75 protein-coding genes, 1 CRISPR repeat array and 1 riboswitch are annotated in these 99743 nt (G+C 70.6%); of the genes, 34 read left to right on the forward strand and 41 right to left on the reverse strand.

Features of this window, described 5'->3' with window-relative positions:
- Nucleotides 1-153: 153 nt before the first annotated feature.
- Nucleotides 154-468: a CRISPR direct-repeat array (repeat unit 37 nt; unit sequence GTTTCTATCCGCGTCCCCCTCCGAGGAGAGGGACGAC).
- 185 nt (nucleotides 469-653) lie between these two features.
- The 8 genes from cas2 to IT371_07720 form a co-directional block, all read right to left on the reverse strand.
- A complete protein-coding gene (cas2, locus tag IT371_07685) occupies nucleotides 654-944 on the reverse strand; it encodes a CRISPR-associated endonuclease Cas2 (GenBank protein MCC6747520.1) in 291 nt (96 codons plus the stop codon).
- A 2-nt stretch (nucleotides 945-946) separates the two neighbouring features.
- Nucleotides 947-1975: a type I-C CRISPR-associated endonuclease Cas1 gene (gene cas1c / locus IT371_07690; GenBank protein ID MCC6747521.1), complete on the reverse strand. Its 1029-nt coding sequence runs from the start codon at nucleotides 1973-1975 to the stop codon at nucleotides 947-949.
- Complete coding sequence (gene cas4 / locus IT371_07695) at nucleotides 1972-2580, reverse strand: CRISPR-associated protein Cas4 (protein ID MCC6747522.1); 609 nt, start codon at nucleotides 2578-2580, stop codon at nucleotides 1972-1974. The genes cas1c and cas4 overlap by 4 nt, the downstream gene beginning before the upstream one ends.
- A gap of 17 nt (nucleotides 2581-2597) precedes the next feature.
- On the reverse strand, nucleotides 2598-3677 hold the full coding sequence (gene cas7c / locus IT371_07700; protein MCC6747523.1) for a type I-C CRISPR-associated protein Cas7/Csd2: 1080 nt from the start codon (nucleotides 3675-3677) through the stop codon (nucleotides 2598-2600).
- 20 nt (nucleotides 3678-3697) lie between these two features.
- Nucleotides 3698-5566: a type I-C CRISPR-associated protein Cas8c/Csd1 gene (gene cas8c / locus IT371_07705; protein MCC6747524.1), complete on the reverse strand. Its 1869-nt coding sequence runs from the start codon at nucleotides 5564-5566 to the stop codon at nucleotides 3698-3700.
- Nucleotides 5563-6264, reverse strand: a complete 702-nt coding sequence (cas5c, locus tag IT371_07710; GenBank protein MCC6747525.1) for a type I-C CRISPR-associated protein Cas5 — start codon at nucleotides 6262-6264, stop codon at nucleotides 5563-5565. The genes cas8c and cas5c overlap by 4 nt, the downstream gene beginning before the upstream one ends.
- A gap of 48 nt (nucleotides 6265-6312) precedes the next feature.
- The gene (gene cas3 / locus IT371_07715) at nucleotides 6313-8529 is read right to left on the reverse strand and encodes a CRISPR-associated helicase Cas3' (protein ID MCC6747526.1); all 2217 of its coding nucleotides are present in this window, start codon (nucleotides 8527-8529) and stop codon (nucleotides 6313-6315) included.
- Nucleotides 8530-8747: 218 nt separating this feature from the next.
- On the reverse strand, nucleotides 8748-9389 hold the full coding sequence (locus IT371_07720; GenBank protein MCC6747527.1) for a hypothetical protein: 642 nt from the start codon (nucleotides 9387-9389) through the stop codon (nucleotides 8748-8750).
- Nucleotides 9390-9778: 389 nt separating this feature from the next.
- On the opposite strand from IT371_07720, the gene IT371_07725 reads away from it, so the two are divergent.
- Nucleotides 9779-10720 (forward strand): hypothetical protein, encoded by a 942-nt coding sequence (locus tag IT371_07725; protein ID MCC6747528.1) that lies wholly within the window; start codon nucleotides 9779-9781, stop codon nucleotides 10718-10720.
- A 27-nt stretch (nucleotides 10721-10747) separates the two neighbouring features.
- On the opposite strand, the gene IT371_07730 is transcribed toward IT371_07725, so the two are convergent.
- On the reverse strand, nucleotides 10748-11944 hold the full coding sequence (locus IT371_07730) for an acetyl-CoA C-acetyltransferase (protein MCC6747529.1): 1197 nt from the start codon (nucleotides 11942-11944) through the stop codon (nucleotides 10748-10750).
- 195 nt (nucleotides 11945-12139) lie between these two features.
- On the opposite strand from IT371_07730, the gene IT371_07735 reads away from it, so the two are divergent.
- Entirely contained in the window at nucleotides 12140-13114 is a 975-nt protein-coding gene (locus IT371_07735; protein ID MCC6747530.1) for a hypothetical protein, read from the forward strand.
- 94 nt (nucleotides 13115-13208) lie between these two features.
- Here the strand turns inward: IT371_07735 and IT371_07740 are convergent, their stop codons facing one another.
- A complete protein-coding gene (locus tag IT371_07740) occupies nucleotides 13209-13751 on the reverse strand; it encodes a hypothetical protein (protein ID MCC6747531.1) in 543 nt (180 codons plus the stop codon).
- Between the two features lie 479 nt (nucleotides 13752-14230).
- Here IT371_07740 and IT371_07745 point away from each other — a divergent pair, with 479 nt between their 5' ends.
- From IT371_07745 to IT371_07760, 4 genes are all read left to right on the forward strand, one after another.
- Nucleotides 14231-15373 carry a transposase gene (locus IT371_07745; GenBank protein MCC6747532.1) on the forward strand — a complete coding sequence of 381 codons (1143 nt, stop codon included), beginning with the start codon at nucleotides 14231-14233 and terminating at the stop codon, nucleotides 15371-15373.
- A gap of 229 nt (nucleotides 15374-15602) precedes the next feature.
- On the forward strand, nucleotides 15603-16526 hold the full coding sequence (locus IT371_07750) for a DNRLRE domain-containing protein (protein MCC6747533.1): 924 nt from the start codon (nucleotides 15603-15605) through the stop codon (nucleotides 16524-16526).
- On the forward strand, nucleotides 16523-18892 hold the full coding sequence (locus IT371_07755) for a class I SAM-dependent methyltransferase (protein ID MCC6747534.1): 2370 nt from the start codon (nucleotides 16523-16525) through the stop codon (nucleotides 18890-18892). The genes IT371_07750 and IT371_07755 overlap by 4 nt, the downstream gene beginning before the upstream one ends.
- Before the next feature lie 398 nt (nucleotides 18893-19290).
- A complete protein-coding gene (locus IT371_07760) occupies nucleotides 19291-20619 on the forward strand; it encodes an iron-containing alcohol dehydrogenase (protein ID MCC6747535.1) in 1329 nt (442 codons plus the stop codon).
- A 41-nt stretch (nucleotides 20620-20660) separates the two neighbouring features.
- On the opposite strand, the gene IT371_07765 is transcribed toward IT371_07760, so the two are convergent.
- The gene (locus IT371_07765) at nucleotides 20661-21323 is read right to left on the reverse strand and encodes a hypothetical protein (GenBank protein MCC6747536.1); all 663 of its coding nucleotides are present in this window, start codon (nucleotides 21321-21323) and stop codon (nucleotides 20661-20663) included.
- A gap of 295 nt (nucleotides 21324-21618) precedes the next feature.
- Here IT371_07765 and IT371_07770 point away from each other — a divergent pair, with 295 nt between their 5' ends.
- Both IT371_07770 and IT371_07775 read left to right on the forward strand, forming a co-directional pair.
- Entirely contained in the window at nucleotides 21619-22536 is a 918-nt protein-coding gene (locus IT371_07770; GenBank protein MCC6747537.1) for a serine/threonine protein kinase, read from the forward strand.
- Between the two features lie 200 nt (nucleotides 22537-22736).
- Complete coding sequence (locus tag IT371_07775; protein MCC6747538.1) at nucleotides 22737-23558, forward strand: lamin tail domain-containing protein; 822 nt, start codon at nucleotides 22737-22739, stop codon at nucleotides 23556-23558.
- A gap of 19 nt (nucleotides 23559-23577) precedes the next feature.
- Here the strand turns inward: IT371_07775 and IT371_07780 are convergent, their stop codons facing one another.
- Nucleotides 23578-24516 carry a 2-oxo acid dehydrogenase subunit E2 gene (locus IT371_07780; GenBank protein MCC6747539.1) on the reverse strand — a complete coding sequence of 313 codons (939 nt, stop codon included), beginning with the start codon at nucleotides 24514-24516 and terminating at the stop codon, nucleotides 23578-23580.
- Between the two features lie 122 nt (nucleotides 24517-24638).
- Here IT371_07780 and IT371_07785 point away from each other — a divergent pair, with 122 nt between their 5' ends.
- From IT371_07785 to IT371_07805, 5 genes are read left to right on the forward strand one after another with little or no spacing between them, the layout of a single operon-like run.
- Nucleotides 24639-25133, forward strand: coding sequence for an anti-sigma factor antagonist (locus IT371_07785; protein ID MCC6747540.1), 495 nt, complete (start codon nucleotides 24639-24641; stop codon nucleotides 25131-25133).
- Nucleotides 25130-27880, forward strand: coding sequence for a diguanylate cyclase (locus tag IT371_07790; protein ID MCC6747541.1), 2751 nt, complete (start codon nucleotides 25130-25132; stop codon nucleotides 27878-27880). The genes IT371_07785 and IT371_07790 overlap by 4 nt, the downstream gene beginning before the upstream one ends.
- Before the next feature lie 51 nt (nucleotides 27881-27931).
- Nucleotides 27932-29203, forward strand: coding sequence for a serine/threonine protein kinase (locus IT371_07795; protein ID MCC6747542.1), 1272 nt, complete (start codon nucleotides 27932-27934; stop codon nucleotides 29201-29203).
- Nucleotides 29204-29262: 59 nt separating this feature from the next.
- Nucleotides 29263-30351, forward strand: coding sequence for a flippase-like domain-containing protein (locus IT371_07800; GenBank protein MCC6747543.1), 1089 nt, complete (start codon nucleotides 29263-29265; stop codon nucleotides 30349-30351).
- Between the two features lie 27 nt (nucleotides 30352-30378).
- Complete coding sequence (locus IT371_07805) at nucleotides 30379-30993, forward strand: inorganic pyrophosphatase (protein MCC6747544.1); 615 nt, start codon at nucleotides 30379-30381, stop codon at nucleotides 30991-30993.
- Between the two features lie 13 nt (nucleotides 30994-31006).
- On the opposite strand, the gene IT371_07810 is transcribed toward IT371_07805, so the two are convergent.
- From IT371_07810 to IT371_07820, 3 genes are all read right to left on the reverse strand, one after another.
- The gene (locus IT371_07810; protein MCC6747545.1) at nucleotides 31007-32530 is read right to left on the reverse strand and encodes a hypothetical protein; all 1524 of its coding nucleotides are present in this window, start codon (nucleotides 32528-32530) and stop codon (nucleotides 31007-31009) included.
- Nucleotides 32531-32669: 139 nt separating this feature from the next.
- Nucleotides 32670-33011 (reverse strand): MoaD/ThiS family protein, encoded by a 342-nt coding sequence (locus IT371_07815; GenBank protein MCC6747546.1) that lies wholly within the window; start codon nucleotides 33009-33011, stop codon nucleotides 32670-32672.
- Nucleotides 33008-35113 carry an aldehyde ferredoxin oxidoreductase family protein gene (locus IT371_07820; protein ID MCC6747547.1) on the reverse strand — a complete coding sequence of 702 codons (2106 nt, stop codon included), beginning with the start codon at nucleotides 35111-35113 and terminating at the stop codon, nucleotides 33008-33010. The genes IT371_07815 and IT371_07820 overlap by 4 nt, the downstream gene beginning before the upstream one ends.
- Before the next feature lie 136 nt (nucleotides 35114-35249).
- Between IT371_07820 and IT371_07825 the strand changes: the two genes are divergently transcribed.
- On the forward strand, nucleotides 35250-36386 hold the full coding sequence (locus tag IT371_07825) for a hypothetical protein (GenBank protein ID MCC6747548.1): 1137 nt from the start codon (nucleotides 35250-35252) through the stop codon (nucleotides 36384-36386).
- Here IT371_07825 and IT371_07830 read toward each other — a convergent pair.
- Nucleotides 36368-37837, reverse strand: coding sequence for a hypothetical protein (locus IT371_07830; protein ID MCC6747549.1), 1470 nt, complete (start codon nucleotides 37835-37837; stop codon nucleotides 36368-36370). The genes IT371_07825 and IT371_07830 overlap by 19 nt on opposite strands.
- A gap of 291 nt (nucleotides 37838-38128) precedes the next feature.
- Here IT371_07830 and IT371_07835 point away from each other — a divergent pair, with 291 nt between their 5' ends.
- The 5 genes from IT371_07835 to IT371_07855 all read left to right on the forward strand — a co-directional run bounded on the left by IT371_07835 (nucleotide 38129) and on the right by IT371_07855 (nucleotide 48520).
- On the forward strand, nucleotides 38129-39142 hold the full coding sequence (locus tag IT371_07835; protein MCC6747550.1) for a hypothetical protein: 1014 nt from the start codon (nucleotides 38129-38131) through the stop codon (nucleotides 39140-39142).
- Nucleotides 39143-39200: 58 nt separating this feature from the next.
- Complete coding sequence (locus tag IT371_07840) at nucleotides 39201-43193, forward strand: zinc-dependent metalloprotease (GenBank protein MCC6747551.1); 3993 nt, start codon at nucleotides 39201-39203, stop codon at nucleotides 43191-43193.
- Nucleotides 43194-43296: 103 nt separating this feature from the next.
- Nucleotides 43297-44688: an amino acid permease gene (locus tag IT371_07845; protein MCC6747552.1), complete on the forward strand. Its 1392-nt coding sequence runs from the start codon at nucleotides 43297-43299 to the stop codon at nucleotides 44686-44688.
- An 8-nt stretch (nucleotides 44689-44696) separates the two neighbouring features.
- Nucleotides 44697-47072, forward strand: coding sequence for a hypothetical protein (locus IT371_07850; GenBank protein ID MCC6747553.1), 2376 nt, complete (start codon nucleotides 44697-44699; stop codon nucleotides 47070-47072).
- A 230-nt stretch (nucleotides 47073-47302) separates the two neighbouring features.
- Complete coding sequence (locus IT371_07855; protein ID MCC6747554.1) at nucleotides 47303-48520, forward strand: hypothetical protein; 1218 nt, start codon at nucleotides 47303-47305, stop codon at nucleotides 48518-48520.
- Nucleotides 48521-48528: 8 nt separating this feature from the next.
- Here the strand turns inward: IT371_07855 and IT371_07860 are convergent, their stop codons facing one another.
- The gene (locus tag IT371_07860) at nucleotides 48529-49680 is read right to left on the reverse strand and encodes a carbon-nitrogen hydrolase family protein (protein MCC6747555.1); all 1152 of its coding nucleotides are present in this window, start codon (nucleotides 49678-49680) and stop codon (nucleotides 48529-48531) included.
- A 163-nt stretch (nucleotides 49681-49843) separates the two neighbouring features.
- Here IT371_07860 and IT371_07865 point away from each other — a divergent pair, with 163 nt between their 5' ends.
- Nucleotides 49844-52231, forward strand: a complete 2388-nt coding sequence (locus IT371_07865; protein ID MCC6747556.1) for a glycoside hydrolase family 31 protein — start codon at nucleotides 49844-49846, stop codon at nucleotides 52229-52231.
- 5 nt (nucleotides 52232-52236) lie between these two features.
- Here IT371_07865 and IT371_07870 read toward each other — a convergent pair whose 3' ends face one another.
- Entirely contained in the window at nucleotides 52237-53349 is a 1113-nt protein-coding gene (locus IT371_07870; protein MCC6747557.1) for a Gfo/Idh/MocA family oxidoreductase, read from the reverse strand.
- A 60-nt stretch (nucleotides 53350-53409) separates the two neighbouring features.
- Nucleotides 53410-55062 (reverse strand): NAD(P)/FAD-dependent oxidoreductase, encoded by a 1653-nt coding sequence (locus tag IT371_07875; GenBank protein MCC6747558.1) that lies wholly within the window; start codon nucleotides 55060-55062, stop codon nucleotides 53410-53412.
- 72 nt (nucleotides 55063-55134) lie between these two features.
- On the opposite strand from IT371_07875, the gene IT371_07880 reads away from it, so the two are divergent.
- The 3 genes from IT371_07880 to IT371_07890 all read left to right on the forward strand — a co-directional run bounded on the left by IT371_07880 (nucleotide 55135) and on the right by IT371_07890 (nucleotide 57656).
- The gene (locus IT371_07880; GenBank protein MCC6747559.1) at nucleotides 55135-55554 is read left to right on the forward strand and encodes a DUF2752 domain-containing protein; all 420 of its coding nucleotides are present in this window, start codon (nucleotides 55135-55137) and stop codon (nucleotides 55552-55554) included.
- On the forward strand, nucleotides 55551-55913 hold the full coding sequence (locus tag IT371_07885; GenBank protein MCC6747560.1) for a DUF4190 domain-containing protein: 363 nt from the start codon (nucleotides 55551-55553) through the stop codon (nucleotides 55911-55913). The genes IT371_07880 and IT371_07885 overlap by 4 nt, the downstream gene beginning before the upstream one ends.
- A 105-nt stretch (nucleotides 55914-56018) precedes the next feature.
- Nucleotides 56019-57656 (forward strand): hypothetical protein, encoded by a 1638-nt coding sequence (locus tag IT371_07890; GenBank protein MCC6747561.1) that lies wholly within the window; start codon nucleotides 56019-56021, stop codon nucleotides 57654-57656.
- Nucleotides 57657-57734: 78 nt separating this feature from the next.
- Here IT371_07890 and IT371_07895 read toward each other — a convergent pair whose 3' ends face one another.
- Complete coding sequence (locus tag IT371_07895) at nucleotides 57735-58391, reverse strand: hypothetical protein (protein ID MCC6747562.1); 657 nt, start codon at nucleotides 58389-58391, stop codon at nucleotides 57735-57737.
- Between the two features lie 438 nt (nucleotides 58392-58829).
- On the opposite strand from IT371_07895, the gene IT371_07900 reads away from it, so the two are divergent.
- Together IT371_07900 and IT371_07905 are read left to right on the forward strand one after the other, a co-directional pair.
- Nucleotides 58830-59531: a hypothetical protein gene (locus IT371_07900; protein ID MCC6747563.1), complete on the forward strand. Its 702-nt coding sequence runs from the start codon at nucleotides 58830-58832 to the stop codon at nucleotides 59529-59531.
- Between the two features lie 8 nt (nucleotides 59532-59539).
- The gene (locus tag IT371_07905) at nucleotides 59540-60412 is read left to right on the forward strand and encodes an MBL fold metallo-hydrolase (GenBank protein ID MCC6747564.1); all 873 of its coding nucleotides are present in this window, start codon (nucleotides 59540-59542) and stop codon (nucleotides 60410-60412) included.
- A 17-nt stretch (nucleotides 60413-60429) separates the two neighbouring features.
- Here the strand turns inward: IT371_07905 and IT371_07910 are convergent, their stop codons facing one another.
- The 7 genes from IT371_07910 to IT371_07940 form a co-directional block, all read right to left on the reverse strand.
- A complete protein-coding gene (locus IT371_07910) occupies nucleotides 60430-60915 on the reverse strand; it encodes a hypothetical protein (protein ID MCC6747565.1) in 486 nt (161 codons plus the stop codon).
- The gene (locus tag IT371_07915; GenBank protein ID MCC6747566.1) at nucleotides 60912-62399 is read right to left on the reverse strand and encodes an SH3 domain-containing protein; all 1488 of its coding nucleotides are present in this window, start codon (nucleotides 62397-62399) and stop codon (nucleotides 60912-60914) included. The genes IT371_07910 and IT371_07915 overlap by 4 nt, the downstream gene beginning before the upstream one ends.
- Nucleotides 62396-67903: a tetratricopeptide repeat protein gene (locus IT371_07920; protein MCC6747567.1), complete on the reverse strand. Its 5508-nt coding sequence runs from the start codon at nucleotides 67901-67903 to the stop codon at nucleotides 62396-62398. The genes IT371_07915 and IT371_07920 overlap by 4 nt, the downstream gene beginning before the upstream one ends.
- 100 nt (nucleotides 67904-68003) lie before the next feature.
- Nucleotides 68004-68954: a J domain-containing protein gene (locus IT371_07925; GenBank protein ID MCC6747568.1), complete on the reverse strand. Its 951-nt coding sequence runs from the start codon at nucleotides 68952-68954 to the stop codon at nucleotides 68004-68006.
- Nucleotides 68955-68982: 28 nt separating this feature from the next.
- Nucleotides 68983-71574 carry an ATP-dependent chaperone ClpB gene (clpB, locus tag IT371_07930; GenBank protein MCC6747569.1) on the reverse strand — a complete coding sequence of 864 codons (2592 nt, stop codon included), beginning with the start codon at nucleotides 71572-71574 and terminating at the stop codon, nucleotides 68983-68985.
- Between the two features lie 93 nt (nucleotides 71575-71667).
- Nucleotides 71668-73371 (reverse strand): DUF4388 domain-containing protein, encoded by a 1704-nt coding sequence (locus IT371_07935; protein MCC6747570.1) that lies wholly within the window; start codon nucleotides 73369-73371, stop codon nucleotides 71668-71670.
- A 100-nt stretch (nucleotides 73372-73471) separates the two neighbouring features.
- On the reverse strand, nucleotides 73472-75739 hold the full coding sequence (locus IT371_07940; protein MCC6747571.1) for a C39 family peptidase: 2268 nt from the start codon (nucleotides 75737-75739) through the stop codon (nucleotides 73472-73474).
- 138 nt (nucleotides 75740-75877) lie between these two features.
- Here IT371_07940 and IT371_07945 point away from each other — a divergent pair, with 138 nt between their 5' ends.
- From IT371_07945 to IT371_07955, 3 genes are all read left to right on the forward strand, one after another.
- A complete protein-coding gene (locus IT371_07945; protein MCC6747572.1) occupies nucleotides 75878-76732 on the forward strand; it encodes a hypothetical protein in 855 nt (284 codons plus the stop codon).
- A gap of 157 nt (nucleotides 76733-76889) precedes the next feature.
- On the forward strand, nucleotides 76890-77528 hold the full coding sequence (locus tag IT371_07950) for a hypothetical protein (GenBank protein ID MCC6747573.1): 639 nt from the start codon (nucleotides 76890-76892) through the stop codon (nucleotides 77526-77528).
- Nucleotides 77529-77779: 251 nt separating this feature from the next.
- On the forward strand, nucleotides 77780-78397 hold the full coding sequence (locus IT371_07955) for a hypothetical protein (protein MCC6747574.1): 618 nt from the start codon (nucleotides 77780-77782) through the stop codon (nucleotides 78395-78397).
- Between the two features lie 10 nt (nucleotides 78398-78407).
- Here the strand turns inward: IT371_07955 and IT371_07960 are convergent, their stop codons facing one another.
- Nucleotides 78408-78791: an enoyl-CoA hydratase gene (locus tag IT371_07960; protein ID MCC6747575.1), complete on the reverse strand. Its 384-nt coding sequence runs from the start codon at nucleotides 78789-78791 to the stop codon at nucleotides 78408-78410.
- A 78-nt stretch (nucleotides 78792-78869) separates the two neighbouring features.
- Here IT371_07960 and IT371_07965 point away from each other — a divergent pair, with 78 nt between their 5' ends.
- Entirely contained in the window at nucleotides 78870-79694 is an 825-nt protein-coding gene (locus IT371_07965) for an NAD(P)-dependent oxidoreductase (GenBank protein ID MCC6747576.1), read from the forward strand.
- On the opposite strand, the gene IT371_07970 is transcribed toward IT371_07965, so the two are convergent.
- From IT371_07970 to IT371_08000, 7 genes are all read right to left on the reverse strand, one after another.
- Nucleotides 79684-80610, reverse strand: coding sequence for an SDR family NAD(P)-dependent oxidoreductase (locus IT371_07970; GenBank protein ID MCC6747577.1), 927 nt, complete (start codon nucleotides 80608-80610; stop codon nucleotides 79684-79686). The genes IT371_07965 and IT371_07970 overlap by 11 nt on opposite strands.
- The gene (locus IT371_07975; protein ID MCC6747578.1) at nucleotides 80607-81806 is read right to left on the reverse strand and encodes an acyl-CoA dehydrogenase family protein; all 1200 of its coding nucleotides are present in this window, start codon (nucleotides 81804-81806) and stop codon (nucleotides 80607-80609) included. The genes IT371_07970 and IT371_07975 overlap by 4 nt, the downstream gene beginning before the upstream one ends.
- A gap of 19 nt (nucleotides 81807-81825) precedes the next feature.
- On the reverse strand, nucleotides 81826-82248 hold the full coding sequence (locus tag IT371_07980; GenBank protein ID MCC6747579.1) for a hypothetical protein: 423 nt from the start codon (nucleotides 82246-82248) through the stop codon (nucleotides 81826-81828).
- Nucleotides 82241-83317 carry a phosphotransferase family protein gene (locus tag IT371_07985; GenBank protein ID MCC6747580.1) on the reverse strand — a complete coding sequence of 359 codons (1077 nt, stop codon included), beginning with the start codon at nucleotides 83315-83317 and terminating at the stop codon, nucleotides 82241-82243. Before IT371_07985 ends, IT371_07980 begins: the two co-directional genes overlap by 8 nt.
- Nucleotides 83314-83796, reverse strand: a complete 483-nt coding sequence (locus tag IT371_07990) for a hypothetical protein (protein ID MCC6747581.1) — start codon at nucleotides 83794-83796, stop codon at nucleotides 83314-83316. Before IT371_07990 ends, IT371_07985 begins: the two co-directional genes overlap by 4 nt.
- 125 nt (nucleotides 83797-83921) lie before the next feature.
- On the reverse strand, nucleotides 83922-85499 hold the full coding sequence (locus IT371_07995) for a hypothetical protein (GenBank protein MCC6747582.1): 1578 nt from the start codon (nucleotides 85497-85499) through the stop codon (nucleotides 83922-83924).
- Nucleotides 85500-85615: 116 nt separating this feature from the next.
- Complete coding sequence (locus IT371_08000; GenBank protein MCC6747583.1) at nucleotides 85616-85924, reverse strand: DUF493 domain-containing protein; 309 nt, start codon at nucleotides 85922-85924, stop codon at nucleotides 85616-85618.
- A 243-nt stretch (nucleotides 85925-86167) separates the two neighbouring features.
- Between IT371_08000 and IT371_08005 the strand changes: the two genes are divergently transcribed.
- From IT371_08005 to IT371_08015, 3 genes are all read left to right on the forward strand, one after another.
- Complete coding sequence (locus IT371_08005) at nucleotides 86168-87961, forward strand: beta-propeller domain-containing protein (protein ID MCC6747584.1); 1794 nt, start codon at nucleotides 86168-86170, stop codon at nucleotides 87959-87961.
- A gap of 200 nt (nucleotides 87962-88161) precedes the next feature.
- Nucleotides 88162-89970 (forward strand): DUF885 domain-containing protein, encoded by a 1809-nt coding sequence (locus tag IT371_08010; GenBank protein ID MCC6747585.1) that lies wholly within the window; start codon nucleotides 88162-88164, stop codon nucleotides 89968-89970.
- 262 nt (nucleotides 89971-90232) lie between these two features.
- Nucleotides 90233-91405 (forward strand): hypothetical protein, encoded by a 1173-nt coding sequence (locus IT371_08015; GenBank protein ID MCC6747586.1) that lies wholly within the window; start codon nucleotides 90233-90235, stop codon nucleotides 91403-91405.
- A gap of 3 nt (nucleotides 91406-91408) precedes the next feature.
- Here the strand turns inward: IT371_08015 and IT371_08020 are convergent, their stop codons facing one another.
- Nucleotides 91409-92383, reverse strand: coding sequence for a hypothetical protein (locus IT371_08020; GenBank protein MCC6747587.1), 975 nt, complete (start codon nucleotides 92381-92383; stop codon nucleotides 91409-91411).
- A 248-nt stretch (nucleotides 92384-92631) separates the two neighbouring features.
- Entirely contained in the window at nucleotides 92632-93351 is a 720-nt protein-coding gene (locus tag IT371_08025) for a hypothetical protein (protein ID MCC6747588.1), read from the reverse strand.
- Nucleotides 93345-93443, reverse strand: a riboswitch (SAM riboswitch). It overlaps the preceding gene by 7 nt.
- A 73-nt stretch (nucleotides 93444-93516) precedes the next feature.
- On the opposite strand from IT371_08025, the gene IT371_08030 reads away from it, so the two are divergent.
- Nucleotides 93517-94365: an EamA family transporter gene (locus IT371_08030; GenBank protein MCC6747589.1), complete on the forward strand. Its 849-nt coding sequence runs from the start codon at nucleotides 93517-93519 to the stop codon at nucleotides 94363-94365.
- Between the two features lie 38 nt (nucleotides 94366-94403).
- On the opposite strand, the gene IT371_08035 is transcribed toward IT371_08030, so the two are convergent.
- From IT371_08035 to dusB, 4 genes are all read right to left on the reverse strand, one after another.
- On the reverse strand, nucleotides 94404-95123 hold the full coding sequence (locus IT371_08035; GenBank protein ID MCC6747590.1) for a hypothetical protein: 720 nt from the start codon (nucleotides 95121-95123) through the stop codon (nucleotides 94404-94406).
- A gap of 150 nt (nucleotides 95124-95273) precedes the next feature.
- Nucleotides 95274-96878 carry a response regulator gene (locus tag IT371_08040; GenBank protein MCC6747591.1) on the reverse strand — a complete coding sequence of 535 codons (1605 nt, stop codon included), beginning with the start codon at nucleotides 96876-96878 and terminating at the stop codon, nucleotides 95274-95276.
- 78 nt (nucleotides 96879-96956) lie between these two features.
- A complete protein-coding gene (locus IT371_08045) occupies nucleotides 96957-97970 on the reverse strand; it encodes an AraC family transcriptional regulator (GenBank protein ID MCC6747592.1) in 1014 nt (337 codons plus the stop codon).
- A gap of 337 nt (nucleotides 97971-98307) precedes the next feature.
- Nucleotides 98308-99405, reverse strand: coding sequence for a tRNA dihydrouridine synthase DusB (gene dusB, locus IT371_08050; protein ID MCC6747593.1), 1098 nt, complete (start codon nucleotides 99403-99405; stop codon nucleotides 98308-98310).
- 171 nt (nucleotides 99406-99576) lie between these two features.
- On the opposite strand from dusB, the gene IT371_08055 reads away from it, so the two are divergent.
- The coding region (locus tag IT371_08055; protein ID MCC6747594.1) for a hypothetical protein at nucleotides 99577-99743 on the forward strand (167 nt) is incomplete at its 3' end.

The raw sequence follows: 99743 nt of genomic DNA on the forward strand, positions 1-99743 counted from the left end.
CTCGAGCCGATCGGATGGACATCCCCAGCGGAGTATGAGAAGGCCTACTACCTGAGTCACAGCACCTCCGAGAAGGCCGCGTGACTCACGCAACCGAGCCTCCGGAGAACCCGGGGCGGTTCACTTGTCCGTTGCGTAGTCATAGTCAATCTTGTTTCTATCCGCGTCCCCCTCCGAGGAGAGGGACGACTCGCCGTTGGTCCCGGCCTCGGTGCTATCGCGGTTTCTATCCGCGTCCCCCTCCGAGGAGAGGGACGACGCGTCGTCCACCATGTCCTCGAGGTCCTGCGTGTTTCTATCCGCGTCCCCCTCCGAGGAGAGGGACGACCCGCGTCAGCGTCCTCAGGCCTCTTCCATCCGAGTTTCTATCCGCGTCCCCCTCCGAGGAGAGGGACGACTTCGGCCGCCTCGACCATCCGCCCCTTGATCTTGTTTCTATCCGCGTCCCCCTCCGAGGAGAGGGACGACACCGCCCATCTTATCACGCTGATTACAAAGGTCTTCTATTGGCCTAATCGCGAACCCATCCGGCTCAGCTGACCTGAGCCGAGACAAGGCCACGCCTCGGACAACTAGCCGTTCAAGATGTCGCGAGCCTAGCGCTGTCCGCGAACCACAGAGGGAGCCCTCGATCAATGGGGGTTCGCGGTTGGTCACAGGATGAGGGGGCCTTCCATGTCGCGAGATTGGTCGCGGCCGTGATGTTCGATTCGCCGTGGGCCGTCCTCACCGAGGAAGTAGAAACGCAAGCTGTCCTGGCTCACGTCGTACTCGCGGAGCAGACGCCCTCGAAACTCCGCCCACGTCCCATCGTCGACCTGCGCCTCGAATACCGATTTTTGCACGCGTTGTCCATAGGACTCGCAGGTCTTCGCGACGCGCCGAAGGCGGCGACGCCCATCCGAGGACTCGGTGTTCACGTCATAGGTGATGAGCACCCACACGGTCAGCTCAGCAGAAACGGGGGGTAGGCGTCCAGATCGCCGCGGAGATGGCGCGCAAGCAGCCGCGCCTGCAGATGGCAGAGAATGCCGTACGTGGTTGTCTCCTGGGTGAACGGGTGGACGATCTCCTCGCGCTTGCGTTCCTGATACTCGGTGAGTACCACGCGGCGTCCCTCGGCCGTCAGCAGCACCGCGCCGCTGGCCTGGCGCTCGACATGCTTTGCTTGGAGTTGTCGACGATTCACCAGCGCGAAGAGAACCCGATCGGCCAGCACGGGGCGCATCTCCTCCATGAGGTCGAGCGCGAGTGCAGGTCGCCCGGGCTTCTCCGCATGCAAAAACCCGACCTGGGGGTCGAGACCTGCGGCCTGGGCCGCGCTTCCGCAGTCGACCGCCAGCACGGAATAGAGAAAGCTCAATACTGCATTCGCGCCGTCCATCGGAGGGCGACTCGAGCGCGACGTCCAGCCGAAGGCCTCCTCGCCGCGGAGCAGCGCTGGAAAGCAGCCGAAGTAGGTGGCAGCAGCTGCACCCTCGAAGCCGCGCAGTTCGTCGAGCTCCATCGCCCTGCGAATCGACCCGAGCAGCGCGGTCAGATGGTCTGCCGCGCGCGCGAAGGACTTCGCGCGGTCGGGTTCCGCGCCGTCCCTCGCCGCACGGCGAAGGTGTGACCGGCAGTTGCACACCTTCCCCAGCACGAAGGTTCTTGCGAGCTCCAGCGTCTCGAGCACGTTGTCAGCGATGCGATACTGCGCCCGTCGCAGGAGGACGTTCCCGTTCTGAGGCCCGACCACGCGCGCTAGGTAGCGGCCTTCCTCCGTCAGAAACACCAGGCCGATGTCCTCTTCGGCGCAGGCATGCATGAGCCATGGGCTCACCGACATGGGACCAAAGCAGACAATGGACTGCAGGTGGTGTCGCGGGATCCGGACAGGTTCGTGCCCCTCGCGCACGACCTCCACCGCGGCGTCTCGTTTGTGCACGTATGCGCCGGCGGTGGTGAGGTAGAGGACGTTGTGGTGTTGCCTCATAGGAGGCCCTCATCAAGGTAGCGCCGCGCAGAGAACCCCGTGCACGTGACGTGGGGCTGGCACACCGCCGCCAGACTGCACGATCGGCAATGCGGCTTCTCGATCGCGGCGGGTGCTCGCGGGTTCGCGAGGGCGTTCCGCGCCTCAGAGACAAGGGCTTCGACACTCGCTCGCAGCCGGGCGTCGATCGTGATGGCCTCGCGACGCCGGCTCTCCTGGTGATACACGTAGCCGAGGGGAATCTGCAGGTTCAGCATCTCCTCGAGGCAGAGCGCCTGCAGACACATCTGGGCATGCTCGCACGCCCGCTTGGTGCGTCGACCGCGCTTGTACTCCACCGGGCTCACCCCGCCCGGGGATAGCTCCACTACGTCGGCCACGCCGTAGACGCCCAAGCGATGCGAGACCAGCTTTAACCCGCGGGCGAGCTGCGTCTCCCCTCGCCACTCGTCGTCGGCTTCGTGCACACGCTGGTGCCCGAGTTGCCCTTCGATGGTGAAGCGGTTCTCGACGAAAACGCGCTCCACGTGTACGAGATAGGCCTGTCGCGGGCAGAACTGGAACTTCTCCAGGATCGCGATGGGCAGGTAGTCGGCTTCGTCCATCCCGTTTGGCTCCCGCGCTAGTCGAACAGGCGGCAGTAGTCTTCTGGCTGGCAGAGATCGAACATCCTCACGCCGTCGGGCAATCCGTCGCGCCGCACCTCGACCGCGTAGTCGTTGAAGGACCTCGGCGGCTTCATCACATCGATGCGTCGAAGGTTGAGGCGTTCGAAGAGTTGATGCGCGCGCGCGTTCCCGAGAGCACTCGCGTGCTCAAAGACGATCAGACTTCGCGTCGCCATCAGGCCGCGGGCGGCGGAGCGGTCGAGCTCCCACATCTGCAGGAGCGCATCGCAGAGCACCTTGAAGTCTTCTGCGGAGAAACCAGTCTGGTTGGCGAGCATAGGGCTGACGAACCACTGACTACGGTACACACCGTACGGGAGGATGTTCTTGCGGCCCATCTCACGGTCTTTCTTCGCCCGGTCCTCATCCTTGGTAACCATGCCACGGGTGATCGACAGATCGAGGGTGAGCACGGGGTCCACGCTGCGCGCAAAAGTGCACTGCACCGGGCCACGGACCTGACCCGCGTTCAGCCCCGTGCTCAGCACAGCGCCGAATGTGCGGACGTCGAAGCGTGAGGCGCAGAGCAGCTTCTGTGCGGGGGCGCCATAGGTCTTCGTGAAATCCTTGAAGAGTTTCTTCAGGGCGTCGCTGTTCTTTGCCTTCGGCGCGCGCTTGCCTGTCGCCTTCTCGGTGCCGTCTCCCGTTTCTGCCGGATCCGCGTCGTCACCCTCGTCGGCGGCCTGGACGACAGCGGGCATTCCCCCTAGAGCGTCGAGTTTCGCTCGGTCCTCGGCACTCAAGCTCAAATGGAAGGCTTGGGCGATCTGGCTGTTGATCGTGGCGTGGCCGTACATGGGGAGGCCCGTGTGTCCGAGCAGCAGGTCGAAGCCGGGCGCGGCCGAGCCATCGCTGGCGCGGCTCAGATAGACCCAGTCTCGAACCTTTCGCTTCTGACAAACGTCGCTGACGAGCCCGTGCAGCGTCTCGGGATCAACGCGCGGCATGTTGCCGGCGTCTGGGTCGCCATTCGGGTTGCCGTCCTGGCAATCGAAGACGAGTTGCATATCGTAGCGGTGCGTCAGGGGTGCCATGGTCGGTCTCCTGGAATGGGCTAGGGATGGGCCGAGGCGGCCAGGGTGGCGGTGTCGCTCGCGGGCTGGGGCTTGGACCAGAGTTCCGCGCGTTGGTGGTGATACCCGAGGATGAAGGTCCCCTGGTCTACAAGGGACAGCGTGCGAGGCAGCGGAGCCGAGACGCGTAGCAAAATACTGTCGATGAGCTTCTCGAGGTTCACCTGGCGCCCACGGTTCACTCCTCCGATCTTCTCGCGATGGTGGTGACTCAGCTTGAACAGCCGCGGCAGAACAAGGGCCGGAGCCGCCATGGCGGTGCCCAGGAAGCGGTCGGCGATGCCGGCCTTGGCGTTTGTCGCCTCCTGCTGAGTCTTCTCCAGCACGGCGAAGGCGCGGCCGAGTTGGTATGCGGGTGACGGGTGGTCGATGTCGAGCGCCATGCTGATCTCCTTCATGCATCGAGGGTCGTTTCGGAAAGTGCGGTTGATCACGGCCTTGATCAGCGCCACGCGTCGGGTGGAGACGGCGGTATCCCCTCGGCTAGGGTCGTGATCGTGGGTGCGAATGCGACGGAGCAGGCTTGCCAGTAGCTCTGGCGGCAGCGGGCGACGCTGGTCAAGCGCCGCGAGATACAGTCGTGCCGCGAGGTCGGGGGCCGGGCTCGAAGCTGTAGACTTCTGCGAGAGGGTTCCGTCGAGGAGATGGCGCAGACCTCGCGGTGGCCGCTCGCCTTCGCGGGCTGGGGCGATATTGAGATCGTCGAAGAATTGACGAACGCTGTTCGCGACGGATCCCACCGTGTGCAGCTCAGCTGTGCGGAGCACTACGCGGCTTTTCTCGCGCGTCAGGACGAGCGTGAAGAGGGGGGTGGCATCGTCCAGAATGGCTGCCCGCCCCACGAACGGGGCGGCATAGGTCCCGCGGACGGCGTCCGGGGCGATGTCGTTTCTCGTCTCGAAGAAGGTGGCAAGGAAGGGGTCGTCCAGGGGATCGGGTGCGCCCTGGGCCGTGACGGACCAGAAGAGGACGGTGGTGTTCTCTGTGAGTAGGAGACTGCGGCGGGCACGAGCCCCTTTTCGGTCCAGCAGCCGCTGCAAGGCGGCCACGTAGGCGTTTGCGGCGTGCGCGGACATGGGGGCGATCTCGGCCTTGGTGCGACGTTGATGCAGAAATGCCGGGTTGTTGAAGCTGAGCAGCGGGACGGGACCCGTGTCGCCCGCAAGGGTCACCCCCTTGTGAAGTGCGACTGGCTTGCACCAGCGACCTGTCACGAGGCACATCTCTGTCGGTTCGTCATCGTCGGCAGCCGATTGTGCTAGGCATTTCCGGACCAGCGGCCGCTCGCTCACGAGCGCGGGCTGACCAGTCTCCTGGTGTGTGAAGGCGAAGAGGTGGTTCGATTTCCACCGCCTCGGCACACGGACCGTGCGAGTCTGCGCGTGCGGCACCGCTGCTGGGAGAACGTCGCCTCCGCTGGCGAATATGGCTTCGAGTGCCCCGGGGTCCGCGAGGATCCGTCGTTGCGCGCGCTCCTGCGCAAGTGCACCCGCGTCACCTGTCGCCGTCGCTATTCTCGCCGTCTGCTCGATGGACGCCCGGGCGCACAGCTCTAGCTTCGCCCTTTGCGACGGGCCGTCAGCCTCGCCGAGGGCGAACAGATACCTGGCGTTGTCTACGAGAAGATCGGCCTTGACGCCGGATGTTCGGCCGGGCTGCCGCTTCGGGATGGAAAAGCGCGGAAAGGACTCCCTAGGTTCGCCAGGTATCTTCGTCCCAGTGTATGTCACGGACAGGATGGTCCCCTCCCGGTCAATATCGATCAGCCACTGGACCTCCTTCTCCTCATAGGCGGGATCGTCGGTGAGTCCTTCTTGCTCAGCCAGGGCGACGAGGCTCTGCAGGATCATCTATAGGCCTCCGGAATCGTCGTGAGCACGTCGGCACGGCTTGGGACCTTCACGATGCCGTCGACGAGGCGCGCGTCGAAGTAGAGAGGGCGCGGGACCTTGCCCTTCTCCCACTCCCTGTGGCGCGCCGGCGTCGTCGGATAGCGGAAGTCGTAGAGCATCAGGCCGTGGGCCATGCTGATGGGAATGGGCCGCTCGGTGCCGTCCGGTAGTCGTACGTCGGCGGCGAACTCACGACACCCGAGGTACGGTTGGTGGAATTGCTGTCCGCGTTCCAGTCGGCGTGTGAAACAGGCCAGGTACTTGCCGTGGTTGTCGTCGGAGCCGTCTGCGGGGATGTCGTGGTTCAGGTAGAGCTCCGCGGTGATCTGGTAATCCACGTCGACGAGCGCAAGGGTGTTGCGCTGCTGGCGCTCCTTGTCGGCCTGGATTCGACGGACCTGGCCGAAGGGACCGACGGAGGCGGTGATACCGACCTCGTTGCGGCGGAAGCTGGTAAAGCGGATGGGGGCGAGGAGGCAGATCTCGCGGACCTCGTAGCGGATGCGCGGCTTCCAGAAGACAGCCTCGAAGATTGCCCGTGCTGCGGACGGCGTGATCCACGGATAGCTCGCGCGTTCGACGGAGAACTCGGGTCGACTGAAGCATGCGAGAGGCCCCGAGGCACGCAGCGTCACGAGTGGTGGTCGCTCAGCCATGGCCAGCTCCTTGTGGGTAGTGGTCCTGCGGGTCGGGGGCCAATGCCTTCATAGGACGAGATCCTCCGGTTTGAGGCTGGGCGTATCGAGATAGTCGAGACCGAGGCGGTCGTCGTAGAGGGTTGGGAAGGTCTCGAGGGCCAGGATGGGGAGTGCGAAGTCCTTCGGCATGGCTACGATGCCCTCACCGAGCCATTCCCCGACGAGGCGTCGTTCGACGTTCACAGTTGCGCGCCGGATGCGCCTCAGCGCATCTCCATCGGTGTATCCATGACGCAGGCGATCGATGTCGCGCCGCACCCTTTCGGGTAGTCCCAGCCATGGGACGATCACCGGGATCTGCCAGCCGCTCTCGATCAGTCGATAGCGGGCGGCGATTTCTGGGAAATCGCTGTGCGCGCCGGAACGGAGGCCGGTGAGCCCACGCGCATCCGTGTCCGAGAGGTCGTAGAGCGCCTCGTAGAAGCGCCGATAGAGCGCCGGATCGTCGAGGTTTGGAACGCCGGCGCTCGCCAGCTTCCGCGTGACGGCGAGGGCTAGTTCGAGCACACCGCGCGGAGGTGGAGTCGGGGCGACGAAGATGCGGAATTCACCCTTGGCCCGGAGCCGGCCCTCGCGGTTGCACCGTCCAGCCGCCTGCGCGAGCGAGTCCACCCCGGCGAGAGCCCGGTAGACGACGGGAAAGTCCAGGTCCACACCCGCCTCGACGACCTGGGTTGCGACGACGCGACATGGTTCGGCGCGACTCAGGCGGCCCTTGATATCGGCAATGACCCGCGAGCGATGGGCGGGGAGCATCGAGGCCGAGAGGTGGAGGGCATCGTTACCGAGCAATCGAGCCAGGTCACGCGCATCTCTTCGGCGGTGGGTCACGATCAAGACCTGTCGCTCCCCACCAGCCTCGCTGGCGAGGCTTTCGTAAGAGGTGGGAACCGCCAGGTCGGTCGGCCATCGCACGCGCACGCGAGAGAGCCGCGTGAAGCTCTGAGCAGCGTCGGGGACGATGGAGCGGATGTTGCCCAACCTCTCGTGAGTCAGCCTCCCAGTGAGCGCGCTTTCACATCGCCCGAGCGCGGGTTGGGTGGCCGTACAGGCCACCACGGAACAGCCGAAACCGGCGACGAGGGTGCGGAGCGTGTCGAGCGTCGCGTCGAGGAGGTGCGGGGGAAGGGTCTGCACCTCGTCCAGGATGATCACGCTCTGTGCGATGTTGTGGAGCTTCCGGCAGCGCATGGCCCTGTTGGCGTGAAGGGACTCGAGGAGCTGGACGCTGGTGGTGATGATGACGGGGCTATTCCAGTTCTCGGTCAGCAACTTCTGGCGGCGCAGGCTCGCGCTGGGCATCGATTGTCCCGGCCGTGATAGGTTGTCGTCCTCCTCCCAGGCACTGTGGTGCTCGAGCACGTTCTCCGGACCCAGGACGTCGGCGTAGACGGCGGCGTTCTGTTCGATGATCGACGTGTAGGGCAGCGTGACGATCACGCGCCTTAGGCGATGTTCGCGCGCGTGGGCCAGGGCGAAGAGCATGGCGGAGAGCGTCTTGCCACCGCCAGTCGGCACGCAGAGGTCGAAGACCCCGGGGGGCTGCGTTGCACCACGGCGGCACGCGCCTAGTACGACTCGGCGCTCGCGGTTGACGGCCGTATCGGGCGCCCGCGCGGAGAGCACGGCCATGTGGTTGTCGAGTCGGGCGAGCAGCACGGGGATGCTGGCTTGCTGGTTTACGAGGTTGCGTCGCTGCGCTGGTTCAGCAGGGGCGTAGTAGGCGCTCGTGTCCGCATAGTCGCCGTCCACGAGGGCGCTGAACAGGAAACGCGCGAGCAACTCCATGTAGAGTTGGCGGTCCGTGGCATTCATCCGCCTGAGGATCGTGGTGGCCTCCGGGGGGACCCCGATGGACGGTGGGGCCAGAAGATCGGGAGGGACCTTCCCCGAAAGAGCTTCGTCGAGCTCCTGCTGGGCCTCGGAAAGGTGAGACGTTGCCGGTCGATCCCCGGACGCCCAGGCCGGGAGGCCACCGTGATGTCCGGCAATGCAGAGTGCGATGAGCTGCGCCGCGGCCTTGTGCGGGAGCGAGACCGCGTGCGCTGCCCCGGCCCACTTGTGGCTCGCCGAGGGGAGCTCGCCCCTCAGATAACGCTGGAACGCGTTACGGTACTTGCCCAGATCGTGCCAGAGGCCGGCGAGCCGCCCCCACTCCTCGAAGCCGAAGGCGGATGCGGCCTGGCCAGCGAGGCGAGCGACCTCCTCAAGGTGCTCGCCCAACGGGTGGGCCTGGTCCCAGCTCTCGTCGGGACGGGGACTGTGCGCCCAAGGACCGCTGTCGCTGGCCTGTCGAGAAGGACGATGCACCACGCTGCACTCCCCCTGAGGTCTGCGGCGGGGGTCCATTGTAGGACCAGACGCACGGCGGGGGAGAAATCTGACGCCCTTTTCTTTGGAAAAGTGCTCCTCGGATCAGGAGCGGCCCTTCCTGGCCGGTCTTACCGCTCGAGCGAAACCTGGAGCGGGATCCATTCCGGCAGGGCGGCGGGGAAGCCGGACGCGCTGTAGAGGATGCCTGCGCCGGTCTCCGAGGCGTGTAGCTCGTGGCCGCCGATGCGCACGCTCGCGCTCTCGAGATCGCCCGCGCTGAAGTCGGGCTCGCCGAACAGGGTCTGGCGCGCCTCGCGGAACCAGAGCTCGGCCGGCCAGGAGGCGGCACGCTCGGTGGAGCCGGTCAGGTCGCGCGGCGAGATGGCCAGCCCCAGACGGCTCCCCTGGACGCAGTACTTGAAGGTGTGCGTCTCGAGGAGCCCTGCCAGCGCGTCGAAGGCCCCGGAGGGACCGCTCGGGGCGCTGATCGTGCAGCGCCGCGTGTCGCGATTGATCGATAGCGCGCAGCGTCCCGTCGCGAACAGGTTGCCCACCTGCGAACGCGGGGTCAGGTCGATCACGATCTGGTCGAACTTGAAGGCCCCGGCGCGGCACTCCGCCAGGATCTTGCCGACGGGATTCTCGGCGCGGAACCGCTGGCCGTGCAGCCAGGCCTCTCCTTCGCCGGCGCCACGCGCGTGGGCAGCGCCGCTCAGGCCGAGCAACAGGCCGCACACGAGGCCCAGGTGTCCTGTCCGTTGCCGATACATGGGAGCTTCTCCTTTGCGCCGCGGCGGCGTGCCGGGCTGACGGAGGCGTGAGAGTGCACCGCATGTGCCATTGCGTGCGCACGTGCTTCCGTGAGCTTGGAGGACGGCGGGTAGAGAGCTGGGGACGGCGCGTTGCAGCGCCCGACGCCGGTGCCGGCGCCTCGCGTTGCGATGGGGCGGGTACGCCTCCTGGAGGGCGTGGCGAAGCCGCGCGGGTGGCCGCGGGCGCTGTCACCTGGCCACTCCAACCCCGCTCCCCGGGGAGGGAAGGCGCGGGGCACCCCGCCGCGACACGACAGGGGATTAGGGCCGTCGGCGTGCCCGATCCACCCGGCGGGAGTTGGCCTGCTCCGTGCAACCGGGCCGTCCGTTCAGCTCAGGAGCGTCTCATGGCCTCGCGTCGTCGCGTTGCAGGCTCTGCCGTCGTCGTGCTCGTCTCGGTCGTGGCCACGAGTGGCGCGTGGGCGAAGAGCGCCGACGCGCCCCCTGCCGGCCAGAAGCCCGCCCGCGGTCCCGGCCTCGTCGCGCGTATCCAGCAGACGCGACAGGCGATCCAGAAGGTTCGCGCGAACCTCGATCAGGCCGACCCGGAGACCTCCACCTCGCTCGGCATCTTTCGCCTCTTCACCACGCATGCCTTTCGCGTGGAGAAGGTGAACTACGGACTCCTCGGGTCCTCCCCCATCCCGCGCGATCTGCCGCTCGCCGTCGGGATCTACGCCGAGGCCTCGCGTCAGGGGCTTGCGGCGTGGAAGGCGGCCCATCAAGCCAAGGCCGACCTCGCGATGCTCGAGACGGCCGGCGGTCCGCTCGCGGCCTTCATGATCAACTGGTCCGGGCAGCGCGACCGCGTCGGCCAGGTGCAGAAGCGCATCACGGAGAGCATGTGGAAGGCTACGGGCGCGAGCTGGCTCGGGACGCTCATGAACTACGTGCACTGGGCGAGGAAGCTCAACTCCCAGGTCACGGAGCGGGAGGCGCTGGCGTACTTCCTCTACGACGTCATGTCGGTGCCCACGCCGCAGGACGTGGCCGTGCTCACCCGGCGCGCCGTCGAGACCGAGCTGGTCGCCGCCGTGCAGAACTGGGTCAGCCCGATGAAGGAGATCCATCCGCCCATGAACGTGTACGTGGATCGCGGCTACGTCGACGCCCTCCCCAGGGTGACGACCCCGTTCGAAGCGCACGTCTTCACCGACCCCGTGACGCACGCGGAGAACAGCTACACCGCGCGCTGGGGCCGGGCCGTGGAAAAGGCGGCTGCAGTGCAGGAGGCCGACGATCGGGCGACCCTTCAGCGGCTGGCCCAGGAGCGGGCCGCGCGCCGGTAGTGTCAGGGGAAGGACTCGATCCTCTAGCTACACCGCGCCGAGGACCACTGCGATCCCCTGACCGCCGCCGATGCAGGCCGAGCCCACGGCGTAGCGGCCGTTGCGGCGGGCGAGCTCGTAGCAGAGGTGCGTGGTGATGCGGGCGCCCGAGGCGCCGAGCGGATGGCCGAGCGCGATGGCCCCGCCGTTCACGTTCGTCTTCTCGCGCGGCAGGCCGAGCTCCTTCTCCACCGCGAGGTATTGCGGCGCGAAGGCCTCGTTCACCTCGAAGAGGTCGATCCCGCCGAGCTCGAGGCCCGCGCGGTCGAGCGCGATGCGGATCGCCGGCGCCGGACCGATGCCCATGATCGAGGGGTCCACGCCCGCCACGCCCCACTGCACGAGGCGCGCGAGGGGCTTCAGGCCGTGCTTCTTCACCGCGTCCCCGGAGGCGACGATCAGCGCCGCGGCGCCGTCGCAGATCCCCGAGGCGTTGCCGGCCGTCACGCGGCCGTCCTTCTTGAAGACCGGCCGCAGCTTGGCCATGCTCTCGAGGCTGGCGTCGGGGCGCGGGTGCTCGTCCACGGCGAAGGTCACCGGGCCCTTCTTGCCGGCCAGCTCGAGCGGCGCGATCTCGTCCTTGAACCGGCCCGCCTCGTTCGCTGCGGCCCAGCCCTTCTGCGAGCGGAGAGCGAGCTCGTCGCAGGCCTCGCGGCTGATGCCGTACTTGTCGGCCAGGTTCTCGGCGGTGATGGCCATCGGCGCGTTGCAGTAGCTGTCGGTGAGCGCGGCCCAGAGGGAGTCCTGCAGCTCGGGGCTCTTGCCGAAGGGCAGGCCCCAGCGCACCCCCTGCACCACGTGCGGCGCCTGGGACATGTTCTCCGCGCCGCCCACGAGGCAGAGCTCCGCGTCGCCGAGGAGGATCTGCTCGGCGCCCGAGATGACGGCCTGGAAGCCCGAGCCGCAGAGGCGATTCACGGTGAGGGCCGGCGCCTTGTCCGGAACGCCGGCGCGCAGCCCCACGTGGCGCGCGTGATAGATCGCGTCCGGGGAGGTCTGCTGCACGTTGCCGAAGACGACCTGGTCGATCGCGTCGGGCTTCACGCCGGCTTGCGCGAGCGCAGCCTTCGCAGCCTCGACGCCGAGCGCGGTGGCGGATAGGTCCTTCAGCGCGCCGCCGAAGGTGCCGAAGGCGGTGCGCTTCGCAGCGACGATGAACAGCTCGCGGGGCAGAGTCTTCTTCATGGAACGCGCTCCTTTGTGCAGGTCCGGCAGGGTCTATCCCACGCGGCGCGGCGCCCGGCAACGCGAAATGGGCGGTGGCTCGCGGGCCAGCCAGAGGCGGCCGTCGGAGGGGGGGCCAGGGGGCCCCACGGGTGGCACCGCGTGGATCGCAAGCAGCGTGATTCCAGCCTCTTGCACAAGGGAACGGACGTTGCAGTGCCCCGGCCTCCGATGCACCTCGCGCGGCGCCGACCTGCGATCACGCTGGCCCTCCTCGGGGCACTCCTGCTCGTCAGCTCGTCGGCGCTGGCCCGCGGTTCCGTCGAGGCGAAGTCCTCGGGATGGCTCGGCTGGGCGCGCGCGAAGGTCACTCGGCTGCAGGAGGCGTGGAGGATGGCGGGCAAGATCCGCGCGGCCGAGGCCGGCCTCGCGTGGCTCCCCGAACCCCCCGCGCTGCGCATCCAGACGGTCAACGAGCGTCTGGCGCCGCTGCCCGTCGAGGCGGCGGGCCTGCCCAACGTGCCGCTCTTCCGCAGCTGGTTCCGTCGGGGCGAACCGCGCACCCTGAAGGCGGCGGCCACGCGCCTCGAGGCTCGACGCCAGGAGGTCATCGAGGGCGCGTTCCTCGCACTCGAGAAGCAGCTCGGGCGGGACCTGATTCCGATGCATGGGCCGGAGAAGCTCGGGCGACTGGGCGCGCTCGTCTTCGGCGACGGCGAGCGTCTGGCCGGCGGGGGGCTTGGGCCCGATGCGCTGGAGAGGGTGCAGCGCCTGCGTTCGCGAGCCTTGCCGCCGCTGCTGTCGGCGCAGCGTTACCAGCTCCAGACCACCGTCGCGGAGCTCGCGGCCTGGCGTCCGCTGCTCGAGGAGGCGGCGAAGCTTCCCGAGGGGGCGCCGATCCCGCAAGGTCTGCTGGCGCGCCTGCAGCGCCAGCGGATCGGCCACGAGGCCGCCTCCGCTCTGGCCTTCGGCCTCAAGCCAGCCGAGCTCCTCGGCGGCTACTGCGCAGTGCTCGTGGACCTCGCGCACCGCGAAAAGGCCGCCTATGCGGAGCTCGTCACGCACGCGCGGTCGCGGGGGCTCTGGTCCGTCGAGGCGGCGCAGGTCCACGGTGGCACCCTGAAGCTCCTCGGGCAGCTCGCCGCGGAGCGACGGGCCATCGCGCGCCTGGAGGCTCACTGGGGACCCTAGAGCGCCAAGCCGTGTTCTACACAGAAACACGTTGTTGCGTGATCAAACATGGTCGCATTGGCCGCGAGGCGCCCGGCGGGCAAGGTGACCATGTTTAACTGCCAGGTACCCTGCTCGTAGGAATCAGTCCCCGCACCTTCCACCCGGTCTTCAACAGCCAGGTTCGCGGTTCGCGCACCGGCGGGTCTCCGTCGGGGGGGAGCGGGGTGAGGTCCTTCCACCCATCGAAGTAGCGCGCCGAGCTGCACGCGTCCAGGTCGCGCCGCGGGACCCACTTGCCTCGCGCGCGTTCGTGCTTGCGTCGATTTTGAAGCACGTACGAGAGTGCCGCCTTCACCTCGCTCGGTGTCCTCAGGATGTGCTGATGGTACCGGTCCCGAAAGACCTGCCCCTTGCGGCCCACCGTGCGGTTCAGCGCGTGCGCCAGCCGGATCGCCAGCGCGCGCAGGCCTCGCATCAGCACCTCCCGGTCCTTGGCCTCCGTCACGAGGTGCAGGTGGTTCTTCTGGATCGAGTAGTGCGCGAGATTCATCCCGAAGCGCCCCGCCGACTTCACGAAGGCGTTTTCGATCGCCCGTAGCTGCTGCTTGCTCCGCAGGTTCGGTAGCCCCTCCACCACCTTCATCGTGACGTGCACAGGGAACCGGCTGGCCAAAAGCGGTCGCGCCCGATGCGGAAGCCCGCGCCCCGGCTGTTTCTTGCGCCCCGCACCCGTGCGCTTCCCACCCCAACGCGTCGCCTCCCGCATAGGCAACGGAAGCTGCTTCGCAGAACCCGCCGGCGAACGTGTGCCCGGAGACCGGTCACCTCCCGAGGAAGATTTGCATTTGTATGCCAACATGAATAAGGCCAATACTAGCATAACGCTGGTTTGACGTCAACTGATGTCCTTGCACGAACAACCGGGTATGGCCCTGATACATCCTTGACACTTCAGCCTCCAGAGATCCCTGACACTGGAGGCGAGTTGCCCACGGACATCCTTGACACTCCCATCGAGGGGCCTGCGACCGTTGTCGTATGCCCTGGAAAGCGACAGATGCGATGAAGGAGCGTACGAAGTTTGTTCTGGAATGGGAGCGGCGCTGGAATGAGGCCGAGGGAGGGCCGGTGAACATGGCTGAGCTCTGCCGCATGTTCGGCGTGAGCCGGCAGACGGGCTACGCCTGGGTCGAACGCTACCGCGAGGGGGGCAGTGACCTGCGTGCCATCGCCGAGCGGTCGCGGCGACCGAAGACCTCGCCGACCGCGCTCGCCGCTGAGCTCGAGGACCTCATCGTCGAGGCCAGGAAGCTTCGACCAAAGTGGGGCCCGCGGAAGCTCCACCGGATGCTTGTCGAGGCGAACCCCGGCAAGGCTGTCCCGAGTGCCAGCGTGATGGCGAAGGTCCTCAAGCGCCGAGGGATGACCGTCCCTAGGCGCCGACGGCGACGCACCGCCTCGGCAGTGGGCGTGCTGTCGCCCTTCAGCGGCTGCGACGCGCCGAACGCGGTCTGGTGCATGGACTTCAAGGGCTGGTTCCTCACTGGCGACGGCGTGCGATGCTACCCGTTCACGCTCATTGATGCCTTCAGCCGCTATCTGCTGCGCTGCGAGGCGCTCGTAGATCCCGACGGCAATCAGGTGCGCCGCGTGCTCGATTCGGCGTTCCTAGAGTTCGGGCTGCCGATCGCGCTCCGCTCGGACGGCGGTCCTCCATTCGCATCCACGGGTCCAGCTCGCCTCACCGAGCTCTCGGTGTGGTTGCTTCACCTCGGGATCCGCGTCGAGATCATCGCGCCGGGCAAGCCGCAGCAGAACGGCCGGCTCGAGCGGCTACACCGCACGCTGAAGGGTGAAACGGCCTCGCCGCCGCAGAAGGACCGTCGTGCCCAGCAGCGCCTCTTCGACGTCTGGCGCCGCGACTATAACCAGGAGCGTCCGCACGACGCGCTGGCGCTTCGCCGACCGGCCGCCGTCTACGAGGTCTCCTCGCGGAGATACCCCCGTCCGCTCGTACAGCCGACGTTCGACGCCTTCGCTCGCGTGGCCCGCGTCGACAAGCACGGCCTCGTGCAGCTACATCAGCGAACCGTCTTCATCAGCCGTGCCCTGCGCCATGAGTACGTCGAGTTCGATGCCCTGGATAGCGGCCGCTGGAAGGTACGCTGGGGATCGATCCCGCTCGGGACGCTCGACGAGCACCGCCTCGACAGAGGCCTCATCGTTGCCAGACGCCGACGAGGCGCAGGAGGAGTGTCAGGGATGTCCTTGGGCTGAGTGTCAAGAATGTCCGTGGGCAGAAGTGTCAAGGATGTCTGTGGTTGCACACAACACGAACCTCCCCGCCGCACCGATCCACCCCAACCGCCCGCGTGCGCCCACGACCGCCCGCCGCCCGCGCCCTCGTCCACCCCCCCCACCACCGCCCGCGCGTCCGCCAGGATCGCGGGTTACAATGGGCCGACTTCGAACCAGGGCCTCGGGTCCTCGACCGGGAGTGCGCACGGTGAAGTGGTCGTCTCTCCTGCTCCTGGGCTGTCTCCAGCTCGGTTCTTTTCAGCTTGGGTGCCACTGGGTCGTGCCCTATGTCGCGGAGGACGGCGGCAGAGCGCCGCAGGAGGCGAGTGCTTCGCGAGACGAGGGGGCGCAACTTCGTGACGGCCCCCCGCCACCGGCGGACAGCGGCCGCGCGCGGGACGCCTCGACGGGGGAGGGCGGGCCCTGCCGTCTCCCGCACGCCACGAGCAGTCCGAGCTGCGGCATCGCGGCGTGCGAAGCCGGTTGGGGCGACTGCGACGGTCTTGCGGCCAACGGCTGCGAGACGCAGCTCGCCTGGAGCCTGCCACCCACGGACGATACGCACCTTTCTCACGACAACCCGTCGCTCAACTTCGGCGCGTCGCCTGCGCTCCAGTCCACGCTCACCTACAGGGCCCTGCTGCGCTTCGATTCGCGGGCCCTGCCACCGCGGGCGTCCGTGGCACGCGCCGCTCTGACCCTGACGCTCCGGAGTCACGAGGCGGTGGAAGGGGCGTCCTACGCCTTCAGCGTGCACGAAGTGACCGAGGCGAATGCGGCCTGGGTCGAAGGGACGGGGGTGGGGCGAACGGCCGGGGCGGGTGAGCCCTGTTTCGACTACCTGGACTGCGGCCGGCGCGTGCCCTGGGCGGGCGCGGCGGGGCTCGAGAAGGAGGGAGTGGACTATATCGAGGGGCCGTTCGCGACCGTCATCCTCGTGGCGCGGACCGGCCTGACCCATCGCTGGGACGTGTTTCCGGCCCTCGTCGAGCGCTGGCGCCTGCCGGGGGGGAAGAACGCCGGGGTGGTGCTCTTTCCGCGGACCGGCTTTCACTTCTGGTTCCACTCCAAGGAGGCGGCCCCGGGCTCGCAGCCTCCTCGCCTCGAGGTGACGCTGGAGTGCCGGCCGTGACCACCGCCCGGGGACTCGCGCGGCTGCTCGCGGCGCTAGAGGCTCAGCCCATGGCCTCGCTCGCGCTGCTCGCCCGCGTGCGCGCCGCGTGCCGCGCCGCAGAGGCTTCCGTCCATCGTCGAGGCCGGGAGCGCGACGGCGAAGACCCGCTCGCCTTCCGCGAGCGCCGCGGAGACTACGCGACCTATTTCTCGCGCATGGATCGCACGATCCCGATGAAGGTGGGGCAGCTGTTGCCCGTCTTTCCGACGACGGCGGGGAGCCGTCTCTGCGAGATGGGGGCCGGCACCGGGACGCAGGCCGCCGCGTACGCGGCCTTTCACCCGCAGCTGCTGGTCGTGGCCACGGACCTCGATCCGACGGCGGTGGAGCACGCGCGCGCCGGCTTCGACCTGCCGAACGTGGCCTTCCTCCAGGCCGACGCGCTCGCCTCGACCTGGCCCGACGGATTCTTCGACGCGGTCGTGGACTCCTCGATGGGACACCACCTCGTGAGCTTCGGCGGCCGAGGGTTCGACGAGCGAAACATCGAACGCTATCGGGCACTGGTCTTCGCCGCGCTGAAGCCGGGCGGCAAGTACGGCATGCGGGATTTCGTCTCGCCCAGGTGGCCGGTGCGAGTGGAGCTCGCTCTGCCCACGGCCCCCGGAAGCCGCCCGGGGCCGATCGGGACGCTCTCTCGCGCCGCGCTCTTCGAGGCCTTCGCGCGGGCTTTCCGTAGCCACGATTTCCCGTCGGGGGTGCCCTTCCGTCGGCGGCCGGTCCGCGAGGCGGGGTGGGCGCGCTACGAGGTCTCGGGCGAGGGCGCCGCAAACTTCCTTCTGCGAGTGGACTACACCCAGAGCTGGAAGGAGGAGCTCGCCGAGCAATACACCTACCAGACGCTCGCCGAGCACGTGACGAGTCTGCGCGGCGCGGGCTTTCGCGTGGACTACGCGGCCGAGGTGCACAACCCGTGGATCCTGGCCCACTGGTGGGAAGGGCGAGCCCGCGTGGCGACGCTCGGAGGGCGCGCGCTCGGGTTTCCTCCGACGAACTTCGTGGTCTACGCCACGCGTCCGGGCCCCGAGACGCCACGTCTCCTCGAGGTTGCGGACGGCGGGGTGGAGGCGCTCCAGTCGCCGAGCTTCATGCAGCTCGCGGCGCACCGCCACCGTCGCACGGGGCAGGTCTTCGATCTCGTCGAGGTGCCCGGAGTGACGCACGCCTACTTCCCCTACGAGCGCGACGAGGATCGCGTGTTCCTGTACGTGCTGCACGAAGCGGAGCGTCCGGCCCTGGTCTACTACCAGCGCGAGTCGCGGCTCAATCAGAGCTACTACGGCGGCTACGCGGCGGAAGGGCTCGCGCAGGTCAGCCCCGAGCAGTCGGACCCGCGCGGTGGCTTCGATCGGACGTTGCAGCGGAAGGCTCAGGTGCGCCTGGAGGAACGCGTGCTGGAGCGTCTCGCCGTCGAGCGGCGCGCCCCCTTTCTTCCGTCGCCGGGAGCCTCGGACGAGCTCATCGTGCCGTGCTACGTGGAGCTCGGAGGTGCGGGCGGGCACCTCTTTTCGCGCGGTCGCATGAAGCGCGTCGAGCTCTCGCAGCTCCTCGCCAGTGCGCAGGTGGGTGCGCTCCCCGACCCACGCCTCGAGCTCGCCGCGTACACCGTCGGGCGCGCGCTCGGGGTGGCCTGGTCTCCGTGGCTCGGTGCGGAGCTCCCCCTGGTGCCGGCGGGCGCCCTTCGCGCGCGGGTCGCGGGCTACGCCGCGGCGGCCGGTCCGCGCGCTGCCTCGTTCGTGCCGGCGGGGCGTCCGTCCGGGTTCGCGCGGCTCGAGCGGGTGGCCTTCGCGCGCCGGCGAGGCGATGCAAGGGAAGCGGAGTCGTCGGAGAGAGTGACCCTCGAGCTTCTCTCGCCCGCGCCGACCCGGGCCTCGGTAGATACCTACGCGGTCGTGCCGTACGCGCTGGTGCGCGAGGCGCTCCTCGTCGGCCTCGAGCGCCGGGAGCTGCCGGCCTTCCAGCAGCGCGGGCTCAGCTCGCGCGTCGCGGTGGTGCCGGCCTGGCGCGTGCCCCGTCGCTTCACCGACGGGGCGTCGGCGCGGCGCTGGGCCTCGCGGCGCCTCGAGGCCGAGTTCGGCGTGCGGGTTCGTGCGCTTCGACCGCTGGGAGAGGGCTACTTCCCCTCCCCGGGGCAGACGCCCGAGCGGGTCACCCCCTTCGCTGCGGCGGTCGAGCTCGCGGGCGACAGGCCTCGGGGACTGCGCTTCGTGGCGCTCGAGACCCTGCTCGCGGAGCTCGAGGCGATCCCCGACCTGCACAGCCGCGTGCTCCTCCTGCGCCTGGCCCATGCCACCGGACGGCTCGCGGGTCGCGCTCCGGCGTAGGAGGTGGGGACTGGAGTCCTCGGCTCCCGCCAGGGGGCGGCTGGCGGCCTCGCCCCCCCAGGCCGCTGTCGCGACAATAATTGTCTTGAAAAATAAGGCTGTTATGCGCGCGGCAGCCGCGAGCGGTTGGCACGTCCCTTGGATATTGTCCGGCCCAGATGCTCCGCCCACGCGCTACGTCCAGAGAGGGGCTCGGGTTCACAGGGGCGGGTAGGGGATGGGCCCAAATCGTACTGCTGTCGGTCGCCCTCCTCGCGAGCGGCCGTCCTGCCTCGGCGTACGAGGGGCAAGGAAAGAGGAAGCGGACTAGTCCCGGCGCCTCGGCGACGGGCTGGATCGACGGACACCTTCAGGGCGGGGCGAAGGGAAACGGCTCCCTCGAGGCGCGCAACGCGCTCATGCTCGCCGCGCACGCCTCGATCCTGAGCCGGCAGCGGCCCGACCCGGCGGAGGTCACGCCTCCTCGCCTGCAGCACAGCCGACGCGGCCTCAAGGCCATCCTGGGCCAGCTCGTGGACGAGCGCACCCTGATCGTCACCGACGACTACAACTTCAAGGCGGCCAAGGCCCTGGGCAAAGGGCACGTGCACCTCGTGCAGAGCGATCGCCTCGCGCCGCTCACGCGCGTGCTGGCCGAGGTCGAATTCGACAACGTCGTGGCCGTCGGGGGGTGCACGGCTCTCGACGCGGGTCGGGCGCTGGCGGGGGAGTCGAAGAAGCTGGTGATGGTGCCGCTGCTCTCTACCGCGTGCATCAGCGCCAACAAGGCGATCCTCCGCGACGACCGCAAGATCGTGAAGACCTACACGCGCGCTCCGGACGCTACGGTAGTGAGCTACCCCTATCTGATGGACGGCTCCCCGGAGACCCGCGCTCGGTGGGCGCAGTCCGGCTTCGGCGACCTCTTCGCCAACCTCGGCGCGGCGCTCGACCTGGCCTACGAGCAGCAGCGCTACAGCCTTCGGGGGGTGCGCGAGAAGGCGGCTCCGACGCTGACCGCGCTGAGCTGGGTCAACACGCGCTTCACCTCCTACGACGAGCGAGCGCTGCGGCACCTCGCCGAGTACGTGCACGAGTCCAACGTGCGGGTGATGACGAGCAACGAGCCGCGCCTCGCCGGCGGGGGCGAGCACCACGTCTACTACTACCTCAAGCGCCGCTTCGGGACGCGTTACAGCAAGGGAGGCGCGACGCACGGGCAGATCGTCGCGGCCGGGACGCTGATCGCCGCCAAGATCTTCGCCGACGAGACCGGCGACCGCCGGCTCTACGAGTCGCTTCGTGCGGCCTACACCAAGCTCGGTCTCCCCGTGGATCGGCCCGCGCTCGAGGCGTCGGGGATCCGGCACGCCGACCTGCTCGTGGCCCTGCAGGCCGTGAGCAAGTCGCATCCCACGACGGTGCTGGGCCATCACTTCGCCAAGGGCGACTTCTCGGTGGTGGACGCCGTCTTCACCCCCGAGGTTCAGCCCGTGCGCTCCAAGCGCCAGGTGGTGGCGCGAACTCGGCACCCGCGGAGCCTGCCGCCGATGGAAGCGGGCCACCGCTCGGGGAAGAAGGGGGACCGCACGCCGCAGACCGAGGCCCAGCTCGATCAGCTCGAGCGTGTCCTCGCCAGGTACCGACGCGGCGGTGTCGCCGTCCGCACCTTCATGGGAGTCATCAGCTCGGCGCTCGGCGGCGGCGGGGTCATCGGCAACGGACTGGTCGACGATCCGATGCGCTGAACCCGGTCACCTCGGCTGCGCGCCTCGCGACGCGGTAGCCGCTATCGCGCCTGCGGCGCGACCTTCGGATAGCCAATCGGACGATTGAGGTGGCGCGCCAGGTCGGCGACGAGCTGCGGCGACGCGAGGTCCGCGAGCTCACCGCGCCGCGCGGCGACGCGCAGGGCCTCGCGCACGGCCATGGCCTTGGCGGTGCGTTCGAAGAGATCGTCGACCCGCGAGAGACAGAGGCCCGTCCCGATCAACGCGAGCCCGCTCAGGCTCGCCACCTTGGAGAGCGGCGACTCCGACAGCGAGGACATGAGGCTGATCGCCAGGCCGAGCCACGAGGCGTTGAGGACGCGCACGTCCCACGAGATGTGCGGGCGCCGCATGGCGTACCGCTCGTGGACCTCGGGATAGGCGTGGATCAGGCGGTCGAGCTCGGCCACGAGGGACTCGCGCTGCACGCGCCTCTCGACGCGCGCGCGTACCCAGCGCTCCTTCAGCAGCAGGAGCTTCTTCTGCGAGGCGTACGAGAGGCGGCCCCACGTCCGGATGCCGGTGGCGAACGGCCCGCGGCGTGGGCGCGTGGTGCGTGCCGTGCCGCTGGGCCGGAGCTGGGAGCCGTCGTCGGCGGCCCAGGCCGTGCGTGGTGGCGCGAGGCCCAGCGCGAGGCCAGCGAGGAGGATGAGACACGTTCCCTGTCGCGAAGAGAGATGCATGGTCGGCTCCGCGGCGCCCGAGAGCAAGGGGCGCGCCACGCGGTCCGCACGGCGCGGGACGTCGAGGCGGCCGCGAGTTGTCGCCCTCGCTTGACGGGCGCGGCTCTGCGGATCTCGGCCAGCCGGTGGATCGAGGCGCCACCGCGCGGCGGAGTGCGACGGGCGTGGGGCGAGCGCGAACCGCGACGTCTCGGATGGACGAAAGGCGCGCAGTAGCGCGAGCTCGGTCGCGCACCGCGCAGTGAAGTCTCGCCGCGACGCGAGGCGGGCCCGACCGTTGCTATGCGCCCTTCGCATGATGAACGCGACCTCTCTCGTCTCACGGTCTCTCTGCGCTGGACTACTGCTGGAGCTACTCTCGACGGTGGCGCACGCGCGTCCGCCCCAGGTGCCACCGCGCGTGGGGCCGTATCAGCTCGCGGCGCAGCCGCTCGGAGCTGGCGGCGTGAGCACGGTCTACCCCGCGGTCGACACGCGCAACGGACAGCAGGTCGCCGTGAAGGTGACGGGGTTCGTCGAGCACGCGCGGTCCGAGGCGGAGGTGCTGCGTCGCGTGGGCGCGCCCCCGGGGCAGCGCGCGCTCTTCCCGCGTTACGTCGACTACCTCGAGGAGCCGGGACGCGCCTACGTGGTGATGGAGGCGCTCCCCGGGCGGTCGCTGCACGACGCGGTTCGTGGCCCGATGCCGGAGGACGCTGTCGTGCCCATCGTCATGCACGTGCTCCGCGCCCTTCGCACGCTCCACGCGCACGGCTTCGTGCACGGCGACGTGAAGCCGGCCAACGTGATGCTGGACGAGGCGCTCCGACCGAGCTCCGTGCGGCTCATCGACTTCAACACCACGCGCCCCGTCGGCTGGCGCGGGCCCGAGGGTCCCGGCTACACGCGGGGCTATGCCGCGCCGGAGCAGTTCGTCTGGCCGCGGGGGATCGACCCGCGCACCGACCTGTACCTCACGGGCGCGACGGCCTTCGCGCTCGTGACCGGCGAGGCGCCCTTCGAAACGTCGGTGGGCGCCAGGAACGTGCTGCCGTGGGCGCGGCAGCGGCGCGGCGCACCGCTTCGTCGCAGCGACCACCCGCTCTGGACGGTGATCGAACGGGCGATGGAGCCCGACCCCGCACGGCGCTACGCCTCAGCGCAGGAGATGCTCGACGCCCTCCGCCCGCTCGCAGGTCTGCCCCCGCCTCGCCCCACCTCGCTCCCCAAGTAGCCGAGATTCCATCGCCCACGCCGTCGACCTGGCCAAACCGGCCACTTGCCTGGCCGGAGCAGTCAACCGCCACCTCGAAAAAAGACGGAGCAACTGTGGGAGCCGCGGTGCGTCGGCGAGGCGAGTTCGACAGGTTAGGTGCAAACGACAGGTGGCACGTGCGCTGCACAAGCCGCGTGAAACCCGTTCGGAGGAGAGCGATGAAGACGCTACGGCGAGGAGTGTATGCGCTGGCAACCATCGGCGTGCTGGTTGGGTGCGGCGGTGGAACGACGCAGCCGACCCAGGGGGCGCGGGCCGACGGTGGCGCCGCCGGTTCCGACGGGGGTGGCGGTGTGTGGACCGACGATGCCGGGGGAGATCCGGGGACGACCGGTCCCGGCGAAGAGACCCCGGGGCCGGGCCCGGCCGCCGACGGTGGCACCGTCGCGAAGGGAGACAGCGGTGGCACCGTCACGAAACGTGACGGGAGCACGGGGGGCAACACGAACACGCCGCCCCCGCCCTTTCCGGCCGCGCAGTGCGGCGCGACGGCTACCGTCGTGCTGCAGGAGATGGCGACCGGACAGCCGGACTACGTGGTGCTCAAGAACACCGGCGGCGCCCCGGTGGACCTGAACGGCTTTCAGCTCCACTTCGCGGGGATCACCAACAAGCCCACCTCCTACACCTTCAAGGCGAGCAAGATGCTCGATGCCGGCAAGACGCTCTACGTGGTCGAGTACCAGACCACCAAGCCCGATGAGATCGGCACGGCGGCGAACATCCCCTTCTTCGACGGGCCGCCGAATGCCGCCAGGCAGAATGCGGTGGCGCTCTACGACACGAGCGGAAAGCTGCTCGACTACCTCGCGATCGGCGCCCCGGCGGTGAGCCTGCCGCAGGGGGCGACCTTCACGGCGGTGGCCTGGCCGAGCGGCTTTTTGGCCAAGACGCACTCTTTTCAGCGCACGGGGCAGAAGGGGAGCTGTCCGGGCTTCGACGCGTCGGACTGGGGCGCGGCGCCGATCACGCGCAAGTAAGTTAGGGCCCTCCGTGTCGTCAGGCGGCGGCCTGGACGTCGGCGAGAATCGGCTTCGCGTCGGTGCCGTCCCCCTTCACGCAGCCGAGGTAGGTGAAGGGGTCCTCGAGGACGCGCACGGCAGAGTTGATGCCGTGCCCCGCGGTGAGGCCGTCATCGGCGCGCTCGTCGTAGGTGAAACGGATCGGCAGGCACTTCTGGATCACGATCTGCCCGTCCTTCACGACCGCCCGCTCCTCGATCCGTCCCACCATCATGAACAGCGACGCAGTCCCCCACTCGTAGAGGTGGTGGTAGCCCGGGGCCATCCCCACGCTCCCGAGGTTGGCGATGAAGATCGAGCAGTACATGGGGTCGAAGCGAATGAAGGAACCGGGGAGGATGTTGTAGTAGTCCATCCAGCGGAAGAGGCGCACGCCGAGCTTGAGCAGGGGACGGGGGAGGCTGGTCAGGAGGTTGTATTCCTTGTCCGCCGAGGTCACCTTGTCCGAGCGCTCCTCCTTGATACTGCCGTTGATGCGGGCGCAGAGCTGCTCGAAGTTCTCCTCGTCGCGCGCCTCCATCTTGACCGCTACCAGCTTGGCCGCCTTGTTCAGCTTCTGCCGCTTCATGCTGAAGCTGATCCAGGTGCCCTTGCGCTGGTAGATGCGCTCGCCCTTGGTGAAGCGGTTCATGCTCGGGTTGTGCTTCATGCCGAACATGCAGGCCGCGACCAGGCAGTGGGTCACGTCGCAGTGGAACTTCGCCTTCGTGGCTTCGAGGTAGGCCAGAAGCTTCTCCGCGTCGACTACCGTGTCGAAGTACACCACCGACTCGTTCCGCGTGGGCATGATGTGGAACATCATGGTCCGGTAGGGATGGATCCGCGGAATGAGCGTGGCGTCCGGGCGCGACGTCTTGAGGTTCAGCAGCACCCACAGCACGAACAGCACCCCGACGACGATGAGGGCAATCAGCATCTTCACCACCTCCCGCCGGGAACAAACGACACAACGCGCGCTGCCGTCAACTCCGAATCGCCGGCCGGGGCTCGCTGGCCTTGCCCTCCCCAGGACGGGCCCGACCGCCTATAATGCCGAGAATGAGCCCATTGATCGCACGCACCTGGTTCGCCCAGGATGGATCGCTGCACCTGGCGCTCGCGGGCGCCATCGACGAGACCTGTGACCTCGAGGCCGCGCTGGCGTCGATCGATCGCGACGTGGTGATCGACGTGTCGGCGGTGGACCGCATGAACTCCGTCGGCGTCCACCGCTGGATCACCACCCTCGACCCGCTTTCGCGGCGGCACGCCGTGACGATCGAGGCCTGTCCGTATCCCATGGTGCTCCAGGCGAACGTGGTCGCGAACTTCTTCGGCGCGGCGAAGGTGGCCTCGTGTCTGGCGCCGTACTTCTGCACCGCCTGCCAGCAGACGCCCATGCTGCAGCTCTCCGCCGAGGAGGTTGGGGAGGCGGGAGGCGGTCCTCCCGAGAAGCCCTGCCCGAGCTGCGGCGGCGCGCTCACCTTCGACGAGCTGGAGAGCTACTTCGCGTTCCTCGACTCCGCGCGCGGGGCCACGCGGCGGCCGCGGTGAAGGCGACACGGTCGCAGGAGCCGGCGCGCGCCGTGCTGGTGCTGGACGCGGAGGGGGCGGAGGGGCGTCCGCTCGCGGATAGCGTCGAGGTGGCGGGCTTCCGCTCGCAGGTGGTGCCGGCGTTCGATGAGCTGCAGCGCGCCTTTCGCGACGGGGCGGCTCCCCTCGCGGTCGTGGCCTACGAGGCGCTCTGGCCCGCACCGCAGCGCGCCCTGCGGACGCTCCGCGAGGTCTGTCCGGCCGCGCGGCTGGTCGTGGCCTACGCCGACGGCTCGCCGAGGATTGGCCTCGGCAAGCGCCTCTGGTCCGAGGGTCTCATCGACTACTGGGTGTCGCGGTCGGCCGGTCCGCGCGAGTTCGCCAAGCTGCTCACCCAGGCCGCGGCCGACCTGGCGGCGGACGACTCGGGGGCCACCTCGGAGCGACCGTCGCCCCCCGCAGCCGCCGGCTGGGGCGGAGCGCTGCGAGAGCTGGACCGGCTGGGCCGAGCCCTGAACAACACGCGGCGGCTCGACGAGCTCCTGCGCGAGGTCCGGCGGCGGACGCGTTCGCTCGTCGAGGCCTACGTGGTGCAGGTGCTCCTCCACGACGAGACGGCCCCCAAGCTCTTCAGCTTCCCCTCGGCACCCGTCCAGCACGAGGTGTCGTGGCGGCTCGTCGAGTCGGCCTGCGCGGCCCTGAGCGGCCATCTCGTCCGGCCCCTCGACCCGCTCGAGGTGGCGGCGTTCCAGAGCCCGCCGCTCGACGCCGCGAGCTCCGAGGCGGTCTCCGACGCGCTCTCCGCCCCGCCGCTGCACGTACCGCTCTTCGCGCAGGGGGTGCTCGTGGGCTGCCTGAGCGTCCTGCCCTTCCCGGGCCGGCCCTGGCAACCCGAGCACGAGGCGCTGATCCGGCTTCTGGCCCATCAGCTTGCGGCGGCGCTCCGCGGCGTCGAGCTGCTCGCGGCCACGGAGGCCTCGGCCGAGGTGGACGAGCTGACGGGGCTGCGAAATCGTCGCGCGCTCTCCGCGCTCCTGCCGCAGGAGTGGCGGCGCGCCGAGCGTTTCGGCCTCGACCTCACGCTGCTAGTGATCGACGTCGACCGCTTCGCGGAGCTCAACGAACGGCTGGGCTATGCGACGGGCGACGAGATCCTGCGGCAGATCGCGACGCTCATCGCGAACCAGCTGCGCACGACCGATCACCTGATACACCTCGGGGCCGACCGCTTTCTCTGCGTGCTGACGGGCGAGGGACCGTCGGAGGCGGCGGTGGCTGCGGAGCGCGTCCTCCTGACCTTCAAGCAGCATCCGGTGCTGACCGATTCGCCGCTCGGGCCGGTGCACGTCGCCTGCAGCGCGGCCGTGGCCTCGCGTGCCGTGTCCGCGGCCAGCCAGCCCGAGGAGCTGCTCGAGCTGGCGGAAGCGGCGCTGCGGCGGGCCAAGGACGCGGGCGGAGGACGAACCGCGATCAGCCCTGCGCCGGCACGTCGGGAGGCCCGGGACACCGAGGAGATCCAGATCGACGAGAAGCGCCGCGCCGCTCGCCTCGCCGCGGACCTGCCGGTGCGCTACCTCGAAATACCGGACCTCGAAGGCCACCTGACCGAGGCCCGCTCGATCAATATCAACGCGAGCGGCATCGCGCTTCTCGACCCGCAGGCGCGCTTGCGTCAGCACCACTACGCCCTGCTCTACGTCGAAGGCGCGCAGTCGCCGATCCTCGCCCGCGTGGTGTGGACCGCGGACAGCGGCGACGGGCCGAGGTCCGCGGGCCTCACCTTCCTGACCCCGGAGGAGCTCGTTTCGCGCGTGAGGGCCGTGGAGCGCGTGAGGTCCGCGCCCGTGGCGCTGGTGGTCACGGACAACCCGCGAACCTGGGAGCAGGTCGAGCGGGTGCTCATCGCCGCGCGCTACCAGATGCTCGTGCTCAAGAGCGGGATGCCGTTGCCGAGCACCGAGGAGCTCTCGGAGTTCTCCCTGGTCGTGGTGGGGGAGAACGCGCTGCACTCCTGGTTCGGCGAGCGCCTGGCGGCGGTGCGCCTCCGGCTGCGTGGTCGCGCGCGCATCGTGGTGATCAACGAATCCGAAGACCGCGGGGAAGCGCTCCGGACGATCGCTTCACACGAGATTCAGCACTTCGTGGCCCACAGCGACCGCTCCGACGAGGCGCTCTTCGCCACCCTGAACAAGTTGCTCGTGGGCGAGTACTTCGGCATGCAGAAGTACCTGCTCTGGGGGACGAGCCCGAAGTCCTGGACCATCCGCAAGCGCGAGGACAAGGAGCAGGTGCTCGACGGGATCCGGCAGGTGGCGCGCGAGGTCTATTGTCATCCGCGCCTCTCCGACCTGCTCATCGCCGCGCTGGACGAGATGCTGATCAACGCCATGTACGGGGGAGGCGCCCCCGGACGGGACGCCCCGGACCGGGTGACCGTGGAGTGCGGCACCGACGGACGCCTGCTGGCCGTCTCGGTGGTCGACGACCGCGGCAACTTCGCCTTCGAAGACCTCTACCGGGCCCTCGACCAGGGGCTGTCGCGAGCCGCCGAGGGGATTCCGGGCGGCGCCGCGAGCGCGCGCATCGGTTTCCGGACCATGCTCGACTGTCTGAGCCAGCTGGCGATCAACGTCGAGCTCGGCCGCCGCACCGAGGTCATCGGCATCGTGGACCTGCGGAAGCCCTTCCGCGAGTACCGGCGGTCGATCCCCACGCTCGGTCTCTTCACCACGGCCGACAGCAAGAGTGACCCCCCGCAAGAGGGGTGATAGGCTCGCGCCAGGATGCAGTTCGAGGGGCGCGAGGTTTTCGGGCCGTACGTGCTGTTGGACCGAGTGGGCGTCGGAGGGATGGCCGAGGTCTTCTTGGCCGCGCTGCGCGACGAGCCCGACGCGCCCTGGGTCGTGGTCAAGCGCATCCTCCCCGAGCTCGCGTCGCGCCCGGACGTGGTGGAGATGTTTCTCGACGAGAAGCGGCTCACGTCGCTCCTCGTGCACCCGAACGTGGTGCGGCTGGAGGACTCGGGGGAGGTGGAGGGGGTGCACTTTCTCGCGCTCGAGTACGTCGATGGCGCCTCCTTGCGGCAGCTGCAGAAGGCGCGGCGTCGCCTCGGACTCCCCCGCGATCTGGCCTGCTGGGTCGTCTCCGAGGCCTGCGCGGGCCTCGGCTACGCGCACAGCCGCACGCTCACCTACTCGAGTCAGCCGCTGGACCTCGTCCACCGCGACATCAGTCCGCAGAACATCCTGCTCTCCAAGGCCGGTGCGGTGAAGCTGGCCGACTTCGGCGTGGCCCGGGCGGGCCCGCGACTGTCGCAGACCTCCCCCGGGCACGTGAAGGGCAAGTACTCCTTCATGTCGCCGGAGCAGCTCTTGCGGCAGCCGCTCGACCACCGCTCGGACATCTTTTCCATCGGGGCCGTGCTCTACGAGACGACGACCGGAGCGCCGATGGTGCGAGGGAGCAGCCCGCAGGAGATCTGCGACGCGATCCAGCTACGGCGCATCGTCCCGCCGGAGCAGCGTGTGGCGGACTATCCCCCGGCGCTCGGTCGGGTGGTGATGCGGGCGCTCGAGCCGCGGCCCGAGGACCGCTACGGCAGCGCCGAGGAGCTGCGGAAGGAGCTCGTCGCCCTCGTCGATCCCGAGCGGGGGAACGCGGAGAAGCTGGCCGAGCTGGTGGTCGCCGCGGCGGCGGGGCAAGGGCTCTCGGGGGTGTCGAGCGACCAGCTGGACCTCGCAACGGCCAGCGGTGCGGAGGCGGTGGCCAGGCGTTCCTTCTCCTCGCAGCGGTCGGGGTCGGGGCGCGGGGAGGCGCGCTCCGTGCGCCCGGCGACGGGAGCCACGGCCACCGGACCGCAGCCGCTCCCGACGCGAGCGGAGGCGAAGGCGTGGCAGGCCCCGGAGGAAGAGGAGGCGGCGCTCCCCACGGTGGATGCCTTCGATGACCTCACGGTCCCCGAGCGGAACCCGGCGGGAGCCGACGCGCCGGTCGCCCGGCGGATGGACTGGCGTCGGCCGGTGATCTGGCTGGTGGTGGCCGGCGGCGTGATCCTGGTGGCCGTGCTGGTCGCCGGTCGCTTCCTCCTCTGAAGGAAGAGCCACCGGTGCCGCGCTTGCGCGACGTGGGTCGCCGCTGCTAAGCAAGGAGAGTGCAAGACCCGTCGCGGCAGAGGGGGCGGTCGCGCCTCGGGAGCATCGCCTCGCGCCTGTCGCCCGCGCTGCTGGCCGCGGGCGGCCTCGCGCTCTTTCTCTACGTCGTGGGGCGCTCGGGGGTCACCGTCTCGATGCTGCGCGGGGTCGGCCTCGACGCGCTGCTGGTGCTGGTGGGCGTCTCGGCGGCCGTGATGCTCCTCGATACCGTGGCGTGGACCTTCGCCGTGCGCCACGTGGCGCGGCCGCACTTCGGGCGACTCTTCGTGCTCAAGCTGGCGGGCGACGCGTTGACCAACGGGCTCCCCGGTGGCGTGGTGCTCGGCGAGCCCTACAAGGCGCTCATGCTGCGCGCCTGGCACGGCGTCTCGCTGGCCGACAACGCCGCGGTGCTGGTGGTGCTCAAGCTCTGCGTGGCGCTGTCGCAGGTCGTCTTCGTGCTCGCCGGCCTGACGCTCGCCTATCCCCTGCTGCGCGATCGGTCGCACGAGCTCGTGGGGTTTCACGGCGCGCATCTGGCCGCGCTCGGCCTCACGGCAGGGCTGGTGCTCGTCCTCGGTCTCAGCCTCTGGTTCTTCGTGCGGGGGAGGTCCTTCGCCGACGTGGCGCGCCTGCTGGCCCTCCTGCCGCTCTCGCCGCTCCGGCGCTTTCTTTCGCGTCGGGCCGAGGGGATCGCGGCGCTCGACCGTGCGGCCAGCGCGGTCCTCAAGGGCAACCTCCGCAACCTCGCCGTCACCTTCCTGGCCTACGAGCTCGGCTGGTTCGTGGGGGTAGTGGAGACCTATCTGCTCCTCGGTTTCCTCGGGCTCCCGGCGAGCGTGACCACCGCGCTGGTCATCGAATCGGTCGGCTCGCTCTTCCGGCTCATCTTCTTCATGTTCCCGTCGGGGATCGGGGGACAGGACGCGAGCTTCCTCGCGCTCTTTCGCCTCTACGGCTTCGGCGTGCCGGCCGGCGGCGCCTTCGTGCTGCTCAAGCGCGGCAAGGAGGCGGTCTGGATCGCCGTCGGCTTCCTCTTCGTGGCGCTCCTCCGACGGTCCCATCGGGCCGCCGCGAAATCGGCAGAGCGCGACGGAAGTTCGTCGTAGGATGAGCTACGTACCGAGAGGTCCTTCATGAGCGAGACGCCCCGCTTCGAACGCTTTCGCCCTCACCCCTGGCACGGGCTGCCGGCCGGCGCCGAGCCCCCGCTGCGCCTCTGGGCCTACGTGGAGATCACCCCCTTCGATCCGGTGAAGTACGAGGTGGACAAGGCGTCGGGCTACCTGAAGGTGGACCGCCCGCAGCGGACGTCCTCCTTGCCCCCGGCGCTCTACGGCTTCGTGCCGCGAACGTATTGCGACCTGCGGGTGGCCGCGCTCTCGCCCGGGGCGAGCGTGGGCGACGGGGATCCGCTCGACATCTGCGTGCTGAGCGAACGTCCGATCACCCGCTCCGAGGTGCTCCTACCGGTGCGCGTGGTGGGGGGCTTGCGCCAGCTCGACCAGGGGGCGGCCGACGACAAGATCATCGCGGTGCTCGAGAACGACGCGCTCTGGGGAGCGGCGCGAGAGCTCTCCGAGCTTCCGGTCCCGCTCGTGGATCGCCTGCAGCACTACTTCGCGACCTACAAGCTCGCGCCGGGAGAGCCCGTGCCGACGGTGGTGCAGAGCCGCTACGGGAAGGACCACGCCGCGGCGGTGGTGCAGGCGGCGCTCGAGGACTACCGCGCCGCGTTTCAGGACGCGTAGGGCGCCTCGCCGCCTAGATCAGGCCCTTCGTCACCGCGCGCACCAGCAGGAACTTGAGCCTGGGGCCGACGCCGCGGGGGTCGACCTTCTCGGCGGGGCGAGAGTGGTGCCGCAGGTCGCGCTCGAAGGCCTTCTGGATCGGCTGGCACGAGTTGCCGCCGCTCAGATGAAAGGCCAGCTCGCGGTTGTTGAGGAAGGCGCTGGCGATCGCGTTCGTGGAGCCGCAGAAGGCGCTGAGCGTCTTGCCCGCCCCCTTCGTCCGCTTGTGAAACAGATAGACCTTGGCGTGGAGCTGCGTGGTACCGGGCGGAGCGACGTAGACGTGGGCCTGGGCCCCCATCTTCTGTAGCCGATAGATGCCGTAGACGTCCGGGACGCCCTCGGCGAGCCGTTCGAGGAAGCTCGGTTGCCTGACCTGGAGCGCTCCCTTCGTGAAGTGCGCGTGCTCCTTGGCGTGCCGCAAGGTGACGGTCTGCCCCGTGGCCTCGAGGGTCAGCTCGCAGGGGAAGGCGGGGCAGGTCACGACGCGGGCGCTGGGCTCGACGGTGAGCTGGAAGGCCGGGCGGCCTGCCGCGCGGACGGTGACGCGGAGCGCGTGGGTCGCGGTGTTGGTGACGCCGCCCGTGGGGCCGAAGTAGTTGGTGGGGTCCACGATGGCCCGGATGCGCACGCCACGCTCGCGGATGGCGCGCTCCATCGCGTCGAGGAGCGCGTGGTCCGAGAGGTCCATCATCCAGAGGTCGAGGCCGTCGCCGCGCTTCAAGCGATCGACCATGCGCACGATGTGATCGTGGGTGGAGTGGTCCAGGGCGTGGGACCGCGTCACGGTGATGTGCGCCTGGCCGGGCCTCGGCGCTCTCGGGTCGGCGAAGGCTCGCGCGCGAGGCGCTCCGGTCACGAACTCGCGCATCGCGCGACCCAGGCGGCGGGGGACCTCGCGCCACCGCTCCCGGCCCTGGTGAAAGACCTCGAGGAAGCCCTCGACGGCGGGCCCCTCGATGCGGGTCATGAGGTCTCGGTTGAGGTCGCCGTCGAAGTTCACTCCACCGGCCCAGGCGATGCGGCGATCGATCACCGTCAGCTTCACGTGGTCCACCGCGATGAGCCGCTTCACGAAGCCGAGCCGGAGGAGCCGCTTGTCGAAGAAGCGGACGTCGGCCCCGGCGGTCTGCAGGAGCGCCACGAGAGCGGGCTCGGCCTGGCTCTTGTGCAGCGTGACCTGCACCCCCACCCCCGCGCGGGCGCGCTCGGCCAGGACCTCGGCCACAGCGCGTCCGGGGCTGCCGCTCAGCATGTAGGTCTCGAAGCAGATCTCGCGCTCGGCGACGGCCAGGTCGCGCAGGATGTCGCGTCGCGCCTTGATCCCCGAGGTCACGTGCGTGACGCGGTTCCCGCCGAAGGTGCGCGCTCCTCGGTCGCCGGGTGCCGCGCTCGTCGGGGTTGCGGGGCCCAGGGCCATGACGAGGCCGAGAGGCACGAGGAGGGAGAGGGCCCCGCTACGTCCCCGGCGCGAGAGGCGGGGGTGCAGCTTGGGCACGGGAACCTGGGCTCCGGGAGACGCTGACATGGGTCGTGGACCGGGCTACAGCACGAGCCGTGCCACGGGCCGATCGGCGGGCTTTCAGGGCCTTAGCCGTGCGACGGGGTCATCGAGCCCCGCCTCACCGGCGTCCCGTCTAGCCGCCGGCCATGGGGGCGAGCAGGTAGAGCTCGTCTCCGTCGGCAAGCAGGCGCGCCCCCTGCTCCGCGAGGGGGCACCGCTCGCCGTTCAGCATCAGGGTGTGCCGGAGGTGCGGGCTCTCGGCCACGGCTTCCGCGAGCGGGACGCCGTGCTGCGCCCCTTGCGCCACGAGCTCGGCGAGCGTCGTGCCGGGAACCACGGCCAGCGTCTCGTCCACGTCGTACCAGCGTCCGCCGATCGTGCCGCGGATCAGCACGTGCACGCGCAGGCGAGGTTCGCTGCCCGGCGCGGACGAACCGGGCGAGCCGGGCGAGGCCTTGCGGCGAAAGAGGCTCACGGCGCGGCGGCCTCGACGGCCCCCGGCGTCTCGGGTGCGGCGTCTCGGGGGAAGACGACCCCCGTCGGCTCGTCCACCCATTCGCCGAGAAGCTCCGTGAGCCCCAGCTCCTCGGCGCGGGCGCGGCGAAGTCGGCCCGTCTCCGGGTTGCAGCCGAGCGCTTCGAAGTAGTCGCGCCGCAGCTCGCGCAGCGGCACGGTCACCCCCTTGAGCGGTCCGGCGGTGAGGAGCCCGTCCCCCTCGCCGAGGAGGCGTCGGTGCGGGACGAAGCTCTCCGGGGTGAGGCCCTCGCGCCAGTTGAAGGCCGCCCGCAGGGCCTGGATCCGCTCGCCGCAGCGCAGGAGGTCGGCCTCGGTCACCTGCCAGCCGGTCAGGGCCCGGACCATCGCGAGCCAGGGCGGGTTCCCCGTCAGGCCCGTGAACATGCAGAGCCCGAGGCCGTTCAGGACCTGGTGGCTCGACGAGAAGAGGGCCTGCGCGCGTCCCTTGCCCTCGGTTCCGCCCCACTGGACCTCCCAGGCGGATTGCGGCGCCGCCTCGGGGAGCTGAAAGGCCGTGCCGAAGGCCTCGTTCCAGGAGCCGCTCCCGGCGGTGTGACGCCCCGGAGTGGGATCGGAGATGAAGGTCACCCCCATGAGCGAGCTGAAGCGCGGGTCGTGGTAGGCCGGCTCCTGCCCGTGCACGTGGATCGCGAAGTCCTCGCTCCCGCGTCCGAGGTGGCGGGAGGCGCGGGCCACGCCCTGCCCGAGCCAGGCCCCGCACCCCTCGCCGGTGCCCATCTTGATCGTGAGCGCCAGCACCGCCTCGCCGTCCCCCCAGCGGAGCGGGGTTCCGTCGAGGGCCTCGGTCGTGAGCAGGCCCCGCTCGAAGGCCTCGGCGGCCCAGCCGAGGGTGGCCGAGGCCGAGATGACGTCCATGCCGTAGCGGTTGCAGGCGTCGTGACAGGCCACCACGACGGGCAGGTCGTCCACGAGCAGGTTCGCCCCGAAGCCGCAGAGCGACTCGTAGTCCGGGCGCCGCACGTCCTCGAGCTTGCGCTCGGGCACCTTCACGATCCCCTTGCACGGCATCGGGCAGTCCCCACACGAGAGGCGCTTGGTGATGAGCGGCTCCACCGCGGCCCCATCGAGCTTCATGCTCCGCGTGCCGATGGGGAAGTCGCGCGCTCCCACGCCCAGCCAGTTCTTCACCGGCGCGTCGCCGTTCTCCGTGCTGAGCGCCACGCCGAGCGTCGTGCCGCGCTGGCTGAACGCCCGCCGCATCGCCGCGACGGGGGTCTTGACCTTGCTGGCCTTGCGCCGCGAGCTCAGCCGGTAGAGCCAGCCGAGCCACCGCTTGGCGAAGATGAGCCAGGCCATCAGGCGCGTCAGCCAGCCCACGTCGCGCTTGTACTCCTGGGTCACGCCCTTGCAGAGCGCGTCGAAGGCCGCGGGCTGGGCCACCGGGACCTTCCCCGAGCCGCCGACGACGATGGCCTTCAGGTTCTTGCTGCCGTAGACCGCGCCGAAGCCCGAGCGCCCGAAGGCGTGATAGCGGTCGTTCATCACCGAGGCGATGAGTGCCTGGCGCTCCCCGGCCGGGCCGATGGCCGAGACGCCGACCTCGTGCTTGCTGCCGTAGCGCGCGCGGAGCGCGTCGAAGGTGGCGGGCACCTCCTTGCCCCAGACCTCGCCCGCCGGCTCGAGGAGCACCTCGTCGTCGCGCACGACGAGCACGGTGGGCGTGGCAGCGCGTCCGGTCACGAGGAGCGCGTCGTAGCCCGCGGCTCGGAGCTGCGCGGCGACCGACCCGCCGGAGTTCGAGTCGGCCCAGGTTCCCGTGAGCGGCGACTTGCCGACGATCTGGATCCGGCTGGAGAAGGGCGCCCGCGTGCCGGTGAGGAGCCCCGCCACGATGGCGAAGCAGGCCTCGGGGGCGAGCGCATCGGCCCGCGCCGGAAAGCGCGTCCACATGAGCCACGCGCCGAGGCCGTAGCCGCCGAGGTACGCGCGAAAGACCGCCTCGGGGAGCGCCTCGACGTGGTGCGTGCCGCTGGAGAGATCTACGACGAGGAGCTTCCCCTGAGCTCCATAGAGGGCCGGGGAGGTAGCTGGACTGTGCATGGCGGCATAGTAGCACCGAGCTGCCGCGCCGAAAGGGCCCTCGCCCCGTCGCGCGCTCGCGCGGGGCAAACTTGAAGGGGGCCGCCGCGGGGCGTATCGTCGGGGGCACCGTCGTTCGACAGACAGAGGAGAGGGCGTGGAAGCGACCGCGAAGCTGCGACTACTGCAAGTGCTCGTCCGCACGGCCGTCACACGCGGCCGGGACGCGCTCAGCCACCGCCTGGGTTTGGCCGCGGGCGCCGGGGACCAGTACGAGGAGGCCTTGAACGACGCGTACGTGCGGCGGGCCTGCGCGACGCTGGGGATCACCCGCCGCGAGCTCGGCGAGGTGATCGAGCTCGAGTATCGGGGCGCGAAGCGTCGCGTGCACGGCGAGTGGTTCGACATCGACTCGTACGCCACGGGGAAGCTGGCCAGCGACAAGCCGACCTGTTCGCGGCTCATGCGCGAGGCGGGGCTCCCGGTGCCGGACTTCGCCGCCGTCGAGGCCGGCGACGTGGGTGGGGCCATCGCGGCCTGCGCGCGCTGGCCGGGGAAGGTCGTGCTCAAGCCCGCCGTGGGGACGGGCGGCGGCCAGGGGGTCACGGCGGGGATCGTCCACGACGACCGCCGGGCCATTCGCGCGGCGCTGTGGAAGGCCTCGGCCTACAGCCGCTCGGTGATGGTCGAGCGGTTCATCGAGGGAGAGAACTACCGCTTCCTCGTCTGCATGGGGGAGCTCCTCTCCGTCGTGCGGCGCGTGCCGGCCTCGGTGGTCGGCGACGGGTCGGCCACGTTGCGGGAGCTCATCGACCGCGAGAGCGAGCGACGGCTGGCCAAGCTCAAGCGCCTCCCCGCGCTCGAGCATCCGATGCTCAACCCGATCCAGGTGGACGCTTCCCTCCTGAAGGAGAACGGCCACTCCATGTCCTCCGTCGTCGAGAAGGGAGCGCGCGTGCAGTGCCTGCGCGTGTGCAACCGGACCCCGGGCGGCGAGACCTTCGACATCACCTCCGAGGTGCACCCCGAGTTTCAGGACGTGGCCGTCCGCGCGGCCGAGGCGGTGGGGATCAATCTGGCGGGGCTGGACGTGATCTGCACCGGGGTCGACCGGCCGCTCGCCGCATCGGGCGCGGCGATCAACGAGATCAACACCACCCCGGGTCTGACGGCGCACTACGAGGTGACCAACACCGAGGCGCAGAAGGACGTGCTGGCGGTGCTGCTCCGCAGGATGTTCCCCGCGCTGGCGAGCGCGTCGCAGAGCGTGGCCTCTCAGGCGCCTCCGACGTAGACCAGCGGCGCGAAGCGACCCCCCTTCGAGACGTTGACCACGAAGTCCGCCGCCGCGCGCGCGTAGGCGCCGCCGAAGGCGCCGTCGAAGGCCCAGGTGTTGACGTTCACGCGCTGCGGGCCGACGAAGAGCGAGGCGTCCTTGCGCACCGTCGGCCGCTCGTCCTCGCGCATCGGCACGTACTCCTGCGCGACGTAGCGTTGCCCGGGCTCTTGCGCGAGCGCGAGCGCGGCGGCCCAGGTCGGCTCGTCCACCCCCTGGCCGACCACCACGCCCTCGCCGCCGCAGCCGGCGTCCGGCTTGAGCACGAAGCGGGTGCGGTTTTCGCGCAGGAGGCCAACGAGCGGCACGCGCTGGCCTTCGAAGAGGACGGCCTCGGGGCGCACGATACGGGTCCAGGGGACGTGGCGTGCGATCGCCTCGTGCTGCGCGTCGGTGAAGAGGTGGCGGTGCTCCTCGGACTGCATCACGGCCATCACCGCCTTGAGGTCCACGACGTGGGCGCGGAAGGGATTGACCACCCCCACCGTCCCGCGTCGGTAGGCCTGCACGAGGGCGTGGGGCCCGCGCCCGAGGTAGAGCCGCGAGAGGGCACGGTCGGCGGCGGGGCTTCGCGCGCCCAGTTCGTCGGCCGCCTGGAGGAGCCGTTCCCGGAGCCGGGCCGGTCGGTCCGCGGCCGGGCGCGTGCGCAGATAGGCGGTCACGTCGTCGCGGTAGGCGAAGTCGATGGGGCGGCCTCGCGCCGTCAGGCGGTCACCGTCGAGGACGAGCTCCTCGGGCCCCGCGCAGAAGGCGTGCAGGCCCTCGGCCTCGAGGTGCCGCGCGATGAGATTGTGGTCGTTGGCGAGGGGCCCCTGGCGGTCTACGAGCAGAGCGAGCGCGAGCGGAGCGTCGGGGGCCCGGCCGCGGCTGCGGTTGTATTCCCCCATGGCGCGTCGCAAGGCCGTCGCGAAGTGCCCCACGAGGCGGTCGGTGGCGAAGCTCCCCCCCGAGGCGAGGGCGGCGTAGAGCGGCGATTGGGGCAATAGCTCGAGCAACCCCGTGTACGTCCCCATGCCCGAGGGGTCGTCGCAGTTGAACTCCAGGAACTTGAAGGCCCCCGTGGTGGCGTCGAGGATTCCGTCCATGCGCGTGACCACGGAGGTCCGCGCGTATCCGGGGTTCAAACGGGCGTGAAAGAGGAAGCGCGGCGGGACCTCGAGCTCCTGCGCCACCCGCGGGTCCTCGAAGAAGGCGCGGCCCACGCGTTCGATGGCCCCGGCGAGCTGCTCCGTGGCGTGCGCCAGCAGCGGCCGGAGCTCGGCCTCGACGAAGACCGGAAAGAGGCTGCACGGCGAGGTCGCCAGCTCGACCTTGGCGAAGGCGAGCTGCTCCTCGGGCGAGGCGGAGCGATAGAGTTCGAGCATGCGTCGGTGCGCGTCGTCGGGGGTCGCGATGGGTGGGGGGCGCATGCCTTCCATTAATACACGACCCGCGCGGCTCCGTTAGGAAACTAACCCCACCGGCAGCGGCGCCAGAGCGCGCGTTCTCGGCGAGCGGCCGGGCCGCGTGCGGGTGAACCCGCGCCCGCGTGTGATTCTGCGCACCTTGAACTCCGTGGGCGAGGACCGCTCTGCTGGTACGCGCCTTGCTCTATCTCGGTCTACGGGAGGGAGCGGAGTTCTTCGAGCCGCGCGCCGTCCTCCTTCGACCCGACGCAAAACGAGAGGTGCTCCGTGAGGCAGCATGCGTGCGGAGGTCGCGTGGTCGCGACCGCAGTGGTGGGGTGTGCCCTCGGCCTGGCCTTCGCGGGCGAGGCCCTGGCCCAGGCGCGGCTCGGAGACGCTGCCGTGGTCTCGAGCCCGTCCTCGGGGCTGCTCGGACGCTTCAAGGCCTCGGCGCTGCAGCTCACGACCTATCTCGGTACCGGCACCTTCGTTCGCGGCACCTATGCCGATAATCCGTACGTCAGCGAGGAGCTGGTCTTCTACCCCCGCTTCCGGCTCGGCCAGGGCTTCGACCTGCGGGCGCAGTGGGCGCTCGACTGCGAGCTCACGCAGCCGGATAACCGCAGCGGCCGACACTGCGCGCCGAGCGACCTGCGCCTCTCCGTCCACCGACCGGAGCTCTACCGCGACCCGTGGCTCAAGGGCCAGCTCAGCGCCGCCTTTCTCGTCTATCTGCCGACCTCCTCCGAGAGTCGCTTCAACCACACCGTCATGAACCTGCGGGCGCGCGCCGGCTACACGCTCCGTTTCTTCCGCGAGCGGCTCGAGCTGGCGTACGGCTTCGGCGTCCAGAAGTACCTGCCCACGCAGCGCGTGCGCGGCTACGGCCCCGACAGCGGCCCGCGGACCAGCTCGGACAACCTGCCCCTCGTCCTCAGCCGCAGCAGCGCCGGTACCGAGGGGAGCGTCGGCTCGGGTGGCGCGCTCAACGACAACTGGCTCTTCGTGAACAGCGTCAACGTGGCCTTCCACTTCTCGCCGCGGTGGTCGGCGGCCCTCGACTTCGGCCTCTACAACTACGTGCGCTTCTCGGTGGCGGACGCCTTCTCCGACCCGGAAAAGCTGCGGACGGGCCGGGCCGACTGGACCTCCGGCAGCCTCGAGGTCGCCTACCGGCCTCTCGACCGCGTCGTCGTCGCCGCGGGGGTGGCGAGCCTGCAACCTGCGCTCACCGCGGACGGGAAGTCCGTTCGCTTTCCGTTCTACGACTTCATCTCCCCGACCAGCAACTTCACGAAGTGGCATCTGACCGCCACGGTCACGTACTGAAGAAAGGGGCCGCACCATGAGAGAGACCTTGGCTGTGGGCAGAAGATGGCTCGCCCTGATGGGTTCGATCGCCGCGCTCGGGCTCGTCGGCTGCGCCGGCGAGGAGGACATCGACCGGACCCAGCCGAACCGGTTGCCGAAGGCCATGTTCGACGGCACCTGGTACATGCGGAGCACGGTGATCGGCGTCCCCGCCACCTCGGCCGCCGCCTTCGTGGGCGAGACGGGCGACCTGGAGAAGGTGCGCTGGGAAATCCAGGAGAACTACCTGGTGGCGTACCGGGCCTACGAGGAGATCCCCGGGATCGATTCGGCCAAGAAGGCGAGCTCGACGGACCCGAAGGGGAACGCGTACCGGGAGAACCCGGTGGCGGTGTTCCGCATCCAGAGCCACTTCGACGTCAAGCGGGACTACAACCCGATGACGGGGGAGCAGACCAACGTGATCGTCGAGAACTCGACCGATCGCCCCTGGCACGAGCGGCAGTATATGCGCGTGGACTGGGCCGAGAGCCAGGTGGACCGCCGTCAGTTCAGCAACGTGGCGGGGGACACGATTGGCGCAGGCGCCGTCTTCTACGTGCAGCAGCACGAGGGGAGCCCGGACGCGATGCGGATCCTCGACCGCGAGGGCCAGCGCGTGAGCCTCGACCGGCTGAGCACGATCGGAGGGACCCTTCCCGAGGTGGCGTACTTCGACCTCGTGGGGCGCCACGTCCTCGAGCCGGACAAGGTGACCGTTCCCACCGAGGGGGGCGGCTCGCGCAAGGCCAACCTCTGCATCTTCATCCGCTACGACAGCGCGAACTATCAGACGACGACTTGCGGACCGACGGAGATCAAGGTCCGGACGGCCTTCATGAAGGTCAAACCCTCGACCTACGAGCCGCTGCCGCTGCCGAATACCGACATGGGGAAGTTCGGCTTCTTTCGTACCGAACGGTATACCTACGATCGCAAGTACGGTTTCACGGAATCGGGGCGCCTCTATCTCGCTAATCGCCACAACATCTGGGAGACGGCCTACGAGCTGGACCCGAGCGGGGCGCCGGTCCTCAAGGACGGCAAGCTCGTGCCGCTGCCGATGAAGCAGAGGGTGCCGAAGCCCGTCACCTACCACCTGAGCCCCGGCTTCCCCTGCGAGATGGTCGGCGCGGCGCAGGCCGTGGCCGGGAGCTGGAACGGCGCCTTCCGTCGGGCGGTGGCGGTCGCCAAGGGGCTGCTCACCAGATCCTCCGGGGAGACGGACAAGGACCTGGCGAAGGTGCCGAAGAGCGGCGCCAGCCCGGCGGACCACGTGCCCGACATGTTCCGCCTCGACCTGAACGGCTGGGTGCAGAAGCGCCCCGGCGACGACTTCTCGTGCGCGAACCTCGAGCGCGATACCGCGAGGGAGGTGGCCCGGCTCGGAGACCTCAGGTTCAGCTTCCTGGCCTGGATCGCGGACCGTCAGATCACGGGGCCCCTCGGCTTCGGTCCGTCGTCGGCCGACCCCGAGACGGGTGAGATCGTGGCCGGGATGGCGCACCTCTACGGCGCGGCGCTCGACGAGAAGGCGACGCGGGCGCTCGAGATCGTCCGCATGCTCAACGGCGACCTGACCCCCGACGTGGCGGTGAGCGCCGACGACGTGCGGAGCTACATCGAGAAGAACCAGGTCCAGATCGACCCGACCCGCATCCCGAAGGAGGCAGCGGCGCTGAAGGGGGCGGAGGTGCAGAAGCTCTTCGTGACGCCGAAGGTGGCGGCCAAGCTGGACACGATCCGGACGCAGGGCTTCGAGAAGGCCATTCCCGGGGCCGAGCAGCGCCGCTTCGAGGCGCTCAAGGGGACGGGCCTCGAGCAGGCGCTGGTCGACGAGGAGGTCATCTCCGGGGCGGCGTCCACGCTGCTCGCGGGGCTCCCCGTGGCGGCGCGCGACAAACTGCCCAAAGAGGCGCTGGAGGCGCTCTCCCCCCTCAAGTGGGCCTCGCCCGAAGCGCACGCGCTCGAGCACCTGCGCCGCGAGACGGCCTCGAAGCACTGCATCTGGCTGGCGGAGTTCTCCGACGACTCGGTGGCCGGCCTCGCGCTCGAGGTCTGGAAGCGGTGGGGCAAGGAGAAGAACTACGAGGCGATGTGGCAGTACCTGCGCGAGCAGCTCTTTCGCGGCGTGGCGGAGCACGAGGTGGGACACACGCTCGGGCTGCGGCACAACTTCGCCGGCTCGTACGACAGCCTCAACTACTTCAACCGCTGGTGGCAGCTCCGCGAGAAGCCGGACGCCGCGGGCCACGGCGGGCTCATCGAGCGCAACGCGCTCTCAACCGACGGCCAGCTCACCTTCGGGCAGCTCCAGAGCCAGTCGATCCAGACCGAGGCGCAGAAGGCCGGCCGCATGCGCGAGTACCAGTACTCGTCGATCATGGACTACCACGCCAAGTTCAACGGCAAGATCCAGGGGGTCGGGAAGTACGACGAGGCGGCGATCCTCTTCGGCTACGCGGGGCAGGTGGAGGTCTTCGCCGCGCCGCCGAGCGACGCGAAGCTGGTTCTCCGGCAGCGCAGCACGAGCTGCGACCCGCGCTTCGAGAGCATCCCGAACCCGGCCTACGCGGCGCCGCTCGAGCAGTGGCACTACAGCTCGCTCTGGAACGTGCTCGGCAAGACCCGCGGCGTGGTGGAGCGGCGCTTCACCCCGTGGGCCACGCTGAAGCAGAAGCAGCAGGGGGCCACCGAGGCGTGCAAGAAGTACGTCGCCGCGGGCAAGGGGGCGGCCAAGGACTTCACCCAGCTCAGCGAACCCGAGCGAGAGCTCGAGGTGCCCTACATGTTCTGCTCGGACGAGTACGTCGACGCGACGGTGAGCTGCCACCGCTGGGACGAGGGGGCGGACCCGCGCGAGATCGTGCAGAGCGTGTCGAGCGGCTACAAGAACTACTACTACTTCAATAACTACAAGCGAGACCGCTTCGGTTTCGATCCGCTTATCGCCTACCGCACCATGAAAGACCGCTATTTCTCGTACCTGCCCAACATCTACCAGCATTGGCTCTTCCGGGTGGCGAGCTTCGGCCTGGACGATACGACGCTCGAGAACTACTGGACTATGGGGACCTGGCAGGGCTTCAACCTGCTCCTCGACGTGGTGTCGCGCCCGCAGTACGGCACCTATTGCCGCGCCGGCGCCGACGGCAAGTGCAACGCGAGCGGGGCGAGCTGGAAGATGGTGAGCGAGGAGACGGCGCCGACCAAGCAGGAGGGGCACGTGGTGGTGCCGCGCGGCGAGGGGCGGCGGCGCTTCAGCCGGTTCGATCACCGGTCGGGCTACTACTTCCAGTACCAGACCCTCGAGATGGGGCACTTCTGGGAGTACCTGGCGGCGCTCCAGACCTTGACCACCTCGACGGGGACCTTCGTGGGGGTGGAGGTGAGCTCGGACTTCAACCGCTACGTGATTCCGTACTACATCGTCTTCGAGGACCAGCTCACCAAGCACTTCGAGGGAGTGGTCACCGACAACTACGAGGCCTACGGGCCGCGGGTGGTGAACGGGAAGCTGCAGATGTTGCCGGCGGCCACTTTGCGGCTAAATAACGGCAAAGAGCTGGACCCGGCCACGGGCCAGGAGATCGCGGTCGAGGCGCGGCAAAATGGCCAGACGGTGAACCTGGACAACTGGTTCTCGGCCAAGATCTGGGCCCTGCGGGAGGGGATGAGCGAGTTCCGCAGCCGGTACAGCCTGCGCTTCGCGGACCGCCAGATGATCTTTCGGGTCGGAACGGGGGAAGAGGTCAAGGCGGGGGAGGGGCACGTGCAGGCCAGCTGCACCGACCCGGTGGGGGGACAGATCTACGGCACGCTCCAGGACCCGTCGGCACCGGAGGCGGAGCAGGGGACCGCGGTGCAGCTCATCGCCCGCTGCCGGCGCGAGGCCGAGGCCTACCTGACGGCGAAGCAGGGGGGTAACGCGACCGCCACCATGCGCGCGCGGTCGGCGCTGAACGAGACGATCGAGTGGCTGAACTTCCTGCGGTCCTTCTACAAGGTCTACGGACAGAACATGGACTGACGGACCGTTTGGACCTGCTCGGCTCTTCTCCGTCGCGTCCGAACCGACAGCTACACAGCAGGGCGGCCTTGCCCCGAGGTTGGGCTCGGGCGAAGATGCTGCGGTGACGGCAGATAGCGGCGCGACTCTCGAACGGCGGCTCGGCGTCTTCTCGGCCACGACGATCATTGTGGGCTCGATGATCGGTTCGGGGATCTTCATCGCGCCGTCGATCATGGCCGGGCTGGTGGGGACGCCGGGGGTCTACCTCGCGCTCTGGCTGGCCGCGGGGGTCTTCACCCTGCTCGGGGCGGTGAGCTACGGCGAGCTCTGCGGGATGCTGCCGCGGGCGGGAGGACAGTACGTCTTTCTGCGCGAGGCCTTCGGGCCGCTCGTGGCCTACCTCTACGGCTGGACCTTCTTCACGGTGATCCAGACCGGCACCGCGGCGGCGGTGGCTATCGCGTTCGCGAAGTTTCTGGGGGGCCTCGGGCTCGGCGTAGGGGAGGAGCAGGTGATCTTCTCGGCCGGCCCGGTGACGATCTCCACCGCGCAGCTCGCGGCGGTGGGGGTCGTGCTCTTTCTCACCTGGGTGACCGGCCGGGGGGTGAAGCAAGGGGCGCTGGTCCAGGACAGCGCCACGGTGCTGAAGGTAGGCGCCATCCTCGCGTTGATCGTCCTCGGTTTCTGGCTCGGCAAGGGGAGCAGCGCGAACTTCGTGCCGCTGGTCGGGGCGCAGGTGGGCTCGCGCGCCGGCGAGCTCGGGTTCTGGGCCGCCGTGGGGCTCGCCCTCTCGAAGGCGCTCTTCGCCTACGACGCCTGGAACACGGTGGGGTTCGTGGCGGAGGAGACGCGCGATCCCGGACGCAATCTGCCGCGCGCGCTGGTGGCCGGCACCTTGCTCGTGACGGTGGTCTATACGGCTATTTGCGCCGTATATCTTTATCTGTTTCCGCTCGAGCGGATGGCGGGCCTCCCCGAGAACCGCGTGGGCGCCGAGGTGGGGGGGCTGCTCTTCGGGCCGTTCGGCATCAAGGCCGTCTCGGTGGCGGCGCTGGTCTCCACCTTCGGCTGCCTCAACGGCGTCCTGCTCGGCGGAGGGCGCGTGCTCTACGCCATGGCGCGAGACCGGCTCTTCTTTCGAGGGTGCGCGGAGGTGCATCCGCGCTTTCACACGCCGGTGCGGGCGCTCTGGGTGCAGGGGGCGTGGACGGCGGTGCTCGCCCTCTCCGGCAGCTACAGCCGGCTCCTGACCTACGTCATCTTCGCTTCGACCGCCTTCAACGTGGCCACCGTGGCGGCGGTGCTGGTGCTGCGACGCAAGCTTCCGGAGGCCGAGCGGCCCTACCGCGTCTGGGGCTATCCGCTGCCGCCGCTCCTCTTCGTGGCGGGGGGGCTGCTCTTTTCGGGCTACATGGCGGTGGGCGACCCCCTGGCGAGCCTGGCGGGGGTGGGCCTGGTGCTCCTCGGGCTGCCGGCGTATGCGCTCTTCCGCCGACGGGCGACGGTGGCGTGAGGGATGCGATGAGGAAATGGCGGGCTCTGGTATGGGTCGGAGGACTCCTGGGGTGCGGGAGTCCGGGGATCATCGACGGCGATAGAGGGATAGCGGTGGTGGCGGACGCGGCGGTGCGTGGTGACGTTCGGTCTTCCCCTGACCTGGCCCCCGATCTGCGCCCCGACGAGGGGGCGGACGTGCGGCTTGCTCCGGATGCGGGGGAGGTCTGCACGAAGGCCCTGGCCGACGCGGGAGGGAGCGCGGACGGCTGCAGCGTGCCGCTTCCTCCGGCGCGGGATCTGCTCGACGAGGCGCTCGGCAAGCTGGGTCTCGACCGCTGCAAGGCCAGCTTCCGCACCTACGATCCGACGGTGTATGCGCTCATCTATCCCGCGGACCCCTATCGGTTCCCCTTCTTCGAGCGCACGCACCGCGAGGCGCTCGAGGCCCCTCGCTTCGCGCGCGCGCTGAGCGCCGAGCTGGACCGTGCGGCCGCGACCGATCGGCCGGTGACGCAGGCGCTGACGGTGGCGGCCCACCATGCCGGCTTTGGCGGGGCGGTGTGCGTGCCGCCGAGCGACCCGGGGGGGGACCATCCCCTCGGGGCGGCTCTCGTGCGGCTGATCCGGGGGACCGGCGGGACCCCCGACGCGGCGCAGCTCGAGCGCGAGGCCGACGGGCTGCCGCTCGCCTTTCAGCGCGCGATGGTGCCGGTCGTGGATGCGCTGGGGTATGCCGCCGAGGCCCGCGCGCTGGCCCTGAAGGACGCGGACATCGGCAAGCCCGGGACGAGCCCGGGGGTCACGCCGGAGCTGGTCTTCACCTACGCGGCCTCGCCGGCGCTGGTCAACCACAGCGGGTTGATGCTGAACCAGAAGGACCCCTGGGTGCAGAACGTGTTCCAGGGGGGAGCCAAGGGCTTTCAGGTGCAGCACCTCTACCGCGCGGCGGTCCGGCTCGCGGCGGCGATCGAGGGGGCGAAGCTAGGCCGCTTCGCGGGCCTGGCGATCGCGTTCGTCGTGGACACCCCGATCGGTCGCATCCTCTTTCGGGGGGCCGAGGACAGCGTGTACGACCCGAGCGACCCGGAGGTCTCCGGGCCGATCGCGCTGCTGCTCGACACCGGGGGGGACGACACCTATCGCATCCCCGCGGGGGCGAACGTTTCGGTCAAGAACCCGGTATCGGTGGTCATCGACCTGGCGGGCAAGGACACCTACGGCTACGTGGAAGCGCCCTCGCCCCTCGACGGGACCCGGCTTCCGTCGGATAGCTGGGGCCGCGCGAAGCCGAGCGACCCGAGCCAGGGGGACGGGCCGATCTCGCTCTCGGAGGACGCGCGGCAGGGGGCGGGGCGGCTCGGCATCGGGCTCCTCTTCGACCTCGGAGGGAAGGCCGACAGGTACAGCTCCCTCCGCATGTCGCAGGGCTTCGGCGCCCTCGGCGTGGGGGTCCTCTACGACGACGGCGGCGACGACGTCTATCGCGGGGAAGCGGCGGTGCAGGGAGCGGGCATGTTCGGCATCGGCCTGCTCCTCGACGGCGGGGGCGACGATCGCTACGAGACGTACACGCTCGCGCAGGGCTTCGCCTACGTGAAGGGGGTGGGCGTGCTCTACGACGCGGCCGGCAGCGACCAGTACCTGGCGAACGTCGGTGACCCCGCGCAGGGGGGGGACCCGCTCTACTTCTCGCCCCAGCTCCCGGGGACCGGGACCTCCAGCCTCACGCAGGGGGCGGCGTGGGGCCGGCGGGCCGACTTCACCGACAAGCTGAGCCAGGCGGGGGGACTCGGCGTGCTGCGCGACCGCGTCGGCGACGATCGCTACCGCACCTCGGTCTTCGGCCAGGCGACGGCGTACTGGTACGGCACGGGGATCCTCGCGGACGGGGCCGGCAACGACAGCTACGACGGCCTGTGGTACGTGCAGGGCTCGGCCGCGCATTACTCGATGGCCGTCTTCGTCGATGACGCGGGCGACGACCGCTACGACACGGGGCTCAAGGCGCGGGCCACGTCCCTCGGCGTGGGGCACGATTGCTCCGTGGGGTGGCACCTGGACCTGGGAGGAGACGACGTGTATCGCGCGCCCTTCCTCTCGCTCGGGGCGGGCAACGACAACGGGCAGGGCTTCTTCGTCAATCGCGGCGGTAAGGACTCCTACGCGACGGTGGGGACCACGTCTCTCGGCGCGGCATACCAGAGCGCGACCGCCGGCTGGCGGACCAAGGCCATGACGCTGGGCGTCTTCGTGGACACGGAGGGGGCCGACGTGTACGTGCACGAGGAGAAACCCGTGGACCGCAACGGCAAGAGCTGGCTCTACGGCACCGGCAGCCCGGCCACGACCTACCTCTTCGGCATCGGGCTCGACGGCACGGGGACGGTGCTCCTGCCCTGATCGGTGAGTCGCCTCCCACCCCCCAGGTCGGTTGACCGTAGCGCTCCGTTTTGCCAACACCCGAATGATCGCAACTCCTTGACGGTTTGACGCTCCCGGGGGGTGTTGCGCGCGACGCATCACCGCTACGCCGGGCCGCGTCGGTCGATGTGGGAGATCGGGGACCTTGCGCCGCGTCGGGTTGGCTCGCGTCTTGCTCATAACGGGCTCAACCCACGCCGAGGACTCCCATGACGAAGCGCCGTCTGAACCTTTGGGTCGCAATGCTCGGGATGGGGTGCGTCGTTGCGGGCTGCGAGCCCGGCCTCGTCGGTGGAAGGGTGACGCCGGGTCCCGACCGGAACTCGGCGGCGTTCACCGCGGAATGCCCCCAGAACGAGACCCAGGGGGAATGCCAAGACCTCGGAGACTTCCGCGCGCCCGGCACCTGCTTCGTCCAGACCTGCGGCGACTACAACGGACACCCTTGTCTGCTCAACGGGACGCTCCGGCGAGACGACGCGCTGTGCAAGGAAGGGGGCGCCAAGCCCAACGCCACCTGTAACGCGGCGGGCCAGTGCGAGGACGGGGCCGCGGCGGCGCCGGAGTGCCCCGCGTCCACGGGCGGCCCGTGCGCTGCGGGAGCGACCTTCGAGCTGGTCTCGGGTACGACGTGCCACACCCAGACCTGCTACGTCCAGGCGAACGGGGCGAACTGCAAGGGCAAGAGCGTGAATACCGACCACGCGCTCTGCCGCACGGGGGGTGACCCCCGGGCGACCTGTGGCAGCGACGGGCAGTGCAAGGCCAGCTCCTGCGAGGTTTGCACCTCCGGCCAGAAGAAGTACACGGGGTGCACCTACCAGACCTGCGTCTCGGACGGCAGCTCCAGCTGCTACGGGGCCTCGAGCTATCAGGACCACGCGAAGTGCGTCACGGAGCTCGGCGACCCGGCGGCGAAGTGCGACAAGGCGACCAACACCTGCGTGCGGGGGAGCTCGGGCACCTGCTCCTGCGCGGGGATTGCCTGCGGCTCGAAGGACCTCTGCGGCAACACGTGCGTCTCGGGCGGCGGTTGCTGCAACAACAGCTGCACCGGCATCCAGTGCGGCGACAAGAACGGCTGCGGCAAGACCTGCTACGCGGAGGGCGGGCAGTGCACGCCGCCCCCGGTGAACTGCACGCCGACCTGCGCGGGCAAGACCTGCGGCCAGAAGGACTCCTGCGGCCGGAGCACCTGCGCCGCGGGCGTTCCGGTGGGCGGGGGCACCTGCACTGCGGCTGCGGCGGGCGGCTGCACCGAGGGAACCTGGAAGTGCGAGGCCCGGCTCTGGCTCGGCGCTACCTACCCGGCGGTGCAGAAGTGCGTCGGCGGCACCTGGCAGATCTACACCGCCTGCACGAGGGCGGGCCAGGGCTGCTCGGGTTGCGGGCCGAGTTACTCCTCCTCGGCCTGCTCCTGCCATTAGCGAGAAGACTACGGCTTCGGAATCACCCCGTACGCAATACCCGGCGTCGTCTTGTCGTAGGTCTCGATAGCCGTCCCGTCGGGGCGGAAGATGCCGCCGCCGTGGTAGTTGCCGTCGATGGTGTTGGCGCCGACGAAGTAGCTGCCGGAGTACTTCGCGAAGTCGGACATCATGGTGGTCGGCTTCCAGTACTGGTTCTGCGAGCCGGTGGCCATCCAGTACGAGGAGAAGAAGGTGATGCGGGGCTTCGAGGCCACGTAGTCGTTCATCAGCTTGAGCGTCTTCTGGCTGCAGGAGCTCTGGCTGACCTGGTGCATGGCCCAGATCACACACTGGGCGTCGGCGCAGATGAGCAGCCCGGCCTTGCCGGCGGGGGTCTGGAAGAGGTCGCAGCAGTTCGTGCCCGGGGTGACGCCCTTCTCGCCGTAAAGGTGGAACTTGAAGTGCACCGCGAGCACGATGCCATCGGGGTTTACCACCACCTCGGTGTTGTAGAGCGCGGCGGTCGAGCCGGTGCCCACCTGGGTGATCACGTTGAAGACCAGGGTCACCTTCAGGTCGGTGGCGAGCTTGGCCCAGGTGCCGATGACGGTGGCGGACCCCCAGCGCGGGTCGCCGGCCGGCCGATGCCCGACGCTCGGGGCCAGCTCGGCGTACTTGCCCTGGTCGGGAACCCCCTCGGGGGTGACGATGTGCGTGGCGCCGTTGCCGGCGGCCTGCTTGACCAGCGCGATGAGGCCGCAGTTCACGTCCGCGCAGCCGCTCACCGAGCTGAAGCTCTTCGGGCCGTACTGGATGGCCGCGACCTTGATCGACCCGGCGGGGGGCGGTGGCGGCGGTGGACCGGCGTCCGGAAAGACCAGGCTCCCGTCGCGGCGCGGCCCGCTGTCCCGCGTTTGGGGCTGCTTTCCGTCCGTCAGCCCGTAGTCGTCGGGGCCCGCACCGCCGTCGCTCGCGGCTGAGCCGTCGCGCGCGGCGGGCTTTCCGTCCGAGCGTGTCGTCGAGCCATCGGCGGGGCTCGTGGCCGCGTCCTGGCTGACGCCGCCGTCTCCCGTCGCGCCGTCGCTGCTGCAGCCCGGCAGGCCGAGGAGGAGCGCGAAGAGTGCCAGGCGGCCGGGTCTTCTGCGAGCATGCGTCCGAGGCCACTGGTCTTGCCGCATCGTTCGACCTCCAAGGGGCAGGCGCCCTTTCCCGCGTGTTAGCGCGGGGGAGGCGACCTCGGCAAGCGCTTTGGGCCCGGCCCCATGGCGACAAGGCTCCTCGAGGCGCCTCGACGGGGAGGGCGATTGCGTCACCCATTCGCTGGCCCTAAGGTGGTTGGCGATGGCGCGTTCTCTGTGGTGCGTTGGGGTGGTCCTGGTAGTGGCGACGTGGCCGTCGTCGCGGACGAGAGGGGCGTCGCCCGAGCCCTCGGCCGTGGCCATCACCGGCTCCGGCGCGCGGTTCGCAGCGCGGAGCGGAGCTCGGGTCCTCGAGTTCGAGTGGCTCGGTCCCGACGCGCTGCGCTTGCGACGGGTGGCGGAGGCCGCGTCGAACCGGGCCTCGCCCGAGGGAATGCTTCTTCCCGGGCGCTGGCAGGGGGCCAGAGTTACGGCGCGATCGGACGGCTCGATCGGCGGAGGCGCGTTCGTCGTGCGGGTTGGCCCGCGCCTCGCCGAGGTCGTGGTGCGCATGGGGTCGCGCTCGCTGCAGCTACGCTTCGCCGGCACACCGGCGCGTCCCGCGCTCGAATGGCGGCTCGAGGCCGGAGAACGCCTCCTCGGCCTCGGGCAGCACCGACGCGAGCAGCTCGATCGGCGCGGCGCGACCTACGAGCTCTGGAATCAGTTCCAGCCGGGCGGTGGCACGGTAGCCATTCCCTTCCTGCTGAGCTCCCGCGGCTACGGGCTGCTCTGGCACAACGCCTCCCGCACCGTGGTGGACCTCGGGAACAGCGTCCCCGACCGGGGCTCGTTCCGCCCCCTCGGGGGGGAGCTCGACCTCGTGCTCTTCGCCGGACCGGGCCCGAAAGAGGTCCTGGCCCAGCTCGGCCGGGCCTGTGGCCGGCCGCCGATGCCCCCCTTGTGGGCCCTCGGCTACCAGCAATCCCGGTACGGCTACGCGAGCGAGCGTCAGGCGCGGGAGATCGTGGCGGAGTTCCGGCGGCGCAAGCTGCCGCTCGACACGCTCGTCCTCGATCTGGACTGGTTCGGCGGGCAGGAGCAGCTCGGCGCGCTGCGCTTCGATCGGCGACCCGGACGCTTCCCCACGCCCGAGAAAATGATCGCTGCGTTCCAAAATGTCGGTGTGCGCACCGTGGTGATCAACGAGCCCTACGTGCGCCCCGACGTGGCCCCCTACCGGGAATTAGATCGCTTGCGCTATTTCGGTCGGGATCGCGGCGGAAAGACGCTGCTCCTCGTCGGGCCGTGGAACCTGCAGCTCGCGCTCCTGGACTTCACCAGCCCGGGGGCGAGGCGCCACGTCTGGGAGCGGCTGGTCGCGCCGCTTCTCGCCGCGGGGGTGGCGGGCTTCTGGATCGACCTCGGCGAGCCCGAGGTGCACCCGCCGGAGATGCAGCACGCGGGAGGTCCGGCGGCGCAGGTGCACAACCGCTACAACGCCTCCTGGGCGCAGGCCTACTACGAGGGGCAGCGCAAGACGCACGGCGATCGGCGCGTCTACCTGCTCGCGCGTTCGGCCGCGGCTGGCATGGCGCGCTTCGGGGCGGGGGTCTGGACGGGCGATACGGCGCCGCGCTTCGACACCCTGCGCTGGCACTTCTCCGAGGGGCAGCAGATGGGGCTCGGGGGGCCGCCCTACTGGGGGAGCGACATCGGCGGCTTCTACAAGCACGCGCCGCGGCTCGACGGCCCGCTCTACGCGCGGTGGTTCCAGCTCGGCGCGCTCAGCCCGAACTTTCGCGCGCACGGGGACCACCAGCCCCGCGAGCCCTGGGGTTTCGGTCCACGGGTGCTGCGCCTCGCGAGGCGCTTCCTCGCGCTGCGCTACCGGCTGCTCCCCTACCTCTACGCGCTCGCGCGGCAGGCGCACGAGCGCGGCCTCCCCTACCTGCGGCCGGTGGCGCTCGAGTTTCCCGACGAGGCGGGCGCCTTCACCTTCGACGACGCGTTCCTGCTCGGCCCGAGCCTGCTCGCCTTCCCCGTGGCGGGCGCGGATCGCGCGCGGCGGGCGATCCGGCTGCCGTCGGGACACTGGTACGACTACGCGACCGGCGCGCGGCACGAAGGTCCGACGCTCCTTCACGAGCGGGTTCCGCTCGAGCGGCTGCCCCTCTTCGTGCGCGGGGGGACGCTGCTCCTCGAGGGCGAGGAGCGTCACAGCACGGGCGAGGCGCGCTGGACCCGGCTCACGGCGCACCTCTACCCGGCGGCGGCGGCGACGGCGAGCTACGAGGCGGAGCTCTACGAGGACGACGGCACGAGCTACGCCTACGAGCGGGGCGAGTACGCGAAGACGCCGTTCAGCGTGTCGCAGGCGCCCGGCGAGCTCCGCGTCACGCTTCGTCCCGGCTCGGGGCGCTTCCCCGAGCGACCTCTCTCGCGGCGCCTCGAGCTCGTGGTGTACGGCAGGCCGCGGCCGCTGGCGGTCCTGCGCGACGGCGGTTCGCTCCCCCGCTCCGCCGTGCGTCGGGGAGCGCGCGGCGGGTGGGCCATCGCGCTGGGCGAGGTGGGGCAGGACGCGGAGGTGCTGCTGTGCTTCTCCCGTTAGGGTCTTTAGCGCGCCGCCCGATAGGCGCGGGCGATCTTCTCGAGGAGCAGCGTGTCGCCGCGGGCGTCGTCGAGCCCGGTCTCGGGGCGCGCGCCCGTCGTCACGCAGTGGTGGAAGTGGTGGAGCTCGGCCCGGAAGGCCTCCTCGTACGAGACAGTGACGGTCCGCTCGGCCAGCGCGCCGTCCTCGACGCTCTCCACGGTGATGGGCGTGGGAAGGTGGCGGTAGTAGGGGGAGGGGAACGAGATCGTCACGCGCCCTTCGGGGCTCGCGAAGAGCAGCTCCTCCTTGTAGTGAGGCAGGCCCGGCAGGTAGGTCCACGTCAGCGCGGCGCGCAGGCCTTCGTTCCAGCGCACGAGGGTGTGCATGCAGCGGCCCCCGCGCCAGAACTCGCTGAAGACCACCTCCTCGGGCTCGCCGAGAATGCCGCGCAAGGCGTTCACGTCGTGGATCAGGCTGTTGAAGAGGAGAAAGGTGGCCACCTGCTGCGGGAGCGGCGCTTCGGGGCCCACGATGGCGTCGATGCGCTGCCGGGGCGGGCCCTTCACGGCGTACTCGACGAGGCCGTCGGTGGCCTCGCTGTCGGCGAGCGCGGCCCGGGCCGGGTCGGGGGAGGGCTCGAGGACGTAATGGTCGCGCGCGCGCGCGTCCACCGGGTGCAGCACGTCCACGCGCACGGTGCGCAGGTCTTTCAGGCGACGAACCTGCTCGCGGGCGTAGCGGTAGCCCGGGTCGTAGCGCTTGTGGTAGCCGACCATCAGCGTGACCTTCGCCCGGGCCAGGGCCGCGGCGACCTGGTCCACCTCGGCGAGGTTCTCCCCGAGGGGCTTCTCGACGAGGATGTGCTTGCCGGCGACCGCCGCGTCCACGACGGGCTGGGCGTGCGAGCCCCCCGAGAGGATCAGCACGGCCTCGAGGGGATCGTCGAGCAGGCGGCGGTAGTCGGTGTGCTGCCGTTCCACGCGGTAGCGTCGGCCCACGAGCTCGACCGTCCGCGCGTCGGTGTCGGCGAGCGACTCGATGGCGAAGAGGTCCGGGCGCTCGGCGAGGAAGGGAAGGTGCATCATCTGGGCGATGCCGCCGCAGCCGATGACCCCGACGCGCAGTGGCTTGTTCATCTGGCTCCTCCTTCGGTGTGGGTCGCGTCGAAAGCGACGATAAGTTCTAGAGCGATAACACTATAAAGCCCCGGCCACCGCCTGGGCGCAGGCGCGGCCGGAGAGCATGGCACCGTCCACGCCGTGTCCGAAGATCGTGCTGGCCCCCACCAGGTACAGGCCCGGCAGGGAGGTCACCACAGGGAATCGGCCGGTGAGGAACTGGTCGGGAGAGTGCTCGAGGCCGTAGCTCGTTCCGCCCGTGGCCCAGGTGAAGCGCGCCTGGGTCAGGGGGCTCGCCGTCTCCTGCCACACGATCCGCCCGAGCAGCTCCGGCGCCAGCCCGCGCACTGTCGCGAGCATGCGCTCCTCGAGGAGGCGTTTGCGCTCGGCGTAGCCCGCGGTGCGGCGGTAGGGGCCGCGCGGCGCGGCGTCGGGGGCCCAGGCGGCGGCGCCCCCCGGGGCGATGGTCATGAGCTGCAGGTTGGTCTGTCCCGGCGGAGCCACGCGCGGGTTGCGCGGGTCCCGAACCGAGGCGAACGAGGCGTAGACCATCGGCCGCTCGGGGAGCTCGCCCGCGTAGCAGGAGGCGTACTGCTCCTCGAGGCCGTAGCCCGGGAAGAGCCACAGGTTGCAGTTCGGCAGGCCGAGCGCCTCGGGCGGGCGGTCGAGCGCCAGGTAGACCACGAAGAGGGGGAGCGCCATGCGAGCGCGGGCCAGGCGCGCGGTCAGATCCGCCGGGAGCGCCGTTCCCTCGAGGAGCCCGGTGAGCGTCTGCAAGGCGTCGGCGTTCGAGACCACCGCCCGGGCCGAGATGACGCTGCCGTCCTCGAGCAGCACGCCGTGTGCGCGGCCGTTCTCGACGAGAATGCGCCGCACCGGACAGCGGGTGACGACCTCGCCCCCCGCGGTGTGGATCGCCGCCACGAGGGCGTCCACGATCGCGGGCGAGCCTCCTTCGGGGTAGTAGGCTCCGCGCAGGTAGCGGTCGAGCGTAAGCGCGTGCATGCCGGCCGAGGCGCGGGACCAGGGGGCGGCGTAGAGGAGGTTCTGCGCGCCGAGCACGTGTCGCAGGCGCGCGCTGGCGCCGAGCGCGTCGAAGACCTCGCCCAGCGTGCAGTCGGTCCAGCCGCGACCCATACGGCGCTCTAGCGCGTCGGCCTCGGGCATGGGCTCCATGGGCCGGGAGCGGGCCAGGTAGGCCGGGTCGCCGAGGAGGAGCGGGCGGAGGAGCGCCGAAGGACGCTTGAGCAGCACGAGCTTGGTGAAGGTGCGCCCCATCCCCGAGCGCCTCACGATGGTTTGCAGGTAACGCACGAAGCTCGCCACGGCGACGCGCTCGTCGGGAAAGGCCTCCTCGAGCCGCGCCTGGTAGCGGCCCCAGTCGGCCGGCACGCGCAGCGAGAGGTCGGGGAAGCGGAGCAGGTCGAAGGCCTCGGGGTCCATCGGCAGGAAGGTGACGCCGGGAGCGCCCACGTCCTCGAGGATCGAGGGGACGATGCCGCCGGGGGCGCAATCGCCGAGGTAGTGGATGCCCACGTCGAAGGCGTAGCGTTTGCGGCGGTGGAAGGTCTGGGCGTTGCCGCCGAGGGCGAAGTGTTGCTCCGCGACGAGCACGCGCAGCCCCTGGCGGCCGAGCGCCGCCGCTGCGGTGAGTCCGCCCGGCCCGGCCCCGACGATCACGACGTCGTAGCTCGTAGCTCGGGGCGCGTTGGTGCGATGGGTGCGGTCCATGAGAGGCGAAACCCTAACCTCGGAGCTCCCGGCTTGGCAAACCCGGGCGCGGACGACTATCCTTCCGCTTCCATGCGAATCGCACCGAGCGCGGCGCCAGCTCGTATCTCGTCTTCGGCCGGCTGGCTCGCTGGCCTCGGGGCGCTGGTGGCGCTTCCGGTAGTCCTCGCCGCGGCCCTTCCCGTGGCGCCGCGCTGCGTGACGCACGCGCTCTTCGAGCTGCCCTGCCCGGGCTGCGGCCTCGGACGCGGGCTCGCGTCCCTCTTCGCGCTGGACCTGCCCGGGGCCTGGCGGGCCTATCCCGCGCTCCTACCCCTCGCGCTGCTCTACGCGGCGAGCCTGGTTACGTGTGCCCTGCGGCTGCGGGGGCACCGCTCGCCGCGGGGGTTTGTTCGTTTCGCCTCGGGCGCCGCCTGGGGCGTCGTCCTCCTGTCGCTCGGCCACTGGGTCGTCGAGCTCGTCCTTCACACCTCACGAGGCGGTGCACGATGAACGGAAGCGCTCCCCACCCGTACGGCGACCCCTACCGCACGCCGGGCCCGCCCGGACCGCCCGCAGGGACCCCGCTCGACGGGCGCGCCATCGCGAGCATGGTCCTCGGCATCGTGGCCACGGTCCTCTGCTGCCTGCCGCTCATCGGCCCGGCCTGCGGCATCATCGCGATCGTGCTCTTTTCCCGCTTCAGCGCGGCGAACGCGGCCGCCGGAGGCACGCTGGCGGGCAAGGGGATGGCCATCGCGGGGCTGGTCTGCGGCATCGTGGGCTGCGTGATCGGACTCATCTACACCCTCTACTGGTTCGTCTGGGGCATGATCCTCGGCGGCGCGGCGCGCATGGTCCCCTGGCGCTGAGCCGGCGCGCCCCTTCGCGACCCCCTTTCAGGGGGCTGGACCTCCAAGGCGCCTCCGGAGTATGACGACCCCCCTGGGGGCCTTTCATCCCGAGGAGACGTCGCCGTGAGACGAATCACCTGGCTTGGAGCACTCGCCTTCGCTGCGTGCAGCAGCAGCCCCGCGGCCCCGGACGGTGCGGTCGCGAGCGACGGAGCGCCGCCCGCCGACGGCCGCGCCAGCGACGGGGGACGAGCTGACGCCGCGCCGAGCGGCGCGATGGCGGTGGGCGAATTCCGCGAGCTCGTGGCCGACGGCCAGGGAGCCATTGCCGGCCAGCTGCCGACGGCCCCGGGGGCGGAGTACCTGCTCGTCCTCACCTCGTCGAGCCGCGAGGCGCTCAAGCTCTACAGCTACGAGGTGAACGCCGCGACCGCCAAGCCGATGCAGCCCGCGCCGCCTGCGCCTCCGCTCCCTGCGGCTCCGGCCCCGCGCTGCGACTTCGCGCGCCGCCTCGACGAGGTGCTGAGCACGGCGAGCGGGCCGATGGCGCGCAAGCCCAGCTACAAGCCCTTCGGTTCGCCCCCGCGCAAGGGAGACAAGCGCAAGTTCCAGCTCCGCGGCGCCACGGGGAACCAGGAGATCGAGGCCGAGGCGATCTGGGTCGACGAGGTCGCGGTCTTCTGGATCGACCGCACCACGCAGCCCGCGGCGACGATCGACGAGGCGACGCTCAAGCAGCTCGCCGACGGCTTCGCGAAGGTGATCGTGCCGCGCGAGCGCATCTACTTCGGCCAGGAGTCGGACGTGAACGGGGACGGGCACATCGCGGTGCTCATGAGCCCGCTCGTGACCGCCTCGGCCGTGGCCTACGTCTCTCCCTGCGACCTGGTCGATCCGGGCAAGGTGGCCGGCTGCCCGACGAGCAACGGGCTCGAGCTGGTCTACCTCTCGCCGCCGAGCTCGCTCCAGCCGCCGTACAACACGGCCGCGGCGATGCTCGAGACCATCGCGCACGAGTTCCAGCACGCGATCTACTTCTATCGGAAGTACCTCCTCAACGGCACGACGGACAAGAAGGAGAACCCCTACATCACCGAGGGGCTGAGCGGCCTCGCGCAGGATCTGAGCGGCTACCAGGCGGGGAACTTCTACGTGGTGCAGGCCACGCTGGCGGCGATCGGCGAGGTGGCGATCCCGAACGTGACCAGCGCGGAGCTCAAGAGCTACGTTCCGGGCGCCGGGGACGGCATCATGCGTGGCGCGGGGTACCTGCTGCTCCGCTACCTCTTCGACCAGGCGGGCGGAGATGCGATGGAGGCCGACGGCACGCCGAAGGACCGGGGCGGCATCAAGTGGCTGCGCGCGTACATGGATCGCCCGGCGCTGGGCGACGACAACCTGGACCAGAGCTTCCCGAAGGGCTACGAGGAGCTCGTGCTCCAGTTCTGGACGGCGATGGCCCTATCGAACCGGGGAACGGACGGCAAGCCCCTCTCCGGGGACGCGCGCTTCAACTTCCTGCCCACCACCAAGGACCCGGTGACGACGCGGCAGCGCGGCTGCAACCTCTTCACCGTCTTTCACGGGCAGCAGCTCACGGGACCGAAGGTGCAAGGGGTGGCGGCGGCCGACGGCAAGCTGCGTGCCGGCGGTGCGGAGCTGCTGCGACTCGAGGCCGGCGCGGACGCGAAGACGCTCCAGGTGCAGCTCAAGGTGGAGCCGGCGGCGAAGGCGCGGCTGCGCGTGGTGCGCGTGAAGTAACGGCGTCTGCCGCGGGTGTGATCCACGATGATCGGTCATGCGCCTTGAGGCGGCCCCACTTCGCCGCCCTCTCGACGCTCAGCGCCCTGGAACTTCGTCGGTACGCAGCCTCCCTCGGAGCTTCCAGCCCGTTTGCAGGAGCCAGGTTCGTGGCTTGCCGACCGTAGGCTCTCCCGAGGGCGGCACCGGCACGACGTCCTTCCAGCCGCCCTTGAGATAGAGCGCCGAGGAGCACGGGTCGAGCTCGCGCCTGGGCACCCACTTGCCGCGCTCGACGCAGTGCTTCCGTCGGTTCTGGAGCACGTAGCTGAGGGCGTGCCTTGTCTCGCTGGGCGTGCGCAGGATGCGCTGGTGGTAGCGGTCGGCGAAGACCCGCCTGTGCCGCCCGAGGCTATCGTTGAGTCGCCGGGCGAGGCGAATCGCCAGGCCCCTGAGCCCCTTCATCAGGACGTCCCGGTCTTTGGCCTCGGTGATGAGGTGGAGGTGGTTCTTCTGGATCGAGTAGTGGGCGAGATTGAGCCCGTGGCGGCCGAGCGCCGCCCGAATTGCGCCCTCGATCACCCGGAGCTGCGGCTTCGCGCGCAGGTTGGGCAGGTCTGACACGACCTTCATCGTCACGTGCACCGGAAACCGGCTCGCGAGCCGCGGCCGCGCCCGATGCGGCAGCCCGCTGCCCGGCTGCTTCTTCCGCCCCGCACCCTTCCGCTTCCCGCCCCAGCCCTTCGCCTCCCGCATCGGCAATGGAAGCTGCTTCGCAGAACCCGCCGGAACACGCGCGCCCGAAGAGGGGCCATCTCCCGAGGAGGATTTATGTTTGTGTGCCAGCATGAATAAGGCCAATAATAGCAAAGCGCTGGTCTGACGTCAAGCGATGTCTTTGCACGAACAACACAAACACCCCCTCCCCGCCGCACCGATCCACCCCCGCTCCCCGCGTGCGCCCACCGCCGCCTGCGCTTTCGCTCTCCCCTTCGCGTGCGCCCACCGCCGCTCGCGCTGCCCCCCATGACGTCTCGCCCCTCGGCCCAACGCGGGCCCGCACGACGTCGCCCACCACCCGTGGCTAGTGCCACCATCGCTCCAGGCACCATTGACCGACGGTCCGCGGTCAGACCCGTTTGTCGTGGGGGCGCTCTAGCCGCCTCCTGGGCCGCCTGGTATCTTCTGCCGGGCATGACCCCCATCACGATCCGTCATCGAGTCCCTCGCTCTGACCTGGCCTTCGGCGTGCTGCGCGTCGAGGGTGTGGAGGTCGGGGCCGCCCCCACGCCGCTCTCGCAGGCGCTCGACGCGTGCATCGCGCGTCGAAAGGCCGAGCCGCTCGCGGCGTCCGAGGAGGCGCTCCGGCAGGGCTGCCGCGATGTGCTGCGGAACGGCCGCTACAAGCCTACCGGACGAGGCAAGCCCGCGAGCGAGTACCTCCTGCGCGCGGCGACGGCCGAGGACTTCCCCCGCATCAACGGCCCGGTGGACGCGAACAACCTCGTCAGCCTCGGCCGGCTGGTCCCGATCTCCGTCTGGGACCTGGATCTGGCCGAGACGCGATGCTTCGAGCTGCGACTCGGGCGGCCGGGCGAGAGCTACGTCTTCAACGCCGCCGGGCAGACCCTCGAGCTCGAGGATCTGCTCTGCGGCGCTGGTCTCGCCGGGGAGGTGTCGCGTCCGATGGTGACCCCCATCAAGGACGGTCTGGCGACGAAGCTCACGCCGGCCTCGACGCGGCTCGCGGGGTGCATCTACTACCCGGTCGAGGTCGGAGGCCGGGCGCAGCTCGCGGCGGCCACGGAGGAGCTGTTCCGGTGGCTCAGCCTGTGCGGCGCCGACGTGCGCGGCGCCTGGGCCGTGCTCGAACCCGGGGGCGAGGTGAGCCTGTGAGTGGGGCCATGCGTTATCGGATCTACAGCATCGAAGGCAATCGGCAACGTCTCGACGGTGGGGCGATGTTCGGCAACGTGCCGCGGCCGGTCTGGGAGGGCTGGATCGCGCCGGATGCGCGGCACCGGTTGCCGCTCGCGTGCCGAGGCTTCCTCATCCACGACGAGGAGCGCGACGAACGGATCCTGCTCGAGACGGGGATCGGCCTCTTCTTCGAGCCGAAGCTGCGCGACCGGTTCGGCGTGGAGGGGACCCGCCACGAGCTGCTCGCGAGCCTCGCGGCCCGTGGAGTGGAGCCCGAGGCGATCGACCTCGTGGTGCTGTCGCACCTGCACTTCGATCACGCGGGAGGATTGCTGAGCGCGTGGAGGCCTGACGCCCCCTTCGAGCTGGTCTTCCCGCGGGCGCGCTTCGCCGTCGGGCGGAGGGCCTGGGAGCGGGCGGTGGCGCCGCACGCCCGCGATCGCGCGTCGTTCATCCCCGAGCTACCGGGGCTCCTCGAGGCGAGCGGCCGGCTGGTCCTCCTCGACGCGGACTTCGGCGGGCTGCTGGGTCCCGAGTTCAGCTTCACGCTCTCCGACGGGCACACGCCGGGCCTGCTCCTCACGGAGCTCTCAACCCCCGCGGGGACGGCGATCTTTTGCGGGGATCTGATCCCGGGGCTGCCGTGGGTCCACCTGCCGGTGACGATGGGCTACGACCGCCATGCCGAGCTGGTGATCGACGAGAAGGCGGCGCTCCTGGCGCGCGCGGCGGAGCGTGGCGCGCAGCTCCTCTTCGCGCACGACCCCGAGGCGGCGGCGTGCCGGGTCTCGCGCGACGCGCACGGGCGCTATCGGGGCACGGACCCGCTGCCGGTGCTCGACGGTTTCCCGCTGTGACCCGCTGAGCGGCGAAGCTATCGATTGCCGCCGCCCAGCGCCAGGGCGACCAGGGCGGTGTACCCGAGGCTGATCAGCAGGGCAGGAAGCAGAGTGGGCCAGCTCGAGCCCTCGTGGAAATAGCCGGCGGCGAGGCGTTCGAAGGGGCGACGCACCGCCGCCGCGGCCAGGACCACGCCCAGGCAGGTCAGCGCGGCGAGCACCGCGACCGAGACGGGTAGCCTCCGCATGAAGGCCAGGAGCGGCGCCGCGACGAGGCCGCTGCCGCTCACGACCAGCAGGAAGGTCAGCGCCCGCCCTCCGTGCCGCCGACCGAAGCCGGTCCGCGCCAGCACGCTCGCTCCCACGGCGAGGAAGTAGATCTCGGGGCCGAACCAGAGCACCGCGGGGAGCCCCGGTCGCGCGCTGTAGATGAGGAGCAGCACCGATCCCATCATGAGCAGGGCCACCCCGACGAGCAGGAGGCCCGCTGGGCGACCCGACCCGGGGAGGGGAGGAGTCACCGAACCCACGAGGCACCCGGCCCGGGCCGCGGCACGAGCCTGGCCTGCGATGGTTGCACCGTGGCGCTCGGCAGGCCCCCGAAGACGACCAATCGGGTGATGCGTTCTAGAAAGCTCCGTCGCGAACCCCCCCGGCCGAGGCTGAGCGAGGTCACCGCGGCGCGGTTCACGCGAACCATCGTCTCGCCCCCGCCCGGGCAGGGGACCAGGTACCCGGAGAACTGGTGGAAGGCGAAGAGCTCGCCGCCCTCCCTGCCGAGGTAGAGCATGATGTGCCCGGGGAGGTAGAGCAGCACCACCCCGCGCTCGTTCGCGGCCTCGATCGCGGCGACCTTGGCGGCGGGGTCGAGCCGCGCCACGTCGATCTGCCGTGGCCCGCTCAGCGCCTGCTGGCGCGAGTTGCGCGGCAGACGCAGGCCGAAGGTGGCGAAGAGGTCCATGAGGAGGCGCGAGCAGTCGCGGTGGTTACCGGTGCCGCCCCAGCCGTAGGGCGTGTGCAGCAAGCGGAAGGCGGCCCGGTAGAGTGCCGCGCGCGAGAAGGGGGGCAGCTCGGCGCTCGCGGCGCGCGCCGGGAGGTGCGCCTCGACGAGGCCGGAGGGCGCCGGGGCGAGGACGCGTAGCTGCTGCGCCTCGGTACCGAGGAGCGGCAGCGAGAGACCGAGGCCCGCTGCGCCGAGCAGGACCGGGGAGGAACCTGCCGAGAAGACCGCCGTCCGGTCTTCGTGGACCACGGCGCGCTCGCGGGGGCGGAGGTACTGCTCGAGCTGGTCTCGTCCGAGGGGCGGGGTGAGCGCGGTGGGGTCGACCCATCCCTCGGCGTAGGTGGACCAGGCGTAGACGAAGCGGCGGCCGCGGCGGAAGACGCGCACCGGCTCGCCGAAGCGGAGCTGGGCGCACTGAAGCTGATCGAAGTCCGTGTCCCCGGCCTTCTCGTAGAGCGGCTCGGCCGTCGGGTAGCAGCGAAGGGGGCTGCTGCGGAAAGCCACGCGCAGCTCGTCTGTGGGCTCGGCGGACGCGAGCTCCGCGCGCAGCTCCTCGAGGAGCGCGGCCCGAGGAGGTCGTCCGTCCGCCTGCACGCGGCGGCCGGCGGCGATGGCCTCGGCGAGGCGACGCCACTGCTCCGGAAAGTAGCGGGCGAGGTCGCGCGGGGGGAGCGCGGGGGAGAGGAGGTCCCAGCGGCCGAGGGGCCAGCCCCCCTTCGAGAGCTGCTCGACGCGACGGTTGTGCGCCTCGAGGTGAGCGGGATCGAGGAGCGCGAGCTCGGGCGCAGACACGCGCGTCAGCCAGTGCTCCGGGACGAGGTGCTCGGGGCGCTCGAAGGGGAGCACCGGCGGAGCGGGCGCGACGGCCGGGCAGGGGGGGAACTCGGCGCAGGCCCGCGAGGCCGGGCCGCGGGGGCGGCAGCCCGTGGAGGTGAGCGCGACGAGGAGCGCGAGCGAGGACGCGAGCCCGACCGAACCCCTCGGGGAACGGGGCCAGCTCACGCGAAGGCGGGGGTGGTCCACAGGCCGCGGTAGAGGCGCGCGAAGTCGTCGGAGACGGCGAAGAGCATGAGGCGCGCCAGGGTGGGGTTCTGCGTCACGTCGGCCGCGGCGAGCCCGGCGGCGCGGGCGAGCTCCTCGACGGCGACCTTGGGGCTCCGGCAGAGGAGCAGGCCGACCAGGTCGGCGCGTTGGCGCTCCGCGGCGCGGTAGCTGGCCCAGGTACCGGAGGTGAGACCGGGTCGAGGCGTGTCCTCGAGCTGCTTGCGCACCTTCCGGGGCAGGTGGCGGTGGAGCTGCTTGCGGAGCTGCTGCACCTCCTCGTCGTCGGGGCGCGGGTTCAACGCGGCGTCGAGCAGCGTGGAGAGGTCGGGGTCGCGCAGCTGCTCGAGGAGCGCGCCAGCGGTCGCGGCGCTCGCCAGCGCGCGGCCGACCCAGAAGCGGTAGGCCGGTTCGCTGTGGGCGTCGACGAGCGCGGGGGCCAGGCGCACGGCGACCGGCTGCTGGCCCACGGTGACCGCGGCGCCCGGGCCGCTCCCGACGCTTACGGCGACCGGGCCGACGCCAAGGCAGGTCGCGAGCCGCGTCGCAGCAGCGACCGCCGGGTGGGTCGACGCGAGGGGGCGTCCCGCAGGTGGCGCGTAGAGGGGACCCAGGTGCGGCGCGAGCAGCTCGAGGACCTCACGCACCGCGCGGAGCTCGGAGGGTAGCGCGATGCGGGCCACGTCGAGCGCCCCCGGCGGGAGGACCGCCCCTTCGAGGGAGCGGGCGTGCAGCGCCTCCTCGGGGCCCGCGGCACCGAAGAAGTCGAGCAGGGACCCGGCGCTCGCCGCGAGCTCCGCGTTGCCGAGCGCGTTCTGGGCGGCGACGAGGCCCCGATAGGCCTCGAGGCGTCCCGGGTCGCGCTGCAAGAGTTTGCGGAAGACGGCCACGGCGTTTTCGGACTCGCCTTGCGCGGCGAGAGCCTGACCGTAGAGGAGCTGAGCCTCCTCGTGGTGCGGTTCCGCGTGAAGCGTCTCGCGGAGGTACTCGAGCGCCCGCGCCGGCTGGCGCGTGTGTTCGAGAAGCAAGCGAGCCACGACGACCCGCAACGGCAGGGCGACCGAGGGGCGCGTGGTGTTCTTGAGCAGCGACTCCCCGAGCTCCACGATGCGGGAGAGCTCGTCGCGGGCCCGGTAGGCCTGGAGCAGCTCGGCGAGGGCCGCGGGCTGCATGGCCGCCTGTGCCAGCGCCTCGGTCTCGTACTGGCGACGGAGGTCGTCGTCGCGGAGACCGCTGCGGGCCACCTCGGCGAGCTGGGACATGGCCCAGACCTGCACGCTGGAGTCGTCGTCGGCGGCCACCTGTTCGAGGAGCGCGCGCGCCTCGTCCCACTGACCCGAGACGGTGGCCAGCTCGACCATGAGCCGCTTCGCGCCGAGGTCCTGCGGCTGCTCCTCGATGGCCTGTTCGAGCACGCGCCGAGCCGTCTTCACGTCGTGGAGGTGTCGGAGCCAGACCTCCGCTTGCCGCAGCCGCGCCGTGTGGCGCTGGTGGGTCTCGGTCGCGACCTTGGCCAGCCGCTCGAGCACGACCGTCGCGTCGGACCAGCGCTGCGTGGCGCAATGCAGGTCCGCGAGGTCCGACAGCGCCCCCACGTCTTCCGGGCAGAGGGCCAGGTACTCGATGAGCTCGTTGATCGCGCGCGTGGGGTCGTCCAGGTCGTCGCGCAGGATGCGCGCGTGCAGTCGTAAGAGCTCGGCTCTCTCGCCGGCCTCGGGCGTGGCGCGAATACGGCGAATGTAGAGGCGCGAGAGCTCCGCGTAGTCCTGTCGCAGTCGGAGGAGCCGCTCGGCGCGGCCGAAGGCCTCCGCGTGGCCCGGCTGCTCGGAGAGGGGCTGGGCCAGGCTGGCCAGGGCGCGGGCCGTGTCGCCCAGGCGCTCGGCCCAGAGGTCGGCCGCCCGGAGGGCGCAGCTCGTGCGGTTCTCGCCGCTCGCGCTGGCCTTGGCGAGCTGGTCGCAGACCGTGGCGAGCTCGGGCCAGTTGGACTGCTCCTCGGCGAGCTCCGCGAGGAGGCGGAGGGCGGGGACCGACTGGTCGTCAAGCCGCAGGCACTCCCGTGCGACGCGCGCGGCGGCCTCCGGCTGCTTCGCCACCACGTACGCCGAGGCGGCCGAGACCAGCCGCTGCGTGCGAACCACCGGGTCGAGCTCTAGGGTGGCCTGGTCGATGAGGACGGCCGCGAGGTCGGCGTGGCGCCCCGCACGCCAGAGCAGCCGCTCGAGCGCCCACAGCGTGGCCGTGTCGTTCGGGCGGCGATCGTGCGCCGCCAGCGCGGCGTGGAGCGCGTCGGCAGGTTGCCCCTCGCCGAACTCCAGCAGCTGCGCCGCCTCCAGGAGCAGCGCCACCGCGAGGCCGTCGTCGTTCGCCGCGCGCCCGAGAGCACCCAGCCACGCGGCGAGGTCGTCGGCGTGCAGGGTGCGCCGGACGCGCGTCAGATCGGCGGAGAGGCGCGCGCTGCCGAGGACCTGCGCCACGGTCGAATACAGGCCGAGGTCGGGGGGCTCGTGAAGGTAGAGCTCCCGAACGCGCGCCAGCTCCAGCTGGAGGTGCGCCCTCTCCTCGGTGCCGCGGGTTCGTGCGGCCTGCTCGACGAGGTGCTGCGCCAGCTCGTCCCACCGCTCCTGCCGGCGGTAGATGCGGAGGAGTCCTTGGTGCGGGCTCGCCATCTCCGGATAGCGCTGGGCGGCCTCACGATAGAGCTGCGTCGCTTGCGTCAGATCCTCCAGATGGAGCTCGGCCACCTCGGCCGCGCGGCAGAGGGCGTCCGCCGCGGAGAGCGGGTCCGTCGAGGCGACGGCGTAGCGGCGCAGCACCTCCACGAGCTCGCGCCACTGCCCCGCCGACCGCACCAGCGCCTCGACGGCAGAGAGCGCCGGCATGAGCCCCGGATCGTGGGCGAGCGCGCGCGTGTAGGCCTCGACCGCGGCGGGAGCCTGCCCGAGGTGCTCCTGATAGATGCGCCCGATGCGGCACAGGATCGCCCCCGCATCGCGCCGATCGGGGTCCGTCTCGAGCTCGTGGCGATGGAGGTCGATGAGCTCCTGCCAGCGGCCCAGCCGGTAGTAGATACGCCCCGCGGCGCGGATGGCGGCCACGTTGCGTGGGTCCTGCGTCAGGACGTCCCGGTAGATGCGCAGGGCCCGGTCGGGCTCCTCCAGAACCATCTCGAGCAGGTCCGCTGCGCGCAGGCGTCGGGATTGGGCCTCGGTCGCGTCGGTCGTGTCGTCGGCCTGCGCGAGCAGAAGCGCCACGAGGTCGACGGCCCGGCCCGCCTTCTCGTAGAGAGGAACGAGCCGCAGCGCGGCCGTCCGCGTCTGCTCGAGACCGCGAGCGCGTTCGAGCGTTTCGATCGCCCGGTCGAGGGCCTGCAAGGGTCCGGCCTGGAGTTGGGCCAGCTCGAGCAGCAGGTGGTGCCGCGACTTGGGGTCGGTGCTGAGCTCGACGCGCTGCTCGAGGAGCTCGGCGAGGTCGTCGTACCGGCCGAGCTCGCGGAGGAGCCGGATGAGGCCCCACGCCGCGAGGTGGAGCGTCGGATGGAGCTCGAGCGCGCGTCGGTAGTAGGTGAGCGCCTCTTCCGGTCGTGCTAGGCGCTGGGTCAGGATCTCCGCCAGCTCGACGCAGCGAACGGCGCGGGCCTCGGCCGACGCCGTGCCCTCGGTCTCGGGGGCGTGGATCGCGAGGAGCGCCTCCCAGTCGCCGCGGAAGCGGTGGAGCGCGCCGAGCGCCTGCAGGGCAGGGAGGTAGGTCGGCACCGCGGCGAGGGCCTCGCCGTAGGCCGCGATCGCGCCATCCACGTCGTGCGCGCGGCTCTCCAGCAGCCATCCGATGCGCGTGAGCAAGGCCGCCCGGCCCTGCGGGTCGGTGACCAGTCCGACGAGGTGCCGAAGCGCGGCCACCTGGTCGCCGAGCCGCCCCTTCGCCTCGTAGACGTAGGTCAGCCGCTGGACCGCGGCCGGGTCGTCGGGGAGCGTGCGCGTGGCGCGGGCGAGATCCTTGGCGGCGGCCTCGAGGTCGCCGGTTCTCTCGACGTGCAGCGCTCCGGCGCGCAGCAGCAGTCTCCCCTCGAGCGTCGCGTCGGAGACCTGCGCGGCGAGGCGTTCGACGGCGAGGCAGGTGGGGGCCGCGGCGTCGGCACGCTCGTGGAGGCTAACCAGCGCGAGGAGCGCCGGTACGTTGGTAGGGTCGGCCTCGACGGCTCGCGCGTAGGTAGCTTCGGCCTGGGCGCGCTGGCTCAGCCGCGCCTCGCGCACGCTGCCCGCCTGGTAGAGGTAGAGCGCGCGTTCCTCGGCGGAGGAGAGCACCTCCGCAAACTGCTCGAGCCGCAGCGCGGCTTCCTCGAAGTGCGCGAGCTCCAGGTGGAGTGCCGCGGCGCTCGAGAGCAAGGGGGCGGATCCCGGGTCCAGCTCGAGAGCCCGCTCCACCAGCGCGAGGGCGCTGCGCGCGTCGTGGCGCCGGTACCGCAGGAGGGCCGCCGCTTCCTGGAGCACCGCGACGCGCGTCTGGGCCTCTCCGCCGAGGGCGGCCTCGCGTTCGCAGAGCTCGAAGGCCTCGTCCACCTCTCCCAGCCGGAGCATGGCCCGGCGCACGAGCGGTACGAGCCACGGGCTATCCGGCCGGAGCTCGAGCGCCGCGCGCAGGTGCGAGAGCACGAGCGGTCCCTCCGCGCCGGCGCGCTCGGCCGCCGCCGCCGCCTCGATCCACATGAGCCCGGCGTGCTCCGGTTGCGCCTCGGCCAGCGAGACCGCTTCAGCCAGGAAGAAGCGCCGCGTCAGCTCGAGGCGCGCCGCCTCGACGAGCGCAGGTTCCGTGGCCCGCGGCGCGGGGGTGGGGACGCGCTGCTCGCGCCGCAGTATCACTCTCGGTCGGGGCGCCAGTCGGTCGCCCGAGACGATGCTCACCTCCTCGAGCAGATCCTCCCCTTCGAGGAGCTCGATCTCCTCGGCGCCGGTCAGCGAAAGGCTCAGCACGTCGTCTTCGGTGGGCGCCACGTCCTCGATCGGAGCACGCCCCGACTCGAGAGAGCCCGCGCCTCCTCCGGTGGCTCTCGCGGCGGATGGGGCGAGGATCGGTCGCGCTCCGCCCGGGAGGCCGAGCGGGCTCGCCCCCTTGATCGTGGGGGGACCCTTGCTGCTGCTGCGTCCCGTGCGCAGGCCGCCGGTGCGACCCGTCGCGTCTGCCCGCCCGCCGCCACGCGCCGCCGCGTCGCCGCCGCGCCGGCCGGTCGCGTCCCCTCGCTGGCCCGGCTTGGCGGTGGTCTCCGCGTCCGCCTTGTCCGACGCAGCTTCGGCGCTCGAACGCCCGACGGTCCCGCTCGTCACCTCGCGCGTCTTGGGTCGACTCGCCGGGGCTCCCTCTGGCCGGGCCGCGGGAGACTGGCCGCTCTGCGTTTCGGTCGGCGGCTTGGGAGATACGCCGAGACGCTCCCTGAGCCCGCGAATGTCGTCGTCGCCGTTGCCGTTGGTCATCCGCCCTCGCCTTGGCCCACCATCATAGCAGACAGCCGCGGGGGATCGGCACCTCGGGGGGCCCCGGGCGATGGCGCACCGGACGCCCACGTGCGAGGCGCTACGCGCGCTGCTTCGCCGCCTGATCGCGCAGCTTCTCGAAGAGGCGCCGCTGCTCGTCGGAGAGGCTGCGAGGGACGACGATCTTGATCTGCGCGTAGAGGTCGCCGTGCGTGCCGTCGCGCTTCGGCAGGCCCTTGCCGCGGAGCCGCAGGCGCACCCCCGAGGCCTGCCCGGCCGGGAGACTCATTTGCACCTCGCCGTCGAGCGTGGAGACCGCCACCTTGCCGCCGAGGGCCGCGTCCCAGGCGTCGACCGGCGTCTCCACCACCAGGTCGTCCCCCTCCACGCGAAAGCGCTCGTGCGGCGCGATCTTGATCGTCAGGTAGAGGTCGCCACGCGTCTCCCGTCCGCCGCCGAGCCCTTGCCCCGCGAGGCGGATCCTTTCCCCGTCGCGGATGCCCTTCGGGATCTTCACCTCGTAGCGCTTGCGGCCGGTGGGTCCGGTCAGCTCGATCGATCGTTTGGCGCCGTGGAAGGCGTCCTCGAGCTCGACGGTGACGGTGCTCTCGATGTCCTGGCCTGGTCGGGCTTCTGGCACCTCCTCGCCCCCTCCGCCTCCGAAGAGATCCTCGAGGCGTGGCCCGCGTCGCCCTCGCCGTGGGCGTCCGCCGAAGAGTGTTTCGAAGAAGTCCGAGAAGTCGGCTCCGCCGAAACCCCCCGGCGCGCCGCGCACGTCCCACTGCGCCCCGCCGTTGCGGAAGTCCGGCGGCGGCTCGAAGGGCGCACCGTGCTTCCAGTTCGATCCGAGGAGGTCGTAGCGCTTGCGCTTCTCGGGGTCCTTCAGCACCTCGTAGGCTTCGTTGACCTGCTTGAACTTGGACTCCGCGTCGCCGGCCTTGTTCAGATCGGGGTGGTACGTGCGCGCGAGTCGCTTGTAGGCCTTGGAGATCTCCTCGGGGGGCGCGTTGCGCTTGACCCCCAGGACCTTGTAGTAGTCGACGAACTCCATGTGCCGCGCTCCCGGGCGGCCCTGCGGATCAGGCTGCCGCTGGTGTGACGGCCGTGAAGGTTAGCAGCTCCCCCTCCCGGTCGACTACCACTCGATCCCCTGGGCGCACCTCGCCCGAGATGATCCGCTCCGAGAGCGGCTCGGTGACGCGCTCCCGCAGGGCGCGCTTCAGCGGCCGCGCGCCGAAGGCTGGATCGAACCCCACCTCCGCGAGATAGTCCTTCGCCGCCTCGGTGAGCTCGAGCGTCAGCTCGCGCTGCGCCAGGAGCCTGGACATCAGCCGCAGCTGGATGTCGACGATGCCACGGATGCCGCGCTGGTCGAGGCGGCTGAAGACGAGCGTGCCGTCGATGCGGTTCAGGAACTCCGGGCGGAACGTCGCGCGCAGCGCCTCGTGGACCCGCCGCTCCATCACCGCCTTGTCCTCGAGCTCCAGGATGTGCTGACTCCCCACGTTGGAGGTCATGATCAGGATCGTGTTGCGGAAGTCCACCGTCCGCCCGTGGCCGTCGGTGAGTCGTCCGTCGTCCATGACCTGCAGGAGCACGTTGAACACGTCGGCGTGCGCCTTCTCCATTTCGTCGAGGAGAACCACGCTGTACGGCCGCCGCCGCACCGCCTCGGTGAGCTGTCCCCCCTCGTCGTAGCCGATGTAGCCCGGAGGAGCGCCGATGAGCCGACTCACCGTGTGCTTCTCCATGTACTCGCTCATGTCGAGGCGCACCAGGTTGTGCTCGTCGTCGAAGAGGAACTCGGCCAGCGCGCGGGCGAGCTCGGTCTTGCCCACCCCCGTCGGTCCGAGAAAGAGGAAGGACCCGATCGGTCGATTCGGGTCCTGCAGGCCGGCGCGGGCGATGCGGATCGCCTTGGCCACCCGGCTGAGCGCCGCGTCCTGGCCAACGACGCGCTGGCGCAGGCGGTCCTCCATGTGGAGCAATCGCTCGCTTTCCCCTTCGAGCATCTTCGCCACGGGGATGCCGGTCCAGCGCGCCACCACGAGCGCGATGTCCTCGTCGGTGACCTCCTCCCGCAGGTAGGAGCCTTGCTGCTGACTGGCCGCGAGGCGAGCCTTGAACTTCTCCTGCTCCTTCAATACCTCGGGGATGCGGCCGTAGGTGAGCTCCGCCGCGCGCTGCAGGTCTCCGCGCCGCTGCGCCTGCTCCACCTCGGTCTTCATGCCGTCCTCGCGGGCCTTGAGCTCCTTGATCTGCTGCACGAGGTTGCGCTGCTCTTGCCAGCGCGCCCGCATGGCGGCGACCTCCTCCTCGCGTTCGGCCACCTCCGCCTCGAGGAGCTTGGCGCGCTCCTTCGCCTCCTTGGTCTTCTCGATGCGCATGGCCTGCAGCTCGATCTGCACCCGCGTGAGCTGTCGCTGCAGGTCGTCGATCTCGGCCGGGGTGCTCTCGATCTCCATCTTGAGGCGGCTCGCCGCCTCGTCCACCAGGTCGATGGCCTTGTCGGGGAGAAAGCGGTCCGCGATGTAGCGGTGCGACAGCCGCGCCGCGGCCACGAGAGCGGCGTCCTGGATGCGAATGCCGTGGTGGACCTCGTACTTCTCCTTGAGGCCGCGCAGGATCGACAGCGTGTCCTCCACCGAGGGCTCGCCCACGTAGACCGGCTGGAAGCGGCGCTCGAGCGCCTTGTCCTTCTCGACGTGCTTGCGGTACTCGTCGAGCGTCGTGGCGCCGATGCAGCGCAGCTCCCCGCGGGCCAGCGCCGGCTTGAGCATGTTCGCCGCGTCCTGCGCCCCCTCGGCAGCCCCCGCGCCCACCAGCGTGTGGAGCTCGTCGATGAAGAGGACGACCTGCCCCTCGGCGCTGGTGATCTCCTTGAGCACGGCCTTCAGCCGATCCTCGAACTCGCCGCGGTACTTGGCCCCCGCGACGAGCGCGCCGAGGTCGAGCCCCAGCACGCGCTTGTCGCGCAGGCTCTCCGGCACGTCCCCCGCGTTGATGCGCTGGGCGATCCCCTCGACGATGGCCGTCTTGCCCACTCCGGGCTCGCCGATCAGTACCGGGTTGTTCTTCGTGCGCCGGGCCAGGACCTGCATCGCGCGGCGAATCTCCTCGTCGCGGCCGATCACCGGATCGAGCTTCCCCTTGCGCGCCCGCTCGGTGAGGTCGATGCAGTAGCGTTCGAGCGCCTGGTACTTCCCCTCGGGGTCGGGGTCGCTCACGCGGTGCTCGCCGCGCACGTCCACGAGCGCCGCGCGGAGGAGGTCCGGCGTGACGCCGTACTCGACGAGGAGCCGCCCCGCCTCGGTCTTGGGCCGGTCGGCCATGCTCAGCAGGAAGTGCTCGGTCGAGACGTAGTCGTCCTTGAGCGCGTCGGCGTGGCCGAAGGCGCCGTCCAGCACTTCCTTCAGGTCGCGGCCCAGGTAGGCCTCTGCGGCCCCCGTGACCTTCGGACGACTCTGCAGCATGCGTTCGAGGTCGGCCTTGAGGGGCCCGAGCCCGATCCCGGTCTTCTCGAGCAGCGGGGCCGTCAGGCCGTCCTGCTGGTCGAGCAGCGCGCCGAGCACATGCAGGCTGGTGACTTCCTGGTGCGCGAGCCGCCGCGCCAGCGCTTCGGCCGACGTCAAGGCGTCCTTGGACTTCACCGTCAGACGGTCCAGTCTCATACGATCCTCCATCGCCCCAGGGATCGTCGTCGTCCCCCGAGCCTCAGGACCAACGTAGGCACGCTCTTTGCGCCGTCAAGCGGCCCGCGCTCCTCAGGTCGCCAGCTCCTCGAGGACCAGCTTCAGGCGGGCGGCCCTTTCGGTCTGTCCCATCAGCGCGGCGAGCTCGTGCTCTTCCTGGACGAGCTGGGTGAAGAGCGCGAGCTTCTCCTTGCCCGGGATGCGCTGCCGGTACTTCTGGCGGGCGGATGGCGTGGAGAGGAGGAGCATCGCCTCGTCCACGAGCTGCTGGATCTTGGCCGAGGCCGTCGGGTTGGCCTGGTGGGCTGGCGAGCCCGGTTGATGGTCCGCCATACGCCGATGGTAGGCGGGGATCAGCGTGTCCGGGTCGGCGGTGTAGGTCACGCCGAGGCGCTGAAAGGCGTCCTGCACCTCCACGGCGCTCAGGCGCTCCTGGACCGACTGCGCGGTGGGCGGCCCGCCCGTGTGCGGGTCGAGCGGCAGGTCGAGGGCTCCCCCGGCGATGAGCAGGTGCACGACGCGCATCGTCTTGGGGCGGCCGAGGACGCTCACCGTGATGGCCTGTCGCAGGGGTCGCAGGCCATCGAAGATGGTGTGGGCGATGCGGCGCGTCTTGTCGTCGGGCACGAGGAGCTTGAGCTCCTCCGCCGCGTCGGCGCGCAGCAGGGGGTAGCGATCGTTGTACGGCTCGAGGAGCACCTGGAGGTCCTCGAGCCGCGCGCTGCGCAGGATCTCCTGGGCCAGCTCGACCATCAGGCGAGGCACCGAGACGGGATGGTGCTCGCCCTGCGGCAGCACCCCGGCGGTGAAATCGAAGGTCGCGCCGCTCCAGCCGAAGAGATCCTGCAGGCGCCGGTAGGTCTGGTGCGCGAGGGCGTGGTTCAGCCGCGCGCTGTCGAGGACCCCCGAGTCCACCATGGCCTGCCCGAGCTGGGTGCGGTTCGTGCGGGCCCAGCGCATCACGTCCGCGAGCTTGTTCGGCGTGACCAGCTTGGCCTTGAGCAGGATTTGCCCGAGCTGCTCGTCCTCCTTCACCGGCGAGACGGTCACCTTCATCGGCACGCCGTTGCGGAACCAGACCGTCTTGGTGAAGACCTCTCCGCGCACCGTGAGCTTGCCGCGCGCGCGGGAGTGGGCCAGGTAGCGCATCAGGTGCACGAGCGAGGCGCGTTCCGGCGGCGGCTGGGGCGGATGCGAGTCCACCAGACCCGCGAGCGCACCCAGGCCGAGGCGTCCCGCGAGCTGACCCTTGAGGGGCGGAATGGCGCCGAGCGCGGGGAACTCCCCCGACGGAGGAACGCGATCGAGCGTGCCGCTCCAGAGCGCTTGCCCCGAGGCCACCTCGACCGCGCCCGTCGGGGCGGACAGACGCTCCACGGCACCCGTGGGCGTGCGATCGGCCGGGGCGTGTCCCGGGTCGCGCGCGGCGGCTCCGGGGGTGGAGTCGTTCGCGCTCACGATGGGGAAGGTGCCCGATTCCTGAGGTCCCGGCGCCACTCCCGTGAGTTGGTCCGCCAGGCGGCGGAGCGCCGACGCCACGTCGGCGGCCACCTGAAGCCCCACGAGCTGTCCCGCCTTGTGGACCACCTCGCCGTCGAAGGGCCCGAGGCGCCTCGTTTCGACGATCACCTCGAAGCGCAGGTGGCCACGAAGCGCCGGGATCGCGTCGGGCTGCTCGGTCTGGAAACAGAGCGCACCGATCTTCAGGTTGGGTGCCTCGTTCGCCAGCTCTTGGCGGTGGGCAAACCAGATGATGCCGTCCCGGTACCAGGCCATGGCGGTCCGCAGGAGCTCGAGTAGAAGCCCCCTCGTACCATCAGGGTGCCGTGTTTTCCAGGGGAAAGGGGGAGGGCCGGTTGGGCCCCCGCCACGGCCCTCAGCGTGTGCGGCGAGGCGTTCGGCGAACTTCGCGGCGTCGCGTCGCGCGGCCGAGGTGGAGCAGGCTCGCCAGGGCGAGCAGGAGGGCGGCTGGCCCGGCGCGATCGGCAGCACCTCCTACCGCGCACCCGCCGTGAAGCTTGTCGGGCTGGCCGGAGGGCGCCGTGGGATCGGTCGGCCAGGGCTCCTCGGGGCGCAGACCCCCCGCGGGAGGCGCGCCGACGGGGGGCGTGCCGACGGGGGCCGGCTTCTCGCATTCGCGGGTGTCGCTCGGGTTCGTGTCGTCGCAATCGCGGCAGGCGGGGACGTTGTCGCCGTCGGCGTCCACCGGAGTCACCTGCAGCGCCAGCTCGAGCGCTCCGTCGGCCGGTCCGCCTTGCCCCGGGTCCGAGAACCAGGCCACGCCGTCCTGCACCAGGTTGAAGTGCTCGGCGTAGGTTCGCGTGCCGCACGAGTTCGGCGCGGTCACGGTGAAGGTGATGGTCGCGGTGCCGCCGGGCGCGACGACGCCGGTGGGGGCGACGCGCCCCTGTGAGGGCCAGGAGGGGCTGTAGAAGACGCTCTGCCGGTCCCGCGGCTCGGAGGTGCCGAGGAAGGTTCGGGCGTCCCACGCGCTCGCGCCGTCGTTGCGGTAGGTGACGGTGACCTGCCCGGTGGCGCCCGCGGCGAGCTGCGCGGGCCCGCGCTTCTCGAGGAGAGTGGCCTTCAGCGCGGGCTTCTCGGGCGGCGGTGGAGGCGGCGCGGTCGTCCCTTCGATGGCCACGTGCCACTTCACGCCCATCTGCGACCAGGCGTAGGTGACCTCGCCTCCATTGTAGTTGGGATAGGTGCCGAGGTTCTTGTTCCCGTAGGGATCGTTCACGACCAGCGCGCCGCTCTCGGTGTAGCCGCGAACCGCGATGAGGTGACCGGCCCCGGTGAGCGCGGTCGAGAGCACCACCTGCCTTCCCGCGTCCAGGTGCGCCTTGATGGCGTTGAACGAGGTGCTTCCGGCAAACGTCGTCTTGAGCCCGTGCTTCGTCGCGTAGTCTTGCAGGAGGTAGGCCCACGCCTCGCCCCCCTTGGTCCCCCAGCCGTACGCGCCCCAGGCCGGCTTGCCGCTCGCGTCGTTTTGCTGTCGGTCGAAGGTCGTGCCGTTGAAGGTGTACTTGCGCGCGAGGTAGACCCCGTACTCGCTCGTGTGCGCCGAGGGCTCGTTGACCGTCACCGGGTCCGGCGCGAGCAGCCCGTGGGCCAGGATGATCATCAAGGTGGAGGTGGGGCCACAGGCCCAGCTCCCGTTGAACCCCGGCGGCGCGTCGTACACCTGATGCACGTAGGGCATCGGGAGCACGTTGAAGAGGGCGTCGCGGGGGGGGAGGAAGAGCTGCGGCGAGGGCCGGAGCTCCGTGCGCTGGGCGCGGGTCTTCAGGTTCACGATGCGGACCGTGCCGCGCCCTTCGAGGGCGTAGCGCAGCTCGTCGCCGGAACCCGAGAGCTCGATCGGCAACGCGCCGCGCTCCTCTGCGACGAGGCGGTCCGTTCCGTGGTGCAGGTCGAGCAGCCGGAGCTCCAGGCGCTGCGTGGGGGCCGGGCCGCTCACGACCCGCTCGTCGGTGCGCACGTAGGCGAGCGCGCCCTCGACGAGCGCCGCGCTGTAGACGTGCCCTCGGGGCTCGAAGCCGGGGAGCTCCTCCACGGTGCCGAGACGCAGGTCGACGCGCGCGGGGCGCGCCTCGGGGAGGTCGCCGGGAGGCCTACGGGTCACGACGAGCGTGTCGTCGTCGAGCCAGCCGAGGACCTCCGCCAGGTCGCCCGAGGCCACGCGCCGGAGCCGACCGGAGAGGTCGCCGAGCCAGAGCTCTCCCGGCCACGCGAGCGGCTCGTCCCGTCGCGCCCGGTGCGGAGCCAGGCGTCGCACGACGGCGAAGCGCTCGCCTCCCGGGGCGAAGACCGCACGGCCGAGCTCCTCGCCGCGCTGGGCGCGGAGGAGCGGCGCGGGGGTGCGGTCGCCTTCCACCCGGAGCAGCGTGGCCCCGCCGTCCTCCCCGTGCTGAATCGTGACGAGCGCCTCCGAGGTCGAACCCGGTCGAAGGTCGGCCTCGATGCGGTCGAGGAGGGTGCTCGCCACCGCGAGGCGCAGGCGCGCCCGACCCGAGGTGAGCTCCACCTCGCGGTCGCTCGTCGCGCGGAGCGCGAGGCGCGGCGCTGGAGCCAGCGGGCTCTCCGTGGCCGAGCACGCGAGGAGTCCGCATCCCACGACGAACAGCGCGACCGAGCGAGGCATGCGGGGCGAGTCTACGCCCTGGTGGCTCTGGCGGTCAAAGGGTGGCCGCTCTGGTCAGCCCCGGGCGCGGTCGCCCCACGATCTTGCGCGGGTTTAGCCGCCGGGCGCGCTGGAATGGCCCGTGCAAAAGACACCGCCGTGCGGTCTTCCACCCTCTCGTCGCGGACAGTCCTCGCCTCGCTGCTCCTCCTCTCCACGCTGGCCTGGGGGCGTGCGCCGCGCCCCGAGCGCAGTCCCGAGGCCACAGAGCGCATCTTCCGCCGGGTCTATCACTTCCAGGCGCAGGGATGGCAAGAGGTCCGGCGCGAGGTGGAGGCCCGGTTGCGTAGACCGGCCACCGATCGCCCGACGGCGGTCGCGGCCGTGGTCTACCTCATGGATCACCTGGGGCTGCGGGTCGGCTCCCGGCGCTACGAGGAGCGCGAGGAGGCGGTCGGCGTGCGGCCGAACGGAGGCGCGCACGCGAGCGGGCCCACCTTCGGGGCGTCATCGCTCCACAAGGAGCACGTGCGCGTGGAGGGCGATGTCGTGACGCTGGTCTTCACCGGCAAGGCGGGAAAGCCCTGGCAGAAGGAGCGCAGGGACCCGCTGCTCGCGGCGGCGCTGCGGGTGTTCCTGGCGCAGCCCGGAGAGCGGCTCTTTCAAGTACCGGGGTGGGACGCGACGCTCGTACCGGTGACGGAGGAGGACGTACGCGCCTTCCTCGCGCCGAAGGGCGCGCTCCCCAAGGACTACCGCACCCTTCACGCCAATCGGATCTATCGCGAGAGCCTCGGTCGACAGCTCGCGGAGGCCCAGGCCGCGTCGGGAGCGCTGCCCGTCATCGACGCGCGCATGAAGGCTCGCGCGGTCAAGGCCGCCGCCACGTTCCTGAACCACGGAGAGGGGACCTGCCGCAAGAACTACCTCGACCCGCGCAACCTGGAGGTCGCCACGCTGGACGCGGCGCAGCTCGTCGCCGAGTGGGCTGCGGCGCGGAGCAACGCTAACTGACGCGCCCACGTTGCGTTCGACGGCGTCCCCTCCTACGCGCTATGCATTTCACGATAAATGATGCAATGAGAGCTCGCCGCGCCGTACGCGAATAGTGCTTGCTTTCACACCATATATTGGTATATGGGTAAGCGATATTCGTTCAAGGAGTCGCTCAATGGATCTTCTCGTCTCCGGCGCTTTCGCCAAGAAACTAATGCGGCTGGCCAGCAAGGATAGCCAGCTCACCGTGGCGTTGGCGCAGGAATGGGCGAGCCGCGTCGACCGTCAGGCGCTAACCGCGTATCTGCTGGACGCCGAGACGGCCGTGCGCTTGCTGGCCGAACGCCTCAAGCAGGACCCCGAGAAGACGCTCGACGAGCTTCAGCGACTCGAGGCGCGGCAGGGCAAGCGGCGCGCGGCGAGCCGGGGCACCGCAGAGCCGGCGACGGCCTCCGCGCGGCGACGGCGCGGCCGGCCCATCCGCATGCGCCTGAGCGCGAGTCAGCTCGAGGAGACCAAGCAGCTCGTGCGGGCCTTCCTGGGGCGGAATCCCTGGGCCAACCGCAAGCAGATCTCCGAGGCCGCGCGCGTTCCCACGCCGGCGCTCTACGCGCGCATCATGGGTGAGCTGAAGGACGCGGGCGAGATCATCGGCAAGGGCGAGAAGGCCAAGGCGGTGTATGCGTTGAAGGGCACGGGCGCCGGGGCAGGGCGCGCCGCGAACGGCAAGCCCCGTGGGAAAGGCGCCGCGGCGCCGGCGACCAAGAAGGGTCGGCCGGGTCGGCCGAAGAAGGCGGCTTCGACTACGAAGTAGCCCTCGACCACGACGCAGTCCTTCCCCGTCGGGACCTCAGTTTTCTGACGCGAGCCGGCTCCAAGACACGACAACCATTGCGGCGCGCGAGTGGTATGGCGCTTGCCTGTGCTAGCGGGCCGAGGAGGCACCGTTTCAGCATGCCCACGCATCGTCGAGTCTCTCTATTGTCCTATGGTGCGCTCTTGCTCGCTGCGGCCGGCGGATGCGGGGCGCGCAGTCTCACGGAGACCCCTGACGGCGGAGCCGCGGTGACCCGAGACGGCTCGGGGGCTACCGTGGACGGCCAGGCGGGGAGCGACGGCGGAGCGCGGCGGGTCGATTCCCGAGGCCCCGTTTCGTCAGGGACCTGCGTTGTCGGCGTGCACGTGGACGACTGCTGCACGCACGCCGTGCCGGTTCCGCTCTCTCGGCTGAGCACGGACCAGTGCCTCCTTCATTGGCCGCCCGCGAACGTGCCGCAGCCCTGCTTCGACAAGCGGCCGCCGAAGTGCGCGCTCGTGGACTGTGACTATGTGCCGCCCCCTTCCCGGCTCGCCGGGCCGCTCCCCGGGGGCGCAGGCTGCGCCTTCGTCGACGAGTGCCAGAAGCCGGCCGATTGCGTGATGGCCATCGACGCGCGGCACTGCTGCGCGTGCCCCCAAGCGGTGCCGGCCGCCCTCTTGAAGGTGAACCCCTGCATCGTCTCGCTGGAGACGAGCGCCTTCCCGCCGCCCGGGTGCAAGGATGCGTGCATCAACAAAGGGGAGACCTGCGGCGCTTGCCCGCCGGTCGACCGGAGTCAGCTCGCCTGCGCCCGATCGGGAACGGATACCCTACGCCGCTGCTATGCCGGAACGCCGCCGCCGGGGGGCGGTCCGGAAATCTGACCGCCGAACCTCACCTGCGAATGATCCCTCGGCTCGCGCCCCGCAGCACCTCCTTGCCGGCCTGATTGCGGCAAACCACCTCCAGCTCGACGTCGAAGCGATCCGGCGCGGGGTCCGCGCGCAGCACGACCAGCTCCGCTTCGATGGTGTCGCCCGTAAAGACGGGGCGCAAAAACTCGAAGCGCATCTCTCGCGCGAGGTAGTGCAGCTCGCCGCCGAGCTGCGTGGGGAGCGCGGCCACGAGGAGCCCGTGGACCATCACGCGCCCTTCGGGGTCGGCCTGCACGTGATGCCGGCCCGTGTCCAGGGTCAGCTCGGCGAAGGCTGCCACCTCGGCAGCGGTATAGGTACGGCGGGTGGCGAGGCGCTCTCCGGCGGCGATGGGTCGTGACATGGCGCGATCATAGCGCGCGCTCTCGACGGCGGTCGAGCTTTGGACTAATGTCGCCGCTCACACCGAGGAGGTGCACCGATGGCAAACCTCAAGGGCAAGACCCTATTCATCACGGGCGCGAGCCGCGGCATTGGCCTGGCCATCGCGCTCCGCGCGGCGCGCGACGGCGCGAACATCGTGGTGGCGGCCAAGACCGCCGAGCCGAACCCCAAGCTGCCGGGGACGATCTATACCGCCGCGCAGGAGATCGAGGCCGCGGGGGGCCGGGCGCTCCCCTGCGTGGTGGACATTCGCAACGAAGAGCAGGTCCAGGACGCGGTGGCCAAGGCGGTCGCGACCTTCGGGGGGATCGACATCCTCGTGAACAACGCGAGCGCGATCAGCCTCACCGGCACGTTGCAGACGCCGATGAAGCGCTACGATCTGATGCATCAGATCAACACGCGCGGCACCTTCCTCTGCTCGCAGGTCTGCCTGCCGCACCTCCTCAAGGCCGCGAACCCGCATATCCTGAACCTCTCGCCCCCCCTCTCGATGAAGGCGCGCTGGTTCGGGCCCCACGTGGCGTACACGATGGCCAAGTACGGCATGAGCATGTGCGTGCTCGGGATGGCCGAGGAGTTCAAGAGCCAGGGGGTGGCCGTCAACGCGCTCTGGCCGCGCACGGCCATCGCGACCGCGGCGGTGATGAACCTGCTCGGCGGAGAGGCCACGATGAAGTCGAGCCGCAAGCCGGAGATCATGGGGGACGCGGCGCACGTCATCCTCACGCGGTCGTCGCGCGAGTGCACGGGGAACTTCTTCATCGACGATGAGATCCTCGCGTCGGCGGGGGTGAAGGACCTGGACGCGTACGCCTTCGAGCCGGGGGCTCAGCTCCTGCAGGACTTCTTCATCGACTGATCTCGTCGGCCAGCATGGCTGCAACCCCCGCCCGCGTGTCGCGCGGGCGCCAGCCGAGCTCCCGCCGGGCACGCTCGCTCGAGAAACGACGGCTGAGCGGCAGCGGGAAGGGCAGGGTGAGCCAGGGGTGGTGGCCGCGCGCCTCGCGAAAGGCCTTCACCAGGCTCCAGACGGTCTGGCCCTCGGGGGCGAGGTTGTACGCGCGGCCGATCGACGCGGGGGTCTCGAGGGCCAGGACCACGCCCTCCGCCACGTCGCCGGCGTAGACGAAGGGGAACTCGAGCAGCGCCGGGACGACCGTGACGGGCCAGCGCGCGAGGCGTTCGAGCCAGGGCGAGATGTTCGGGTCGCCGGCGCCGTAGATCCCCGACGGACGAATGGTGGTCAGCGTGAGGCCGAGCTCCCCCGCGAGCCGCCACGCGGATTCCTCGCTGAGCGCCTTCGACAGCGCGTAGACGCGGTTCGGCAGGCGACGGTCCTCGGCGCGCCAGGTGGGCGCGTCCTCGTCTACGAGGCCGGAGAAGCTGCTGCGATAGACCGCTACGGAGGAGACGTGCACCACGCGCGTGACGGCAGCGCGGGCGGCGGCGCGCAGCACGTTCTCCGTCCCCTGGACGTTCGTCCGCGCGTAGTCGTCCCAGCGATAGTTCGTGAGCGAGAAGAGGGCGGCGTTGCTCACCAGGGCGTCGGCGCCCCGGAGCGCCTCGGTGAGCGCCTCGGGCTCGAGGAGGTCGGCGCGGCGTAGCTCGACACCGGCGGCCTCGAGCGCCGCACCACGTTCGGGGCGACGCACCACGGCGACGACCTGCGCCCCGCGCGCGGCGAGGCAGCTCGCGATGTGACGACCGAGAAAGCCGGTGGCGCCGGTGACGGCGATGCGGCGCCCGGCGAGCGGACTGGGCTGTGCGGTGGTCATGGGTTCTTCAGGAGCTCGAGCTTGCCGCCGAGGATGGCGCGGGCGACCACGACCTGGTGGATCTCGTCGGGGCCGTCGGCGATGCGAGCCGCACGCGCGTGGCGGTACCAGCTCGCGAAGGGGAGGTCCTCGCTATAACCGAGCGCCCCGTGGAGCTGGATCGCGTCGTCGAGCACCTGGCAGAGCGTGCGGGCCACGTGGGTCTTGGTCATCGAGGAATAGGCGCGGGCCTGCTCCTTCTCGCCGCGCTCGAGCAGCCACGCGCAGTGAAACGTCATGAGGTTTCCGGAGTGGATGGCGAGCGCGCTGTCGGCCACGAGCCGCTGCACGAGCTGGTGCTTCTCGAGCGGCTGACCGAAGCTCTTCCGTCGGCCGAGGTAGTCGCGGCAGAGGGAGAGCGCGCGCTCGGCGAGCCCGAGCCAGCGCATGCAGTGGGTCAGGCGGGCCGGGACGAGGCGCGCCTGGGCGAGGGCGAAACCGTCGCCCACGCCGCCCAGCACGGCCTCCGGTCCGACGCGCACGTCGGAGAAGAGGAGCTCGGCCTCGCGATGCGCCAGGAGCGCTTCCCCCATGGTCGGGACGTCGCGCACGTGCACCACGCCCTCGGCGTGCCGGTCCACGAGAAACATCGTGGCGCCGCGACGCCGGTCCTCGCTGGTGCGCGCGAGGACGATCAGAAACGCGGCCTTCCCGGCGCCGGTGGCGAACCACTTGTGGCCGCGCAGGCGGAAGCCGTCTCCGTCGGGCTCGGCCCGCGTGAGGAGGTTCTGGTGGTCGGCCCCCGCCCCGGGAGCCGGTTCGGTCATGCAGAAGGCGCTCGTGATCTCGCCCGCGCAGAGGGGCTTCAGGTAGCGGCTCTGCGCCGCGGGGCTCCCCGCGAGGAGGAGCAGCTCCATGTTCCCCTGATCGGGGGCGTCGCAGTTGAAGACGCGTGGCCCGACGAGCGAGCGACCCATCTCGCGGAAGAGCACGCACATGCCCATCACGCCGAGGCCGAGGCCGCCGAAGTCGGGGGGGAGGTGCGGGGTGAAGAGCCCGGCCGAACGGGCCTGCTGCTGCAGGCCGAGCAGCGTGCGCGCCTCTCCGCGGCGGTCCTCGGCGAGGATCGCCGCCTCGGCCGGGAGCACCTCCGCCTCCATGAAGTCGCGGACTCGGGTGCGGAGGGCGGAGAGCTCGGGGGAGAGGTCGAAGTCCATGGCGCGTCCTATCGGTGTTCTACGCGAGGTCTTGGGAGAGGTCGAAACGCGGATTCGTCGCGGCCAGCTCGGCGGCGAGGACGCGCTCGAGGGCGCTCGCGGCCTCGGTGAAGGCTGGCTCGTCGTCGAAGCGTCCGGCGGCGAGCTCCGTGGCGAGCTGTGCCGTGAGCTCGCGGAGCGTCTGCTGTCGCGCGCTGCGCGGTCGGCCGGCATCGCTCTCGGCGCGCTGCGCGTGCTCCGGGAGGAGCGCGCCGAGCGCGGCGAGCTCCGTGCTGTCGAGCGCCTCTTCTGCGACGAACTCGGCGGCCACGCCGCGGCAGAGGCTGGCGGCGACGAGCAGGCGGAAGCCAACGCGCGGGTCGCTGACCGTGCCGCGCACCTCCTCCTCGAGAAAGCGCGCCACGGCGGCCAGGATCGTCGGGGCGTCGGGTCGGTCACGCATGGGCTGCTCCCTGAGGGCCCGCGAAGGGGCCCTTGCCGATCAGGCGCAGGGCCTCGTACTCCATCTCGCTGCTCCGCCGCGCCACGGCGAGGAGCTCGAGGTCTCGCTCTTCGCCGCCGAGGTACCGCTCCCCCTGGTAGGCCGACCCCGCGGCCCAGCGCACGTTGCCGAGCACCTCCCAGTAGTGGAGGGTGGCTCGGTCGAGACCTCTCCCGCTCGCCGCTTCGTAGGCGGCGTAGAAACTCTCGCGGTCCGAGAAGCCGCCTACCGGGCGTCGGAGCTCGCCGAAGCGCCAGTCCCTGAGCGCGATCCAGGCCAGGTCCTCTCCGGGGCTACCGAAGTGAGCGAACTCCCAGTCCAGGATGGCGCTCAGGCCCTTCGGCGTGACGAGGAAATTGCCGGTGCGGAAGTCCCCGTGGACGAGCACGACGGGACCCGGCGCCGGTCGGTGCGCCTCGAGCCAGCGCAAGGCGAGCAGAAGGGCCGGTCGGTGCGTCGGCAGTCCGGCGAGAAGGCTCCTCACGCCGTCGAGCGCGGCGGTCACGGGATCCTCCTCGGCGCCGCGGAGTCGCCGGGCGAGCGCGGGGGCGGAGCCGGGGGTGATGGAGTGGATGCGGGCCAGCTCTCGCGCGAGCTCATCGCCGAGGCCCACGCGCGCGGCGGCCAGGGCCGGGCTCGCAACGACCTTGCGTCCGACCGCCTCTCCCTCGGCGAACGCGAGAAAGTAGGCCTTCGCGCCCGGCCGCACGAGCCCGGGGGCCAGCCAGCGCACCTCGGGGGTCTTCACCCTCGCCGCGACGGCCGCGCGGATCACCTCCGCCTCGGCGTCGCGGTCCAGGCTGAAGGGGAGCGAGCGCGCCGCGTCGCTGCGGAGCACGAGGCGCTCGCGAGGAGCATCGTCCGCGCCGCCGAGCCGCAGCTCCACGAGCAGGTTCTCCTGGCACGCGCCGCCCGGCAGCGGGCGCAGGCCCGTCACCTCCACGACGGCTCCATGCGCCTCGCGCAGGAAGGCCTCGATGCGCGCGCGCAGGGCCTCGCCGTCGTCGGGGGTCGAGGGCCCGGCGCTCATTTCACCGGCCGCAGCAGGTTCGGGGATGGAGGTTCCTTGCAGCTCGGGTCGTCGGGGCGCAGCGTGAGGAGCTGGGTGGCGCTCACCCGGCTGCACCCCTTCTCCGCGCTCCAGGCCACCTGGACGGGGACCGTCATGCGAATCGCCGCGGCGCTGCCCGTGTTCGTCGGGGTCTGCACCGCGGCGGAGGCCGTGGCGCCGGGGGCGGCGGTCCCTTCGGGCACGACCTCGACTGCGACGATGAAGCGCGAGCCCTTCACGTCCATCACCCGGTAGCGCGCCGTCACCTGCTGGCTCAGGCCCGCGGCGCCGAGCGTGGCGTGCACCTCGCAGTCGAGGGCGATGGCGCTGATCATGCGTCGCCGATGTTCCGGCGGCACCTGGTCCTTCAGGTCCACGCGCACGAGGGGGCTCGGGATCTGTCCCGGGCCGGAGCTGCACGCGAGCGGAAGGAGCGCGAGGAGCAAGCGGCGCGTCATGGTCCCGAGGCTACCGCCGGGGCGTGTGCGAGTCGAGCCTTGCATGCGGGAACAGCCTTGCATGCGGCCTGGCCGCGCCAGAGTCCGGCGGCGCCGCAGACCCGAGCGCGAGGCTAGGGGTTTCCCTAGAGCGGAACGTCCACCGGGGTGGCGCTTTCGGTGCCGGCGCCCATCTTGCCGTTGCCGAGCTGTCCGGCTTCGTTGTCGCCCCAGCACTTCGCCGCGGCGCCCACTACCGCGCAGGTGTGGCGGTAGCCGCAGTCGATCTGGGTCACGCCGGAGCCGAGGCCCTGCACGTCGACCGGCGACGTCGAGCTGGCGGTCGTCACCGAGGGGGCGCCGAGCTGCTTGCGCGCGTTGTCGCCCCAGCACTTCGCCGCGCCGGCCACGACGGCGCAGGTGTGGCCCTCGCCCGCGGAGAGCGCGGTGACGTTGGCACCGAGACCGACGACGTCGACCGGAGTCGGGCTGTCGGTGGTGGACCCGTCGCCGAGCTGGCCGAGGTCGTTCTTCCCCCAGCACTTCACGGCGCCGCCGGCGAGCGCGCAGGTGTGAAAGGTGCCCGCGACGATCGCGGTCACGCCCGCGAGGGCCGGACCGTCGACGGGCGTGATCTTGCCCGGGCCGGCGCTCCCGAGCTGTCCGTAGTCGTTGTTGCCCCAGCACTTGATCGCGCCCGAGACGATCGCGCAGGAGTGCAGTCCCCCGGCGGCGATCGCGGTCACGCCAACCGACAGGGCCGGCACGCGCTGCGGCGTCTCCTTCGGCTGATTCGACGGTCCGCCCGTGCCGAGCTTCCCCTGCTCGTTGCTCCCCCAGCACCAGGCCTTCTGATCCGCCGCCGCGCAGGTGTGATCGTCGGCGGCCGAGATCGCCGTGGTCTTCGCCAGCCCGATGAAGGTGGGGAGGTTGGTCTGGATGCCGCCGGCGCCCACCTGCCCCTGCGCGCTCCGTCCCCAGCACCAGGCCTCGCCGCCGCCGAGGATCGCGCACGTGTGGTCGGCCCCCGCTGACAGCGCGACGGCCCCCGCCATCGTCGGCTTCGTGACCGTCGGTTGCAGCAGCTTGATCGGGGTCGCCACGCCCGCCTGCTGATAGGCATTTGCTCCCCAGCACTTCACGGTCCCCGCCACGACCGCGCAGCTATGGTGCTGGCCCGCGGCCACGAGCGTCACGCCGCCGCAGCCCGTGCCGCAGCCGCCATCCCCACCCACGCCCCCGTCGCGGCCGCCGTCGCGTGCCGAGCCGTCGGGCTCGCGGGGGCGGATCGCTGGGTCGTCCACGCACTCGAACCCAGAGTCGTCAGCGATCGCGATGACCGTTCCGCGGGTGCAGCTCGGAATCGTCGTATAACGCGTGCATCGAGTTTGGCAATCCGTCATTCGCCGACGGAAGGGGTCGGCGCGCGGCGTGCGCGAGTCGAGCGCAGAACAGGGCGACGCCTCCACACAGGTCGCTTCGCAGCTCAGCTTTGCACCGAGATCGTCGTCGCACCCCTCCATTTGCTGACCGGTACGCCCGAAGGGGTACCTCTTGTTCGTGCCGGGGTAGCACGCCTCAAACCTTCTCTGCGCGCGCTCCTCGGCCACGTAGCACGTGCCGTACGCCTTGTAATCGCAGCTAGGGGGATCGCAGCCGACGAACATCCGCGCCGCGAGCACGACCACGACCACGACCGCCAGAACGCTCCACTTCATCCTCATCGCATCGTCCTCACCGTCGGTGAACAAGACCAAACTTCCGTGCGTGAGGCAAGCGCACGCGTGGCCTGTCGGGGGGGAGAGATGACCGGGTTCAGGGCGCTGCGAGGGCCCAGCACCTACAGCATGTAGCGCACGCCGGGGAGCTTCTCGAAGGCCTGGTAGGCCTCGTCGAGCTCCTTGCCGCTCGCCACGGGCACGCCGAAGGTGACGGAGGTGTACTTGCCTTGCGCGCTCGGCCGCTCGACCAGGATCACGTTCGGATGGCCGAGGGCGGCGAGGACTCCGCGGATGGCGTCGCAGAGCCCGTCGGTGTGGCCGATGACCTTGAACATGTAGCTCTGAGGAAACTCGAGTAGCTCTTCAAAGCGTTCGGCGCGGGGAAGTTTGGCGAGTCGCTGGGCTTCGCGCTCGTAGGGCGACACCATCCGGGGCTCCTCTGACATCCATTCTGATGATAGCACGCGGCCTCCTCGGGACCATGACAGCCATGTCAGGGGCCTCGCGGACCGGACAGGAATGCCGTGCTTCGAGCCGTCCCAGAGGGGTCCCGCGAGCTGCCCGCGGCGCGCGAGCGCAGGTCATTCACAAGTGCGATCCAATCGTTCGGGAGCGCACGAGTTCCGGCACTCGGGTTGCAACTCCTCTTCGCCGACGACGAGGAGGCACGCATGAAACGGTTCCACGCAGTCCAGGTCGCTTCGGTCCTTCGGCAGACGCTCGGTGCAGCGGTGCTCGCTGCGCTGGCGGGGTGCGGCGCGGCCAGCAGCGTCGAGGTCGCCCCGGGGGAGCCCCCCACGACCGACACGCGCACCGGGGAGGCGCCGCGGATCGAGGAGTCCGATCTCTACCGCCACGAGGGGTCGTGGCTCTACGTGCAGAACCCGCAGACGGGGCTGAACGTCCTCGACCTGAGCACCCCGGCCGCGCCGCGCCTCGTGGGTCGCGCCGCCGTCGTGGGCGCTGCGGGCGAGCTGTATGTGCGCAAGGGGCACGCCATCGTGCTGCTCAAGAGCCCCACGGCCGCCTGCCGCCTCCCGGCGCGCTGCAACGCCGGCGGCTGGCGCGCTGGGGCCGAGGTGGCGATGGTGGACGTGGCGGACGCGGCGCGGCCGCGGGTGGTGGACCGCTACTGCATTCCCGGGCAGCTCGTGGCGAGCCGCGTGGTGAACGACACGCTCTTTCTCGTCACCAACCAGAGCACCGGCGGCTCGCGGGCCTACGCGCTCGACATCGCCGATCCGGCCCAGGCCGCGGTGCGGCAGCAGCTCGACTTCCCGTCGGCGAGCAAGGAGATCCTGGTCACCGGCGAGGCGATCATCGTGGCCGGTCCGGCGAAGGTCGCGGCCGCGAGCTGCCCCTCCGGGCTGCGCTGTGCGAGCGCGACCCAGACCGAGGTGCAGTACGTGCAGATCGTCGCCGAGACGGGCGAGATGATCCCGCGCGGCCGTCTCGCCGTGCCGGGCGAACCGCAGGGGCGCTTTCACATGGACCTCTACGGGCACCTCTTTCGCGTGGTCACCTACGACCCGCTCAGCCGCTCGAGCCGCCTGAGCGTGATCGACGTGAGCGCGCCGGACAGCCTGCGCCTCGTCGGACGCCTCGACCGCATCGGCCCGGGGGAGCGGCTCTACGCCACGCGCTTCGCGGGGGAGACGGCCTACGTCGTGACCTACCGGCAGACTGACCCGCTCTGGGTCATCTCGCTGCGCGAGCCGGCGCGCCCGCGCCTGGTGGGAGAGCTGCACGTGCCGGGCTGGAGCGACTTCATCTTCCCCTACGGCGACCGGCTGCTCTGCGTGGGGCGCGGGGATCGCGGCGTGGGCTTGCAGGTCTCGCTCTTCGACGTGAGCGACCCGACGGAGCCTCGCACCATCGATCAGGTGCAGCTCGGCGGGAGCGGCACCACCTCCGAGGCCAACCTGGACCACCGGGCGGTGAGCCTCCTAGAGCGCGAAGGCGAGCTGCCCCTCATCGTCGTGCCCTACGCCACGCGGGCGACCGGGAGCTGCGGTTCGCAGAGCTACGTGCAGGTGATCGACGTCCTCGGCAGCGGGCTGCGGCTGCGCGGTCGCGCCGGGCAACGCGGTCCGGTGCGCCGCACCTTCCGCGTCGAGGAGAGCCTGCTCTCCGTCTCCGACTACGAGGTCCTCTCGCTCGACCTGCGGGACCGCGACGCGCTCCCCGTGCAGGGAGCGGTGGTGGTGGGCAACCAGCTCTCCGCGGGGGCGACGGCGGCGGGGTGCCAGGGGCTCTCGGACGACTGGAACGACGTGCCTCCCTCGGACGGGACGCTGCCCGAATGGCAGGCGAGAAAGGGCGCGAGCTCCCGCATGCGCTACGGCTGCGAGGTGGCTGGCTCCGCCGACGAACTGCCCCGAGAGCTGCCGTTCCTGCCGATCGCGCTCGCGCTGCTCATCTGGCGCCGCGGGTCACGGCGAACCCGGGAGGGTCGGGCGTCCTGACCGGACCCTTACCCTTCCCCGGCCTCCGCCTCTCCCTTCAGGGTGGCGAGACCTCCGGCCCCTTCCGGGCGGGCGGCCCGGTCCAGTGACCCCAGCCGCTCGCCAGCATCGCTTAATAGATAGATATTACTAGCATATTCGATCCGTTCGGACTGGCCGACGTCTTGCATCCACTCGGGGTACCTGACCGGAGGATCCTCATGCAGCCGCGCTCGCATCGCGTCGCCGTGCTTCTGTTGTCTGCGGCCCTGGCGGCGGGGACGCCCGCGCGAGCCGCGAAGCAGGACGGTCCGCGTGCTCAGCTCAACAAGCTCGCGGACGCCTATCAGGGTGTGTTGCGACGCATGCAGACGCGACCGGCCGTTGGCCCTCGCGCCAGCGCCATCCAGCTCGCTGCCGTCAAGCGTTACGAGGCGAAGCTCGCCGGGATCGACCCCGGCCAGCTGGACGCGCAGGGGCGCATCACCTACCGGGTCCTCAAGACCGAGCTCGCGGCTCGTCGCGAGTCCCTGGCTCACGGGATGACGACGGACCTCTTCGGGCAGCTCGGCGAGGAGCGTTTCTCGCTGACCGCCGTCTCCGACGGACTCTCGTACATCGATCGCTCTACCGTTGCCGGGTGGAAGACGACCCTTGGCCTGCTCAAGCGGGCTCCCTTCGTGGTCAACGGGTACATCGCGCTGCAGGAGAAGGCGCTGGCGCAGGGCTTCGCGGGGCCGGCCCCCGCGGTGGAAACCATGATCGAGAGCGTCGGCACGCTCGTCACGCGCGACCGCAGCACAAATCCCTTCCTCGGACTCGAGCGAGAGTTCGTGAAGACCTTCGGCGGCGAGAAGAAGGTCCGGGCGAGCGCCGAGCTCTCTGCCCTTCGCGCCGAGCTGCGCACGGTGGTCACGACGCAGGTCCTGCCGAGCCATCGCAAGCTCCACGAGTATCTGCAGGAGCGCGTGCTCCCGCGGGCGTCGGAGCTGAAGGCCGAGACCCGGCGACCGGGCTATCGCGACGCCTATCTTCGCCACCTGAAGATGCACCTCGGAGCGCAGCACCCCACGCCTGAGGCGCTGGGGGCTCGCGGACGCGAGGAGGTCGCGATGCTCAGGCGCGAGCTCTGGCAGACCCTGCAGAAGGTTGGGCCCCTGGTACCGAGGGAGCTCCAGAAGGGCGCGCGCTCCTTCGAGGCGCGCATGGAGGCTCTGCGGGCGGATCCGGCCAACAGCTTTCAGACGAAGGAGGAGCTCCTGACGGCCGCGGCGGAGGCGATCAGCGGTAGCCGCCGCTTCGCGCGCGGGGTGGCGCCCCTTCCCGCGGGCGAGCTGCCCGTCGAGAAGATGCCGGCGGCCTACGAGCCGTTCCTGTCCGCGGCGGTGGTGCAGCGTCCGGGGCCGGGGGGAAAGATCGGCCAGGTGCTGATGATCAATACGAGCGATCTCAGCGCCTGGTCCAGGATGGACCTCAAGGCCTTCCTGGCGCACGAGGGATTCCCCGGCCACGCCCAGGCCGGCTTCATCGCGGCCAAGCAGAAGGGGCTTCCCAAGTTCCGCCGGAAGGCGGCGAAGACGGACTACGACGAGGGCTGGGCGCTCTACTCGGAGTTCCTGCTCAACGAGCGAAAGCAGTACACGCCGCAGGAGAAGGTCGGCTATCTGGTGAGCCAGCTCTGGCGGGCGGCCCGGCTGGTCGTGGATACGGGCCTGCACACGGGTACCATGACCCCGGAGCAGGCCACGCGGTACTTCATGAAGAACGCCTTCGCCTCGAGGGAGGTGGCCGAGGCCGAGATCAAGCGCTACATCACGTACCCTGGTCAGGCGCTGGCGTACTACCACGGCATGTTGCAGATCCTGGATCTCCGGTCGGAGGTCCAGAAGCTCCTCGGCAGCGGCTACGACGAGCGCGCCTTCCACACCAAGTTCCTGAGCCTGGGCTCGGTGCCGCTCGAGGAGGCTCGACGCGCCGTGCTCGCCTGGGCCAACCGCCGCAAGGCGCAGCTCGCCCGCGGCAACCGCTGAGCGCGCCGCCGCGCATGCTCGCGCTCGTTTCGTAGCACCCCGCACGCGCCGGTTCGGCGCCGACTCAACGCTGGATGGTCCGAAACTCCTCCGCGGACTGCCGTGAGCGGCCCGCGCGACGGGAGCGCCCGGCCGCGTAGTTACCGTCGCCCGCTCTCGGGCTCGCGCCTTGCACGGCGGCGCCGCGAAACGACGGGAACCGGCCCAGAGAAGCCGCGTCCCGTCTTCGCGGCGGGACGGGTGCGTCCCCGAGGAGAAAGCCATGTCAACGTTACGTCGATCGCTTCGCGTGGGCGCCTGCGCCGCGGTGCTGGCCGGTGCAGGCTGGGCCGCGGGCTGTGGCGACGGGGGCCGGGAGGAGGTCTGGCAAGCCCACCCGAGCCAGGCGGCGAGCCGGCCCTGTCTCACCGGGGCCGCCGCCGAGCAGTTGGTGCACGCGCTCTACGGGGCGTTCTTCGACCGCGCCGCCGACCCGGGGGCGCTCGTGCAGCGCCGACGCCAGCTCGTCGAGGCGTCGCGCGACGCCGGGTCGCTCCGTCAGACGATCCGCGCCACGGTGGCGGAGCTCGCCAACTCGGGCGAGTTCCGGCTGCGCCAGACCACCGACCTGGGCGGCCGCCCGCTCGACTGGCGGTACGCGGACAACGGGGCCTTCGTCAGGGCGTGGACGCGCGTCCCGGCCGTCGCCCCCTTTCCGTGGCCTGCGAGCTGCGGCTCCGCCCCGCGTGGCGCCTTCCCCTACGAGACGATCCCCTTCGAGGGTCCGGTTCCGCCGAGCGAGGCCACCGTGCGCTGGCTGCGCGAGATCGTGCGCGAGTGGGTCCCCGCGCTGAGCCCGCGCCTCGACTTCGCCGTCGGTAGCACCGAGTACTGGCTCGCGGCCTCGGCGGAGTACCTGCTCGCCGAGGAGGCCGCCCTGGGTACGCCGCGCCGCGGAGAGTGGCGCTCCGACGCGCACGTGCGCTGGGCGCTCGTCGCCACCGACGTGTACGACCGGGCGCACCCGGCGGACTGGAGCCGCCGCTTCTTCATCGACCAGCTCTACCGGCGACTCCTCTCGCGGGCCCCCGATCCCGAGGGCGGGCTGACGCTGCTCTACCTCTACCAGGGGCTCAGTGCGCTCGAGATCCCGGCGCAGACGATTCGCGTCGAGCTGGCGAAGATGATCTACTGGAGCCAGGAGTTCCGGCGTCACCCCTTCTGGAGCACCAAGGACTGGGGCTATCGCCGGAGGAACCTCGTCCTCCCCGGCGGCGTGCGCTTCGAGGAGGTCCACCCGCACTGGGCCACGGTCTTCTTCACGCAGCTCGGGGACGGCTTCCATCGCGCCTGGACCGCGTTCTTCGACTCGGGGATCCATCGCGACGTGGGACGTACGGTGGGGGAGGCGATTCAGGCCATGCTCGACGAGATCGGGCGCGACCGGGGGAAGTAGCCCTCACGGGGCGCGGCAGAACCCACCCTCGCAGCGACTGCTCTGGCACTGGGAGCCGTTATCGCAGGTGTGCCCCTCGAGCCGCAGCTCGCCCTCGAGGTTCTCGGTGAGCACCACGGTCTCATCCTGCCAGGGGTACAACGCGTCGCCCACCTTCGCCACGCAGTGGACGTCGGCCTCGGTGACGTGTCCTGCGCCCCAGCTCTGCGGCGGCTTCGAGGCGTCGTAGGGGGTGGTCATGATGGTCGGCCCGCTGCCGATCCAGTCGTGCTCGAGGCCGTAGGTGTGCCCCGCTTCGTGGAGCACCACGTCGCTGAGCGCGCGCTCCGGGTCCCTCGTCGTGGAATAGAAGGAGTCGCTGTAGACGAAGCCCACGTTGGCGTGGTGACGGTCTCCGCAGTCGAGGGGTGCCCGGCCAATCACGAGGCTCGTCGGGTCCTTCTCGATCATCTCTCGCGCGCCGCCGACGACGATCATCGTGTAGGGAGGCGTGCAGCCCGCGCTGTCCGCTGCGGGCCGCGTGGTGACGACCTCCACGCCGAAGGGCTGCATGAGCTGGGACACCCGCGTGCGGACGGCCTCCGCCACCTCGGCGCGGGTGCGAGCGGGCTTGTGCCACAGCCACAGGAAGTTGCTCTCGCGGAAGGCGTCGAAGTGGCCCGGGTCGAACGCGGGGACCTGCAGCGGCGTGCTGTCGTGCAGGGTCTTGACCATGTACGAGACGTCGAGCGCCGCGTCGTCGGTGTCGCCGGGCGCGAGGCGCGGCCCGTCGAAGTTCAGGTAGAGCACCCGGCGGTCGTCACAGCTCGTGGTGGGCCCCTGCGCGGGCAGCGGCGAGAGCACGAAGTCGATCACGGGGGCGGGGCGGCTCTGCCGGCCGTGCGCGGCGCGGTCGGCGGAGGGGCTCTCCTCGTCGGGGCCCACCTCCATCACGCAGGACGTACACAGCAAGGCCAGCAGAACCGAGGCAAGTCGCATGATGGCGGAACCCCTCCGTGGGGCGGCCCTGGTTCAAGATCCTTGCCAGATTGGCCCGACCACTGCTCGGGTTTCGTCTTTCGTCAACGCTTTGTAGATATTGCTATTTTTGTCGCTCGCGGTTCCTGCTCGAGGAGGGGACGTGGCGAGTTGCGGCCGCGGGGGGAGGCGACTGCGGTTGGCCGTGGCTCACCGGCTGGCCGGTGCCGCGTCGTCGACGGGGGCTCTCGACCGGTCCGGCCCCGGGACTACCCGGTCCGCGAGAAGGTACAGACGATGCGACACGTGCGCAGCGCTGCCGCCAGCCGCACGTTGGCGGCCCGTCCGTAGGTCGCGACGTGCCGCCTACATGCGGAGCACGCGGGGAGCGATGGGCCTTCGGGCAGGGCGAATACCAGCGTTGGCTCCGCAGCCCACCCGAGGAGGCTCCCCACCAGCTCGGCCGCGGCGTCGAGCGCGTGCCGGTGCACCTCGTGCTGGGCTTCGCGTCGGAGCTTCAGGGCACGGTGGCGGCGTTCGTAGACCCGCGCGTCGAGCCCTTGGCGCAGATCCCGGCGCAGGGCCCGCCGGAGAGCATAGAACTGGGCGTCGTCGAGGGGTGCCCTGGCGGAGAGGGCCCCCTCCGCCTGGCGTACGAGCGCCGCGAAGCGCACCTCCAGCTTCTCGCCGTGGCGGTCGAGAAGCCCGCGCACCGCCGCGCGCGATCGTGCGACGAGCGACTCGTCCTCGAATATCTCGACCAGCAGCGCCTCGGCCGAGCTCTGGCCTAGAGCGGATAGGCCGCCGCCCGCGTCCGCGTAACCGCCGCGCTGGGGCCCCCGCAGCGCTAGCACCGGGAGGTGACGACGGGCAGACGCGCTCGCATACGGCTCGATCATCGTCACGATGAGCTCGGTGCGGGTGGCCGCGACGACCCCGATGAGCGGAATCCCCTCGTGGCAAAGGTGCAGGCGCGTGGTGCAGGTCATCGTTCCCTCCTCGGGGCTGGCTGGGGCACCCGTCGTGTGCGGGTTGCCGGGCGGTCCTCGGTCCAGGTACCTACCGCCGCTCTGGATGACCTCTTCAGTCTAGCGGCGGCAGGGTGTCGCGCAAGACGCGTGGGGCGGGCGTGTATACTCCTTCTGCACACCCACATGGCCCCCCTTCCGCTCCTCCTCGTCCTCGGTTCGGCGCTCCTGCACGCCCTCTGGAACCACCTGCTCAAGGGGCATCCCACCCCCGAGCAGATGGTGGCGCCGGTGATCGTCCTGGCCACGCTCCTGTCGTTCGCGGTGGCTCTGGCGCAGGGGGCGCTCTCCCTCCCTCCCGGCGCGCTTCCCTTCACGCTCCTCGCCGGGCTCGGCGAAGGGGCCTACTTCGCCACCCTGGCCCGCGCGCTGGCCCTCAGCCCCCTCGGCCAGGTCTACGCCCTCTCGCGTGGGGGAGCGCTCCTGCTCGTCTGGCCGGTCTCGCTGCTCTGGCTCGGGGAGCCGCTCTCTCTCGTTTCGCTCGCGGGCGCCGGCGGCCTCGCGGGCGGCCTGGTCCTCTGCAGCTTCGAGCGCGGTCGTGGCCCCCGCGTCGGACGGGGCCTGCTCTTCGCGGCCGCGAGTGCCGTCGCGATCGCCGGCTATCACCTCTGTTACAAGCAGGCGCTCGGGCTGGGCGCTCCCCCGGCGCTGGTCTTCTCGCTCTCGTTGACGCTCGGGGTGTGCGTCCCGATCTACCGGCTGGCGCGCCCCCGGGCCCGCGTCTTTCTCGAGGTCGTGCGCGGCGCCCCCTTCCGCATCGCGCTGGCCGGCCTCTCGTGCGGCGGCTCGTTTCTGCTGCTGCTCACGGCGCTCGCGTCGTCGGGGGCGGGGGCGGTGGTCACCCTGCGCAATACCTCAGTGCTCTACGCGCAGCTCTTCGCCCTCGTGGGCGGGGAACGCCCCTCCCGCCGGCAGTGGCTCGGGGTGCTGCTCGTGGCCGCGGGCGCGGTAACGCTCGGCGTCGGCGGGCGTTGAGGCGGGCCTCGAGTCAAGGCGCTCAGCCGGGCCCTGAGTTACGGCGCTGCCGTGGCCCGCACCTGGTAACGGCCGTCCGCCTCGATGGAGACTCGCGGCACGCGTCGCTGCGCCTCGAACTGGCGGTACGCGGGGGCCAGGCTCTCCCAGAAGGCGAGGAGCCGGGCGTCGCGTCCCGCCTCCCTCGCGAGCGCCGTCATCCCCTCGCGGTCCATGCGCCGCGGAAAGATGTGCACCGCGATCCCTCCCTGGGCCTGGCGACGGTGCTGCACGGCGATGTCGAAGAGCTCCTCGGCGGGGCCGTCCTCGATCGGCAGGCACCCGATGGTCACGCACTTGCCGTGAATGTAGATCTCGCCCCCCAGCCTCCGGGCCGTCGAACGCAGCCGGTCGGCGCGGTTCGGGTAGTCGATCCCGAGCGAACGATGGAAGCGGCTCCGCGGATTGTAGGCCGTGATGCGGTAGAATCCTTCCGGCACCTGCCCGTCGCCCTCCGCGGCTTTGGGCCCGAGACGCCCCGAGCGCGCGCAGATGGCATAGCGTTTCACGAGCTGCAGCGGCTCCCCGGCGCCGCCGGCCCAGAGCTCGAGCTCGCCCTCGTGCTTGAAGGCGCGCAGGTACACGACGGCGGCCGGGTACGGAAGCCGCGCCCGTTCGAACACCTTCTGCGGCGGCTCCTTGACCGGCGCGGTGCAGCTCCCGTGCCGTGGCAAGGCAAGAACGGCGCACACGATCGCAGTGGCCACGCGCACCAGCATGAGTTCCTCCCTGGCAGTGCCGGGAGGTAGGAACGCGCGAGGCGGGTAAGCGGTCTACGGCGCGCCGCGGAGCTGCTCGCTGCCGGCGGGCTTCGCGTGCGACGTGCGAGGTGCGACGTGCGACGTGCGTCACACGTCGAGCGCCCCAGACTACGGCTCCTCGACGTCCCCTAGGGCCTCGCGAACGCGGGCCAGGAGCTGCACCGGCGCGACGGGCTTCCGCACGAGCATGGCGCCGGGGTGGAGCATGCCGTGTCGCGTGATGGCATCCTCCGCGTAGCCCGACATGAAGAGCACCTTCAGGTCCGGTCGTACCGCGGTGAGCGCCTGCGCCAGCTCCGGTCCGCTCCCGTGCGGCATCACGACGTCGGTGAGCAGCAGGTGAATCGCTTCGGTGCGCTCCGCCGCTAGGCGCAATGCCGCGTCGCTGCTCGCGGCGTCGAGCACGACGTAGCCGGCCTCGGCGAGGATGCGCACCACGAGCCTGCGCACCCGATCCTCGTCCTCCACGACGAGCACGACCTCTCCGCGCCCCAGGAGGTCGGGCACGGCGAGGGGCTTCGGCGCCTCGAGCGCCTCCATCGTGGCGGGCAGCGAGATCCGGAAGGCGCTCCCGCTTCCGGGCTCGCTCTGCACGTGGACCAGGCCGCCGCTCTGCTCGACGATGCCGAGCACCGTCGCGAGCCCGAGCCCGGTCCCCTTGCCCCGCTCCTTGGTCGTGAAGAAGGGGTCGAAGATGCGCGCCTTCACCTCGGGGGACATGCCGATTCCGGTGTCCGTGAGGGCGAGCTGGACGTACGGGCCCGGCGTGGCCTTCGGGTGGTCAGCGACGGACTTCTCGTCGAACGCCACGTTGCGCGTCTCGATCGTCAGCGTTCCCCCCGTGGGCATGGCGTCGCGCGCGTTCACGACCAGATTCAGCAGCACCTGGTCGAGCTGGCCCGCATCGGCCTTCGCGTGGTGGAGCTCCCGCGCGAGGTTCAGCTCGAGCTGGATGTCCTCTCCCAGAATGCGTCGAAGCATCTTCTCCGCGTCGCGCACGATGCCGTTAAGACTCAGCACGCGCGGCTCCAGGATCTGCTTGCGGCCGAAGGCCAGAAGCTGCTGGGTGAGCTGCGCTGCCCGCTGGGCGGCTCGCTGTATCTCCTTCATGTCGGAGGAGAGCTGCTGGTTCGCGGAGGCGTTGCGGAGCGCCATGCTCGAGTACGAGAGGATCACCGTGAGGAGGTTGTTGAAGTCGTGTGCGACGCCGCCCGCGAGGCGTCCGATGGCTTCCATACGCTGAACCTGCTGGACCTGCTCCTGCAGGCGCCATTGCTCGGTCACGTCCCGGATCATGTTCGCGGCGTAGCGCACCTCGCCTTGTGCGTCGTAGATCGGGAAGAACATCATCTCGACCGCGACCCGGCGTCCCTCGGTGACGTGGACCTGAGTCAGCTCTCGGGGATCGAACCAGAAGGGCGGGATGCTGATCGTCTCGCCGCGGAAGGCGCGCGCCGTGAGGCGGGCCTGCTCGGCGTGGGGGCCGTCCAGCTCGCGCAGGACGTTGAACTCGGGCGGAGGCTCGACGCCGAAGAGGTCCACGAAGGCCCGGTTGACGAACAGACAGTGTCCGTTCGCGTGGAACACCTGCATCGCGAAGGGGGAGAGGGCGAAGAACGCGGCCAAGGTCTCGAGCGGGTCCTCGATCCCTGCGAGCTTCTGCCGCGCCGCCGCCACCGCTTCGCCCAAGCTCGGACGAGAGGGCTCGCTCATGTCGCGCTCAGGATAGCAGGCAGGGACCCCGGGAGGCCACGGTGAGTGTCCCGCCGCGTGCGGAGGAAGACGAAGGGGTTACGCCCGTCCCTGGCGATACGAGGCCGGGGTCATGCCGGTCCACCGGCGGAAGGCCCGGTGGAAGGCGCTCGGCTCGGAGAAGCCGAGGAGGAAGGCCACCTCCGCGATGGGGAGGCGGCGGTCGCCGACGTAGCTGCGGGCGAGGTGCGACCGCGTCTCGTCGAGCAGCGCGCGGAAGGTGGTGCCCTCCTCGTGCAGCCGGCGGCGGAGGGTGCGCTCGCTCACCGCCATGCGCTTGGCGAGCTCGGGCAGGCTGGGGATCTCGTGCGGCAGCGCCTCGGCTACAGCGCGTCGCGCCTGTTCGAGGAGCGACGTCGTGGCCGGGGCCTTGCGTGCGAGCGCGTCGTTTGCCAGGCCGCGCAGGAACATGCCGAGCTGCTCGTCGGCGCGCGGCAGGGCCGTGGCGAGCTGCTCGTGCGAGAAGCGCAGGTGGATCGTCGGCTGCCCGAAGCGCACCTGCACGCCGAAGAAGGCGTCGTGTCCCGAGGTGTCCTCGGGGCCGGGGTGCGTGAAGCAGACCTCGAGCGGGATCAGGTTCTGCTGCGTGACGAGCCGCACGCTGTGGAGCAGCTCGGCGAGCGTGGACTCGGCGGTGCAGCGCAGGCCCGGCCGGTCGGGGAAGGGGGTCCGGTAGATGACCTCCATCCGCCCGTCCTCTCGCAGCTCGAGCGCCGGGTCGTCGGTCCACAGGCGCAGATAGCGCGTGACCAGCCGGAGCGTGTCCCCGAGGTTCGCGCAGTTCATGCACACGAACCCCACGAGGCCGTAGTCGCCCGGCTGAAACCGCGTGGCCGGCTGAAGGGCGACGTCCGGCCGCGGGCAACCGGCGATCACGGCTTCCCACAGGGCGTGGAGCATCGGCAGCGGCACGCGGGCGTCGGCGTCGTCGCACACGCTGGCGTCGAAGCCCGTCGCGGCGCAGAGCGCCTCGGACGGAATTCCGAGCTCGCTGGCCGTGACCAGCAGCTTCTTCAGCGCACCGCTAGAGATCGTGGGAACGCTGGATGCCATGCGGGATGTCGTCGACGGTAGCAAAACCGAGCCCAGCTCGACAAGCGGCGGGGCGTCTTGAGGTGCAGGGGGATGCGATACAGGGGTCGGGGCCATGGGACCTGCTCACCTTGGCCGGGCTGCCGCACCGGCCTCCGAGGGGGCCTTGGCCCGGACAGACCATCCCCCCGCTGGTGCCGCCGCCTGCCGCAGCTTCAGCCCTTGTCGATCGGCTGCAATGTTTGTAGTCCCACTATGGACGACATCCCCCTTCAGATCCTTGACCGAAACGGCCAATGGGTTGGCGAAATTGGCCAGACCACTTGGCTTTCCGGTGCTGAATCGCAACGTTCGTTGGTTACCGAATCGGCCAACACGCGTTGTATGACACGCCGCGTGAGCGGAGCGCGTCAAGGCCTCCGTCGAAAAGACGGGCGGCGTCGTCGAGGATCGCGTCCAGCTCGGGGATGCCCTCTACCGCGTAGATCGCCTTGCGAAGCTGCGCGGCGCCGGGCCACTCGCGCAGGTACCAGGCGGCGAACTTGCGCATCTCGATCACCGCGCGCGTCTCGCCTTCGATCTCCAGGTAGAGCCCGAGGTGGCGGCGGTACATGCCCAGCCTCTCGGTCGGCGTGGGGAGAGCCGGGATCGGCTGCCCCTCCCACCAGGCGCGCACCCGCGAGAAGAGCCACGGGTCGCCGCAGGCCGCGCGACCGATCATCACCCCGTCGGCGCCCGTGACCTCGAGCGCTCGTTCGAGCGACGGCAGATCGACGATGTCGCCGTTCGCGATGACCGGCACGGCCACGGCCTGCTTCACGCGGCGGATGCTCTCCAGGTCCACCGTGCCGCCGAAGCGCTGCTCGCGCGTCCGGCCGTGCACCGTGACGGCCACGGCCCCCGCGTCCACCACGCGCGCGGCCAGCTCGGGGGCGTTCTTGCTCGCCTCGTCCCAGCCGGTGCGCATCTTCACCGTCACGTCGGCGCGCTCGCCGACGCCCTCCCGCACGGCGTGGACGAGCTCCACCGCCAGGGTGGGTTCGCGCATCAGCGCGGCGCCGCACGAGCCCTTGGTCACCTTCTTCGCGGGGCAGCCCATGTTGATGTCCACGAGCGGGGCGCCGAGGCCCACGACCAGCGCGGCGGCGCGTCGCATCTCGTTCGGGTCGCGCCCGAAGATCTGGACGCTGTAGGGCCGGTCGTCGCGGCTCGCGGTGAGCTTGCGCACCATCTTGGGGCGACGCGCGGCCAGCGCCGGTGCGGCGAGGAATTCGGTGACGGTGAGTCCGCACCCCGCTTCCTCGGCCAGCGTGCGCATCGGGAGATTCGTGAGCGCGGCCATGGGGGCCTGCAGCACCGGGGGCCAGACGCGCACCCGCCCGAGCTGCAGGGCGGGAGGCCGCGTGGCGGCGGGCTGCGATGGGGTCGGCGCGTGCGCCAGCCGGGAGTCCGTCATGCGCGGCATTCTGATGAAAGCGGCGCGACGGGGCAAGGGCCGCCGCACCGCGGGCCGCGCGAAAGGGGTCTCACCGACGCAGGCCAGCGCGTCGAGGTGGTCCACCTCTCTCGACAGCGGGCCGCTTGATGGGTAGCATCCCGCCGCCATCAACATCTTAGGAGGCACGGAATGCGAAAGCTGCGTGGATGTGTGTTGCTGACGTTTGTGGTGGCCGCCTGGGCGGGCTGCGACGACGCCGGCACGACCAAGGCGGACTCCGGCGGGACGACCACCGCGGACAGCGGCGGAACGGTCACCGACGGTGGGGCGAGCGGCGGCGACAAGGGCGCGACCGA

Source organism: Deltaproteobacteria bacterium (assembly GCA_020848905.1).
In the GTDB taxonomy this organism is placed as follows: Bacteria; Myxococcota_A; Polyangia.

Bases quoted from the DNA above. Each gene is read 5' to 3' on its own strand.
- cas1c (MCC6747521.1), bottom strand. From the start codon at position 1,975: ATGAGGCAACACCACAACGTCCTCTACCTCACCACCGCCGGCGCATAC.
- cas4 (MCC6747522.1), bottom strand. From the start codon at position 2,580: ATGGACGAAGCCGACTACCTGCCCATCGCGATCCTGGAGAAGTTCCAG.
- cas7c (MCC6747523.1), bottom strand. From the start codon at position 3,677: ATGGCACCCCTGACGCACCGCTACGATATGCAACTCGTCTTCGATTGC.
- cas8c (MCC6747524.1), bottom strand. From the start codon at position 5,566: ATGATCCTGCAGAGCCTCGTCGCCCTGGCTGAGCAAGAAGGACTCACC.
- cas5c (MCC6747525.1), bottom strand. From the start codon at position 6,264: ATGGCTGAGCGACCACCACTCGTGACGCTGCGTGCCTCGGGGCCTCTC.
- IT371_07720 (MCC6747527.1), bottom strand. From the start codon at position 9,389: ATGTATCGGCAACGGACAGGACACCTGGGCCTCGTGTGCGGCCTGTTG.
- IT371_07725 (MCC6747528.1), top strand. From the start codon at position 9,779: ATGGCCTCGCGTCGTCGCGTTGCAGGCTCTGCCGTCGTCGTGCTCGTC.
- IT371_07730 (MCC6747529.1), bottom strand. From the start codon at position 11,944: ATGAAGAAGACTCTGCCCCGCGAGCTGTTCATCGTCGCTGCGAAGCGC.
- IT371_07745 (MCC6747532.1), top strand. From the start codon at position 14,231: ATGGCTGAGCTCTGCCGCATGTTCGGCGTGAGCCGGCAGACGGGCTAC.
- IT371_07760 (MCC6747535.1), top strand. From the start codon at position 19,291: ATGCTCGCCGCGCACGCCTCGATCCTGAGCCGGCAGCGGCCCGACCCG.
- IT371_07765 (MCC6747536.1), bottom strand. From the start codon at position 21,323: ATGCATCTCTCTTCGCGACAGGGAACGTGTCTCATCCTCCTCGCTGGC.
- IT371_07770 (MCC6747537.1), top strand. From the start codon at position 21,619: ATGATGAACGCGACCTCTCTCGTCTCACGGTCTCTCTGCGCTGGACTA.
- IT371_07775 (MCC6747538.1), top strand. From the start codon at position 22,737: ATGAAGACGCTACGGCGAGGAGTGTATGCGCTGGCAACCATCGGCGTG.
- IT371_07780 (MCC6747539.1), bottom strand. From the start codon at position 24,516: ATGCTGATTGCCCTCATCGTCGTCGGGGTGCTGTTCGTGCTGTGGGTG.
- IT371_07785 (MCC6747540.1), top strand. From the start codon at position 24,639: ATGAGCCCATTGATCGCACGCACCTGGTTCGCCCAGGATGGATCGCTG.
- IT371_07805 (MCC6747544.1), top strand. From the start codon at position 30,379: ATGAGCGAGACGCCCCGCTTCGAACGCTTTCGCCCTCACCCCTGGCAC.
- IT371_07820 (MCC6747547.1), bottom strand. From the start codon at position 35,113: ATGCACAGTCCAGCTACCTCCCCGGCCCTCTATGGAGCTCAGGGGAAG.
- IT371_07830 (MCC6747549.1), bottom strand. From the start codon at position 37,837: ATGCGCCCCCCACCCATCGCGACCCCCGACGACGCGCACCGACGCATG.
- IT371_07840 (MCC6747551.1), top strand. From the start codon at position 39,201: ATGGGTTCGATCGCCGCGCTCGGGCTCGTCGGCTGCGCCGGCGAGGAG.
- IT371_07850 (MCC6747553.1), top strand. From the start codon at position 44,697: ATGAGGAAATGGCGGGCTCTGGTATGGGTCGGAGGACTCCTGGGGTGC.
- IT371_07855 (MCC6747554.1), top strand. From the start codon at position 47,303: ATGACGAAGCGCCGTCTGAACCTTTGGGTCGCAATGCTCGGGATGGGG.
- IT371_07860 (MCC6747555.1), bottom strand. From the start codon at position 49,680: ATGCGGCAAGACCAGTGGCCTCGGACGCATGCTCGCAGAAGACCCGGC.
- IT371_07865 (MCC6747556.1), top strand. From the start codon at position 49,844: ATGGCGCGTTCTCTGTGGTGCGTTGGGGTGGTCCTGGTAGTGGCGACG.
- IT371_07870 (MCC6747557.1), bottom strand. From the start codon at position 53,349: ATGAACAAGCCACTGCGCGTCGGGGTCATCGGCTGCGGCGGCATCGCC.
- IT371_07875 (MCC6747558.1), bottom strand. From the start codon at position 55,062: ATGGACCGCACCCATCGCACCAACGCGCCCCGAGCTACGAGCTACGAC.
- IT371_07880 (MCC6747559.1), top strand. From the start codon at position 55,135: ATGCGAATCGCACCGAGCGCGGCGCCAGCTCGTATCTCGTCTTCGGCC.
- IT371_07885 (MCC6747560.1), top strand. From the start codon at position 55,551: ATGAACGGAAGCGCTCCCCACCCGTACGGCGACCCCTACCGCACGCCG.
- IT371_07895 (MCC6747562.1), bottom strand. From the start codon at position 58,391: ATGCGGGAGGCGAAGGGCTGGGGCGGGAAGCGGAAGGGTGCGGGGCGG.
- IT371_07900 (MCC6747563.1), top strand. From the start codon at position 58,830: ATGACCCCCATCACGATCCGTCATCGAGTCCCTCGCTCTGACCTGGCC.
- IT371_07905 (MCC6747564.1), top strand. From the start codon at position 59,540: ATGCGTTATCGGATCTACAGCATCGAAGGCAATCGGCAACGTCTCGAC.
- IT371_07920 (MCC6747567.1), bottom strand. From the start codon at position 67,903: ATGACCAACGGCAACGGCGACGACGACATTCGCGGGCTCAGGGAGCGT.
- IT371_07925 (MCC6747568.1), bottom strand. From the start codon at position 68,954: ATGGAGTTCGTCGACTACTACAAGGTCCTGGGGGTCAAGCGCAACGCG.
- clpB (MCC6747569.1), bottom strand. From the start codon at position 71,574: ATGAGACTGGACCGTCTGACGGTGAAGTCCAAGGACGCCTTGACGTCG.
- IT371_07935 (MCC6747570.1), bottom strand. From the start codon at position 73,371: ATGGCCTGGTACCGGGACGGCATCATCTGGTTTGCCCACCGCCAAGAG.
- IT371_07940 (MCC6747571.1), bottom strand. From the start codon at position 75,739: ATGCCTCGCTCGGTCGCGCTGTTCGTCGTGGGATGCGGACTCCTCGCG.
- IT371_07950 (MCC6747573.1), top strand. From the start codon at position 76,890: ATGGATCTTCTCGTCTCCGGCGCTTTCGCCAAGAAACTAATGCGGCTG.
- IT371_07960 (MCC6747575.1), bottom strand. From the start codon at position 78,791: ATGTCACGACCCATCGCCGCCGGAGAGCGCCTCGCCACCCGCCGTACC.
- IT371_07965 (MCC6747576.1), top strand. From the start codon at position 78,870: ATGGCAAACCTCAAGGGCAAGACCCTATTCATCACGGGCGCGAGCCGC.
- IT371_07970 (MCC6747577.1), bottom strand. From the start codon at position 80,610: ATGACCACCGCACAGCCCAGTCCGCTCGCCGGGCGCCGCATCGCCGTC.
- IT371_07975 (MCC6747578.1), bottom strand. From the start codon at position 81,806: ATGGACTTCGACCTCTCCCCCGAGCTCTCCGCCCTCCGCACCCGAGTC.
- IT371_07980 (MCC6747579.1), bottom strand. From the start codon at position 82,248: ATGCGTGACCGACCCGACGCCCCGACGATCCTGGCCGCCGTGGCGCGC.
- IT371_07985 (MCC6747580.1), bottom strand. From the start codon at position 83,317: ATGAGCGCCGGGCCCTCGACCCCCGACGACGGCGAGGCCCTGCGCGCG.
- IT371_07990 (MCC6747581.1), bottom strand. From the start codon at position 83,796: ATGACGCGCCGCTTGCTCCTCGCGCTCCTTCCGCTCGCGTGCAGCTCC.
- IT371_07995 (MCC6747582.1), bottom strand. From the start codon at position 85,499: ATGAGGATGAAGTGGAGCGTTCTGGCGGTCGTGGTCGTGGTCGTGCTC.
- IT371_08000 (MCC6747583.1), bottom strand. From the start codon at position 85,924: ATGGTGTCGCCCTACGAGCGCGAAGCCCAGCGACTCGCCAAACTTCCC.
- IT371_08005 (MCC6747584.1), top strand. From the start codon at position 86,168: ATGAAACGGTTCCACGCAGTCCAGGTCGCTTCGGTCCTTCGGCAGACG.
- IT371_08010 (MCC6747585.1), top strand. From the start codon at position 88,162: ATGCAGCCGCGCTCGCATCGCGTCGCCGTGCTTCTGTTGTCTGCGGCC.
- IT371_08015 (MCC6747586.1), top strand. From the start codon at position 90,233: ATGTCAACGTTACGTCGATCGCTTCGCGTGGGCGCCTGCGCCGCGGTG.
- IT371_08020 (MCC6747587.1), bottom strand. From the start codon at position 92,383: ATGCGACTTGCCTCGGTTCTGCTGGCCTTGCTGTGTACGTCCTGCGTG.
- IT371_08025 (MCC6747588.1), bottom strand. From the start codon at position 93,351: ATGACCTGCACCACGCGCCTGCACCTTTGCCACGAGGGGATTCCGCTC.
- IT371_08030 (MCC6747589.1), top strand. From the start codon at position 93,517: ATGGCCCCCCTTCCGCTCCTCCTCGTCCTCGGTTCGGCGCTCCTGCAC.
- IT371_08035 (MCC6747590.1), bottom strand. From the start codon at position 95,123: ATGCTGGTGCGCGTGGCCACTGCGATCGTGTGCGCCGTTCTTGCCTTG.
- IT371_08040 (MCC6747591.1), bottom strand. From the start codon at position 96,878: ATGAGCGAGCCCTCTCGTCCGAGCTTGGGCGAAGCGGTGGCGGCGGCG.
- IT371_08045 (MCC6747592.1), bottom strand. From the start codon at position 97,970: ATGGCATCCAGCGTTCCCACGATCTCTAGCGGTGCGCTGAAGAAGCTG.
- dusB (MCC6747593.1), bottom strand. From the start codon at position 99,405: ATGACGGACTCCCGGCTGGCGCACGCGCCGACCCCATCGCAGCCCGCC.